Raw genomic sequence first — 115,343 nt, 5'->3', positions numbered from 1 at the left:
TCAAACGTGATCCCATCCTTGATCCATAATGTAACGAATTGGCCGTATCCCCTGGCTCCGATGATCCGAGAGGGCAGCAGGCAGGGGATCCGGCATGGGTAAGACGGCGGCGCGGCCAAGGCGCGGATATGGATGCCCGCGGCAGTCAATCACACGTCTCCGCCGTTTCAACCTCCAGTATATCTACCAGATTAATCCAAGTATCCCCGACAAGCAACCGCTCGTTCAGGGTATTGATTCGGGAGATCCTTCCGTTTACCGCGTAATTTCCGTACTCCCCGTATACTTGCAGCTGTATGGTTTCCTTGCTCCGGTAAGCCGTGCTGATCTTTTCTATAATCCACTGCATCTGCTGCTCATCCAGAAGAGGGTGGGCCTGCTTATGCTTCTCGCCCTGCTTCTCCAAAATGGCGTCGCGATGCTCAAACAGCATCATGCGGCTGGATTCCCATAGACCGTTTCCCGTTAGTTTTTTCATTTGTAGTGTCCTCCGATCTTGGCGTTCAGAAATTTCAGCTGGCTGGTTTTGGTTAGCGATGAGCCGAAGTAAACGGAGGAGGGACCATATTGGTTGTTGATATCGTCCATGGTATGTTCCAAATACATGAGCCGCTCCCGGTCGCCGAAGAGAGACAGCTGGTAAACGGCGTCACTCTGCAGTTCTCCGAGGGAGACCCAGATTTTGCGGACAGGGCCGCCGTCCCAGTGCTTGCGGAACAGCTCCTTGGCAGCCGCATACACTTCACGGGACAGATGCGTCGGCTCGGCAATCTTCATTTGGCGGGAGAACCCCACCGGCCGGTCGAAATCGGCGCCCTGGGCGCCGGCGTGGACCACGTTGCCCATGTAGCCTTTGGCCCGCGCCCGCTGGCAGATGAGCATGGAGAGCTCGTTCAGCACGACATCGATGTCCTGCTGGTCGTGATAATCGACGGGAAGCGTGGTCTGCCGGCCGATTCCTTTTTGCCCGTCGAATGCATCGGGCGTCACTGGGGAATCATCATAACCGTTGGCGGTTCGCCACAGCACTTCGCTCCAGATGTCGCAGTTTTTTTTCATGTAGCGCTTCATTTTGAATTTGAGATCGGGAAGCGGCGTATGGGCCAGCTCCCCGATGGTCTGGATGCCGAGCCGTGCCAGATGCTTCGTGGTCCGCGAGCCCACGCCGAACATTTTATGGGTGGGGCAGGCCCAGAGCGCGCCTATGGTGGCCTCGTTCAGCTCAAAGATGCCGTCCTCATTCTTCTTGGCGAAATTGTCGCAGGCCAGCTTGGCAAGAACCTTGTTGCGTCCGATGCCGACTCGGGTATAGACGCCGGTCTCGCGCCGCACCCGCATCTGAATATGCCGGGCGAGCTCCTTCGGCGTGCAGCCAAAGTGCGCCAAGCTTGCCGTCACATCGATGAATTGCTCATCAATGCTGAACGGCTCCACGAGATCGGAATAGGATTCGAGAATGCTCATGATCTGCAGGGATACCCGGATATAGGCGCTCATGCGCGGTTTCATCACGACCAGATCGGGGCATTTCTGCTGGGCCTGCCACAGGGGCTCCGCCGTGGTGACCCCGTGATCCTTCGCAAGCGGGCATGCCGCGAGAATGATGCCGCTTCGCCGGGAAGGGTCGCCGGAGACGACCAGGGGTCTGTTTTGGTATGCGGGATTCGCCGCTTTTTCAACAGAGGCATAAAAGGACTGGCAGTCCGCCAGAAAAACGACGCGCTGCTTGCGTTTATGCATGATGATTCCTCCTATTCGAGACGAATGTGAAATGTTTCAGCCAGACGCATTTGAATATCGGCCCTCACAAAATCCCACATCAGCTCCATGTCATGCTGGTAGCCGCGACATCGGTAGCGGATGGTGACGGAGTGCTTCTGGCGCCGGGTTTCCAGAATGGCGATGCCGCGTGCGCGGCAGCTTCTCTTGAGCTCGGCGAGCTTCGCGAACGTAATCTTCTGAATGGTCTGCAGATGGAGCACGTAATAGTCGCTTATGCCGGTATGCTTCATGCTGCGGATATCCCGTTCCAGCACGTCCAGCAAAATCGGCAAAATGACGCAGTCCTTGACGGACAGCAGCTCTTCCTCGGTTTGCAGCGGAGACGCAGACATGCCTGATGCCTCCTCATCGTTCTTCATATGCTCCTCACTATTATATAACGAACATACGTTCGTTATGCAACTGGTAAATACAGAGCATGATGCGGCATTCCCTATATGGACTCCAAAACGTTTGTGAAGTAATATGAAAAGATCGTGTATTCATCCGGAAAAAATTTCATAAGAGTAGGGGTACAGCCTCCATGAACATACCCAAACGACGCCTCAAAATCAGTCTTGCGATGGTCATGCCTGCATTGGTTTCATTATCCATCCTGATGACGATGTCGATCATGGTCTACATCCAGTATAAAAACGAGAAACGGTCCCTGTACGACACGACCATGTCGCTGAATTTATCATCGGCGCAAAAAATGGCGGTTACCATAGAGGCGCTTTTCTCGGGGATGCGCCAAAGTCTGCGCGCCGCCGCAAGCAACCCGGCCATTGAGGCAAGAGCGGCATCCGACGAAAAGGAGCTGCAGGTCATTTTTGATCTTATGCTCCAGAGCAGCCCTTACTTCAATTCCGTATTTTGGGCCGACGAAAGGGGGAGCATTCGGGTTGTTTCTCCTGCGGGGAATCAGGTAAACCATGCCCGATTAATAACGGAGGGGGCCGTTCAAGCATTAAACGAGAGAAAATCCTATCTTTCGGTACCGTATAGGAGTCCGACCGGCCGCTGGATCGTGTTTGCGAGCGAGCCGATTTTTGACGGATCCGGCAAGTATTACGGCATGATAGCAGGCACGATTTATCTGGAAGAAAACAATATATTGCATCGGATCCTCGGATCCGGTGCGGGGAATGAAGAGGACTCCTATTCCTATATCGTGGATTCCGGCGGGAAGGTGCTCTATCATCTGGAGGAAAGCCGGGTCGGGGAGGACGTGAGTTCCAACGTGGTCGTGAGACGGCTCATGGATGGCGAGAGCGGCATGCAACGCGTGACGAATACGCAGGGCGACGATTACTTGACGGGTTATGCCAGCGTGGCGATGAATGGCTGGGGGATCGTCATGCAGACGTCGGTAAGCTCCATCCTGGCCGATGTCAATGGAAATTTGCAGGACCAGCTGAGAAGCATGCTGTTTCCCATCGCGCTCATGCTGTTCATTGCCGTATATACGGCCGCAAGAATTGCCGCCCCGTTTACCCGGCTCTATAAATTAACGAAATCGGTAGCAGCCGGCCAAACGGTGTCTTCCCAGGAATTCCGGCCGCATTGGAACCGGGAAGCCGACCAGTTGAACCGGATCATGGGAGCCGCTGCGGAAACGATGGCCAAGCAGACCCAGTCGCTGCAGCAGGAGGCCATCACGGATCCATTGACGGGGCTGTCCAATCGCCGGGAACTGGAACGCTGTCTTGAGTCTTGGGATGCGCTCGGGGAGCCGTATGCCGTTATTCTCCTGGACATCGACCATTTCAAAGCGATAAACGATACATACGGCCATCAAACCGGCGATCAGATCCTGAAGCTCGTGGCAGCCGTCATGGTGGATTGCGCTCCCGCGGATGCGGTATGCTCCCGCTTTGGCGGGGAAGAGTTTGTCATTCTTCTTCGCGAACGCAGCCTGGATACGGCATACCGTATGGCCGAACGGATACGCAGGGCGATCCTGATTTCCCCGACCCCTTATTCCGGAACGCTCACCGTATCGATCGGCGTATCGCTGTATCCGGAGCACGGGGGAAACCGGGAGGATGTATTTCAAGCGGCGGATATGGCGTTGTACCGGGCGAAGGGGGAAGGACGCAACCGCACGGTGGCGGCGGGATTATCGGCATGAGAGACATCCTGGCCGCTTTGGTGAACCGGATCTCTTTTTTTGTATATCGGGGTGTGATTCCGAGCATGCTGGATGCAAATATTATTTTGATCGAACGCATCGGAAAATGGAATTACTATGAGCTTAACGATGAGGAAGTCAAAGGGCTGTTATCCGAAAAGCTTTGCCGCGTTTTTTATCCGAATTCAAAGGCAGGATATTTTTAACTAAAATATCAAAAAATGGATGGATTAAAAGGAGGTCAAACAAGAATGGAAGCCTCCTGTCTGAACGGAACCGCCCTTCGTTCAAGAGATTGTCCATCGAGATTACCCTCTTGGGTTTATATATATCGGGTTGACGTTATTGTAAATGATCAGGATAAGAGGAGAGGGCAAAAGAAAACATGAAAAAAGGTTAGCTTTCCGAAAGCTAACCTTTTTCCTGCTAAAGGGCAGGGGGCACCGCTCCCGGTGCTGCCCTATTGAATGGCGGCGTGCAGGGCTTGGGCGAACTTGGAGATTCCGGAAGGGATATCCTCGGCCCTGGCACGGGCGTAAGTGAATCGCACATATCCGGAAGCCGAACCGTACACGCTTCCCGGCGCGAAAATAACGCCTTTTTGAATGGCGGCCTCCAGCAGCTTGCTGTCGTTCACTACCGGCACGATCTTGCACCAGAGATGCAGGCCGCCCTCCGGCACATGGAAATGAACCAGGCCTTGCAGCTCTTTCTGCAGGGCCTCGATCAGTAAATCCCGCTTGTACAGCAAGCTCGCTCGCAGCCTGTCCAGGTGGGGAGCAAAATAGGAAGAGTCGATAAACTGGACGGCAAGGCTTTGGGGCACCACGCTCAGCCCGAAATCCATCTGCTGCCTGGCGTCTGCGAGCCGCTCGACGATGGAATTCGGGGCGACCATCCAGCCTACGCGAAGGCCGGACGCGGCTATTTTCGAGAGTGACCCGATGTAAAGCACCGACCCGATGGAATCCACGGATTTCAAAGGAGCCGGCGGCGGGCACTGGTAGGCGGTCAAACTGAAGGGATCGTCCTCCACGATGGGAAGTCCAAGTTCACTGGCTGCATCCAGCAGCTGCGACCTTCGCTCCTGAGCCATGACGGTGCCGGTCGGATTCTGAAAATTCGGATTAATGAAGATCATCTTGATCCGGTGTTTCTTGTACAGGGAGCGGATGTCCTCCGGCCGCACCCCTCGTTCATCGACAGGGAGTCTGAACAGGCGAAGGCCGGCCGATTGAAACATCGGCAGCGAATAGCAGTACGACGGATCTTCAATGGCCACCGCATCGCCTGGCGACAACAAGCACTGCGTAATGAGATACAGCGACTGCTGAGACCCCGACGTGATCAATATGGAGGATTCGGTGGTCTGGATCCCCCGGTATTTTTTCAGATACGTAACCAAAGCCTGCCGGAGCGGACCATATCCCTGCGGGTTGTCATATCCGAAATAGGACGTGTTCGATTTTTGACTCATTAACGTATTCATTTCTTGGATCGGCGCCAAATCGCCGGCAAGCTCTCCGCTGGCAAAATCGATCAATGAGGGATCATGCGCCAGCGCTTCCCGAATCCGGCGAAGAAAAGGGAGATTCGGCAGGAAATTCCCTCCCTCCGCATAGCGGCGCCAGTTCGGCGTATGCTTGGGCGTGGCTCCCCATTTGGAGTTGCTGACCCGCGTTCCGCTTCCGGAACGGCTCTCTATGATTCCAAGCGCCCGAAGCTCCGAGTAAGCCAGAACCACGGTGCTTCGATTAACCCCTAACTGCTCCGCAAGCTTTCGTTCGGATGGGAGTAAGCTGCCCGGTGGAAACTCACCATAAGATATTCTTTGCTCCAGATCATCGGCAATTTGCTGATATAGAGGTCGTGTGCTGTTACGATCCGGCTTCCACACCTTCCTCATCCTTTCGTGACATATTCAGGCGGTTTCTGTCTGTAACCTTAATCATATCATTTAGCCTAAATAAAGGCTTTTCATAATTTCATCATTACGATGACAAATCTTGAGCCATCCCTTCAATATGGACGGGATATCGGACTGCGAGTTGGACGGGCAACATGACCGACTTCCCGAAATGCGGCTGTAAGTTGCTCCGATTTCTTGACAAAACATAAAAACGGGAATAAAGTATATTTTAATTAATCGTAATTATTACGATTTAAACAAAAGGCAGGAGGTGCTGAATATGCGAGTGACCATAACATTGGCATGCACGGAAACGGGGGACCGTAACTATACAACGACCAAAAATAAACGAAATCACCCGGAGCGGATGGAATTGCGCAAATATTGTCCGCGTTTGAAGCGGGTGACGCTGCATCGGGAAACCCGTTAGCGCATGCTTTAACGCAAGCCGGACCAGCCGTCCGGCTTATTTGACTTCAAACGAAATGGGACTACACTAAAAGTAACAGCAAGAGACCATGTCAATGAGGGGGATGGACGGGATGAACCAGGAACGACAGGATTCCGGCGGAGAGATGCTCCTGAGCGCACATACCCCGGAACAGTGGAGACGGAGAAGGCAGGAGCTAAACGAGTGGATCAACAGACCCAAGGTACGCAAACAGCCCAAACGCACGCGGTTGTTCGGCAATGCCCCTGTCGACGAGCAATTGTATCCGATATTGATGTCGCTGCAGCAGGCGGGCTTGGAGACCGAGTTTTCCTGCGCGGGCGTAAGCCCTCTCGATGAGCCCGTGGATCATTCCCTGTACGCCTACCTAACCTTTTTCGCAAAGGGTCCAGCGGAGCGGTTCGCTGACATACTTATCGAAAATATGAAGCATCGCGCTCTGATTACTTATGAGCCAGCCCGTCATCGCTATGACGTATCGTCGTTTTTTATCGGACATAACCGGTCCTTCTGCCTTCTTCTGCAGCGCAGCGCGGATCAATTACTGAGCGATTCAGCCCGGTAGCATGCGGGGCTTTTACATAGGGTATCATCGTTTTGCCGGCTCAGAGCCTTGAGCAGCTTAGTCTCGGACTACCCCATTGGTTAACGCTTCTGTATCAATTGCCACAGCGGCCGTGCCGCGTGCGGTGATATATTGAAGCAGGACATGCACCAGCCTGCCCTATATCGATAACGTCCAGCAAAGGGGAGAAAACCATATGCCGAGTAAAGAGAGTACGGCTGTAAAAGAGCAGCTGACCGCCGAGGGATTTCATCATAAATGGGAACATGCCGGAACGATTCGGCAGTATATCGAAACATTGCCTCCATATCCTGCGTTGTCCGAGGAACAGGAAGGATTTGAGACCCGCCGTTTCCATAGCGGATCGGGCGTAAGCATGAATTATTATGTATCGCATGGCACGAAGGAACGGGGGACCGTCGTTTATTTGCACGGCGGAGCCTATATCGAAGAGATTCTGCCGCCCCACTTCGCGTTTGCCAGGCAGTGGACGAAACGAACCGGTTTCACCGTCATCCTACCCAATTACCCCACCGTTCCGGCTGCCGATGCGAAAACGCTGACGGGACTGATGCGCGAGTTTTACGTGCACGTATGCGCCCAGGCCGGGAGCCCGGTACTTCTTATGGGCGATTCGGCCGGCGGCGCGCTGGCTCTCGACATGGCCCAGTCGGTCAAGGAGACGCCGCTGCAGGCACAGGGGCTGATTCTGATCTCGCCATGGGTGGATGCAGCCACGGACAATCCGCAGATATCCGCGCTCGGCATCCCGCAGCGCGACGTCTTTCTCCAGCCGGCCGGGCTCGGAGCGGTAGGAAGGATGTATGCAGGAGGCCTTCCGATGGACCATCCTGCGGTCAGTCCTCTGTTTGGCGAGATGGGAAGCCTTCCCCGCACGGTCATTCTCGCAGGAACCGACGATTCCCTGCTGCCGGACGCTCGCCTGCTGCGCGATAAGATGGCCCGGGAAGACGTCGATACCGAGTACTGGGAATACGAGAACATGATGCATGTGTGGCCTCTGTTTCCGATGCCTGAAGCCGATGAGGCACTGGAACGGCTGCATCAATGGACGGCGCGCGAAGGTTGAAAGCCGAAATGGAGGGTGACCCGCCATCCAATTGGATGGTCACAACTGTCGCTCAATTGGATGGTGTGCATCGGCCGATTGTTCATTATAATGAGGCAGAAACGACCATTTCATGATGATATAGGTTGATCCTGAAGCCTCAGGTTCTATAATAGATTGTATATAATGAATAATCGAATGGGGTTGTTTGTGGTTGGTTATGTATATTATCGTCATCGCGCTGGCATTAATTGGAGGAATATCAACGCTTCTAGTAGGATTATCTCAGGAGAATAAGAAGGCAAACCCGAACTATGAGCGGAAAACGAGAACCAATCTCACGAAGCTGCTCATCATTTATCTTGTTTCGTTAATAGCGTTTATTGTGATATGGATGATTTTCAGATAGGCTGAGTCCGCTCCCGGTCCATGACCGAAGAGCGGGCTTTTTTTATTCAAATAAAGGAATTGAGGACAAGGCCGACGAAACATGATGCTTGCCGGGCTTTTCCGGTACTATGATAATGAAGAAGAACAGGGCATCGTCTCTAATGGAAGGGGAGGTTTTAGGATCGGATGGCATTCAACATAGGAATGATCGGTACAGGCTGGTTCAGCAGAGTGCATGCAGATATTGTGTCCAACATGGACGGAGTGAACGTTGCCGCCTTTGTCGGGACGAGTCAGGAGAAAGCGGAACAAGCGGCGCGGGGCTATGCTGGCGCCAAGGCGTACAGCAACGTTGAGCAGATGCTGGATGCAACCAAGCCCGATGCGGTTTATATCTGCGTTCCGCCGTTTGCGCACGGAGAGATCGAAGCCCAGGTGGCGGAGCGGGGCATTCCTTTTCTGGTCGAGAAGCCGCTGGGCACGAACCTGGATGCGCCACGGCAGATTCTGCATGAGGTGAAGAAGGCCGGTTTAATTACGTCTGCAGGGTATCATTTCCGTTATACGGATGCGGCCATCAAGGCCGCCGAGCTGCTGGAAGGCCGGAAGATCGGGATGGCGCTTGGCTACTGGTTGGGAGACATGCCGCAGGTGTACTGGTGGAGACAGCAGGAAGGCTCGGGAGGGCAATTCATTGAGCAAACCACCCATATGGTTGACCTCCTTCGCTGTCTGCTGGGCGAAGCGGATGAAGTGTATGCGGCTTTTGCCCATCGAGCGATGAAGGATGTTCATGAGGGGGTAACGGTACACGACGTGGGCACTGCGACGCTGAAATTAAAATCCGGCGCCGTGGCAACGATCTCCAATACCTGCATGCTGCCGGAGTCGGATCGGGCTGGCTTGGATATTTATACGGAGCAGGGGGTCATCGGCATTCAATCCGATAAACTCATCGTCAAGGAAAAAGGAAGAACGACGGAATACCGCAATGCGGCTAATCCGTATCTTCGGGAGAACGAAGCGTTCATCCATGCGGTTCGCACCGGCGATGCCTCCGGAATCTTATCCTCCTACGAGGATGCGTTTAAAACCATGGAAATTACCTTTGCTGCTTTGCAGTCGGCCGAAACGGGGGTCCCGGTGAAGATCGGGGAATGATCCTAAACATCCAGCGGTCGCAACAGAATCCCAAGGTGTCCCGCAAGATCATCAGATCTTGCGGGACACCTTTTTTTCGTTTCGCAAGACGATCCGTGCTCGGATCGCCGCCTGACGTTAACCAAGGGAATTCTCGAAGGAATATAGGAGTTTCCCTAATAGGAACCGAGGGTGAGGCCGCTCATAATGAAGCTATACGAAGAACGGCACATTGATTCCCCAATCATTGTCATTCAAACAGAAGGAGTTGAAGTGTCCTATGAGACGAAAGTCGGGGCTGAAGTTCTTCAAGAGAATGGAAAGCTACTCTGGCAATTGGTCCGTTCTGGAGGAAAAAAGCAGGGAATGGGAGGATATGTACCGCAAGCGCTGGTCGCACGACAAAGTGGTGCGGACCACTCACGGCGTGAACTGTACAGGCTCCTGCAGCTGGAAAGTGTTCGTAAAGAACGGGATCATCACCTGGGAAAACCAGCAGATCGATTATCCTTCCTGCGGGCCGGATATGCCGGAATTCGAACCGCGGGGATGTCCGCGCGGGGCGTCTTTCTCCTGGTATGAATACAGTCCGCTGCGGGTGAAATACCCTTACATGCGCGGCCGGCTGTGGCATATGTGGAAAGAGGCATTGAACGAGCACGGCGATCCGATTGCCGCTTGGGCCAGCATCGTCGAAGATCCGGCGAAATCCAAATCCTATAAACAAGCACGGGGAAAGGGCGGTCACGTTCGTGTATCTTGGCAGGAAGCCACGAAGCTGATCGCCGCCCAGTTAATCTATACGATCCGCAAGTACGGCCCGGACCGCATCGCCGGCTTCACGCCGATTCCAGCGATGTCCATGATCAGCTACGCTTCGGGGGCAAGGTTCATCTCCCTGCTGGGCGGCGAAATGCTCAGTTTTTACGACTGGTATGCCGACCTGCCGCCGGCTTCCCCGCAAATTTGGGGAGAGCAGACCGACGTGCCGGAATCGAGCGACTGGTACAATGCGGGCTACCTGATCATGTGGGGTTCGAACGTGCCGTTAACGCGTACGCCGGACGCCCATTTCATGACGGAAGTGCGATACAAAGGGACCAAGGTCGTGTCGGTCGCGCCGGACTATGCCGAGAATGTCAAATTCGCCGACAACTGGCTGGCCCCGAACCCCGGGACCGATGCGGCGATTGCACAGGCCATGACGCATGTCATTTTGAAGGAGTTCTATCATGAGCGTCAGGAGCCGATGTTCCTGAATTATGCGAAACAATATACCGATATGCCTTTCCTGATTCTCCTGGATGAGTTTGAGGGGGGGTACAAGGCCGGCCGCTTCCTGCGGGCAGGCGATTTGGGCGATGCCTCGCAGCATGCCGAGTGGAAGCCGGTGATTATCGACGAGAACACGAATGATATCATCGTTCCGAACGGTACGATAGGCCAGCGCTGGGAGCAGGACAAGAAATGGAACCTGATTCTGGAACGCGAAGACGGGTCGGTCATTGCACCGGCGCTTTCCGTGGAGTCCCAGGGAGCGGAGCGGCAGACGATCCTTTTCCCGTTCTTTGATAACCGGGCCAACGGCACCTTCAAACGCCAAATTCCGGCGAAGAAAATTCAGCTGGCCGACGGAACCGAGCGTCTCGCCGCCACGGTATACGATCTGATGCTGAGCCAATATGGGATAGGGCAAGCGGAGAGCGGACTTGCGGCTTCGGGATATGAAGATGCCGAATTCGACTACACCCCGGCCTGGCAGGAGAACATTACCGGCGTGAAGGCTTCGGTCGTCGTTCAAATCGCCCGAGAATTCGCGCAGAATTCGCTGGATACCGGCGGCCGCTCCATGATCATCATGGGTGCGGGCATTAACCACTGGTTCAACAGCGACACGATCTACCGCTCCATTCTGAACCTGGTCATTCTGACGGCTTCCCAGGGCGTGAACGGCGGCGGCTGGGCACATTACGTGGGGCAGGAGAAATGCCGTCCGATCGAGGGCTGGTCCACGGTTGCCTTCGCCAAAGACTGGCAGGGACCGCCGCGGCAGCAAAATGCCACTTCGTTCTTCTATTTTGCGACCGACCAGTGGAAATACGAAGAAATGGGGGCCGATTCCCTGAAATCGCCGACGGGCGGGGAGATCCGGTACCGGCATCCGGCAGATTACAACGTTCTTGCCGCCAGGCTCGGCTGGCTTCCGTCCTATCCGCAATTCAACAAGAACAGCCTGACGTTTGCCCAGGAAGCGGCGCTGCAGGGGAAAACGAGCAATGAAGACATCGTGAAGCACACGCTTGAACAAATCGTGTCAGGGGATACCAAATTTGCGGCCGAAGATCCGGGTGCGCCGGAAAACTTCCCGCGATCGCTGTTCGTATGGCGCTCGAACCTGATCTCAAGCTCGGCCAAAGGGCAGGAATACTTCATGAAGCATTTGCTTGGCGCTTCGGACAGCCTGCTCTCGACGCCGAACGAAGAGGATAAGCCGGAGGAAATGGTGTGGCGCGAGGACGTGGAAGGCAAGCTGGATCTGCTGGTCGCGCTCGATTTCCGGATGACCTCGACGCCGATGTATGCCGATGTGGTGCTGCCGGCAGCGACCTGGTACGAGAAAACCGACTTATCCTCCACCGACATGCATCCCTTCGTCCATCCGTTCAACCCGGCGGTGGATCCGCTCTGGGAATCGCGTTCGGACTGGGATATTTACAGAACGATCGCTGAAGTCTTCTCGGACATGGCCAAAACGCATCTGCCAGGCGTATACAAGGATCTTGTGACAAGCCCGCTGGCCCATGACTCGGCAAGCGAGATCGCCCAGCCGTACGGTGAGGTGAAGGATTGGCGCAAGGGCGAGATCGAAGCGGTTCCGGGCAAAACGATGCCGAACCTGACGGTGGTCGAACGCGATTATACCAAAATTTACGATAAATATGTGACGCTCGGGCCGAATCTGGCCACAGGCAAAGTCGGGGCGCACGGCGTCAGCTTCTCGGTCGCCGAGGAGTATGAAGAGCTGAAGCGCTTGAACGGAACTTATTATGACGACTCCATCAAAAATGGCCTGCCGAAGCTTCATACCGCAAGACATGCGGCGGATGCCATTCTGAATCTGTCTTCGGCTACGAATGGAAGAGTAGCGCAGCGGGCATGGGAATCGGCGGAGCAGGATACCGGCGTGCAGCTGAAGGATATTTCCGCGGACCGCGCGGCGGAGCGCATCACGTTCCAGAGCATCACGGCCCAGCCGCGGGAAGTCATTCCGACGCCGGTGTTCAGCGGCTCGAACAAAATGGGAAGAAGATACTCGCCGTTCACGACGAACATCGAGCGGCTCGTGCCGTTCCGCACGCTGACCGGCAGGCAGCATTTTTATATCGACCACGAAATCTTCCTGCAGTTCGGCGAAGCGCTGCCGGTGTATAAACCGACGCTTCCGCCGATGGTGTTCGGCCCGCGCGACAAGCAGATTACCGGGGGCAAGGATACGCTGGTGCTCCGCTATTTGACGCCGCACGGCAAATGGAACATTCACAGCACGTATCAGGATAACCTGCACATGCTGACGCTGTTCCGCGGCGGCCCGACGGTATGGATCAACAATGACGACGCGGCGGCAAACGACATCCAGGACAACGACTGGCTGGAAGTATACAACCGCAACGGGGTCGTCACCGCCCGCGCCGTCGTCAGCCACCGGATGCCGAAAGGCACGATGTACATGTATCACGCGCAGGACAAACACATCAACGTGCCGGGCTCGGAAATCACGAAGGATCGCGGCGGCAGCCACAACGCGCCGACGAGAATCCATGTGAAGCCGACCCAGATGGTCGGGGGCTACGCCCAGCTCAGCTATGGATTCAACTACTACGGACCGATCGGCAACCAGCGGGATGTGTACGTGGCTGTCCGCAAAATGAAAGAGGTGGATTGGCTTGAAGATTAAAGCGCAGGTCGCCATGGTCATGAATCTGGATAAATGCATCGGCTGCCATACGTGCAGCGTCACCTGCAAGAGCACCTGGACGAACCGTCCGGGCGCGGAATACATGTGGTTCAACAACGTGGAAACGAAGCCGGGCGTCGGCTACCCGATCCGCTGGGAAGACCAGGAGAAATACAAGGGAGGCTGGACGCTGAAAAAGGGCAAGCTGCAGCTGAAATCCGGCAGCAAGCTGTCCAAAATCGCGCTCGGCAAAATTTTCTACAATCCGGATATGCCGGAAATGAAAGATTACTATGAGCCCTGGACGTATAACTATGAACATCTGACGAATGCCGGGGAGAAGAAACATCAGCCGGTGGCCCGTCCGAAATCGGCCGTGACCGGCGAAACGATGAATCTGGAATGGGGCCCGAACTGGGAAGACGATCTGGCGGGCGCCCACGTGACCGGTCCGAAGGATCCGAATATCGAAAAGATCGAGGAAGAGATCAAATTCAACTTTGAGCAGGCGTTCATGATGTATTTGCCCCGCCTGTGCGAGCACTGCCTGAATCCAAGCTGCGTGGCGTCCTGTCCGTCGGGTGCGATGTACAAACGGGACGAGGACGGCATCGTGCTGGTGGACCAGGAGGCCTGCCGCGGCTGGCGGTACTGCATGACCGGCTGTCCTTACAAAAAGGTGTACTTCAACTGGAAAACGAACAAGGCCGAGAAATGCACCTTCTGTTTCCCCAGAATCGAAGCCGGTCTGCCAACGGTATGCTCCGAAACCTGCACAGGCCGTATCCGTTACTTGGGCGTGCTGCTCTATGACGCGGACCGCGTACAGGAAGCAGCCTCCACGCCGGATGAGAAGGATCTGTATCAGGCGCAATGCAGCCTGTTCCTTGATCCGCATGATCCGGCGGTGATCGAGCAGGCGCGCAAAGACGGACTGTCCGAGGAATGGATCGAGGCGGCCCAAAACTCCCCGGTCTATAAGCTCGCCATCGAATACAAGCTGGCCTTCCCGCTTCATCCGGAGTACCGGACGCTGCCGATGGTATGGTACGTGCCGCCGCTCAGCCCGATCATGAACTATTTTGAAGGCAGGGATTCCATCGAGAATCCGGACATGATTTTCCCGGCGATCGAGGAGATGCGCACGCCGATCCAGTACCTCGCGAATCTGCTCACGGCAGGCGACACGGTCACGGTGAAGGAAGCCCTGCAAAGAATGGCGATGATGCGTTCTTATATGCGCGCACAATCGTCGGGGGCCGAGTTTGATGAGACTCGTCTGGCACGGGTCGGCCTGACTGCCCATCAAATGAAGCAGATGTACCGGCTTCTTGCCATCGCGAAATACGATGACCGGTTCGTTGTTCCGACTTCCCATAAAGAAAGCCATATGGATGTCTACCGTTCCCAGGGCTCTGAAGGATTCGGCGCGAGCTGCGGCGGCTGCGGTCCGGAAGGTCTGCAGGGCAAAACCGGCAAGGAGCTGTACGAAGAAAATTTCTATGGAGGGATCTGGCGTGATTAATCTCGGAAAGCTGCATGATTGTAAACATGTTTTCGGTTTTTTTGCTCAGCAGCTCACGTATCCGGAAAAGCTGGATTTCCATCCGTCCGTCATGGAGGAGCTGCTTGACTCCGCCGATCCGGCCTATGAATCCGTCAGAACGTATTGGACGATCATGCATGAATACAGCATGGAGGAGATTGAAGAGCTGTATGTCCAGACCTTCGACTTTCAGGCGAAATCCACATTGTATATGACCTATTACAAATTCGAGGACGGCCGGGAACGCGGGCAGATGCTCGCCAGGCTTAAGGAGACGTACGAGATGTTTGGCCTTGGCATCGAAGGCTCGGAATTGTCGGATTATCTTCCGCTGATGTGCGAGTTTTTGTACGCGGGGCCCTGGCAGGGCCGCGAGAAGGAAGCTGCGGAGAGCCTGAATTTGATGATGGCCGTCATGGAAGACGGCACCTATCATCTGCTGAAAGCCTTGGAGAAGTATAACAGCCCGTATGCTTATCTCGTTCAAGGGCTTCGCGACACGTTCAAGGCGTGTCTCAGTCAGGAGGCTGCCGCTCATGAACATGATTGATCAATTTTTGTGGGTCATTTTCCCCTATGTATGCATCGTTGTATTTATCGTCGGTCATATTTACCGTTATCGTACGGACCAGTTTAACTGGACGGCAAAATCCAGCGAGTTTATCGAGAAAAAACATCTCAAGCTGGGCAGCCTCATGTTCCATCTTGGCATCATTCCGGTTATCGGGGGACACGTGGCCGGCCTGGCCATCCCCCAATCCTGGATGGAGTCGCTCGGCGTCAGCGACCATATGTACCATATCGGCGCGGTGTATATCGGAAGCGCGTTCGGCTTTTTAACGCTGGGGGGCATGATCTTGTTGACCGCCAGACGGTTTGCCATCCGAAATGTCCGAAAACTCAGCACCGCTTCCGATATGGTGGTCAATGTCCTCCTGCTGTTTATCGTCTTCATGGGGATGTACAGCACGCTGGTCACAAACGCGGTGCAGCCGGAATTCAATTATCGGGAAACGGTCTCGGTCTGGTTCCGCGGACTGTTTATGTTCCGACCGGAGGCTTCGCTGATGGAGGATGTGCCGCTGTCGTTCAAAATTCACATTCTTGCGGGATTTGGTATTTTCGGTTTGTGGCCGTTTACCCGTCTGGTTCATGTGTGGAGTGTTCCGTTGAATTATGTGGGCAGAAGATATATCCTGTATAGAAAGCACCGCAAATTTGAGTCGTAGGACGAGAGAAGGCTTCTTTAGCCTTCTTTTCTACGTCAGAGGAGTAATGGGGATGAAGAATCAGCCGATCTATGATTACCAACGTGAAATGGATAAGCTTCGGACCCGGTTTCATTTCGATTTCGTGTCCATGGCATTGGTGCAGCCGGCTGAAGACCGATTTGTATTGACCTGGCAGTATGCCTCGGGAAACATCAACGAGAGGTACAAGCGCATCGTGCTGCATTCCGGCAAGGGCATCGCCGGCATGGTGTTTAAGACCGGGAAACCGATGCTGATCCCGAATGTGAATGCGGATATTGAATCAAGGGACTTGTATAATTATCCGATTATCGTTGCAGAGCAACTGAAGAGCCTCGGTGCCATACCGCTGTGGGAAGGCACGCGCGTCATGGGGGTTTTGCTTGTGGGATATCGTAAGGAGAACATGCTGGATCACAAGGCCTTTGCGTCTTTTCAGGAAGGTATAGGAAAGGAATTTGGCGCTTTTTATGCCAAGGAGGTATCACGGCCGTGATTCAAATGACGGATGAGCATCTGAGCGAATTGCTGAGAAACATGTATCAGAACAGCATGGAGGCCATTTTTTTTATGGACGAGGACGGCAGCGTGGTCGCGATGAATCCGGCTGCGGAGAATATCCTTGACATTGAAGTGATCGAGAGGATGCACTCTGGACAGGACGGGTCCTTCTGCCAGACCTGCGAAGGGTACACCGACGAACAGGATCTCATCTCCTGCTCCAAATGCTATCTGGATTATCCGGATGGAGAATTCTCGTCGTTCCAAGTCTATCTGAAGACGCGGTCCGAAGGAATTGTTCCTTATGCGGCCAGTTACCATACCATCGATGAAGCCCGCGGCATCCGGGTGATGATGCTCCTCGATCTGACGAAGCAGCAGAAAACGCAGGAAATGCTGCAGCGGACGAATATGCTGAAATACGTCATCAAGGCACAGGAGGACGAGCGCAAGCGGATCTCGCGCGAGCTGCACGATAGCGTGGCTCAGGAGCTCTTAAGCTCGCTGGTCGACCTGCGCGTCGTTAAATATATGAATGTGGGCGAGGATGTGCTCAAGAAGCTGCACCAGACCGAGGCGTCTTTAACGAGGCTGCTGGATGATATCCGGCATTTGTCGGTCGAGCTCCGGCCCGCTTCCCTCGATGATTTGGGGCTGGAGGCTGCCTTCCGCTCCCATTTCAAATGGATCGGGAAGAATTACGGCATGCTGGTTGAATTCTCTGCCGAATTGGCGGCGGCCCGCTATGGCAGCGAGATTGAAACGGTGGTGTACCGGGTTTGCCAGGAAGCGGTGTTAAATGCCTTGAAATATTCGGGAACGGACGAGGTTCATGTCCGATTATGCGAGGAGAACGGCTGCCTTCAGTTAACCGTCCGGGACGATGGCGCCGGATTTAACATGATCATTGACGAAGCCAAGGGAACCGGACTCGGGCTGTACGGAATGCGCGAACGCGCTGAGCTCGTCGGTGGCCAGTTTACTTTGGTTTCCGCTCCCGGCGGGACGACGGTTCAGCTGAAGATCCCGCTTACGAGCAGCGGCAAGGCGGAGGTGAGGGGAACATGAAAATTGTGATCGCGGATGATCATGCCGTGGTCCGCAGCGGATTTTCCATGATTCTGAATTACCAAGAGGATATGGAGGTCGTCGCGACGGCGGCAGACGGCATCGAGGCATACGCCATGGTGGCCAAGCACCGGCCGCATGTGCTGTTGATGGATTTAAGCATGCCTCCCGGCGAGAGCGGATTGATTGCCACAGGCAAGATCAGCAGCGAATTTCCGGAAACGAAAATTTTGATCCTGACCATGTATGACGATGACGATTACCTGTTCCATGTTTTGAAGAACGGAGCTTCGGGTTACGTGCTCAAAAATGCGCCGGATGATGAATTGATTTCGGCCATCCGCATGGTCCATAAGGGAGGAACCTACATCCACCCCCAGATGGCCACGTCCCTGGTCCGGGAATTTATCAAGAAAGACAGCGAGAGCGCGGAGCAGGATCCGTTCAACAGTCTGTCCCAACGGGAGATTGAAATCCTGCCGCTGATCGCGAAGGGCTATGGCAACAAGGAAATCGCGGAAAAACTATTTGTATCGGTCAAAACGGTGGAAGCGCACAAGGCCAAAATCATGGAAAAGCTGAAATTGAAGAGCCGCCCGGAGTTAGTGGAATATGCGCTGAAGAAAAAACTGCTGGATTTTTAATTATGGCGCATAAGCAGGGTGATTGCGGTAAGGAATAGGGAAGTTCCCCGGAGAGATTCAGGGAACTTCCCTATTCGCATTGTGAATAGGTGCACGTACAATAGGAGCTGGGGATCAATATGCCATTCATTACGCTTTGGAAAAGGTGATGGGAATGATCAAAAAGCTGCAGCTTCCGCTGCAAACAATGAATCTGGTGCTTGGTTTTATGGTATGGGTCATCATCTCCGCGCTCCTGCCGTTCATAAGAGAAGATATCGCCATTCCGGCAGACCGGATCGCCATTCTGACGGCCATTCCGGTGGTCCTGGGCTCGGTTCTGCGGATACCGCTCGGCTATTACGCCAACGTGGTCGGAGCACGAATTGTTTTTATATCCAGCTTCATCCTGCTGCTGTTTCCGGTCTATTTTATCAGCGTGGCTTCATCCTTTACGCATCTGGTCATCGGCGGCTTGTTCCTTGGGATCGGTGGGGCCGTGTTCTCGGTGGGCGTGACCTCATTGCCGAAATACTATGCAAAAGAGAAGCTGGGACTGGTCAATGGGATCTACGGCATGGGCAACATCGGTACAGCCATTACGACATTTGCCGCACCGGTCATCGCAACGGGGATCGGATGGTCAAAAACCGTCCAGCTGTATTTGATCCTGCTGCTGATATTTGCATTATTCAATGTTTTTTTAGGCGACCGCAAAGAAATCAAGGTGAAAACACCGGTCATGGAACAGATCAAGGGTGTATATAAGAATGAAAAACTGTGGTTTTTCTCGCTTTTTTATTTCATTACCTTCGGTTCGTTCGTAGCCTTTACGGTGTACTTGCCGAACTTCCTGGTTTCTCATTTTGAGCTGGCCAAGGTGGATGCCGGGATGCGGACGGCCGGGTTCATCATGATCGCGACTTTTTTGCGTCCCGTCGGCGGCTGGCTTGCAGATCGATTTAAACCGCTGTTCTTATTAATGGGCGTATTCCTGGGGCTGACGGCTGCGGCTATCCTGTTGGCATTCTCCCCGTCCATCGGCTTGTATACGGCCGGCTGCTTAACCATAGCCGTTGGTGCGGGTCTCGGCAACGGGGTCATTTTCAAACTCGTGCCCCTTTATTTCAACAAGCAGGCGGGCATCGTGAATGGCATCGTGTCCATGATGGGCGGTCTTGGCGGTTTCTTTCCGCCGCTGCTGCTTTCCTTTATCCATTCGGTTACGGGGCAGTATTCCATCGGCTTCATGGCTTTGTCGCAGGTTGCGCTTGCGAGCTTCGTCGTTGTGGTATGGATGTACTACCAGGACAAACTTGCCGTGCAATCCGAGGTGTTTAACTCCACCGGCCAAGGGATTCTGGTAACGGATCCAAGCGGAAGGATCAGTGCCGTCAATCCGGCATTCACGAAGCTAACGGGATACTCGGAGGAGGAAGTGCTCGGCAAAAATCCGAGCGTGCTGAAGTCCGGAAGGCAATCGCCGGCGTTTTATCGCGCAATGTGGTCTGAAATCATGGAACGCGGAAGCTGGCAGGGGGAGATTTGGAACCGCAGGAAAAACGGGGAGGAATATTTGGAGCTGTTGACCATTAATGCCGTAAGGGACGAATCCGGCGACATCATTCATTATGTAGGTACCTTTAGCGATATTACATACCATTCGTCCGGCAATGCTTCGAGCGGCTGACAAGAGATGAATCGTTGTCGGTGCGAGCTGATGGATGGAGAGGGAGAGAGGCATGAAAAAGACGAGGATTGTGATTCCGCGGGAGCATGGAGGCTGGGCCATGGTCTCTGTACCTTATTTCATCGGAATGGTGGCTGCCAAGCCGGCCCTTCTGCACCTTCCGCTGTTTTTGGCGTGGTTGTTTCTATATATGGCGTCCTATCCGTTTCTGCAATCCTTAAAGACCCCGGCCAAACGCAAAACCTGGATATCCTGGGGGACCGTTTATGCTCTTGTTGCCGCCGTGTTTCTGGTTCCGGTACTTGTTCTCAAGCCGTCGATGCTCTGGTTTGCGCCGGTCCTCCTCGTGCTGATCATGGTTAATGTCTGGCATGTCCTCCGCAAAGCGGAGCGTGCGCTGCTGAACGATATTTGTGCGATCCTGCTGTTCTGTACCGGAGGCGCCGCTGCATACATGCTGGGAGGAGGAGGCTTCGATCAGCTTCTAGCTGCTGTTGTTGCTCTGAATTTCCTATATTTCACGGGAACCGTATTCTTTGTCAAATCCGTATTTCGGGAGCGGAAAAACAGGCGCTGGACGGCATATGCCATCATGTATCATTCGGTGATGCTGATTCTGCCGATATTCCTCGGGCATCCGTGGATGTGCCTGCCGTTCTTGTTTCCATTTGTGAAGACACTGCGGTATGCCGGAAAAATAATGAAACCGATGAAGGTCGGCATGATCGAGATTGCGGGTTCCATCCAGTTTTTATTGCTGTCATGGATCTTGATGTAACCTGCTTTCGCTATCGCGACGGCGAAATTGCACGGCTGCCTTCGGTCGGCTTCCATGCGAATCGACTCTGTCGTCCATTCTGTTATAATAAGGGAATGGATACAGAAGGGAAGAATGCAAATATGGCATATACAGCACAGCAGGTGGCCGAATGGATGGTGGAGGAAATCCGGTTTACGGGCAATTTGTATCAGACGGAAGCCATCCGTTATGTACGCGAGAACTTCGGGGAAGAATTTGTCTTCGTGAACGAGAATGGAAATGCTTCGCTGTCCAAGGACGTGAAGAAGGCCTTCCGCAAACTGCATGGCGGCCGGATTGCCTGGGATCGCGACGGATTCATGTGGGCCTGGACGTAATCCCGCTATAACCGAATAATCAAAAGACGGGAGAGGCCGGATCGGCAGGCCACATCCTTATATTAATGAGAGCGAGGGTGCCCCAAAAGATCTTAGATCTGGCGGGATGCTCTCTTTTTCTGTTAGGAGGCGCTCCGAGTACGAATCGTTCCTCCCATCGCTGTTGCCCCCAAATTTCTTGGAACGGTTCTAAGCAAGGATGAAATTCGGGGACAAAGGCGACCGCTCTCGCTTGTCCGGAATCGTTTCGTCCTCTCCGCTACGTTGTGCAGATCCCTCACTTTAATTAGCATACGAAAAAAACCGTCTCTTGGTAAAATGAAAGTGTTGCCTATCATTTACGAAAGAAACGGTTGGAACACTATTTTGTCAACGGTACCAAGATCGAAGCCAATGCCAACCGCTATACGTTCGTCTGTGGTAAAGCGGTTGTCAAGCACAAGGCGAAATTACAGAAGAAAGTCCAGACGCTGTTTTCAACCATCGAAGATGCCGGGATGGCTTTCACTTGCCGATAATCTGCTCAAGGCGGCAACGAACCGAAAAGCAAGAAATGGCGGTGCAAGGATAATATCCTGAGCACCGTCATTACTTCATTTGACACATTTTTTAATCTGACGAACCGTCCGTCAAGTGAACAACCCTACTTATTTATGGGGCAGCTGTTCTCATCATGAATCAATGGATCCGATGGATCGTGAATTGTCCGGTCGAGGCGTGCAGCGTCTTCGCCGTTTGCTGGGGGTCCAGCTGGCGATGGCGTTCTACCGCATAGCGGAACTCGTAGAAGCCGCCGAGCGTAGCCTTGAAATTGGTCTCCCAGTAGTTCGTTAATATCCAGGCATACGTGGAAGGACGGCTGTCCGCCGGCTGCATGGTGTGAAGCTGGCGCGGCCCGTGCTCCAGCGTTCCGAGCTGTACGAGCGGCGTGTCTGTCATGGACAGGGTCAACGCTTCCCGGTCTTTAGCCGAGTGCCAGAAGATTCCCTCCTGCACGCTGGTGTAATCGAGGCAGCTTCCAGGAATTTGATCCTTCCAAGGCCGGACATGGCATCCGGCTTTTTCGGCGTATAACTCGGCTTCCGTCCCCAGCGAGAACGGCAGGGCCACATAGACATTTTCCGGCAGCCAAACGCTGTCCTTGTGGAAGCGGACGGACACCTCGACACGAGGCTGGTTGGCAAACATCTTGATGTGGAGGGCATAGTAGCTGAGCCCCTTCACGTCGAACACCAGCTCGACCAGGGCAAACAGCGGTCCGTTGTCCAGCACGGTCGCCCGGGTTAAGCGCCCGGCATCCCGCTGGACATTGGTGCCCTTCCGGTTGCGTCCCATCCGGCGGCGGGTCGAGCATATTTCGGATGGATTAAACTCATCCTGTGCCGGCGTAACCTCGTAGACAGGAGTGAATGCCCCGTGCTCGCGTTCGCCGTCCAGCAGGTCCGCCGAGCGTGTCTTATCGATCCAGGCCGTAATGCCATTGTTCATTTCCCATTCGATCCGGAAGAAGTCGGATTCGAGCGAACTCTTGCCCGCCACGATCGGATAGGGAGTCAAGGGCTGGGTCCAGATGTCGGCGATGCCTTCGCATGCGATCGGTTCGGTATTCCGCGCGGTCGCCATATTCCCGGAAGCAGCGGGAACATCTGACGATTCGTGCGCATGAATAAACAATATCCGGGACTCTCCCGCTTCAAGCGTGAGCTCCGTAACGAGTGCCCCCGTATGTGTCAATTGGTACGGTAGAGGCTTCCCGGTCGTTTCGTCGATGAGCTCGAACCTTTTCTTCAGAATTACGTGTTCCCAGCCATCCAGCGGTATGGCAACCTGCAGCGTAGCTGCGGCCGGTTCCGTGTTGATCACCTCGTAGCGTAAGGAACGATGGGGGGCAAGCAGTGCGCCCTGACGGGCAACGAGCGCTTGGTCCAGCGCCCGGTAAGCCAGCTTGCTGGCTTCCGCCGCATAGGCTTGCTTTCGCACCTCCAGCATCTGCACCTGCGGATGCCAAGGCTCATACACGGAGGAATGGTAGCCCCAGGTATGCTCGGCGTACATGGTCAGCGCCTGCGAGGCCTCCTCGATCTCGGCGAGGCTCGCCGCTGCATGGCCCGGATCGAGACGCTTGACTTTGCGAAGCGTGCGCTGGGCATCCCGGTAAATCTGGGTATGCATCGCCGTGGAGGCGACCCCATCGGTCCACCAGTCCGGCCAATCCCCGCGGTGCACCGGAAGCGCGGACAGATCCTCCTGCTTCAAGACGGCAAAAAATTCGGAGAGCGTGGCCATTTTAATGGTGATTTGGTCGCCGTATTGTTCATTCCATGCGCTTATCCATTCCGCAATGTCAGCATTCGGGGACGCATTGTCCGTACCCAGGCCGGAGACCATGACGGGAACGAAGGAATACGGGTAGGACTCCTGCTCAAGATTCCATAAATACCGGTTAATCCGCAGGGCAGCAATGTCGTTGTGCCGCTCCTCGGGCTCCATCAGATTATGCTGAAGCTCATCCTTGATGATGTATTTGCCGAGTGCGTCAGGGCAGAACCCGAGCTCGTTGCCGAACATGTAATGCTCGCCGTTCCATACGAGCAGCCTGCCGCCGCTGTGGCTTTCCCACCAGAACGGGGTTTGTTTGCGGCCCAGCGGATACATGCCGTGGTGCGTATGGATGCAGGAAAACAGATGCTCGATGTTATTTTGCAGCAGGCTATCCGCATAACCCCAGCTGTACCCGTTGATGTCGGCGGTCATGGCACTGTCGATCCGATGTCCGAAAGTGTTTGCATACCTTTGCGCCTTGCCGTGATTGCGCAGAAGGAGGTCGAAGTCCGGAAGCTCCGTCATGTTGAGATAGGTTCCGGACAGTTCGATATCACCGCGGATTACCGCTTGCTGAAAAGCCTCCTTTTCTTCCGTTGTGGCCGATTCGAGGAATTTCTCAACCGCCCAGAATGTTTCGCAAGTCCAGCGGAACGATTTCCATTCCGGACGTTCTCCGCGGTGTGCGGCATCCGTGATGCCCAGAGCCTGGCGGATAAAATCGACATGGTACTGCTCGATCCGTTCCTGACGCTCGGTGTAACCGATATCCGTGTGAGAATGATGGATGGCATAGATCGTCCAGGGACGGGCGGGTTTATGGCTTCCTTGGCGTGATATGTTCTTGTTCATATGATAGGACCTCCTAATGATAATATGGAGCGGATCGTTCGCCCGCCGTATCGTCAAACAGCTTATCAATGCCGTAAAACACCGCGGACGTACCGTCCTCGAGACAGTCGATTGGAACGCTGTGCGTACTACCCAAGGCCAGCTGCATATCCCTTTCCCATAAGGGCAGGCTGCCCGAGATCTGTCCGCCCAGCACCAAGCGGTCCGGCCGGAATCCGGATAGGTAGGGCCGCAGCATGCCTCCCAGATTGCTGCCGTATTCCCGGAATAATTCGCGGGCCTGCTCATTACCTCGCGTTGCCGCTTCCGCCAGATCGGCTACGTCGATTCCGTCCGTCAGGAGTCCACGCTCCGAGGCCATCCTCAGAATGCCTCTTCTCCCGAAATAGCTGTCCACGATGTGGTCCCGGTAAGGCTCCGCATACAGCATGCCGCTGCCAGGGATACCGTCCTTGCCGGCTACGATCCGGCCATTCTCCACGAAGGCCGAACCGAGGCCCGTACCGAGCGTCAGGCATACGAGACGTTCCGCCCTGAACCGGATGGAGGCGCCCAGCCCGAACATGAAGGCGTCGTTCCCGAACCGGATATCGGCAGCGGTCAAACGATTCATCATGGCACCCGGAAAGGATGGTTTGAGGCTCTGGAACTTCGAACGGAGCAGATCCCGAACCGACAGTTTGTACAGCCCATCATATTTGCCGATGCTTTGAAGAAGGGCAACGCCTTTTGCGTAATCGAAGGGCCCCGGAAAGGCAAAGCCGATCCGGATCGAATCGCGATAGTCCACCGGCCGGAAGGCCGAGGCGTAAAAGCGTAACAAATCATGGCAGGCGCCGGCGAAGCTGGCGATTGCTTCCTCCGCCGTTCCTTGCGATGCCGAAGGCCGGATGAGGAACGAGCCGGGGACAAGCTGCCCGTTCACGAGCAGCGCCCCCTTCAAAGCGGTTCCCCCGGCATCTAGCGTTATGGTGATGGGGGCAGGGGGAGACGGGCTTCCCGGATCGTCCCAATCAGGGCGGTTCATGAAAACGCTCCGTTTGCCGCTCTCCGGGAAGGCGGAAGCAGCGGGAGATTCCATTCCGGGTTGACCCTGGCCGCAATCAAGGTGCATGGGGATCCGGACAGGTTCTCCAAACGGTATTCGCCTATACATGCCGGAACGATGTAGGATTCCGCGTAGCCCCATTCAACGGCCCCACCCTCGTTCGCTGCCGGTACAAGGCGGACGCGGTCGCCTTCCACAAGATTGTACATAACGAACTCTCCTTGGGTATCCGCTTTCCACGCATCCTGCAAATTCAGCCTGCTAACCTGGAACAGAAGATCTTCCCGTTGTCCCAGCAGTTCCTCCGTGCTGCCGCCTTGACGGCTCACGACGGATGGCCTAGCGATAAGCCCGTCCTCTACTGCCGGCGTATTCATGGCGTCATTGATATTGTGGCGCGCATGCTCAGGGTTCATCGGGCGTGGCTTGCCATCGGCGTCCAGCCGCAGATAATCATAAATCTTGAATGTAAACCACCAGGTAGTCGAGGAGATTTCCAGCACGAGATTATCCCTGCCGGAGCAGTGGACCGTACCCGGTGGAATAAGGTAGAGATCCCCTGTTTGCGAGCGGTACTCGTTAACGTAGTCGGAGAGCTCCAGCGGCTCTTCCTGAAGATGGGCATTCTCGACGGCTTCAAGGAGCCGTCCGCCGGTGATCCCTTCCTTCAGTCCCAAATACACCTTGGCTCCCGGGACATTACGCATGATGTAGTACGACTCTTGCTGTGTCATATGTTCATTGAACTGCGCCTCTGCATATTCCTGCAGCGGATGCACCTGAAGCGACAGCTCGCCGCCTTGCATCGTATCCAGATAGTCAAACCGAATCGGAAAATAATCGCCGAACAGCTCGAAATTACGCGTTCCCATAATTTCCTGGGGGGCTGCCTCCATCAACAAAGTGAACGGAACCTCGAAGGTGACATTCTGCACGCGCAGCAGCAGCGTGTTCTCGGGAGCGATGGGTTCAAAGCTCCAGGCGCAGTTCGGCCATTCTTCGGGAAGGCCGCACAATTCCTTAAGGTATTGCCCTCCCCATATCCCCGGGGCAAAAAACGGCTTGACCCGAAACGGCTGCCGGGCCGCTTGATGCAGCACGCTTGCCAATTTCGCTGCAGGCAGCCAGACAGGAGCTTCCGAACGATTCAAATCCATATAGTACGATTGGTTGACCGAATGCTGGACATGATGGTCCAGCCAGTCCCGGCGGTAAGTCTCCCAGACGGGCCATTCGAGAAACAGGCAGTTCTTGTAGGTCTCAACCTTATCGCTCGAGATGCCGAGGCCGAAGCTGCCCATACGCTCCGCATGGCGCCGCTGCTGGTTTTCGCGGGAGTAATCGGCGTAGAAGCGAAGATCGGGAGTTCTGCCTTCCAGCAGCGAGGCACCCGGGCCGTGCAGCACGTGAATGCCGCACATCGCGTCAAATTGCAGCGCGCTTTTTTGCAAGGCAGCCTTAGCGCCCGGCTGAAAATATTGAATAGGACGGACATCCGAGGCTTTATAGCCGAATGCCCGGTTATCGGTCAGATAAGGAGCCATCTCGGCCCGGAGCTCGGCTTCGGGTTTTACGTAATGGGACGTCGAATCGCTCGAGAAGGCGATGCCCTCTTGTTCGCAGGTTTGCTGAAGGTGGATCAGTAGTTTATCGAAATCGGCACCGTGCGTTCCGTCAAGCGTAATGTAGACGCCGCGCTTTTCGGGGGGATGAAGCTGCGATTTTTGTTTGTGGGTCGACATGATGAACGAGCACCAGGAGTCGATCCCCTGATTCATGAACAAGGGCTCGTGGCGAAAATCCACAGGATTGATCGGATGTGATTGAAAGGCAGTTGCAGGTTTCATGGATTGGATGTATCCTCCCTTCCGGAATGTCTGTTACGACTTCATTGTAGAAGGCAAGGGAGGATACGTCTTTATAAAAAGAGGAAGTGTTTTTGTACGATCAGGACATCGGCGGGCCTTGGGCGCTAAACCTCGGAGTCGTAGCGTCCTTCCGAAAACTGCGAGCGCCGGAAGCGGGCCGGGGTTACGCCAAGTTTGGACGTAAATACCCTGGTGAAGTAATGCACGGACTCGAATCCGCAGCTGACGGCAATCTCCTTGATCTGGCGATCCGTATGGAGGAGCATATGCTTTGCCTGCTGCACGCGCTGCTCCTGTACATAATGGACAAAGGATTGATGGCCGTATTTGCGAAACAGCCGGGTTAAATGACGGGTCGTGATGTGGAGATGGCCCGCCACGCGCTCCAGCGAGAGCGGTTCGTTGAGGTTGTCCTTGATAAACAGTTCGGCCTGATGAAACATGGAGGTTCCTTCATCGTTTGCTTCGGCGCCGGAAGGCTCATGATGGAAGCCCGGGCCATGGACGGTCAGAAAGGATACTATCAGTGATGCGGCCAAACTGTTCAGCATTTGCGGCGGGTGCTGTTTGCCGGAACCCGCATGAAACAGCGATAACAGCGAAAGCCACAATAATCCGGACGCCTGCCGGGCACCTTCTGCAACCACCGGATTGCCTTGTTTGGCCAGCAACCGGAACGCGGCCGCATAAAACTCGCCGGTTGCCCTTTCTTCCGGTTCAAAGGCGACATAGCATAAGGCCAAGCCGTCCTTGCTTCTTATTTGATGCTGGACGCCCGGCCGTGAGAGAAACAGCGTGCCCGAATGGAGATGAAACTCTCTCTCGCCTTCGATATAGGTTCCGTTGCCTGTTAACACGTAACAAGCTTCAAAAAAAGAATGCTTGTGCTCCGTATTGTCGTAGTGGCGCGGCATGAACCCCCAGTAATGGATCCGGATGCTCAGCTCCTGTTGTTCAATACGGCTCAAGGTACGATTTAATATGGAATTGGCCCGTTTGAATAACGGGATGAAAGCATCGTCATCGATTTGCATGGGAGATGGTTCTCCTTCGTTCATAAGGCAATGTCATCTGCCTTTAATATAGGTTGGATGATGTATCTTGGGTTGTCTCTCTATTATATATCACAAGATAAGATATAAAGAAAAAATGGGTATAGTGATGTAATGCATAGACAGCTACATAAGTTCTTCACAAGTCGCTGTTATGCTATGAATATTCACTATAAGAGAGGAGTTCGTCATATGTCAGCAAAAAAACGATTAAAGCCGCTTATTCTGGTTGCCTTCGCATCCCTCATCCTCGTGCTGGGCGCCTGCGGAAATACGGATGGCGCGAATCCGGATCAAGCGGAGAGCGTGGATACCACCGGCGGCATGGAAGGCATGGATCACGGCAGCATGAACCATTCCGGATCGGGCGAGGTTCCGGAAGGGTTGAAGACGGCGGACAATCCTGCCTATGCGGCCGGGACCCAAGCGATCATCGAATCCGACCACATGCCCGGGATGAAGGGGGCCCAAGCAACGATAGTCGGAGCTTACGATACGACGGTGTACACGATATCGTATACGCCGACGAACGGCGGGCCCGAAGTGAAGGATCATAAATGGGTCATTCATGAAGAGCTCAAGGATGCGGGCAAGGAGCCCCTGGAGCCGGGAGCGAAAGCCGTCGTGAATGCGGATCATATGGAGGGGATGAACGGTGCGACGGCCGTTATCGATTCCGCCGAGCAAACGACGGTCTATATGGTGGACTTCACGTCAACATCCGGAGAGGAAGTCAAGAACCACAAATGGGTCACGGAGAGTGAGTTATCTCCGGTCCAATAGCGTTCATTGAATAAAACAATCGCTCCCTTGAGATCAAGAGAGCGATTGTTTTTTTATGCGCAAGGAGGGTGATTCAGCTTCCTTTGATCTGCTGCAAGGCGGCTGTCAATTCCGGATATTGGAACTTGAAGCCGTGGCGCTGGGCTTTGGCCGGAAGGATTCGCTGGCCCTTTAACAGAATAAGCGACATTTCGCCCAGGATGCCTTGGAGCATGAATGCAGGCAGGGGCAGCCAATGCGGACGGCGATAGACCTTGGAGACGCTACGGCCAAATTCCTCGTTCGTGACCGCATGCGGGGAAGCGGCGTTCACGGCTCCGGAAATGTCTTCGTGCCGGATGCAATAATCGATTAATTCCACGATGTCGTCGATATGGATCCAGGAGAGCCATTGCTTGCCGCTGCCGATGTTGCCGCCGACCCCTAATTTATACGGCAGCAGCATTTTGGGGAGGGCACCGCCTTGATCGCCCAGAACGACGCTGATGCGCAGCTTGATTAACCGGTCGACCGGGATGCAATCGGCTGCCTGCTCCCATTGCTGCACAACCTCGGACGGGAAATCCATGATCGTGGCCGGACTGTCCTCATCAAACGCTTCAAACTCGGATGTACCATATATGGCCATTGCCGATGCTTGAAGAATGACCGGAGGTTTGTGCTCCAGGCGCTGCATCAGGTCCGCTACGGCAGTTACGGTTCGTTGCCGGGACTGAAGAATTCTCTTCTTGCCTGCTTGCGTCCAGCGCTGGCTCAGGGAGGAGCCGGCAAGGTTAACGAGTGCGTCCAAGCGCTCGAACCGCTCCGGATGGGATTTCATCTCATCCCAGGTTAAGTAGGATAATGACCCGTTCTGCTGCACAGCGGGGATCTCCGGCTTCGACCTGGTGACGATGATCATGTCATGTCCGTCGCGCAGCCAGCGCTTGCACAATGCTTGGCCAATGAAGCCGGTACCCCCGCAGATGGCTATTTTCATGAGTGAACCTCCTTGTTAAGTTATCATCAACCTTGATAAAACATGGCTGGGAATCACTACCCGTCATACGCTGAAGTGAGCCGAGAAGGGAATAACGATTCGTTACTTGTCAGAATCGTAAATCCAATATTATACAACCCATTATACAGGAAATGCGGCATGGCACCGCTATATGATATTTCAGTCAACGCTTCAGCTTCTGCCTGGCTAGGAGCGGAAAGAAACCGCAAAAAACAGTTTGCCGCACCCCATGCCTTGGAGCCAGGGGGTGAACAAACTGTTTTTTGCGCAAGTGCAAGCCGGTATCGATTTATCACGCAAACGCCTGCCTTACGATCGCCGCCGCCTGGTCCAGTTCTGCTTTGGTGATGATGAGCGGAGGGGCGAAGCGGATAATGGCTTCATGGGTTTCTTTGCAGAGCAGGCCGAGATCTTTCAGTTTCTCGCAATAGGATCTGGCCGGGACCTTGAGCTCCATGCCGATGAATAGACCTCTGCCGCGCACCTCCTGGATATCGGGATGCGGGATGGAACGAAGCAGCCGGAGAAAATATTCGCCGAGCTCCAGGGAGCGAACCTCCAGCGCTTCCTCAATGAACACGTCCATGGAGGCGATGGCCACCGCGCACCCGAGCGGATTTCCGCCGAAGGTGGAGCCGTGGGAACCCGGCTCGAATACATCCAGAATATCCGCGTCCGCCGCCACGGCAGAGACGGGAAAGACGCCGCCGCCCAGCGCTTTTCCAAGAATGTACATATCCGGCTCGACGTCCTCCCAGTCGCAGGCAAAGCGTTTGCCCGTCCTGCCGAAGCCGGTCTGGATTTCGTCCGCTAGCATAAGGACGCTGTGCTGCCTGCACAGCTCCAGTGCCCCGCTCAGGTATCCGTCAGGCGGAATCACGATGCCGGATTCGCCTTGGATCGGCTCCACGAGAAAAGCAGCCGTATTCGGCGAAATCGCCTGCTCCAGCGCCTCAAGGTCGCCATAGGGAATGACTTTGAATCCCGGCGTAAACGGACCGAAGTCCTCGCGGTATTCGCGGGATGAGGAGAAGGAGGTAACCGTGATCGTACGGCCGTGGAAATTGCCCTCGCAGACGATGATTTCAGCCTGATCTGCCGGAATACCTTTCTTCCGGTAAGCATAGCGACGCGCTGCCTTAAGCGCGGTTTCAACCGCCTCGGCTCCCGTATTCATGGGAAGAATCATCCCTTTGCCGGTTAAAGCGGACAGCTTCTCGTAAAAGTCGCCTAGTTGATCATGATGAAATGCGCGCGAGGTCAGGGTCACCCGATCCGCCTGTTCCTTTAAGGCCCGGATGATGCGGGGATGACAATGACCTGCGTTAAGTGCCGAGTAGGCGCTTAACATATCGATATACCGTTTGCCGTCCGAATCCGTCACATGAATGCCTTCAGCTGAAGCGATGACGATGGGAAGAGGGTGGTAGTTTCTCGCGCCGTACCTTTCGGCTTTCTCGATATAAGGGTCGGGAGCGTCCATGGCGTAACCTCCTTGGGAGTCTAAAGAAACCGCAACGCGGAAAATAGAGCATGCCCGCGGAAGAGGCTCTCATAATCAAGCGTGATGCCATGTCATGAAAATGTCATAAGATGCTTTCGCCCAGCATGGAGGCGATTAAACCGACAAGCAGCCGGGACGTCTTCTGCCCGCGGTCCAGCAGCGGGTTGTTCTCCACGAATTCGGCTGACGTCAGAATGCCGGATTCCGACAGCATCTCCATGGCCAGGTGCGCTTCCCGGTAGCTGAGCCCGCCTTGAACCGGCGTTCCTGTTCCCGGTGCGATCTTCGGATCGACACTGTCAATATCAAAGGAAAGATGAACGCCATCCGTTCCCGTTGACGATATGCGGATGGCTTCCTCCATGACCCGGAACATGCCCATGCGGTCGATATCCTGCATCGTGAAGCAGGCGATGCCTTCCCGGCGGATGAAGTCCCGCTCGCCCTGATCAAGTGAGCGCGCGCCGATGAGCACGACATGCTCCGGCTTAATGGTTGATTTAACGCCGCCGATCGAGGTTAGCCGCCGATCGCCTTTTCCCAAGCTGACAGCCAGGGACATGCCATGGATATTGCCGGTCGGGGTAGTATCCGGCGTATTGAGATCGGAATGGGCATCGATCCAGATGACGCCCAAGTTGCGGTAATGCCGGGTAAGTCCGGCGAGCGTGCCGATGGCTATGCTATGGTCGCCGCCGAGCACAAGTGGGAAGGTGCCCGCTACTGCCAGGGCGGATACGCGTGCTGCCAGCTGCTCGTTCATCGTCACGACTTCTGTCAAATGTTTTAATCGGGGATGATGCGCTTCATCCTTGCGCTCGGGGAGCGCAGCAGGGTCATCGACCTGGTAAGTTACACCGAGCGCGTTAAGCTTGCGTTTCAGACCGGCTTCGAATATGGCGTCCGGTCCCTGTCCGGCGCCGCGGCGGGTAGCTCCCCGGTCGAAGGGCACCGGGATGATCGATACGGTGGACGGAAGATTGTTCATCACTTTGCTCACCTCCACTTTGTAACAGTGTATTCCGGAGCCGGGCTGAGTGACTTGGGCAAAGCCCTATACAAGCTGATCAAATATGGAAAGTTTTGGATCGAACAAAAAATACCCTTTATGCATGATTCACGGGGTGACCGCAGAGGGCCCCATGAGGCAGCATAAAGGGTGTTAATGAAATGACTGCAATTCGAATTAGGTTTTATCGCATGCTTACGCGGCATGCCCGACGTTTATTTTACCGTTTTATTATAGGTCTCGATCTTGGAGCTGATCTCCTGGGCAGCTTTATCCAATGCTTCCTGCGGTGTTTTCTGACCGTTCAGCACTTCCTCGATGGCCGTTTCCGTCAGCTGGCGGGCCTCAGGGAACACGCCCATGACAGCGCCCTGCGTTGCCAGGTTGGCGGTCGTTTGATGCAGTTGATCCACCGCCGTCTGGAATTGAGGATATTTCTCCAGGTTTTCTTTTACCAGGGATTCTTCGTAAGCTTTGGTCGTGACCGGGAAGTAACCCGTGTTGACATGCCAGTAGGCTTGGGTTTGCGGCTCGGCCAAATACTTCATGAATTCCCAGGCGGCCTGCTGCTCTTCTTCCGATTTGTTGTTCATCAGCCACAGGCTTGCACCGCCGATGATAACGCCGCCTTCGCCGCCGTCAGCCGGTTTGGGCAGGAAAGCCGTGCCGACTTCGAATTTGCCTTCCGCTGCGCTGACGATTCCCCGGAGCGAAGCCGTGGAGTCCAGCGTCATGGCGACTTGGCCGGCTGCAAAGGCTTTTTTGGTGTCATCCGTTTTACGTCCCAGGTTCAGCAGGACTTTATCGTCCAGCATTTGCTTCCACCATTCCAGCGTTTTCACGGCAGCGGCGTTGTTGACTTGCGAAGCGGTTGCCGGAGAAGTGCGGCCGTTGCCGTTGTTCAGCAGCTCAACGCCTTGGTTCGCAAGGAATTGCTCCATGAACCAGCCGTATATTGCGAAGGATGCGCCGGTTTGGCCGCCTTTCGTTAGCGCTTTAGCCGCTTTCGCTACCTCTTCGTAGGTTTTTGGAGGATTTTCCGGATCCAGACCTGCCGCTTTAAAGGCATCTTTGTTGTAGTAAAGGATCGGGTTGGAGGAGTTGAACGGCATCGAATACAATTTGTCGTCGAATGTATAATAATTTTTGATATTCGGTTCCAAGGAGGAAATGTCGTATGCTTCAGCATCCATGAAGTCTTGAACCGGACGGATCGCCTTGGTGTCCATCATGAAACGGCTGCCGATTTCGTACACCTGAATCATGGTCGGTCCGCTGTTCGATCCCAACGAAGCCTTCAGCTTGTTCAAGCTTTCATCGTACGTGCCTTGAAACACGCCCTCTACCTGAATATCCTGGTGGGCTGCGTTAAAATCGGAAATCAGCTTGTCCGCAACGGTTCCGAGCTCGCCGCTCATGGAATGCCACCAAACGACCTTAACAGGTTCCTTGGCAGGTTCGCTGCCGGCGGCAACGGTCGTTTCTCCGGCGGCTGGCGTATTGCTGCAAGCGGCGCTGATCAGCATGAAGCAGGAAAGCAGGAGCATCGCGAAGGACCTTTTACCATAACGTTTCATGATCGGTTAATCTCTCCCTTTTTGAAAATAAAGTATGGTTTGATCTATCAGAAATTGCGTGAGCCCGTTTGATATCGATAACCGGCACGCAAGGCTGATCCAATATGGTCTACTGGGTCGGCATCGTGGCCATTAGCCCTTCAAAGCACCTGCGGTGATGCCGCGCACAAGGGGTTTCAGCCCGAGCGCAAGCAGCAGCAGGGAAGGCAGCAGCAGCAGGAGCACGCCGGAGAGTATCAGATTCCATGAGTTCATCTCTTCGAACTGCAGCATGCCGATCCCGATTTGGACGGTTCGCATCTCGACCCGGTTGGTTGTCAGAAGCGGCCACAGGTACATGTTCCAATTATTCAGGAACGAGTAGACCCCCAGCGTGGCGATTCCGGGGATGGATAACGGCAACACCATGCTCAGGAAAACGCGGACATGTCCGCAGCCGTCCACGCGGGCTGCTTCAAACAGCTCCTTCGGCAGCTGCAGGAAGGTCTGCCTGAGCAGGAAGGTTCCGAAGGCCGTGGCCAGAAATGGAATGATGAGCCCTTGATAGGTGTCCAGCCAGTTCAGGCTTTTGACCGTCAAGTAATTCGGAATCATGATCACCTCCCACGGGATCATCATCGTGGCGAGAAAGAGGCTGAACAGCAGCGTTTTTCCCGGAAATCGCAGGAAGGCGAAAGCGTATGCCGCCAGACTTGCGGTCACGATCTGTCCGAGCATGATGGCAATGGAGACAACAAGGCTGTTTCCGATAAAGGTAAGGACAGGAATCGTATCGATCACCTTGGCGAAGTTGGACAGATTGACGGCTTCGGGAAGCAGAGGCGGCGGATAGACGGCCGATTCGGCCTCGCTCATCAGCGATGTCGACAAGGTATATAGGAGCGGGAAAAGAACGGCCAACGAACCGAGAAGCAGCGCGATGTAGATGAAGCTTTTGGGCATGAGACGCATGTTCATTGGTAGTGCACCTTCTTCTCGACGAATTTAAATTGAAAGACGGTCAGCAGCAGAATGATGGCAAACAGGATGAGGGCCTGCGCGCTGCCGATGCCGAAGCGAAAATTGACGAAGGCATCCTGGTAGATGTTGAATACCATGACGTTGGTGCTGTTCATCGGACCGCCTTTGGTGAGGATGTTGATTTGCCCGAATGCTTGGAAGGCACCGATAACCGATACGACGGACGTGAAGAATAACGTAGGGGAGATTAGCGGCATCGTAATCCGGAAGAACGTTCTCAGCGGACCGGAGCCGTCAATCTTGGTGCTGTCATAGATATCCTCGGACACGCCCTGCATGCCGCTCAGCATCAGGATATAGTTGAATCCAAGATTCATCCAGACGGTCATAAGCGCGACGGAGATCATGGCCCATTTCGGATCGGTCAGCCATTGGACGGGCTGCGTGCCGAGCAGCGTCAGAAAATAATTCAGTATGCCTAAGGTCGGATGGTATAGAATCATCCAGATCATCGAGCCGGTACCGACGGACACGGCCATCGGAAGCGAGAAGATAAAGCGGAATATTTTCATGCCCTTGAGTTTGTTGTGCGTCAGGGCAGCCAGCAGAATCGCAGCCGCCATGCCGGTCGGAACCGTCAGCACGATGAACAGCAGGGTATTGCCAAAGCTTGTATAGAACATGTCGGAGGCCAATATTTCCCTGAAGTTGTCGAATCCTACGAATTCAGCTACCCGGCCTTGCGGATCGGTCAGGAACAGGCTAAGATAAACCGACTTGAGCAGCGGGTAGAATAAGAACAGGCCGAATATGAGCAGCGAAGGCGCTAAACATGCATAAGCGAGCAGAATTTCTCTGCGCCTTGTTCTCTTGATCGAGACGGGTTTCGCCGCGGTTGATACCTCCGGCTCGTTGACGTTCGGCGATAGAGAGTGCCCCGGAGAAGGAAGCGTGAATTCTTTTTCCATCATCATGTTTTACCTCACTTTCCAGCTTGGCCTTACAGCCTTGAGTATAGGAGCCGGATGTAAAATCCAGTAAGGGGTTTTGTAAGAATACCGTAATTTATTGCAGGACATGGCAGTTGCTGAAGGGTGCCGGTACAAGAATATTCCATTCCCTAAAAGCTTGCACGTTGAAAAGAGATGTGATATCTTATACCTGTAACCGGTTACACATGAATGAGGTGATGACGGTATGGCAACGATCAAGGATGTGGCGAATCAGGCGGGCGTATCCGTAGCCACGGTTTCGCGGGTTTTAAATGGAAACGGTTACGTGCATGAGGACACCAGGTCCAAGGTGGAACAGAGCATTCGAGAGCTGAATTACACGCCGAATGAAGTGGCGCGTTCTTTATACAAGAGGAAATCCAAATTGATAGGACTTTTGCTTCCCGACATCATGAACCCTTATTTCCCGCAGCTTGCCCGCGGGGTAGAGGACGAGATGCAGGAGAATGATTACCGATTGATCTTCGGAAACAGCGACGAGAGCAAGAAGAAGGAAATGGAGTACATTCAGACGTTTGTCCAGAATAATGTGGTTGGCGTCATATCATCGACCAACGATCCGGATGCCGACATGTATACGGGACTGAACATTCCCGTCGTGTTTCTCGACCGCACCTCGTCGGACCGCCCTTCCGTGTACGCGGATGGCCGTCAGGGAGGAAGAATAGCGGCTGAGGAAATCGTACGGCGAGGGAGTAAAGCCATAACGGTAATTCAAGGTCCGGCGGATGTGCGGCCTGCACAGGAACGTTTTGAAGGAGCTGTCGAGGTTCTGGAGCAACAGGCGGCTGCGTACCAAGTGCTGAAGACGACATCGTTTTCTTTAACCGATGCCGAAGAATTCGCCCAGAAAGTGTTCAGCGAATATCCGGACACGGATGGCATAATCGCGAGTAACGATATTATGGCATCCGCCGTGGTGAAGGAAGCGTTTCGGCTGGGGAAAAGGGTGCCGGAAGACGTACAAATTATCGGATTTGACGATATTCTGCTCAGCAGGCTGCTGGCCCCGCCGCTGTCAACGATTCATCAGCCGGCGTACGAAATGGGCCGGGAAGCGGCCAGATTGCTTATCGGACTTATCGAAGGGCAGCGCATAGAGAAAAGCAATATCGAATTCTCGGTAGAATTCATAGAGCGGCAGACAACGAGAAAGGTGGAATCGTGATGGCAAAAATCGTGGTAATCGGAAGCGCGTCGATGGACTTGGTGGTGACCTCCGCCAAGCGCCCCGGCGCGGGAGAGACGGTGCTGGGCGACAGCTTTAAGACGGTGCCCGGAGGGAAGGGGGCCAACCAGGCCGTCGCGGCGGCAAGGCTGGGTGCAGAGGTGACGATGGTTGGCTGCGTCGGTGACGATTCCTTCGGCGAAACGATTTTGAGCAACTTGCAGTCGAATGGTGTTATTACGGATTATGTGGAACCGGTTACAGGTATGGAAAGCGGCACGGCGCACATCATTTTGGCAGAGGGAGACAACAGCATCGTGGTGGTGAAGGCTGCCAATGATCGGATCACTCCGGAATACGTAGATCAGGCGGAAAAGGCAATCCAGGCGGCGGATATCGTGTTGATTCAGCAGGAGATTCCGGAAGAAACGGTGGTGCACGTGAGTGCGATATGCGCCAAGTATCAGGTGCCATTGATGCTGAACCCCGCTCCTGCCCGTCCGGTGCCGAGCGTCGTTATAGAACGGGCGGCATACATTACGCCAAACGAACATGAAGCCGCTATCCTGTTTCATGACGAGCCGCTCGGCGACGTGCTGCGCCGGTATCCGAATAAACTCATCGTAACGGAAGGGAAAAAGGGCGTTCGTTATTTTGACGGTATGCAAGAGGTCGTGGTTCCGGGCTACAAGGTTGAAGCCGTGGATACGACGGGTGCCGGCGATACATTCAACGGCGCATTCGCCGTGGCGCTGGCCGAGGGCATGAGCCTGACCGACAGCCTCAGATTCGCGAACCGCGCCGCTTCCTTGTCGGTCATGAAGTTCGGAGCGCAGGGCGGAATGCCGTCGCGTCTCGAAGTGGAAGGGAGCCTTTGACCATGAAGAAGAACGGCATGCTGAACAGCCACATCGCGAAAGTGCTGGCGGATCTGGGGCACACCGATACCATCGTGGTCGGGGACGTTGGCCTTCCGGTTCCTCCAGGCGTTCCGAAGATCGACCTGGCGCTAACGCTGGGGACGCCGAGCTTTATGGAGGTGGTGGAGGCGATCGCCGACGATATGGTCGTTGAAAAAATCGTCATTGCTGAAGAAATGAAGCGGGAGAATAAGGAAACACTGCATGATATAGAGGAACAATTTCAGGATTGCGAGATCGAGGCTTGCACGCACGAGCAGTTCAAGGAACGGACTCGAAACGCCAAGGCGGTTATCCGTACAGGCGAAGCCAAGCCCTATGCGAACTGCATTTTGCAGGCCGGCGTTCATTTCGGTTAAAGAGGAGGAAGCATCATGAACATTCAGATGACGAATATCCATAAATCCTTTGGCACGAACCGGGTGCTGGCGGGCGTGGACTTTGATCTCCGGGAAGGAGAGGTTCATGCCCTGATGGGAGAGAACGGCGCGGGCAAATCGACGCTGATGAATATTTTAACCGGGCTTCACAGCCGGGATGAGGGCAAGATCTTGATCGACGGTCAGGAAACCTATTTTGCGAACCCGAAGGAAGCCGAAGAGAGAGGCGTCGCCTTCATCCACCAGGAGCTCAACATCTGGCCGGAGATGACGGTTCTGGATAACTTGTTTATCGGCAAGGAGATGACATCCGGCCTGGGATTCCTCAACATGAAACAAATGAAGGCGCTTGCGAAGGAACAGTTCGGCAAATTGGCGGTGACGATACCGTTGACGCAGGAGGCAGGGGAATGCTCCGTCGGCCAGCAGCAGATGATTGAGATCGCCAAAGCGCTCATGACCAAAGCGAAAGTCATCATTATGGACGAGCCCACGGCGGCACTGACCGAAAGGGAAATCGAGAAGCTGTTCGGCGTCATCCGCTCGTTGAAAAAGCAGGGCGTATCCATCGTTTACATTTCCCACCGCATGGAGGAGATCTTCACGATCTGCGACCGGATCACGGTTATGAGGGATGGCAAATCCGTGGACACCAAGCCGATTCCCGAAACCAACTTTGACGAAGTCGTCAAAAAGATGGTCGGCCGGGAGCTGACCGAGCGATATCCCGCACGGCATCCGTCTCCGGGCGAACCGGTGCTGGAAGTGAAGAATATTACCGGCAAGGGCCGGTTCGAGAATGTGAGCTTCTCGGTCCGAGCCGGCGAGATCGTAGGCGTATCCGGTTTGATGGGCGCGGGGCGCACCGAGATGATGCGAGCGATCTTCGGGCTGGACCCGCTGGACAGCGGGGAAATCTGGGTGCGCGGCAAAAAGGTTCATATCAAGAAGCCGGATGATGCCGTGAAACACGGCATTGGATTCATAACGGAGGACCGCAAGGATGAAGGGCTGGTGCTGGATTTCTCGGTCCGTGAAAATATGGCGCTGCCCAATCTGTTCAGCTTCTCATCCCGAGGATTCATTTCCGGGAAGAAGGAGCAGGATTTCGTGGATACGCTGACAAAGCGGCTGCAGATCAAGACCCATTCATCCGAAACGCACGCCCGCAATCTGTCGGGGGGGAACCAGCAGAAGGTGGTTATCGCCAAATGGATCGGCATTGGGCCGAGCGTGCTCATCCTGGACGAGCCGACCCGGGGCGTGGACGTAGGGGCGAAGCGCGAAATTTACCAGCTGATGAATGAGCTGACCGAACGCGGCGTGGCGATTCTGATGGTTTCGTCGGAGCTGCCGGAGGTGCTCGGGATGAGCGACCGGATTCTCGTCGTTCACGAGGGTAAGATATCCGGTGAACTGGACCGCGAACAAGCCACGCAGGAACACATCATGACTCTAGCTACAGGGGGACAGTAATATGACAACTATTAACGATGCCAAGGCGGGAAAAGGGTTCAAGGTCTCAGGTTTGACGCAAAAGCTCGGTCCGCTGCTCGGACTGATCATTCTGATCGTCATCGTTTCCGTCCTGAATCCAAGCTTCTTGGAACCGCTTAACATTCTGAACCTGCTGCGTCAGGTATCGATTAACGCACTGATTGCTTTCGGTATGACGTTTGTTATCCTGACGGGCGGCATTGACCTGTCGGTCGGTTCGATTCTCGCGCTCTCCAGCGCATTTGTCGCCAATATGATGGTGGCCGGGTTTGACCCGATTCTCTCGATCATCATCGGCGTTGCGCTTGGCGGCGTGATGGGCATGATCAACGGTCTCATGATCACCAAGGGGAAAATGGCGCCGTTTATCGCCACCTTGGCTACCATGACGATATTCCGGGGACTTACGCTGGTTTATACGAACGGTAATCCGATTACCGGGCTTGGCGACAGCCTTGTATTCCAATTGTTCGGCCGCGGATACCTGCTGGGCATTCCCGTGCCGGCCATTACGATGATCATCACGTTTGCCGTGCTGTGGGTCATCCTGCATAAAACGTCGTTTGGCCGCAAAACGTATGCCATCGGCGGTAACGAAAAGGCATCGCTTGTATCCGGCATTAAGGTACCGCGCGTAAAGATTATGATTTATTCCCTGGCAGGGATGCTGTCCGCGCTGGCGGGCGCGATTCTGACCTCCCGTTTGAATTCCGCGCAGCCGACTGCGGGTACCTCCTATGAATTGGATGCCATCGCAGCCGTTGTGCTGGGCGGTACAAGCCTGACCGGCGGACGCGGCCGAATTGTCGGCACGCTGATCGGGGTGCTGATCATCGGAATTCTGAACAACGGGCTCAACCTGCTCGGCGTGAACTCATTCTATCAAATGGTTGTCAAAGGTGTCGTGATTGCGATTGCCGTACTGCTCGACCGCAAGAAATCGGCTTAAGGGGGAGAATGAACGATGAAAAAAACAACTTTGCTGCTCGTATCACTCATGCTGATCTTCATCACGGGCTGTTCCCTGGAGCCGCCGGAATGGGCGAAGCCCAAAGCCGGCGGGGACGTCAAAGACATCAAGATCGGTCTTTCCATCTCCACCTTGAATAACCCGTTCTTCGTCTCCTTGAAGGATGGCGTCGTCGCCGAAGCGGCGAAGCAGGGAATGGAGGTCGTTGTCGTTGACGCGCAGAACGACTCAGCCAAGCAGAGCAATGACGTCGACGACCTGATTCAGCAGGGCGTCAATGCACTGCTGATTAACCCGACGGATTCGTCCGCGATCTCGACCGTGGTCCAAACGGCGAACAGCCTGGGCATTCCGGTCATCACGCTGGACCGTTCGGCGGATCAAGGCGAGGTGGCTGCGCTGGTCGCCTCGGATAACGTGAAGGGCGGCCAAATGGCAGCCGAATATATCGTGGAGCAGTTGGGCAAAGATACGAAGGTCATTGAACTCGAAGGCGTTCCGGGCGCTTCCGCGACCCGCGAACGGGGCAAGGGCTTCCATGATATCGCGGATGAGCAGCTGAACGTGGTAGCGAAGCAAGCGGCGGATTTTGACCGGACCAAAGGTCTTACCGTGACCGAAAATCTCCTGCAGGGCAATCCGGACGCCAAAGCGATATTTGCCCACAATGACGAAATGGCCCTGGGCGCAATCGAAGCGATTCAAAGCTCGGGCAAAGACATCATGGTCATCGGCTTTGACGGCAACGACGATGCGCTGAAGTCCATCGAAGCCGGCAATCTGACGGCAACGGTAGCCCAGCAGCCCGAACTGATCGGTCAGCTCGCCGTCGGCGCAGCCAAGGACGTGCTGCAGGGCAAAGAGGTGGAAGCGAATATCGCGGCACCGCTGAAGCTGGTCGTGAAGGAATAACTCGCGAAAATCAAGAAGCGTTGCCCTGCGATAGAAGCAGGGTAACGCTTTTTTTTGCCATCCTGCTCATTCCATTCCGGACTGCGATGTAACTCACAGCCTTGCGATGGCAGCAGGAATACAATATCGTAAAAGAGAACAGTTATTTCGCATATGATATTATAATGGTTGTGTATGCGTTTACTGCTTAGATGTAAAAAAGGAGCTATGTATCTATGACGACGGAAAAAAGAAAACAAGCGATCGTGATCGTGGGCTACGGCGGAATGGGCAGCTACCATGCCAAGCTGATTAAGGACAACGCGTTTCTTGAGGTGACCGGAACCTACGATATTCTGGAAGAGCGCAGGAAGGCGTCCCGGGAGGACGGATATGCTGCCTACGAGAGTTATGAGCAGGTGTTGAACGATGCCGCGGTTGACGTGGTGCTCATTGCAACGCCGAACGACGTGCATAAGGAGCTGGCCCTTCAGGCGTTTGCGGCCGGCAAGCATGTCATCTGCGAGAAGCCGGTAACATTGTCCGTAAGCGACTTTAAGGATATGGTCTCCGCTGCCGATGCGGCCGGACGGGTGCTGATGGTCCACCAGAACCGCCGCTGGGACGAGGACTTCCTGACGATTAAGCAAATGTACAACGAAAAGACGATTGGCGATTTGTTCCGTATCGAATCCAGGGTGCACGGGGCGAACGGCATTCCGGGCGACTGGCGCCATCTGGAAGCCCACGGCGGCGGCATGCTGCTGGACTGGGGCGTGCATTTGCTGGACCAGATCCTGTTCATGGTGGACAGCCGGATGACCAGCCTGAGCAGCCGCTTGAGCTTTATTTTGGGCGATGAGGTGGATGACGGCTTTGAATCGGTCATCGAATTCGAGAACGGCGTATCGGTTCTGATCGAAGTGGGAACGACGAATTTCATTACGCTTCCACGCTGGTATGTCAAAGGAACCGAGGGAACCGGCATTATTGAGGACTGGTCGTTAAACGGAAGAGTCGTTACCCGGAATCAGGATGCCGCGAAAGTGGAGCCGAAGCCGATTCAAGCCGGGGTAGGCTTGACCAAAACGATGGCCCCTCCTTCCGAAGAAGCTACCATTACGGGTGCCCTGCCGGAGCCGTACCGTCAATCCAGCAGCTTCTTCGATAACTTTGCGGCCGTGACCCGGGGCGAGGCAGAACCGATCGTGAAGAACGAGGAAGTGCTGCGCGTCCTGAACCTGATCGAAGCGGTGTTTGAATCCGCCAGAACGGGCGAAACGCTGAAGGATTTCGACATTTACCCTGCGTAACCTGACGAAGGACAGCACTTATTGAAAGAATATCTTAAAAAAAAGTACCGCGGCCGCTAAGCGATTGTGCTTGAGGCTGCGGTACTTTTTATGTTGACTTCGTCTACCTGCCAATTCTTCATGGATTGCCAGTGCATGCTGCGGTTATTTTGCGTGATCCACCTTCCCGCTGCCTCCGCCTTGCAGCACCCGCCTGTAGTCGCTGGGCGCCCAGCCCGTATCCTGCTTGAACAGCTTCGAGAAGTAGGAATAGTTGGCGTATCCGACCTTCGCCGCAATCTGATACACGGACAACGGAGTCGATTCCAACAGATGTTTGGCCGCCCGGATGCGGGCCTGAATGATATAAGTGCCTAAAGATACGCCCGTTTCTTTCTTAAAGACGCGGGCCAAATAATCCGGGTTCAGAAAGACGATTTCCGCCAGGGTCGTTCGCGTCAGCTCCTCTCCGTAATGGCACCCGATATAATGCTTGATTTCCTCCACCACGGTATGGGAATGGCCGGCGTAGGCTTGATATTCGGCTGCCGTGCGGACGAGATACGCCATGTATTTTTCCATGTCTTCAATCGAGTTTAACGACTGCAGAAATAACTGATCATTGGTTTTGCCGGTATACAGCTTATGAGCCTGGATCTCTTTGCCCTTCAGGTAGGAGTACACGAGCTGCACCATATCCAAGCGGAATAAACGCAGCACCGAAGCGCTGTGGACGCCGCTCTTGGCCAAATTCTGCAGGTAACGGCGAGTTTCTTCGAGAAAGGCGGCCGGGTTGTTTTCGGCAAGCAGCGCCTCCCAGTCTTGGAGCGGGGGAGGGGTATACGCGGCTTCTTGCAGCGAATGCCGTTCCAGAAACATGATCTGGTTGCGCTTCTTGATCATGTCCTCGTTCATTTGCAGCAGGTCCCGTATGGATTTGTTGATCCCCTCCAAAGCCGCCGAGACCGAGACGTTGCAGCACGCATCGCTCCGAAGGAACCGGTTGGCTTTCTCAATGAAGGACGTGCAGATGGATTCAATGACCGCGGTATCCGGAGGATGATTCCATTTCAGCATGACCATCCATTCGTAATCCCTATACTCCATGACGGTCTCGACCGTAAAGAGCGGATCCTGGAACAATTCGGACAGCACGTTGAGAAACGCGTAATCAAACAGGTCCTTGTCTTCTTTGCCCAAGCTTTGATCATACGGAAAAATCGTGATCAGCAGGGGGAGAAACAAATCCGACATCGCATAGGACAGATTCTGCTCCGCGATATACCCGGCGATGGCCGCCCGGTCCGACGAAGCTTTTTTTTCCTTGATCAGCTTGCTCCAGAAGTGCTCTTGCAGCTTTCTTTGGTTTTTCTTCCACAGCTGCCCGTCCTGTATCGCTTCCTGGTCGCTTTGCTGTTCCTTAGCTTTGTACACGGCCTTGGAGATGATGAGGCTGAGCTTATCGAATTCAATCGGCTTCAGGAAATAGTCGAAGCTTTGCAGCTCAATCGCTTTCTGCGCATAGTTGAAATCGGCGTAATTGGTCAGGAAAATCGTCTGTATGCCGTATTGTTCCTCGCGTATCCAGGCGAGAAGCTCCAGTCCGCTGCCCTGCGGCATTTCGATGTCGCAAATGAGGATCTGAACGGAATGACTCTGCAGAATCTCCCTTGCCTGCGCCACGCTGTATGCGGTATGGACTTGTTCGATCGAGAGTGCCTTCCAATCAATCTTCTTTTCCAGCGCGGCCACGACAAAATAATCGTCATCAACCAGCAATACATTCATCGAATGTCTCCTCTCCTTTCCTGCAATGGCTGGGGCAGCGTTAGTGCGACGCTGGCACCGCCGCCTTCCGGGTTCGAAAATTCCACCTGCGCCCGATGATGGTAGAGCAGCTCCAGCCGCTGAAGGGTGTTCATGATCCCGATGTGTTTCCCTTCGCTTTGATCCAGCGGCTTGCCGTTTGCCAGCTTATCCAATACGTCTTCCGGAAAGCCGGGACCGGTATCGGAGATCCGGATGACCGCATAAGTCTTATCGTCCTCCACCCGCAAACTGACGGTCAGGCGAATTTGGAGCACCTGATCTCTGGATACGGCGTATTTCACCGCGTTTTCAATAAAGGTCTGGAGCACCAGGGGGGGAATCGTGAGGCCGGCAAGCTCTTGTTCATGCCCGATATGATAAGAAAAGGCATCGCGGTAGCGGTGCTTCTGAATCTCCAGATAAATCCGAACGTGCTCGATTTCGTCCTCAAGCCGCACGAGGTTATCGCCGCTCTGAAAGATGTAACGAAAATATTTGGACGTGGATAGCGACATATATTCGATTTCCTTAAACATTTGCATTTGCGCCATGCTGTAGATGTTCGTCAGGCAGTTCAGGAAAAAATGGGGGTTGATCTGCAGCTTCATATAATCGAGCTGGATTCTTTGCTTCTCGAGCTCCTGCTCGTAAATATCGATTTTAAACTTCTTGATCTGTTCGATCAGGTGTTTGAATTGGGAGTTCACCTGCTCGAGCTCGATGATCTCGCTGCTCATGAAATCCAGATTTTCGCTATCCTCGTGGATGCGCCTTACGTTTTCCGAGAAATTCTGAATCGGCTTTAACACCTTCTTCTTGAAATACAGCATGACTACGCTGAGCGTGCAAGTGAGCAGCACGAACAGCAGCATAATAAGCAGCTGGGCGATCATGATGGTCTCGAACACGCCGAACTGGATGACCAGCTGCACGTTGAAGGAGGCATTCGAGAATCCCTCAGTGACCGTAGTCCGCGGCTGTGACAGGCTGAACAAGGAAGCCTTGGCTCCTTCGAGCGGCTTGGCCCCCGCCTCGCCGGCAGCTGGGCTCGTAAGGGCTGCACCTTGGGCATCCACCAGTGAGACGAACCCGTCCTCGCCCAAATCCAGTTCCTGGAGCGGCCGGACCAGGTCGTCTGCGGAGATGAGGCAGATCAAGTACCGGTTGTGATAGGGCACGATGTTAATGACGTAATGCGTGTCCTGCACAAGGATCGGGTTCCAGTTCGAGTAGAACGTTTCGTATACGTTTTTGGAATCCGTGAGGGAGACGATCTGTTCCTTTAGCTCCAGGAACTCCGTATACGAAAGGGACATCGGGGCATAGTTCTGGAAGAAATCCTGTTCCTTTAAATAGAAGAAGAAGTTGTATTCCTGACCATAGTTTTTTTGAAGCTCATTAAACCGTTTATGCACTCTTTCGCTCGACTTAATGTAATCCACGTAATCGGTGCCGGGGGTATCCATGATCTTGACGCTTTCGTCGTTCGCGAGCGTCCAGCCCATATAGTGGTTGATATACGAGAAGTCATGATTGATCTGCCGGATGTACAGATTCGCCGTATCCTGCAAATAGCGGGTGGATTGCTGCTTCACGATGAAGATGGAGGCGAAGCTGATCACCAGATCCACCACCAGGGCAAAGATCGAGATGAAGAGCATGATTTTCACATAGTGACGGATGGGATAAGGCTTGTTATTCAGTGCTTTAACCATAGGGATGCCGTGATTCCTTTCAGTTCGCCTATATTATGAAAGCGTTTTTATATCGGTAAGGATATTATAAATGGAAACGTCGAAAAAAACAGGAGCGAACGCTCGGGCATTATCCATAAAGTCCGGATAACACATCGTAAAGTCCGAATACCGGCATGTTTGAGCGGAGGACGCGGGGACGGCGGTGAAATGGACAAGGCAAAGGTCCGGATAGCGCATCATGAGGTCCAAATCATGCCGCCGGATCGCAGTATACTGAAATTGCTTACGTGACATACCGGATTCACGACGACGCGAACAGAAAGGGGAATCGATTTGAAAGCAGGCCAACTGAATAGAACCACACACCCAACCCTCGGGCGGATCGGAAAGAATTGGGGCCTGTATTTGCTGCTGCTGCCTGCGGTAGTGCTGGTTTTGTTGTTTTCTTACGTGCCGATGTACGGCATTTTGATCGCATTCAAGGACTACAGTCCCGCTCTCGGAATTATGGACAGCCCCTGGGCCGGCCTGAAGTATTTCGAGAAGTTTTTTAACTCTTATCAATTCTCGACCACCATAACGAATACGCTGGTCATCAGCTTATACAGCGTTGCGACGTTCCCGATTCCGATCATGCTGGCCTTGATGGTCAATCAAATGCGCCAGAATTGGTTCAAGCGCTTCTTCCAGACCGTAACCTACATGCCGCATTTTATATCGACGGTCGTGATGGTGGGACTCATGCTGATTCTGTTCTCGCCGGGCTCGGGATTGATCGGGAATATCTTCCGGCTCTTCGGTGCGGAAGCGCCGAATCTGATGGGATCGGCCGGCCTGTTCAGCAGCGTGTACGTATGGTCGGACGTGTGGCAGCATACGGGCTGGGACAGCATTATCTATATCGCGGCGTTGTCTGCGGTGAGCCCCAGCTTGTACGAGGCGGCCACCATGGACGGGGCAAGCAGATGGCAAAAAATCCGTTTCATCGACATCCCGATGCTGATGCCAACGGTCGTAACGCTGCTCATTTTGCGGATCGGGAGCTTGCTTGGCGTCGGCTTCGAGAAGGTTTATCTCATGCAAAACAGTCTCAATATTACCTCCAGCGAGGTCATCTCCACGTATGTGTACAAAATCGGGATGCTGAGCAGCCAATACAGCTTCTCGTCGGCCATCAATTTGTTTAATACGGTCATCAATTTTGTTCTGCTGATTCTGGTCAACCAGATTTCGAAAAAATACAGCGAAAACAGTTTGTGGTAACGCAAGAGAGGAAGGGTTCTATGGGCGTAGTGGAAGTAAGAGAGAAGACGGGGCCGCGGCAGAGGCATACCCGATCTTCCGACAGGGTGCTGGAAATCGGCCTGTATGTATTCGCCGTCTTGATGCTGATCGTGCTGATTTACCCGCTGTACTTCATCATCATCGCTTCGTTCAGCGAGCCGGCGGCGGTCGCGAATGGACAGGTATGGCTGTGGCCTAAGGATTTTACGCTGGCAGGCTATCAAGAATTGCTGAAGCACTCTAATATATGGATTGGGTACCGAAATACGATTGTGTATACGATCGTGGGTACAGCCATCGGCCTGGTGGTTAACATATCCGCAGCTTACGCGCTGTCCCGTAAAGACCTCGTGGGCCGCAAGTATATATCGCTGCTCTTTATTTTTACGATGTTCTTTAACGGCGGCTTGATTCCGACCTTCATGACGATCCGCGATTTCCAGCTGTACGATACGTTTCTTGTCATGGTGCTGCCGTTCTCGGTTGCCGCCTTCAACATCATCGTGGCGCGGACCTTTTTCCAGAGCAGCATCCCGGAGGATTTATGGGAGGCGGCACAGCTGGATGGCTGCGGAAATCTCAGATATTTCGTGACCATCGTGATTCCGCTTTCGAAAGCGGTCATCTCGGTCATCGCCTTATGGACGGCCGTGGGTCATTGGAATTCTTATTTCAACGCCCTGATCTATTTAAAAGATTCGAATCTGTACCCGCTGCAGCTCATACTGCGCAATATTCTGGTCACCAACCAGATGCAGTCCGCCATGGGTACCGGGGAAGCCGCGGCCATTGCGCTGCGTCTGGCCAATATTATGCGTTATGCGGTCATTATCGTCGCCACGGTGCCGATCATGTGCATCTACCCGTTTGTGCAAAAGTATTTCAATCAGGGGGTGATGATCGGAGCCGTCAAGTCGTAACACCGCGATGGATTGATGAAAAATAAGTATTGGGGGAATGGTGGAATGGGAACAAACAATGCAAAGAGGAGACATCGCCTCAAGCTGGCTGCCGTCATCATATTGACCGCAATCCTGCTGTTGAACCTGGCGGGCTGCAGCGGCGGCAAGAAGGAGGACGCCAAGCCGGATGCCGAAGCCGCTTTTAACAAAGAAGGCCTGCCGATCGTGAATGAACCGATTACGCTGGACGTGCTGACCGTTCGCTGGGGCAACATGGGGGATACGTTCCTCCAGAACCAGTGGCTCAAGGATTTGGAGAAGGAGACCAACGTCAAAATCAATTGGCAGATCATGTCCTCCAATGATTGGGGCGAGCAAAAATCGATCATGCTGGCGAGCGGTACGCTGCCGGATATCATTTTCGGGGATATCGTATTCAGCGATTCCGATATCGTCAACAACCTGTCGTATTTCCGTCCGCTCGACGACTACATCGATCAATACATGCCGAACCTGAAGGCGGCGCTGGAAGAAACGCCCGAGATGAAAAAGATGAGCACCTTCCCGGACGGGAAAATCTATTCCTTGCCGGCGCGGCTGCCGTCAAGGCCGAAAGCATCGATCCAGCCGATCATCAACAAAGCCTGGCTGGATCAGCTCGGGCTGGACGTTCCGGACAACACGGACGAATTGTATAACGTATTCAAAGCGTTCAAAGAAGGGGATCCGAACGGCAACGGCAAGGCCGACGAAATTCCGGTCAGCGGATCGGGGAACATCAGCATCGACTTGCTGAATCCGTTCGGCATCACCGACATCAACGGAAACAGCATGATGGTCATCGATAACGAGCCCGTGTTCTATCCGGTGACGGAGAACTACAAAGAAGCGATCAAGTGGGCCCATAAGCTGTACGCCGAAGGCCTCATAGACCAAGAGATCTTCACGCAGGACAGCACCATGTCCACGGCAAAACATCAGAACCCGGATGCGGCGCTGATCGGTTTCTCCAACCAATGGGTACCGGACGCGGTATTCGGAAAATGGAAGGATCAATACATCGCGATTCCATCCATTGCCGGTCCTGACGGAAAACGGTACCAGGGCGGCGAGCCTGAGGGCATGAGCCTGCGCAGAAACGAGTTTCTCATCACCACGTCGAACAAGCATCCGGAAATTTCGGCCCGCTGGGCGGATCAGTTCTACACCAATGAAGCAAGCATCCAGAATTTCTGGGGAGCCATCGGCACGGTGATTCAGAAGAACGACGACGGAACGTTTACGCTCATGAGTCCGCCGGAGGGAACGAGTGCGGATGCCTGGTACTGGGAGCAATCCGTAAGGGATTTCGGTCCCAAGTACGTAAGCCCGAGCTTCGAGAAAAACATCATACTGGATGAGACCACGGGCGACGGGTTGAAGCTGGTCATCGACAAGCTGGGCAGCGATTACGTGACGACGCCGTTCCCGAACGTCATGTACAGCGCCGAAGAATTCCAGGAGCTGCCTACGTTGACTACGGATATCGATGGCTTTGTCGGCACGACCCGCGCAAAATGGATATCCGAAGGCAACATCGATGCGGAATGGGACGCGTACGTCAAGAAGCTGAACGATATGGGACTGGAGCGGCTGGTACAGATCCGCAAGGAAGCTTATCAGCGGTATATCAGCGTCAAATAAGGATTGACGGCAATCGTCATGAGCTGCCCCGCAGATCGAAATGCTGCGGGGCAGCGTGATTTCGAACGGTGACGAAAGGCTTTATTCATACGATCAGCTTCAACGGAGAAACAATCCGAATTCGTAGTGATGAATGTACAACTATAAACCAACAGGAGGCAGCAATCATGGGAAACATCAAAGTCACGGTATGGAATGAATACCGGCATGAGAGACATAATGAACAGGTAGCCGGCATATATCCGAATGGGATTCATCGTGCGATAGCGGATCATCTCGAACAGGTGGAAGGTTTGGAAGCAGCCACCGCCGTACTGGATGAGCCGGATCACGGATTGACCGATGAGCGGTTGGCGAACACGGATGTACTGCTGTGGTGGGGCCATCTGGCACATGACGAGGTCCGCGACGACATCGTCGAGAAGGTTCGGCAGCGGGTGCTGGACGGCATGGGATTGATCGTGCTGCATTCCGGTCACGGCTCCAAAATCTTCTCCAGGCTCCTTGGCACGAATACCGGGATGCTGAAATGGCGCGACGACGGCGAGATCGAGCGTTTATGGGTCGTTGAACCGAGCCATCCGATTGCGCAGGGGCTGGGTGAATATATCGAGATTCCGCGGGAAGAAATGTATGGAGAGCGGTTCGAAATTCCGGCGCCGGATGAGCTTGTGTTCGTCTCCTGGTTTGAAGGCGGGGAAGTGTTCCGAAGCGGGTGTTGTTACAGGCGCGGCAGAGGGAAGCTGTTTTATTTCCGTCCGGGCCACGAAATGTTTCCGGTCTACCACCAGCCCGAAATTCTGCAGGTGATTACCAATGGCGTGTTCTGGGCCGCTCCAGTTGAAGGAGCTAAAACGGCTTACGGGCGGGTGGCGCCCATCGCTCCTGTCGCACAATCCTAATGAGAGACCAAATATGAGGAGTGTTCTAACGATGAATAAATTTCGAATCGGCTTAATCGGTTTGGGCGGGATGGCGCAGGAGCACATCCGCTGGATGAATGCAGAGAATGTCTATCAGTTTGTGGCCGTGAGCGACGTCAACGGGGAAGCGGTGGCCAGAGTGGGCGATCAGCTGGGGATCGAAGAAGGGAAACGCTATGCGGATTTCAAGGATTTAATTGATGATCCTGACGTCGATGCCGTCATTTCGGTCACGCCCAACAACGTGCACGCTGATATCATCAGCGCATGCTTGCAAGCCGGCAAGCCTTTTCTGGCGGAAAAACCATTCACGCGAGTCTTCGAAGAAGCCATCTCCTTGCTGGAGCTGTATGAGAAACAGCCCGTTCCCGCCATGATCGGATTTACGTACCGATATACGCCCGCATTTCGTTATGCCAGGGAACTTATCCGTACGGGCAAGCTGGGGACGATCCGTCATTTCTCCATTCAGTATTTGCAGGGGTTTGGCGTGCCGAACCAGCAGGTTCCCTACATGTGGAGATACAACAAAGCCATCACGGGGACGGGAACGCTGGGAGATCTCGGTTCGCATATGATTGATATGGCCCGTTTTCTGTTTGGAGAGTTCGAAGAAATCACGGCCCAGCTACATACCATCATCCCGGAACGCCGGGACCCGGTGACGGGAGCCATGGCCAAGATCGAGGTCGATGATTTTGCCAGCTTCCAGGCCCGGATGACCGATGATATTATGGGCGTATTCCAGACGTCACGCAATGCATTCGGTTCAGGCAATCAGCATGAAGTGTCCATTTATGGCGACCACGGAACGGTCCACGCGAGCACATTGGATCCGGAGCGGGTGGTGTGGATTCGCGAAGAAGAGCCCGGGCAGCTCGCCAGAACGGCAATGGAAGTGCCGCAGCATTGCAAAGTCAAGCAGTATGCCGATTTTGCCGCGATATTGCGGGGAGCGCCTGCCGACGGAGTGCCCGGGTTCATGGACGGATACCGGAATCAAGAGGTGCTGGATGCAGTCGTCAGGTCAAGCGAGACCAAAACGGTGGTTGAGCTGGGCAAATCCATCGGCCAACGGATTCAGAGTTTGTCATAACGTCTTGCCCATCCAAATATAGAGCGCCATCAAACTGAACAGAAACAGGCAGAAGTTAACGCCCACAAACAATCCGCGTTTAACGGGCGAGCGATGGAACTGAAAAGGGGTACGCAGTTCCCCCGTGCCTTCGATCAGGAACAGGATCAGCACCGTGTGAATGATCATATGGCCGATCACTTCCTTGTAACCGAATACAAGGCTTGTCATAATAAAAATGCCGGATACCAGCAGTGCCGTGAACCGGTTCATGATGCCTACGATGAATGCCCATGCCAGTCCGATTTCAACAAAAGCGCTAATCATGACAAAATGCTCAATGGTAAAACCGAAGGTAGGAAGTCCATAGCTGCCCATAACCGTGCAAGCGAGCTCGGGAATGGTCAGCTTTTCCATGGCAAGCCAAGCGAGGGACATGCCTGTGCATATATACAAGACCGGGGCTGCCGATCTTTTGATGGGAGTGCCGCACACAAACAGATAATAAACAATGCCGAGATAGAGCAAATAATCGATGGAATGAAAAAGACCGTAGGATAAGGACGCCTGAATATAGAGCAGGAATAGGATGGCGCCGCTCACCGGCAAGGTGCGTTTATAGAGAAGGCACGCTGCGGCTGCGGATAGGCCGAGGATGATCCACATGGAATTGGTTCGGAATTCGGGGGCGAGGTAAGAGCCGCTCAGTAGCTGCAGCACCAGCCCGATGGCCAGCCCAATACGCAGAATCACCTCGGTGTGGGGCCTAAGCCTGTGCAGCCATCCGTGGATTCGCACGACGGGCCGCATCTTTCCCAAGGGATCGTGCAATGCGCATGTGAGCAACAAGATCAGCAATGTAAACGCTAACCAAAACAGGAACGTCAGCGTAACGATACGGGGAAAGGGCAGAGGGACCCATTCAAAATTGTCCGTGAACCATTTGACATGAATATAGATGTTGCTAATCTTGGAGAAATGCATTACCATTCAATAAGTTCCTCCCTTAACCAACTCTAGTCACCTATCCAAGATAATACATATTTAACTAAAAAAGTATATTGTTGTATGAATATATCCCTGATAATGATAATATTATCCCTTAGCGAGCATACCTGGGCAGCGTTAGACATTACAGTCGTAGCAAAAAAGCCGATCCGGAAGGATCGGCTTTTTTGCTATGGTCCTGTGTTAATTTTTTTTACTGCAGAATGCGACTTAAAGACTGGCCCAACCCGGCTAAGGAAGCTGTGTTTCGGCAACATAACGTTCAATGGTTTCATAAGGCAGATGATCGGTAATCAGACGACCGTAATGCGCGATTCGTACGATACCGCGCTCGTCGATCACAAATTCCGCCGGAATGCGGTTGAAATTCGAACCTTCCTCCGGCGTCAGCTTGAAGCCAGCCGCTTCAGCTTCGTCCGTGTACTCATGGACATTCGGCTGAGCTAAGGTCGCTCGTGTTTTATCTGCCGAGGTTTCGACTCCGTACAGGGCGTAGAGCTCCGCATTCGGATCGGCAATAAGAGGAAAAGGAGCATCCTGCTGACCAACATATCGGTGAAGAGCGGCTTCAGACGATTCGAAGAAGCAAATGACATCGAGATGATACGGATCCTGCCACTGAGGATAACGTTGAATAAACTGATGCACCCGCAGATTGCATAAGGCACAGGCGGCGTTGCGGAAAAAAGCGAGGAGCACTTTGCGTCCTCGGTAGGCTTCGAGTGAAACGATATTTCCATTCTGGTCTACACTTTGAAACAATGGGGCATATTCTCCGGATTGAAGCCAGTTGCTCATATGGATTTCCTCCTGAATTAACGGTATTTTATAGGCGGGATGCCTATAACCAATGTACCAGGCGGAATTCCATGACTCTGTGACCAAGTCACATAGTGGGTTCTGTTAAACAACCGCGGTTCAGAATTTTCACCCAGCCTCGTCCCGTTTCCAGCCAACCGTTATTTTGGAAACGTCCCAGTGTACGGGAGACCACTTCTCTTACGGAACCGATTTCATCGGCAAGCTCTTGATGGGTGGTGTGCACCAGCGGATTATCATCCGACGTGACGGCAAGCAGAGCCTTGGCCAGGCGCTGCTCAAGCGGCAAAGACTGCCTCTCCTGCAGGATGTCCGCCATTCGCAGCGTTCCTTCAAGCAGCCCGCCAAAAACAGCGCTTCGGATGGGTTCATAAACCTGCAGCCAGCGCAAAAAGCTGCTTTTCAGCACGTATAGCACCTCTACCTCTGACTCGGCAATGAGGGTGCCGGGATAGTCCCGCCCGCCGAGTCCACTGAGGACGAGGAGCGAACAAACTTCACCGGGGGATAGTTTGTTTAACACCGCCTCGTTGCCATTCTCGTTGATGATCGTGATACGGGCGGTTCCGCTGATCAGGAACATGCCGTACATCGCGGCATCCTCCCGATGAAAGATCCTTGATTTGGCTTTAAAATGTTTTGTAAAAGCCTTAGCTTCCATCCATTCTTCTGGCGGTACGGCTTTCAAATAAGGAAAGATGTCGGTTATCTGCTTATCATTCAGTTCAGGCTTCATGGTTGGTTTCCACCTTTCGGTCATCATGCACGCGCATGCGATACAACTATGTTATATAGTTAACATTTCAAGCTGATAAAGTTCAAGGGGATATATCTGATTTCATGAAGAAGAACTCCTTCATCAACGGTTTGCTATAATGATGTGAGTAAACGGTTCTAGTAAGGGAAAAGGGTGAAGAAGATGGATGAAACGGAATACATAAGGGAAACACCCGCGAAGATCGGGAAAGGACAAGGAGCGGTGATCATGCTGCAGGGCACGGCTTCGGATGTAGGCAAGAGCATCGTAACCACCGCGCTGTGCCGTATTTTTCTGCAGGATGGTTATCGCACGGCTCCGTACAAGTCGCAAAATATGGCGCTTAACTCCTACGTGACGCTCGATGGCAAGGAGATCGGCAGAGCGCAAGGCGTGCAGGCCGAAGCTTGCGGCATAGCCGCAACAACGGACATGAATCCGATCCTGATCAAGCCGATTAAAGATATGCATTCCCAAATCGTGGTCCACGGAGTGCCCGAAATGCAGATGAGCGCGATGGATTACCGGACGCAGTTTCTGCCGAAGGCCAAAGGGATCGTTTTGGATGCGCTGGACCGGCTCCGGGAGAAGTACGATATCGTGGTCATGGAAGGCGCGGGAAGTCCGGCGGAGATCAATCTCAAGGATCGGGATATCGTGAACATGAATTTGGCAGGATGGGCGGATTCGCCGGTCATTCTGGTTGCGGATATCGACCGCGGGGGCGTGTTCGCCTCGATTGTAGGAACGCTCGAACTCCTGGAGCCCCATGAGGCGGCCAGGGTCAGAGGGTTCATCATCAACAAATTCCGCGGGGATTTGGCGCTGTTGAAGCCGGGACTGGACTGGCTTGAAGAACGGACAGGCATACCGGTGCTTGGCGTCCTTCCTTACATTCAGGACATGCGAATCGAGGCCGAGGATTCCGTAGTGCTGGATGAGCTTCAATATCAAAGACAGGAAAAACGCGACCTTGATATTGTCGTTATCCGGTATCCGCGCATTTCGAATTTTACGGATTTCGATGCGCTTCGCTGGGAGCAGGATGTCGTCGTTCGCTTCGTCCAATCGGTGGATGAGCTCGGCACACCGGACGTCATCATTTTGCCTGGTACGAAGGATACGATCGGCGATTTGGGGTTCATCCGGGATCGGGGCCTGGCGGAGGCGATTTTAAGGTTGACGCAGACGCGGGATGTGCAGCTGGTTGGCATCTGCGGAGGATATCAAATGCTGGGCGAGCGGTTGTCGGATCCGCATGCGGTGGAAGGCAGCGCCCGGGAAGCGGCGGGACTTGGACTGCTGCCGATGCGGACAGCTTTTTCAAAACAAAAAAAGACCGTTCGCGTAAGAGGGGAATTATCACAGGACCATCCTTTGCAGTTCGTTTTATCGGATACGAAGGCTCATTCCGCAATAGGGGCCTACGAAATCCATATGGGCGTCACCGAAAGGAGCACGGAGCCTGGCGGATCAGAACACCGAACGTTGTTTTCGATTGAAGCAGATTCCTCGGATTCTTTGGAAGCCGGAGAAGATATTCAAGCACATCCTGAAGGTTTAGCCACCGCCGATGGACGCATCTGGGGGTGTTATCTGCACGGCTTGTTTGACAACGATGCCTTTCGCAGGTCCTGGCTGAACGGCATTCGGGTAAATAAGGGACTGGATGCCATTTGTGAAACGTTCCAAGCGGAAGAACGCAAACTCGCAGAATACGACCGTGTGGCGGACATCGTGCGGAATCATGTGGATATGGAGAAGATTTATGAAATCATCGGCTGTACGCACCGAAAGCCATAGGGAATAGATCCTTTAGTTTGGGCGATAGTGAAGAATAGGAGGATAACACCATGCGGCGGCATGGTGTTATTTGCGTGGAGAGCGCAAATGGATCAGGTGCTATTTTAGAAAAAAGTTGATTAATTATAGGATAGGGGGGTATACTAATTACAGAAGCGGATGATAAGTCATCTTACAGCATATCCAATGAATGGAGTGATAGCGCATGTTGAATAAGAAGGGTACTGTGCTAACCTTAACGAGCATACTTGCAATTGGATTAATGACATCATGCGATAATGCGAAGCAGGCCCCGGATACAGGCGGTCACGGCCACGGCGGGAACCATAATCAGGAAGCCGTAAATCCGGAAGAGAACGGGCACAGTGGCCACGGAGGCGGGCATGAGACGGCCTCGAACAACTACCAGGCTGAATTTACATGGAATGAACCGGCAAACGCAGGCACCGAAACAGAGTTAACGATTCAGATTACGGACAACAACGGTGGACCCGTCCAGGAATTTGATGTCAATCATGAGAAGCTGCTGCATCTGATCATCGTGAATCGCGATTTGTCATTTTTCAACCATATCCATCCCGATTACAAGGAGAACGGCGAGTTTACCGTGAACACCACGTTTCCCGCCGGCGGCGAATATAAATTGATTGCGGATTTCGTGCCGAAGGGCGCTGGAGGGAGCACGCTCAGCGAATGGGTTCAGGTGGAGGGAGAAGAAGGAGAACCTTCGGCCATTGAGCCTGACTCCAGCCTGATCAAACAAGTCAACGGCAAGGAAATCGAACTGAGCCTGAACAATGCCTTATCGAATGAAGAGGTCGTGCTCACCTATCATATTCAGGATGCGCAGACGAAGCAGGGAATCAGCAATCTGGAGCCTTACCTAGGCGCGGTCGGTCATGTTGTCATTCTGTCCGCAGACGCCGAGAAGTACATCCATGTGCATCCTCTTGACGAATCGAGCACCGGTCCCAAAGCGGAGTTTGCGACTACCTTTCCGCATAGCGGCATCTACAAAATCTGGGGACAATTTCAGCATCAAGGTGAAGTGATGACCGTGCCTTTTGTTGTTGAAATCAAATAATTTTTGTTTAAGGAGTGATCGACATGACAGAGCCATTGAAAATCTACACCATACCCACTTGCAGCGATTGCCATCATGCCAAGCGTTACTTCAAGGAGCAGCAGGTTCCGTACACGGAATATGATTGCACGCAGAATCCGGAATATCCGGAAGAAGTGAGACGTCTGACGGGAAAACAGATCGTGCCTACGATCGTTATCGGCGACAACGTATTTATCGGATTTGCCGATAACTTTCAGGAAATCAGGGAATTGATTAAATAAGCTAGGTTCATGGATATAAAAAAAATGAAGCATGGATCGGTCCTCGGCGGATGATCCATGCTTCTTTTGTATGGAGTATAAAGAATCGCTGCACATGAGTTACCAAAGTTCGACGCAGGTCAGGTCGTACGTCGTCGCCAGTTCCTGCCGATGCCGATAATAGCTCTCTTCTTCCTGTTAAGACGATGGACGCTTACGGATCAGCTCAATCACGCTGGCGAAGTCGTCCCCGCCATAACCTTCCTCCACCCGTCGTTTCATCAGTTCGAAGATCGGCGCGAATGTTTCGGCGCTGACGCCTTGTACCCTGCTGACCTCCCCGATGGTGTCATGAGCGGCTTGCATCGCCAGACTCGCATCCTTGGCGGAATAATCTCCGGTATCGATCTGCTTCGCCATTTCCGGCATGGTGGAGATCATGGCTTGCAGAAACGGAATCAGCAGCGTTGTCGTGAAATCCGCTGCCTTCGTGCCTTCGGAACCCGCAAGCGCCACGGCGTGGATGAAGCCGCCGAACATGCCGTACATGCCGCTTAGCAGTGCCAGGTCATTCAGTGGAGCGAGAGCAGGGTCGGAGCCTAAATAGTGACTAGTCCCTAAGCGTTCTAAGACCTGTTTATATGTTTCGTAAGCAGTTTGAGAACCGCTGTAGAGTATGACGGCATGAGGCGTGGCGATCAGGGAAGGCACGGCCATGATGCCGCCATCCAGATATTCGGCGCCGTGGGTCCTCATCCAGGTCCCCATCGTGCGGGCTTCTTCGGGAGTGCCGGTTGTCAGATTTACGACAACCTTGCCGGAAAGCTTCTCCCTCATGGGTTCAAGAATATGGCGGGCGGCATCATAATCAAGTACGCATACAATCAAGAGGGGACTGGCGGCGATGGCATCCGCGATGTCCGTTGTGCCGGAGGCACCCAAGCCTACAAGTTCAGCGGCTTTTTCAGGCGTGCGGTTCCAGACGGTGGTGACATATCCGTTGTTCACGAAGGTGCGGGCCAGTTTGGAGCCCATGGCGCCTAATCCGATCACGGTTACCGGACCAAGGATAGAGCCGTCCGCCTGCGCATCGTAAGGATGATTACCATTAGAAAATTTCTTTGGATTTGTATTCATCGGTATAACCCCTTTCTGGGTTTGAGATGATACCTATCCTAAAGTATGACACTAGTGATAATGTCAAGAGAGACGATGGTCATGAAAATGGATGCTACACCTTATAAAACGTAAATAATCAGGCATTGCGCGTCTAGAATGTTCGTTTTCAAGAGTTTTTTAATGGTAATTCGAAGGTGTAAATAATCAGTAGCGATGTTATTATATGGATTGTGTCTTTTTGCAGTAATTTTTCGTCCAAGCGCCGATAGCCCATCATAGATTTTTGAAACGATTCCCAATATAATGCGTAACAATACTCACTGCTTTAAATGGAAGGGGTTGTCATCATGGATTATGGAATGAACGTTATTTTGTTTGAAAAAAGACCGGACGGTGAGCTGGTGCAGATTGAAGAGCGGGCATGGACGATGAACATGGTCGCTGCGCTGGAGCACGTGAATTATATCGTCGCGGGCGGCAGGGAATATGAAACGATCGAAGGCAGATTAAACGTTGACACGGGCAAACTGGAGCTTCTGCTCGTTCCGATGCGGAACGATTAATTCTGTCCGAAAGGAGACATCATCTTGAGTAATGAAAAAGACAAAAAAGACCAGCCCGCTTCCAAATGGCTGACGCCGGAAGGCAAACCGATTCGAGTCTTATCAAGCTCGCTCGGCATCGCCTTGTTGGCGAATGCGTTTCTGGTGTCGGGCGCGGCAGCGAAGGATCTCGCTTCGGAAGCGGTTACCTCATCCGAAGAGCCGCAGCTGGTATCCTGGTCGACGGAAGAAGTAAAGAAGTATTTTGACAAGAACGTGGACTGGAACATCCCGTTCCCTAGCGCAGAAGAATTCGAGGAAGAGCCGGCGGAAGGAACATCCGCAGGGTCAGCCGGGGGAACGACGGTAATCAATAACTATGGCGGCTACAATTCCGGTTTCGGGTGGGATGATCTGCTGCTCTACCACATGCTGTTCAACAACGGCTCCTACTATTCCTCCAGCGGATGGTACAACAATCATCGCGGATATTACGCGAATAACGGCAAGCCTTACAAACCCCGCACGTATTCGAGCGGTACGTTCCAGAACAAACCGGTGGTGAACTCCAATGTCCGTCCCAAGACCTCAACGTCCTCTTCGGGAACGATAACGCGCCGCTCCACATCGTCCAAGTCCGGCGGCATTGGCGGCAATTCCAGCGGCTTCAGCTCCTCGGGTTCGAAATCCAGCTCCAGATCCGGCGGTTTTGGCGGATGAGCCGCGAAAGCGTGTTTACCGTTTCGGGACAGCCTGACCCCAATCGGGATGAGCGGGTATCGAAGCTCGCCGAGCTTGGCTTTACCTGGGCGAATCTGGAAGGGGAAGCCTACTGGATAGACCAAATCGTCACCATACGTCAAGAGACCTATCGCGAGCTGGAAGAAGCCGCTGCGGTACTGTGGGCGACGCTGGACAAAACCGTACGTTACGTTCATCGCAACCATCATATTTACAGCTTGATCGGCATTCCGCCGATTCTGTGGCAGATGCTGGACGAATGTCCGCTGCCGGAGGAAGGGTTGATCAGCCGGTATGCCAGATTTGACTTTGCGATTGCCCATGACGGCAGCATCAAGCTTCTGGAGCTGAATGCGGACACACCCACAGGGTATGTTGAGGCTTCCATTGCAACGCCGTGGATGTGCGCTCAGGCCGGCATCTATTCTCCCAATGAGCGGATGCAAGAGCTGGTGGCACAAGCGTGGGCGGCAGAGCGTCCGGATACGGCCGCATGCATTGCTTACGGCGAGCATCTGGAGGACTCCGGCACGATCGAAGCATTGGTCCGGCACAGCGGGCTGGATATCAAGCTGGTGGATTGTCTGGATCTATGGGTGGACGAAGGCATGCTGAAGGACGGCGAAGGCCGGGAGATTCACCGGATGTTTGCTCTTTATCCGAAGGAATGGATGTCCGTCGATGATGGCGGAGATGCGCTTGCTTATGCCATCGAGACGGGGCGACTCCAGCTGTTCAACTCGCCGCACAGCATTCTGCTGCAGTCCAAAGGCTTGCTGGCCGCCATGTGGGGCATGTATGAGCTGGGCCTATTGTTCGATGAGCAAGAACGTGAAGCGATCGTTAAATATATGCTGCCGACATACAACAAACCGGTGTTCTCCGGCAATTTCGTATCAAAGTCGATGTTCGGCCGAGAGGGTGGTTCTGTCAAACTGTACGACCAGACAGGACAAATCGAGGTAGAGGATCAGGACGGATATGATACTAGCGTCATGTTTCCGACGGTCTATCAGAGGAGGGCCGAGCTGGCTCGCGTCGAGACGGCGGAAGGGGAATTTCATTTGCTGACGGGGTTGTTCGTCCTTAATGGTATCCCATGCGGTTTGCTGGGACGGGCGGGCGGTTTGATTACGGGCAATTCGAGCCATTTTATCGCAATGGGAGTGAAATAAATGCAGTTGAAACAAGAGAAAAGGCAGCAAAGCGGTGCTCCGAAGGGAAAGAGGAAACCTCCGGTCGTCCTGGCGGTGCTTATCTTATCCCTTTTGGTTTTAGCGCTGAGCGCATGCTCCGGCGGCAGCTCCACCGTGTTCCATACCGGATCGGAGGAAGTATCTTCAACCTCTAGCCGCGTGCCTTGGGACTATCGCATCATTGAAGGGACCGTCGGCGATTTGATTGGCGGCGACATGACCGTCCTGCCGGATAACGAGCTCCTGCCTAACGATAACAACTATGCTACAGGGGACAAAATTTGGACGCTGCAATTCATGGACGCCGAGCTGACCACGGATGCGAATCAGCGCAACGATATCCGGTTATCGTCCTGGCAGACCATTAAGTCGTTTAAGGATAAAAAGACCGCGGAATCGGATTTGGCCAACCTGAAAGTGACCGTCAAAACCGACGTGAAGCTGGTTGGGGTATATAAAACAACGTACAAAAAAGACACCAGGCATTTTGCCGTCGTTGAGCTGCCGACGGGCAACCGGATCAAGCAGCCGATCGACGAGAAGCGTTATGCCGCAATGGAGAAGAAGGACACGGTTGATGTTGTATTGGAGGAAGTGCACGATTTCGCCGATTACGACTTGGCCTATGCAAAATTTCGGGGGTGGGCGGATTGACGGTCGTCATTAATATTGTTATAAGTGTGATCTGCATTATCGTGCTTCAATTGCTGGGCATGCTGATTTTCAGCTGGATGACCCGGTTTAACGACATGGAAGAGCTGAAGAAAGGCAATGTCGCGGTTGGTCTGGCATTCGGCGGCAAGTTTATGGCAACGGCCATTATTTTGGGCATATCGGCATATACGAATTCATCGATATGGCATATGATACTGTGGTTTGCCGTTGGATATGTATGCTTGATCGTTGCCTATTGGGTATTCGAGCTGGCGACGCCGGGTCTTCGAATTTCCGAGCACCTGCAAAAGGGCAACGTAGCGATCGGCATCCTGCTGGCGATGGTGTTCATCGGCACAGCCTTTGCGATCAGCAGCCTGATCATTTAGGCCGATTTGCACCCATGGGGAGAGGAGCAGGAGCGTGCACTTTTTTCTGAGATTATCTTTGAAAATGATGCGTCTGCGTAAAACAACGATCAGCGTGATCGTGGTGCTGTTTGTGGTGCTTTGCTCGACCCTGGCATTCCTGCTGGAGCCGGAAACGTTTCACCATTGGTTTAACGCCCTTTACTGGGTGCTTACCACGATGGCCACCGTAGGTTATGGCGATTATTATGCAGCTACCGTACCGGGCAAGATATTAACGATATTCATCTATATCTTTGGTATCGGGCTGCTCAGTTTAGTGATCGGTAAAGTGATCGAATCGTTTGGAAGCATGCAGCGGCAGAGAGGAGCGGGCAGGTTGAACTTTAAGGGCAGCGGCCATGTCATCATTATCAATTGGAGCAAAAAAGCGATGTCCGCGATCGACGAGATTCTGTCGTATTCGCCGCAGTCCGAGATCGTGGTCATCGACGATTCCAGCCGGCATCCCGTGGAGCATCTCGAACAGGTGCATTTTGTAAGCGGCGATCCTGCATCGGATGACGTGCTGATGAGAGCCAACATTCTGGAGGCCAAATCGGCCATTGTCTTCGCGGACGCTCGGATCGACGAATCGGCGCTGGTGGACGGCAAGTCGCTCCTGATTGTTTCGAGCATCGAGCGGATAGCGCCGGACGTACATACCACGGTGGAGATCATGCAGGAGAAGCATGTGCAGAATTTCCGCCACAATCAAGTAAACGAGTTTGTCCTCTCGCACGATGCCGTTTCCCGATTGGCGGTGCGGGCAGCGCTGCAGGAAGGAAACTCGGATGTGCTGATGCAGCTGCTCAGCCGCCAGCACGGCGACGATATTTACGAAGTGGCATTAAACCCTGCATGGAAGACCTACGGGGATGCATTTCAGGATCTGCTGCGGCAAGGAGCGACGCTGATCTCCGATCGCAGTGACCTCAGCATCAACCGCAAGCTCGATTTGCCGATTCCGCGGGATGCGAGGCTGTATGTGGTTTCGGACGAAGCGACCATGAACCGGATTGCCGGTAAGCTTGCTTGAGGGGCTGCGAACATTTCATTAAAAGACCATGCTGTCTCACGTGAACGGGTGAGGCAGCATTTTTTATTGCGAAGCTGCCAATTACGAATTGACGTTTCGAAATCATATGCGTTAATCTGTTTGTTCCAGGTGGTCGGTGTAAATCGACTGCTTGACCTGCTGGATTCTCGAAAATGACACTTGGGTCAGCGGTCGGATGTCATGGGTACACGGCAGCTGACTCCTCGTTTGAGGGCTGTCGGCAGCCAAAGTATGGGACATCCGTCGCGGATGCATGGACATACTCCAAAGTGAAAACGCCCCTGTTTAAACAGTGGGCGTTTTTTCCTATGGGCTTCAGATCATGTCTCTTAGCAAGTTCACGCTGCTCTTCTCCAGTGCCATGGGAAACAGCTTCACCTTGCCGGGAGCTAACGATCGAACCTCTTCATATACGGCATCAGAGGCATACACCTGATCGGATTGCTCGATCCGCTGCAGCAGGTCTTCCCGATGATCCAGACCGGCCAGGCTGGCACGGACCCCATCGATACCGGCTTCTTGAACGCGGCCGGCCATCCACTGCGCACCTGCCTTCCCCAGGCAGACAAAACTGAGATGGCTGCCAGGTGTCAGCCGGGCAATATCAAGCAGGACCGACGTTTCCGCATTCGCGCCAATAACGAAAGCTTTTTTGTCGTATTTGCTGCACAGGGCTTTGACTTCGGAATCATGATTAAGCGTCGTGACAATGAGGCTCGAATAGTCGAACGCTTCGAGCAGCGCTTGTTCTCCCGCCAACAAATCCTCCAGAAACACCGTTTTGACTTCCGCGCCCGTAATTTCCTCAATCGCTTTCTGATAGAAGGGGAAATCATGCCCTTTACATTCGATGAACAGAATTCGCCGCTCTGCGTTCAGGACAGGCTCCTGCAGCAGCGTATAGGCAAGGGATGCGGCAAAGAACTCGCTCGCCGGGATATGAAGGGAGCCCAACTCCTCCGTCGTTCGCTCTGCGAGCTCATGCATCAGCTTTCTGCGATTTCGAAGCTCTTCTACCTGAGGGTTGTTCAGAACCTGCGTTCCTTTGCCTTTATGCATGGAGACGATCCCCTCGTCCTTCAGCTGGTTGTACACCAGGTTTACGGTGTTGCGGTTCAGCCCGAGGTTGTCCGCAAGCGCACCCGCCGGGGGCAGCATATCGAATGGTTCGATCTGTCCAATACCAATCAGCCACTTTAACTGTTCCTTGACTTGCGTGCTTACATTCATGGGAGCATGCGGGTCGACTCGAAGCATGAGCTTGTGCGCCATATCGAGACCTTCTTTCCTAGTCAACTAGTAATTTAACTTTACACAATAAACGGAAAATATACAACAAAGGTATTGACATGTATAGTTTTAAATCGTTATTTTATATATAAATAAATAACTAGTTAATTATGAATATGGAGGGTTAATATGAAGGATCAAGCTGATTCTTTTTTGCAGAAAATGAAAGGGGGGGCTAGAAGTCCGTTGACCGTTCGTCCCATGAATCTCGCCGTTGGCTTTATCGGGGGTGCCGTTTCGATCGGCTTACTGGCCCTTCTCTCCTCGCTCGCAGGAAGTCCATGGATCATGGCGCCCTTTGGGGCGAGCTGCGTGCTGGCGTTTGCAGTCTGGGATGCGCCGTTATCACAACCAAGAAACCTGGTCGGAGGGCATCTTATTTCCACGCTTACGGGACTTGTCGCGCTGGAGGTCCTGGGTGACGGAATATGGGCCATGGCGATCGGCGTGGGAGCCGCGATCAGCCTGATGGGAATGACCAAGACGACCCATCCTCCCGCCGGCGCAGACCCCTTGGTCGTTATTATGGCTGGAAGCGGCTGGTCATTCCTGTTCACGCCTGTGCTCGTCGGATCGGTCATGATCGTGGTGGTGGCTCTGCTTGTCAATAATGCGGTAAAGGAACGAAGATATCCGACTTTTTGGTGGTGAAGGCAGTTTTTTCTTTGATGAATAAACGGTAATCATGGCAAGTTCTTCAATCTCATATCGTCAACAACAGACCCGGACCGACAATGGACCGGGTCTGATTTATGTTGTCGCACCGCAGATTTGAACATTAGCCAAACTAATTTATATAACGCAATGAGGGGAAATCCAAACCGAAATCCCGAAAAATAGGCGATACTTACCACTTGATCCTGGTTATCAAATCTATAGAATATTACACAATCCCGGTACAGGACTCTATTCTCATTTTGGATAAAAGGTTAATATTGCCAAACCTTTACAGAATGCGGTTCTCAGCCGTTTTTTTATACGACTTTGGTATCAAATTTGTCATAACTATGGATAATGATGTAAAAATGACCGGAACTTTAGCAATTTTTTTGCGTTTAACATTACGATTCGCGAAAATTTTCTGAAAATATTCGTAAATCTCGCTGTATCTCACGGATGGGATGAAGTCGTTCGGTTCCAGCCTTGTCAGGGCAAACGCACATTGGTTTCACACAACTAACATCAGGCTGTGAAGTTGTCAATGAACAGGCAGGAAGGAGCAGCGATTTGATTTATCGGGGAAAAATTATGGAAGAAGTTTGTTTTACTTCTTTTTGACTACTATCGAGATCGGAAAAGTTGGTAAAGAAGGAATATGGTATCGGGAGCGCATCGGCTATAGAATGACGAGTATGGCTCAGTCGTCATATGTCGGTGCAGCAACAAGCATGTCAAAGAAAGGGCAGGTGAGCAACGAAGACGATGAGCAGGCGAAAATGGTGGGTGGTCGCAGCATTTTGCACTATAGTGCTTCTCTGCGGTGCCGCTGTAATCTTAGGATATCTACGGCCGTCATTAAAAACGTATGCGGATGCGGACGGCGTGAAAATGAAATTCAAAACAGAGGGAACCTCCTTTCTGGTATATGAGGATGAAGAGGTTTGGAAAGAGGTTTTTGCCAAGGGCGTGAACCTGGGCGCAACCGTACCCGGGCATTTTCCCGGCGAGCTGCCGGCCACCGAGGAAGATTATCTGCGCTGGTTCAAACAGATCGATGATATGGGAGCAAACGTCATTAGGGTCTACACGGTGCATAATCCGGTCTTTTATTCCGCGCTGGTGAAATACAACCGGGATAAAGGCGATGATCCCCTGTACTTCATGCAGGGCATCTGGTCGCCGGAGGAGCAGCTAATCGAGCGTCGGGATGCGTATGACGAAGAAATCGTCCAAACGTTTAAAGCGGAGATCTCGAAGGCTGTCGCTGCAGTTTACGGGGATATCAACGTTGAGCCCAAGCATGGGCAGTCGAGCGGCAAGTATAAGGTCAATGCGGGCAAGTACCTCATGGCCTGGCATGTGGGTACGGAATGGGACCCAGCCATGGTTGATAACACCAACAAGGTACATAAGGGTGTCCCTCAGTATAAGGGGTCCTATTTCTCGGGGACGAAGGACGCAAGTCCCTTCGAGAATTGGCTGGCATCTTTATTGGACTACACGGCTGCCGAGGAGCAGAAGTACGGATGGCAGCATCCGATGACATTTACCAATTGGGTCACGACGGATGTGCTTGAGCATCCGGGGGAACCGCTGTTTGAAGAAGACCTGGTGTCCGTCGATGCAAGGCATGTCGAACCGGTGAACTGGGATGCGGGATATTTTGCGGCATACCATGTGTACCCGTACTATCCGGATTTTTTCCGGACGGACAAAACATTGCAGACCCTTCCCGACGGGGACGGTGGCTACAACACGTACAAAGCCTATTTGCGAAAATTGAAGGCAGAGTTCGAGGATATGCCGATCATGGTTACCGAGTACGGCGTGCCTTCCTCCATCGGTATTTCCCACCACGGTCCTGGAGGGAAGGATCAAGGAGGACATGACGAGGCGGAGCAAGGCGAAGTAAATGTCTCGCTGACCCAGGATATTTACGACGAAGGCTATTCCGGAGCGATCTTGTTCATGTGGCAGGACGAATGGTTCAAGAAAACATGGAACACGATGCCTTTTGAAATACCGGCAGACCGCCGGGCATTCTGGTTGAATGTGCTGACCAACGAAAAGATGTTCGGCGTTCTGGCGATGCAGCCGGGTAAAGCGGAACAAATTACGATCGACGGGGATTTGACCGACTGGGATCAGGTTCCTGAAGGGGAAGTCAAAACCTGGTCCGGTACGGCTCCGGGCGTAAAGAACATGAAGTTGACGCATGACGAGGCTTATCTGTATATCGGCATGGAGCTGGACGAAGCATTTGATCCGAAACGTTCCAAACTCTTCATCGGAGCGGACACCATCCCTGGCGGCGATATACCGAAGAAAGAGCTGGCGGGACGAACGCTCACCGGCGGGGCTTTGGAAACGTTGATTCAGGTAGGTCAAGAGGACGAATCCCAGGTAACCATAGCGCCATCTTACGATTTCCACAGCCGGCTGTACGGCAAGGAAGGCTATTGGATGCTGCCGGGAGAGGAAGCCAAGGGAACGAAGGACGATCCCGTCGTACCGGGCGGCTCGTTCCATTCCTGGAAGCTGGCCATCAGCCTGCTGATGAATCCGCCGGACACCCGATTCTCCCATCCGTTTGTGGATGAGACGGTGGGGACGCTGAAACGGGGAACCAGCGATCCGGAATCTCCGGATTTCAACTCCCTTACGGCATGGCAGTACCAAGACCGCTTCGTCGAGATGAGGATTCCGTGGATGCTTCTAGGATTCGGAGATCCGAGCTCGCTGCAGGTGCTGGACTACGGTCCGCTTCAAGACAAGCGCACGTTCAGCACGACCACGGCGGACGGTATCCGGCTGGTTCCATGGATCACGGAAAGATCCGAGAACACCGGCAAACCAGCTTCAGGATCGGGGCAGTCCATTAATCTGCAGGACATCGAGCCTTATACATGGGAGCTGTGGGAAGCAACCCAATACAGCGAACGCTTGAAGCAAAGCTATTACGATATGCAGGAAATATTCACGCGTCTCCCTGAAACGGGGCGGCAGCCAGATGCTAAATAAAAGGAGGAGCCATCGGAGATGTTTTCAAATTTAGAAATGGCATACGTCTTTGTCTATGTATGCCTCGGCCTGATTGCAGCCGGCATTATCCTGTTGTTCCAAATGAAGATCAAGCATAATGCCATACAAAGAGAAACGGAACGATTTACGGAAAAACACCATGATTACTTTGTGTATGTGCAGAGTCATCTGCATGATGATACCACGCTGGAGCTGCCGCCAGGCAAATTGACGTCGGCCGAACGCCGGGTCATCCAAGCCAAATTTATGGAGTGGATCGAGCAATTCAAAGGCGACGCCAGAGAGAAGCTCCTGCGTTTGTGCCGGGACGCCGGGTTTGTGGAACAGGAAATTCGGGCATTATCCAGCATGAGGAAAGACCGCCGCATTGAAGCGGTCTACCGCCTCGGCGGGATGCGGGCGGAAGAGGCCGTTCCCCAGCTCCAGCAGCTGATGAACCGGACGAAATACGGTCCGATGACCATCATCATTGCGCGGGCAATTGCCAAAAGCGCGGTTTCGTCCCAGCAGATTCGGGAAATGTTGTCCAAGCTGCTGTCTTACGATAAAGCCATTCACCATATGGCTGCCGATATTTTGCTGGAGACCCGGCTGGATTCGGCCAGCCTCATGCGCAAGCTTCTGGACGATCCCGATCCAGGACTGGTCAAGGTTTCGCTTGTTGCCATGTGGGGACAGGCCATTCCGGCCGTCGTGCCGGCACTCGACCGATTGGTCGGATCCGAGGAGAAGGACGTGCGTGCCGAGGCCGTCAAGCTGTATCTTGGCTCGAACCCGGCCCTGAAGGATGACACTATTGTGGCACTCATGAATGATCATGAGTGGGAAGTGCGGGCGGCAGCGGCGAAAGCGCTCGGACGGCTTCATGCCGCAGGCAGCATTCCGCTCCTGGCTTCAGCCTTGAAGGACGAGAATTGGCATGTGCGGAACAACAGCGCGGAGAGTCTTGCCATGTTGGGAGAACAAGGCTTCGAGACCTTGTGCCAAGCCGCGCTTACAGGAGAAGGTCCAGCCAGGGAAACGGCCCTGTACCGGATCGAACGGATCATGTCCAACGAAGGCGAATACGAACAAGTGGAGCAAATGGTGGCATTTAATAAAAGAAAACTGGTGTACGATCGTTATTTCGGCGTTCAAACGAACAAACGGATCGGCACGGTTGCAGGAGTAGGAGGAGATTACACTGCTTAGAGATATCCTGCTCACTTACGGGATGGTGGCGATTTATTACGTCATGATCGTTAGCGCGCTTTATTTTGTAATTCTGATGTTTTCTTTCAGAAATATTAAGGATATTTTCAGACGCGCGACGTATTCGAAATACAATACGCTTTCGGGCTCGGAACTGGTACCATCGGTATCCTTGCTGGTCCCGGCCTATAACGAAGAGCTGACGATCGCGGAGAATGTCCGCTGCCTCATGACGCTGAACTATCCAACCTACGAGGTCATCGTCATCAATGACGGATCCTCCGACGAAACGCTGAAGGTGCTGATTGAGGAGTATGGTTTGACACTGCTGCCCAATCCGGAGATCCGAGGCAACATCAGCACGAACAAGGTGCGGGGCATTTATTATAATCCGCAGTACCCGCAGCTATACCTCATCGACAAGGAGAACGGCGGTAAAGCGGATTCCTTGAACGCGGGCATCAACCTGTCCCGTTATCCGCTGATTTCTTCCATCGATGCGGATTCATTGCTGGAGAAGGATGCGCTGATCCGGATGGCCCGGATGTACATGGAGAATCCCGAGGAGACGGTGGCGATCGGCGGCGACGTCCGGATTGCCAATGGCTGCGTGATCGAGAACGGTGAGGTTAAGGACGTATCCTTGCCGCGCCGGATGTGGCCGATGTTTCAATCGATCGAATATTTGAAAGCTTTTCTGGGGGGCCGAATCGGGTGGAGCCATTTCAACGGGCTCATCATCGTCTCCGGGGCCTTCGGTTTGTTCCGGAAAGACTATGTCATTGCGGTTGGCGGCTATCGCGGCGGTTACCCCGGCGAAGATATGAACATCATTATCAAGCTGCACCGTTATATGCTGGAAAATAAAATCAAATACCGCGTTTCCTTTTGTCCGGAAGCGGTGTGCTGGACGCAGGCGCCGGACAGCTACAACATTTTGTCCAATCAGCGCAAGCGCTGGGGACGCGGAAACTTGAAGAACATGATCGAGAACCGGGATATGGTGTTCAATCCGAAATATAAAGTCATGGGCTTGTTGACAATGCCCTACAACGTTATTTTCGAAGCGCTAAACCCTTACTTCAGAATTACGGGCCTTCTGGCTCTGCTTGGATATGTTTTGCTGGATATGACAAATTGGCATGTGCTGGTCGTGTTCGGGCTCGTCAATTTTTTAAGCGGGTACCTGCTCAGTGTGGGAGCCCTCATCCTGGAGGAGATGGCCTTCCGCCGGTATACCAAATTGTCCGACCTGGTGAAAATGCTCCTCTTCTCGGCGCTCAAGTTTGTGGGTTACCATCAGCTTGGCGTGCTGTGGAGAGTACAGGGACATATTCAATATTTGCAAAACAACAATTCATGGGGCACCATGACCCGGCAGAGCTGGAAAGATAAGAACGAGGCGGCTTGACTTCAAGGCCCGGTTCAAATGCAGCATCAAAATATAAAGAGAGGTGGGACTTACTGTTATGTCTCAATCGGCAACATTGCAACGCGTGCAGGCCGTTGATTTTTACGGCCGCGTGGAGGAGGAAGTGAGAGAACATCCCAATGGAACAGCATTGCTGTTTCTGTACTGTGCTGGCAATCCGTCCGGGACGGAGGCTGAGCTGGCGGAGGTTCAGAGCTTTATGGACCAGCTGACCGGCGTAAACGGCGAGGTTCTGCACGACGCCAATACCGGCGTATCGGCTGTTACCCTGCCTGGCTACACGCTGGATGCCGCCCATTATCAGGCACTGCTCCTGAAGCAGCATCTGCAGGGCCGTTTCGAGCAAGCGGACCCGCGTATTACGCTTGCAGCGCTTACGGAAGCGCCGCCTCGGCAGACGTTGAAGCAGATGGCGGAAACCGCCAGGCTCAGCACCTCTTCGGATATTCATATATTTACGCAGGAGGAAGCGGACAGCGGCCAAAACCGCATTCTCATTGTGGACCAAGATGCCACGGTGAGGGAATTTTTACAGATTCGCTTGGCCATGCAGGGTTACGAAACGCTGGAAGCGGTGGATGGTTTGGAGGCACTGGAGCTCATCCCGAAATGGGAGCCGGATCTTGTCCTGACCGAGCTGAACCTGCATGGCATCGACGGCCTGCCGTTCATTCATCATATCCAGCAGCTGGACGTGAAGGAGCCGCCGAAAATTGTCGTGTTAACCGAGAAGCGGGTAGAGCAAACCATCAGCCAATGTTTCCAAAACGGGGTCGATGACTACGTAACCAAACCGTTCTCGCCGGTGGAGCTGGATGCCCGCATCCGACGCTGCCTTCATTAAACACATGGTTATTAAAGCTTTTAGTTAGATGAGATTCAGGATTGATACGTGATTAGTTGAGCTGAAGAGGTTCTTTAATCGCAAGGAAAGAGTTCAACAAACAAGTCTGTCTTTTGGCCGACGAACAAAAGAAATAGACGAATAGACTATACATCCGATGGAGGTTGAATACTTGTGAATGAGGAATATGAAACTTTATTGAGTGCCATTGAAAATAAGAAAGCTGTACTGGGTGTTGTGGGACTAGGTTATGTAGGTTTGCCGCTGGCTGTGGAAATGGTGAAACAAGGATTTACGGTCATCGGCATCGATCTGGATTCCGACAAAATCGACCGCATTTACCGCGGCGAGTCCTACATTACGGACATCTCGTCCGAAGAGCTTGCGGCATGCATGGAGACCGGACGCTTTAAGCCGACAACGGATTACAGCATGATCGCCGTCATTGACGCGGTCAGCATCTGCGTGCCGACGCCGCTCAGCGAGAATCAGGACCCGGATACTTCCTACATTACAATGGTAGTCGATCAGCTCAAACGCTTCATGAAGCCTAATCTGTTAATTACGCTGGAGAGCACGACGTATCCGGGAACCACGGAGGAACTGATTCAACAACCGATCGAGAAGCTCGGTTACAAGGTCGGCCAGAACTTCTATCTGTGCTTCTCGCCGGAGCGCGTCGATCCGTCCAACAGCCGCTTTAATACGCGGAACACGCCGAAGGTGATCGGCGGAACGACGGATGCCTGCCTGAAGCTGGGCGAAGCGCTGTACAAACAGTACGTGGAGACGGTTGTACCTGTCAGCAATCCGAAAGTTGCGGAAATGTCGAAGCTGCTGGAAAATACGTTCCGCAGCGTGAATATCGCCTTCGTCAACGAGATGGCGATGATGTGCGACCGTATGGGCATCGATGTATGGGAAGTGATCAATGCGGCGGCCACCAAGCCGTTCGGTTTCATGCCGTTCTATCCGGGGCCAGGCATCGGCGGCCACTGCATCCCGCTGGATCCCATGTACTTATCGTGGAAGGCCAAGGGCTTCCGCTTTTACAGCAAATTCATTGAGCTGGCACAATCCACCAATGACAACATGCCTTACTACGTGATCAACAAAACGGCGACGATTCTGAATGAATATGCCAAATCGATCAAACGCTCCAATATCCTGTTGTTAGGCATGGCCTACAAACCGGACATCAGCGATTTGCGCGAATCCCCGGGCCTCGAAGTTTACGAACAGTTCAAGGAGAACGGCGCTTATGTGGATTACTACGATCCGTATGCCAACAGTTTCGTGGATAAGCAAGGCGAAACGATTCGCAGCGTGGAGTATGATCTCGCGAAATTCAGCCGGTACGATTGCATCGTCCTCATTACGAACCACAGCAATCTGGATTATCATTCGATCGCTTCGGCCGGCGTGCCGATCTTGGACACGCGGAATGCATTTAAAGCGTATGCCGAGCCTCATATTTACAAGATCGGCCATTCCGTTCAGCATGTGCCTGAGCCGGGCGAGGCTGTCTTGATCTGATGAAATGGACGAGAAGACTGAGGCATATCGATGCAAAAGCGAAGTGGATCATCTTGGCTGCCGGCATCTGTCTTTTGCTGCTGATCCTTTTTCTTCTTCCGTCAGGCAAGGTGAATCAAAACAAGGCTACCTGGCTGTGGGATGCAAGTCTGATCCGAAGTGAAACGGAGGAGATTGTAGCCTTTAGCGGCAGGGAAGGCATTACAACGATCTTTTTGCAAATTCAACAAGAGGTTACGGACGAGGAGTACCGCCATTTCGTGGCTGCGGCACATCGGCAGGGCATCAGCGTCCATGCTTTGAACGGCCACCCCGACTGGGCTTATGAGGAAGGCCGGCAAAAAGGGATGGACCTGCTGGCCTGGCTGGAAGAGTACAACCAGGCTTCCGCCCCCGAGGAGAAATTCGAGGGCGTGCAGTTCGATGTGGAGCCTTACGTGCTTCGCAGGTGGGATCGCGAACAGGAACGGGTGGTAGAAGAATGGAGCGCCAATACGGAAGTCTGGGTCCAGGAGGCCAAGCGTCAGGGTCTCCCGTTCAGTGCCGCGGTTCCGTTCTGGCTTGATTCGATACCTGGACCTAGCCGAGCGGATACCGATTCGTTCAGCCGCTGGATGATCCAAAATACGGATGCGATTGCCGTTATGGCATACCGCGACAGCGGGGAGCAGATGTATGAATTGTCCAAGGAGGAGCTGGAGCAGGCCGACGAACTCGGCAAATCCGTGTGGATCGGCATGGAGCTCGGGGATACGGACGAAGGCGAGCATTTGACCTTTTATTCCAAGAGCGAGCAGGAGATGGAGGACGAAGCCCTGCGTGCCGCCAAGCTTGGCAGCGACCATTCCTCCTTTGCGGGATTGGCCGTCCATCACTATCAGGCCTGGGTCCACAAACGAACCGCGATGGGCGGGGAAGAGCGGTGATATTGCCATGATGGCCTGCCGCCCCTGCTCCGTGTTACAAGGAAACAACTTCATATCATTCACTCATTCAACGTACCTCCGAAGGTCTCCAAGAGACTTTCGGGGGTATTTTTTTTGTCCAAGGAAGGGAAGAGAAATCGGGTCTGCGCGGTATTGTCTAGAAATTGTAGAGAACCGAATTCTATAATGGGAATCATTGAGCGGCAGGCAGAGGAACATGCTTTGAATCAAAAGGAAAACATTGACATAAGGTGGAAGACGATTCCTAAGCTCTTAAATTATTGATTTTTGAAAAAGGTGGAATTTTATGAATTTTTTCAAAAAAGCATAGCAATTACGTCAGGTTGGTGTTAAATTCTAATGGTTTGTTCAGGAGGGGCTCCACAATAAGCCCTGTTTGAAATGTTAAAGGAGTATTCAAATGAAGAGAGTTTCTAGTAGTAACCGAGTGTTTTGCATGCTTTCCCGAATGACCGCTTTGCTGGCGATCCTGGCGTTTTTGGGCGGCTGCGGTTTTTTTGGCGGTAAAGCAGCCTCCAGCGATGAAGCGGGAGGACCGATAGCGCCTGCTCAAAAGGTGGAGCGGTATACGGGGGAGAAGAGCAGGGAAATGCCGTACGTGTATACGGCCAGGAAGGAATTGGCGCTTACCTTTAACGGCATGGGGGATAAAGCCACCATGACGGCACTGATCGATGAACTGGAAGCGTACGGAATCAAGGCGACCTTCTTTCTTCCGGGCATCCGAGTGGCGGAGGAGCCGGACATTGCGGGGGCAATCTTGGCCGGTGGCCATGAAATCGAGAACAATACGCTCAATCAGCTGGATATGAACAAGCTGGATTACGACCAGATCTATAAGGAGATCAAGCTGGCAAACGACGTTATTGAACGGGAGACCGGCGCCCAGCCCCGCTATGTCCGGACGCGTTCGGGCGATTACCCGGAAGATGTGCCGCTGGCGGCAGCGCATCTTGGAATGAAGGCGGTTGTCAGCTATAACATCAATCCGAAGGACCGCGATATGCAGAGTGCCGAAGCCATCGGAGAATACGTGGCGAGGTTCGTCTCCAGAGGCGGGATCATCTCCATGAACACCGACGTCAATCCGGAAGTGGTCTCTTCTATAAAATACATTGCCAAGGCCGTGGACGATATCGGATATCGGCTGGTTACGCTGGATGAGCTGGTGCAGAACGGGGGCGAGCGAAAGCCGCTCGAGCAAATTCCGGGATATGACGCTGCCCGCATCAATCCGGATTATCAACGGGCGAAGTATGAGCTGGTTTATCAAGTCGATACCGACAAAAAAGAAGTCGCCCTGACGTTTGACGATTTCGGAAGCGATAAAACGGTGACCCGCATACTCGATATTTTGGCCGAGCATGATGTCAAAGCGACCTTCTTCCTGAGGGCCAAAGGCGTGGAAAGCAATCCGAATTTGGCGCGGGCGATGGTGGAAGGCGGGCATGACGTGGCCAACCATTCCTACAGCCATCCCGTCGTTACATCGCTGACGCCCGAAGAGCTTCAGCAGGATGTCGTCAAGGCGCATCAGGTCATTACCGAAGCCATCCAGCAGCAGCCTGTCATGCTGTTTCGTCCGCCGACCGGCGTGGTCGACGATAAACGGGCCAAAGCGTTGGCGGCAGTCGGTTACCCGGTGATTGCCATGTACGACGTGACGACGCTGGATTGGGATATTTCCAATAGTGCCGACGATATTGTGAACGGGGTTATGACCAAGACGCAGCCGGGAAGCGTCATCTTGCTGCATATGCTGGATGACATTCATACCATTGAGGCGCTGCCCCGCGTGCTGGAAGGCCTCAAGGATAAAGGATACACGTTTGTAAAAATGGCGGACATGATGCAGTTGCAGGACCAGGCCGCAATGGAGATGGAGTAAAATGGAATTATATGAAAACATGCTGGACCGCGTGAATAAATTGGCGGTCGTCGGACTGGGCTATGTCGGACTGCCGCTGGCGGTCGCGTTCTCGAAAAGGCTGGATGTCATCGGCTTTGATCTGAGCGAGGCGAAGGTATCTCAGTATCGCAGCGGATTCGATGCTACCGGTGAGATCGGAGATGCCCTGCTTGCGGGCTGTGCGGCCGATTTCACCTCGGATCCGGACAAGCTGAAGGAGGCTCGCTGCTTTATCGTGGCCGTTCCGACACCCGTAAAAAGCGGCAATGTGCCGGACCTGAAATTCGTGCGGAATGCCAGCCGTTTGGTCGGCCGCGCCTTGACGCGGGGAGCGGTGGTTGTCTATGAGTCAACGGTCTATCCGGGCGTTACGGAGGAAGTCTGCATTCCGATTCTCGAAGAGGAGTCGGGCCTGCGGCTGGGCGAGGATTTCAAGGTGGGATATTCTCCGGAACGGATTAACCCCGGAGACCAGGTCCACCGGCTGGAGACCATCGTGAAAATCGTGTCCGGCAATGATCAGGAGGCGCTGGAGACGGTTGCCAGACTGTATGAGCTGATTATCGAGGCAGGCGTTCACCGGGCGGAATCCATCCGGGTGGCGGAAGCGGCAAAGGTCATCGAGAATGCGCAGCGCGACATCAACATTGCCTTTATGAACGAGCTTTCGATGCTGTTCAACCAGATGGACATCGATACGAATGCCGTGCTGCGCGCAGCGGAAACGAAATGGAATTTCCTACCGTTCCGCCCTGGTCTCGTCGGCGGGCATTGCATCGGAATCGACCCGTATTATCTGACGTATAAGGCCGAGGATACGGGGTATCATTCCAAGATTATTTTGGCAGGACGGCATATCAATGACGGAATGGGAAAATACGTCGCCCAGCACGTCATTAAACTTGCGATTCGCCAAGGGATAGATCTGATGAAGGCGAAGGTGGCCGTCATGGGCCTTTCGTTCAAGGAGGACTGCCGGGATATCCGCAATTCCAAGGTCATCGATATTATTCGGGAGCTGCAGGATTACGGAATCCGGCCGATGGTGGCGGACCCGCACGTAGACCCGAAGCAGGCTTATGAGGAATACGGCATCGAGCTGTCGGACATGAGCGAGCTGAGCGGAATCCAGATTGCGGTAGTGGCGGTCGCTCACCGGGAGTTCAAGCAGCTCGGGATTGCGGCATTCAAGGAGATGTTCAGTTCGGAACAGGCGAAGCTTCTGATCGACGTGAAGGGAGCTTATCCAAAAACCGAATGCGAAGCCCATGGCTTTCATTATTGGAGTTTGTAAGATAACGATGGGAGAAGGCAATGAGGATTATAAAAAGAAAGCAACCGAAGAGCACCAAGGAAGTGCTAACGCTTCCGCGCACCGACAGGCGGACACTTTCCTATGTGCCCGATCCGGAGCAGATCCGGATGAACGCGGACCGAAGAGGCAACCGGGCGCAGAAGCCCGGGGAGGATTTGTCCAGCTCTGAGTACGTCAACAAGCTGCGGATGCTCAGCCTGCGTTACGAGGCGGATTTTGAAGTTTTGCTTGTCCCGAACGGGAAAAAGAAAAAAGCCGGGATTAAGGGCGTGGCTGCCGATATTTCGGCCACGGGCCTTCTGCTCAGGCTGCCGGATGACTCTTCAAGCCTCGAAGTCGGCGACAAAGTGAAGGCGCGATTCCGCATCCCGCCGGGGGCTATGCCCGAGGGCTTCGAATCGAGCGTCAGAATCGATGCAGCCGTTGTCCGCAGGGCCCTGAATTCGACGGAAGCCGGCGAAGAGCATCTGCTTGCCTTGGAGTTCGAGAAACCGCTCACGGATTATTTTCAGCGCAAACGGTGGGGGTATTCCGTATATTCCGCCAGCGCATTGCTGTTCATGGCGGTGCTCTTCATCATGCTGATGCGGGCGGAGAGCATCATTTATTTCAAATACAACATGGTGCTGTATTTGTACAGCCTGATCGCGGCCCTGTTTCTGCTGACGCGCTACCTGTTCGGAGCGTTGTACCGCGATGTGCCGATCAATCCGGATTATACGCCGGGAGTTTCCATTATCATCCCCTGCTTCAATGAAGCGGAATGGATCAAACGCACGATACTCAGCTGCATGAATCAGGACTATCCCGTAGACAAGCTGGAGGTCATTGTGGTGGATGACCGATCGACGGACCAGTCGGTACAGCAGATCCAAGACATGATCGAGTTGATTCATTCCGAGGCGGAGCGTTACGCTACCCGGGAGCGCTTGTCCTATATGGTGCTGCCCGAGAATGCGGGCAAACGGGTCGCTCTGGTCAAAGGCGTCGAGATGGCCAAGCATGACCTGGTGGTCTTCGTGGATTCGGACAGCTTCCTGGATCCGACGGCGATTCGCCACCTCGTCCAGCCCTTTCAGGATCCTAAGATGGGCGGCGTTGCCGGACGGACGGACGTCGAGAACAAATATACCAATAACATGACGAAGCTGCAGACCGTCCGTTATTATATCGCCTTTCGGATCATGAAAGCTGCAGAGTCCTGGTTTGACAGCGTGACCTGCCTGTCGGGTCCGTTATCCTGCTATCGGAAAGAGCTGATCGAGCAGCATGCGGACGCTTGGCTGAACCAGAAGTTTCTGGGCAGGCCCGCCACCTTCGGAGACGACCGGAGCATGACGAACTTTATTTTGAAAACGCATCGGACCGCTTACCAGGATTCTGCCATTTGCTCGACGATCGTGCCTTCGCAGATGAAGGTGTTTCTGAAGCAGCAGATGCGGTGGAAGCGCTCCTGGCTGCGCGAATCGCTGCGGGCCGGAAGTTTCATATGGCGCAAAGAGCCGTTTATGGCGTTGTTTTTTTACATAGGCCTGATCGTGCCGATTGCCGCGCCTGTCGTGGTTGCCTACAACCTCATGTACGTGCCGATCGTTCACGGCATTTTCCCGGGGACCTTCCTGATGGGATTGCTGCTGATGGCGCTGCTGATGAGCCTGGCCCACCTGCTGTTCCGGAAGAGCAGACTTTGGGTGTTCGGCTTCGTATTCTGTCTCTTCTATGAATTCGTCCTGTTATGGCAGATGCCGGTGGCTTGGTTTACCTTCTGGAAATCGACGTGGGGGACCCGGGAAACGCCGCAGGATATCGAAGCCAGGGAGAAGAAGGAAGCCCGCAAGCGCAAAGGCAAAAAATTCGGATTACCGTTCTGATCGTGTCAAAGCGGTTGAAGTGAGGATTGAAGTGAGGATGACATATGGCTAAAAAACAAAAAACAGCCCTCAATGTTCGGCGAAAAAATCGCAGGAAAATCATCAAAGTAACGGCACAGGTCATTGTATTGGCCGTTGCAGCCGTCCTGTTGGCCAATGCGATTTTCGATTTTCGAACATATAAGGAGCCGGACAGATCCGCCTGGCGTCAGGATCAGGGCTTTATTGCCCTGTCCTATTTCGGGGTCGGCCGCACCGGGACGTCCAAGCTCGTATCCAAGGCCCAGCTGGATGCCCAGCTGAAGGCCTTATACGAACAGGGCTATACGACGATTTCGCAGCAGGATATCATCGATTATTACAGCCATGGCAAGAAGCTGCCCGACAAGGCGCTGTACCTGTCCTTTGAAGACGGGCGGAATGATTCCGCGCTGTTCGCGCAGCCGCTGCTTGAAAAATATAATTATAAGGCTACCTTTTTGTCCTATGCCAACAAAATGGGCAACAGCGAACGGAAATTTCTGCAGCCGAAGGACATGCTGAAGATGACCCGCACCGGGTATTGGGAGCTTGGGACTAACGGCAACCGGCTGACCTATATCAATATTTTCGATGATGAGGGCCGTTATGTCGGCGTTAAAGACGAGCGCGAGCTGACGGTCAAATCCAACGTGGAATATTACAACCACTATTTGATGGATTTCATCCGCGACGAGAACATGATTCCGCTCGAGAACCGCGCCGAGATGGAAGAGCGGATCCGGGCCGACTATGCGGCAATGGACAAGGTTTACACGGAATCGCTCGGTTACGTTCCGCTCACGTATATGATCATGCATGCCAATGCGCTCGGCGGAGGAATGAATCAGCTTGTGGCGAATGCCAATTCGGATCAGATTCAGAAGTTGTTCGGGATGAATTTCAACCGGGAAGGCGTTGCCTTCAATTCGAAGGATAGCGATCTGTATAATCTGACCCGGGTCCAGCCCGCGCCGTATTGGTCTACCAATCACCTGTTAATGAAGCTGCATAAGGACAAAGGGCAGCCTATGCAGTTTGTACGGGGCGACACGGAGCAGGCTGACAAGTGGGAGCTGCTTGGCGGAGCGGCAGAATTTACGGATAACCGGATGGTGGTCACATCGCCCCCGTCCCAGGCAGGAACCGTGTATTTGAAGGGCAGCGGGGAGCAAGACGTCACCGTCTCGGCCAAAGCGCTTGGCAATGTGGTAGGACGGCAGTCGGTTTATGTCCGTTACGACCGAACGAAGGATTCGTATCTCAGGCTTCTGCTGGAGAACAACCACGTGGTGGTGGAACAGAAGATAGCGGGCCAAGCTCCCGAGGAGCTGTTCACGTACGCCTTGCCGAAGGTGGCATGGGGCGAAGAGGATCTGCAATTCGATAAGGCTTCGGTCTATACAAAGGAGCAGACGCTGTCCGGAGACCGGGATGATGAGAATGAGTACCCTGTCAACATACTCGGAAATCGGTGGCTGGAGATTTCGGTGAAAGGCGATGCCCTGTCCGTGAGCGTTGATCGGCAGGTGCTTTTGGACCGGCAGCCTGTGGATGCATCGATCGGCGCAGGAGGCGTGGCGCTTGAATCGGAGTATCATGAGCAGAACGAAAAGGATGATATTTACGACGCCGTCTTTGAAGATGTCACGATTGTGTCGGAGCAACCGGGTGCCGAACGTAAGCTGCTGTTTACGAACAAGCCGTCCGGACTTGCCGGTGTCCTGACCGGCGTGCAGCGAAGCATGAATCGCGCGGTCGACTGGGCTGTCGAGACTTTCTAAAAATTGGGCGTAGGACGTGAACAACGAATGAAGAATCGCAGGAAGAAATGGGCGGCAGCTGCGGGGTTTGCCGTATTGTGCGCTGCCGTCTCCTTCTGGTGGTTGGAGGATCAAAAGAAGGAGCCATCGATGCTGCCCCAGCCGCTGCAGGCGCAAGTCAAGCTGTCTGCCTGGATTACGGATTGGCAGTGGGAGACGGGCATGACAGATTGGAAGCAGCTCGGTGATGGGCTTGAAGAAATCAAGCTGTTTGCAGCCTATTTCAATCATAAAGACGAGCTTTACTTGACGTCGGATTTTCGGGAGGCGCTGCCTGCGTTCCTGGAGGCGTCCAAGGAAGGGGGGCCGGCTCGCGGCGTCCTGACGATCGTCAACGATCGTTTCCATCCCGATGGAACGGCCAAACAGAAGGATCCGGAGCTGATATCCCGGCTCGTCGCTACTCCCGAAAGCCGCAGCCAACATATCAGGCAGATTCTGGACATGGCATCCCAGCACGGCTTCGACGGCGTGGAATTGGATTACGAGAAGGTCCGCAAGGAGGATGGGGCCAACCTCTCCGCGCTGTACGAGGAGCTGTATGAGCGTCTCCGGGCGGAAGGCCTCTCGCTTCGAATCGTGCTGGAGCCTGGCGTATCCCTGTCATCGCTTAAGCTGCCGGAGGGGCCGGATTATGTCCTGATGGCATACAACCTGTACGGGGGGCATAGCGGACCCGGACCGAAGGCGGATTATGCCATGATCAAGGAGCTGGGGGGCAAACTGCGGCAGCTGCCGGGAGACCATGCCATCGCGTTGTCGGTTGGCGGGTTTGACTGGGCGGAGAATGGCAAGGCGGTTTCTTTAACGGAGAAGCGTGCGGTAGAGCTGGCGCGTGCCAGCCCGGACGAACCGAAGCGGGATCCGGACAGCGGGGCCCTATACTTCGAGTACACGGACGACCAAGGCATCGGGCATACCGTATGGTATGCGGACGGAACGACCCTTGCCGGATGGATGGATGCGGCGGGGGAGGCGGGCATTTCGAAGATTGCGATCTGGCGGCTCGGCGAAATGGATGCAAATACGCTGCAGAAGTTGAGCGAAATTCGACAGCAATCCCATCATGAATGATTTCGCATAACCCAAAAGGACACCCCGCGGCTTCAATAAGAAGCCGCTCGGGGTGTCCTTTCACGTATGGGAACATTCGGGGGGCAGTCCGCTCGTCATTCTGTCCGTCCCCATCGAAAGGGGAGTCAATGGATGAGCTTTGAAGCTTTCGCTTTGCGGATCAGCCCGCTGCTGGCCCGGTTGATCGGCTTCTTGAGCACGATCCCGATCACAAGCGCGATCGCCGCGAAGACCAGCATGAGCAGCATATCGCGGATGACGATATCCCACAGGATGCCGCCGACGGCTTCCCGCATCATGCTGATGGCATAGGTGAACGGCAAATACGGATGCAATGCCTGGAAGAACGGCGGCGTCATCTGGATCGGAAAGGTCCCGCCCGCGCCGGCCAGCTGCAGCACGAGCAGAACGATCGCCATCGCTTTTCCGACATTGCCGAATACGGACACCAGCGTATAGACGATCAGCATGAAAACGCAGCTGATCAGCAGCGCAAACAGAATGAACCAGCCGGGGTTCACCACATAGGTTCCCAGCAAATAAATATCGCCTAGGGTAACGAACAGCGCCTGGAACAGGGCAATGGTCAGAAAGGTGAGATAGCGTCCGAAGTAAACCTCGATGCTGCGGAAGCTTCTCTGCTCATCATGTACGTCAACGGAGAGCAGGGAAACGAGCAGCAGGGCGCCTACCCACAAGGACAAGGTCGTGAAGAAGGGCGACATCGCGGAGCCGTAGTTCGGGATGGGGTACAGGCGATTCTCTTCCAGCGTAACCGGCTCGGCAAAAAACTGGCTCTCGAGCTCGAAATTGTTTTGGAGAAGATCGATGATCTCTTGAATATCCCCTTCCGCTTCCATCTCGCGCAGCCGGTTGGCCAGCTGCGTAATCCGAAGCTCCGCCTCCGGCAGGCGATTTTGGGCGAGCTGCACTTCTTGGCCTCCCACTTTGAGGCCTTTCCGTGCATCTTGAAGCAAACGCTGGATGTCGGGGACGCTGGCAAGCGCCTGGGTCAATTCCTGCTGAACGCGCTTGGCCGTATCGGAGCCCTTGGTGAAGGCCTTGCTTATCGCCGGGCCGATTTCGCTGTCGTACCGGCTTAGCAGCGCGTCGGTCAGCCCCGTAATGTCATCGGTCAGCTTCTTCAGCTTATCGATGGAATCCGCAGGTGCTTCCTCCCCCCGTTCCACCGCTTGGGCAATGGTTTGGAGCGCGGCTTGAGCCGAGGTCCATCGTGCGGCAATGTCCTCGAGCTTGGCCGCCGCGGAAGCCGCCGCCGGGGAGATCGAGCCCAGCCGCTTGAACAATTGCCCTAGCCTGGCCGCGGCTTGCGCTGCAGTCTGAGCGCGCTCCTTCGCAGCGGTCAGGCGGCTGGCCAGCTCCTTCGGGTCGATGCCTTTTTGCCCTAGCGCGTCCAGCACTTGCGAAAGCGTTCCGGTGGCTGCACCCAGCACCTCCAAGTCCTGCCGCAGCGCAGGCTCCAGCGATTTCGAGGCCCCTGCGGCCTGATTCGCGAACTCCGCCAGCGCACCGGCCATTTCCTTGCCGTCCGTGGCAATCCCTTCAAGGCGGGGCAGAGCGGCATCGGCCTGCTGAACCAACCGGTTGGCCAGCTTGATATCCTGCTGGGCCGTGCTCACCGCCTCGTTGAGCTCGGGAAAGCTTTTTTCGAGCCGGAACAGCAAGCTTCGTACTTTGTTGATCGCAGGGAGCTGGTTCTCGATCTCGATCCCGAGCGTGTTGAAAATCTCGAAGATGGTGCCGTTGGCGGTTTTGATGAAATTTTTGCTGACTTCCTCCACGACGGCAGATGCCCCCTGGGCCGTCACCTTGGGCGAAATGGCGTTGATTTTTTCGTTCGTGTAATAGAGGATCTGTGCCTTGACGGGCTCATTGGTCAGTACGGTGCCGATCCGGGCGGAGAAGTTCTCCGGAATGACGATAGCGGCATAATCGGTGCCGCGCCGCACCCCCTGTATCGCATTCTCGCTGTCCTCCGTAAACCGCCACCCCAGCTTCTCATTGCGATGCAGGGACTCCACGATTTCTTTGCCCAGGTTAATGGGCTGGTCGCGAAGGGTGGTGCCTTTATCCAGGTTGGCAACGGCAATGGATACACCTGAGGTTTGGCCGTAGGGATCCCAGGAAGCTTCGATGTTAAACCAGGCATATAGAGAAGGAAGGAGGGCAAGCCCCCCGATGATAACGGCTGCAGCCCAATTGCGGACGATTCTACGGATATCGGCAGAATATATATGGATAATATTCTTCATGAGCGCTCCTGTCTTGTACGTAGTTGGAGCTAGTATACCGCCAAATCCGTGCCAAGATACGAAACGAGCCGCTCTTTTATCTCTTCCTTGAGAGAGGGCCGATCGCAGAGCAGGCTGCCTTCATACCCGCGGCACAGATAATGCACCTGCAGCCCTTCCTCGGGGGTACGGCCCTGGCTTTGAATCCGGATGCCGCGCCGCTTCATCTGCTGTTGAATGGACCAGGCGCGTGCCGAAATCCCTTTTTGGATATGCTGCAGATTTAAAATATAGATTTCGGCCATTTTGAGCTTGAGGGTCTTGAGGATTCCAATATCCCGTTCGAGAACAGACTGAAGCAGGTCATGCAGCAGATAATCTTTGATCAGGGCTTCGTCTTCGACCGAAGGCGGAGGAGGAGTGGAAGGTTTCATCATAAGAGACACATCCCCGGACTTGAAAAAATATAAGAACACACGTTCTATTATATACATGGTATGCCATGCTTATTCGGCCTGCAACCATTAATTTCTGGCATTTGTGATCACCCCGGTGGATTCATGGCGGCATATCGTTTACACTCCTGATAACTGCATTTTTCTGGAGGAGATTAACCATGATACTGCATAAAGGCGAAATATTGTTCCGGCAAGGGGATAGCGGGGATCATTTATATCACATTCGGAGCGGATTGTTTAAGGTGACCCGTCTGCATGCCAACGGCAATATGGTGCTTTTCAATATTTTATATCCCGGCGAAACGGTACCCCATCACTCGCTGATCAGCCCGAAGGAAACGCATGGAACCGCGATCGCGCTGATTCAGAGCGAAGTGGAGGTAATATCGTCTGAAACTTGGTATCGACAGCTGGAGGAGGATCCGCGAAAACCGCTCGAGGTTGCCAGATTGCTGCAGGAAAAGGTGAGGTTCATGCAGATGAGGCTGGATCACTTAACCGTGGGCGGGCCGGCGGAGCGGCTGGAGCTGCTGATTCAATGGCTGGATGAGTATTCCCAAGGGATACATTTGACCGAATATTTGACTCAGGAAGAGATCGGACAGCTGATCGGGGTAAGGAGAGAAACGGTAAACCGGCTGCTGCGGGAGCACGGCAAGCACGTTTAGCCCATATCCCTTTGCCGACGCCTGAACCGGCTTTATACATCGGTTTATAAAACCCTGCACGAGCATGCGCCGGACAAAGCAATGAGTCGATGCACCCTTCGCGGCTGATCGATGCCGCCGGAAGGCGCCAAACCCAAAAAGATGCCCCTCTTCTGCAAAAGGGGCATCTTTTTGGGTTTTGAGATACGGTTAACCTAATATTAACTTTCCAGCGTACCGGCCGGACCAAAGAATTCATAGTGGATCCGGTCAGCAGGCACCTCCATCGCTTTCAAATGGCCGTTCACGGCACGCATGAACGGAACCGGCCCGCAGAAATAGAAGTCGGCTTTCGGATCGACCGTTTTGCGAAGGAACTCCAGATCGATGTAGCCGGTTTGGTGGCAAGTGTCTTCCGTTTCCGGCTGTTCATAAATGACGTACGTGCTTAGCTGCGGATGCTTCGAGGCGAGCTCATCGATATGCAGCTTCATTGCATGCTGACTGCCGCATTTGGCCGCATGGATAAAGCTTACTTTCCGTTCCGGCTGATTCAGCAGCACGGATTCCAGCATGGCCACCATCGGAGTCAAACCGACGCCGCCGCTGATCAAGGCAAGCGGAAGATCGGAGTCCGTATCCAGCGTAAAGGTACCGGCCGGAGCCGTGACCTCGAGAACGGTCCCGACCTCTGCATGACGGTGCAGCCAGTTGGAGACGATGCCGGCAGGTTTTCCATCCAGCTCGTCTTCTCGTTTCACCGTAATTCTGTAGTAAGGATGTCCGGGTGCGGACGAGAGGCTGTAATGACGATTATGATAATAGGCTTCGCCCTCAGGTTTTACCCGAAGCGTGATGTATTGGCCGGGCAGATAATCGGAAATTTCCCCGCCGTCCTGCGGTACCAGATAAAAGGAAGTAATGACGGAGCTTTCCTCCACCTTCCGGTCAATGACGAAATTACGGTATCCGCTCCAGCCGCCGGCTTTGTTTGCGGCTTGCTGGTACATATCCGCCTCGATGCCGATAAAGACATCGGCAATGACGCCATAAGCTTCGGCCCAAGCCTCGATAATTTCGGGGGTTGCGGCATCGCCCAGCACATCCTTCATGGCGCCGAGCAGCGTTTCGCCGACGATCGGATAGTGCTCCGGCAAAATGTTTAATGCCCGGTGCTTGTGTCCGATTTGTTTAACAACCGGGACGATGGCTTCAAGACGGTCGATATGGGCCGCGGCTGCGTATACGGCATTGGCCAGGGCAAAGGGCTGTTTGCCTTCTCTTTGATTCGCATGGTTGAATATGTTAAGAAGTTCCGGGTGATGATGAAACAATTTTTGGTAAAATGCGCTTGTGATTGCCGTGCCGTGGGTTTCCAGAACCGGCACGGTCGATTTAACGACCTCGATCGTACGTTGGCTTAACATGCAGACTCCCCCTTGATTCATATGATACTTAGTCGAGTTGGTGTTCCCTTTAAGTATAGACAGGCGATGGAGGGGCTCTTGTGATTAAGATCACATCGGATTCAGCGAATATGTGAACAACATTTTTACGCGCAGGAGGTTCTTAAAGCTGGAATTTTTACATATTCCATATAGAGATTCCAATTCATTCTAGCCAGCTGTTTAGCTTGTATGCCAACTGTGTTATAATAATGTTAGCACTCTAACTAAAACGAGAAAGGATCAGGATACCATGTGTCCCCGAAGGACGAATCCCCAAAGGACGATTTGGAAACGTTATGATCTCTCATACACATAGCTTCCTTTGTAGAGCGAAGTCGGACGTCTGAAGACAAGGACGGTCTCTACGAAAGGATGGGAACTATGGTTCGAAGGATGAACTCCTCCAGGTTGCCTCAAGGTAGAGATTGGCCTATGTCTGACCAATCTACTACGACAAGAGGGATCCTGTATGAGGAAAAGACAAAACACATTTATCACCATGTCGGCGATGTTGTTCGGAACGTTTTTAATGGCTTTTACGTATTATCACATTAATTTTCACAATCATTTGACCGAAGGCGGCTTTGTCGGCCTTGCGCTGCTTGGCAAATATGCGCTTGATATTCCGCCAGCATTGAGTATGGTCCTTATGGACATACCGGTACTGCTGATTGCCTTGTTCATCAAGGGCCGGAAATTCATATTCAATACCGTTGTTGCGGCGAGCATGTTTACCTTGTTCTACGCATTGATCGAGCGGTATTCCACGCTGGTTATCGATCTGAATCATAACTTGCTGGCAGCCGCGCTGCTGTCCGGATTATTGACGGGCTTTGGAGCCGGCATCGTGCTCCGCTATGGCGGGGCGACAGGCGGTGACGACGTAATCTCCGTGCTGTTCAGCGAGTGGAGCGGGCTTAAGGTAGGGACGGTGTTTTTCCTGATGGATGCCGTAGTACTGCTATTATCGCTATTCTATATGCCATTGGTTGAAACCTTATATACTATATTAGCCGTATCGATTGCCGGGCAAGTGATCACCATCACAGTGACGTACGGTACCGAGAAAGCGGAAAAGAAACCGGTTCGGAAGGCGGTCCGTGCCCCAAGCACTCCGGTTACTCCGAAAACAGCGCAGCATACCGTTAGCGGCCGTTCGTAATGCGGTCCCAATAAGAGAAGCTCACCCGCATGCAGGGTGAGCTTCTTTCATGTGCTTTAAATCGATTACTTCTCGTCCTTGGGGTGGTTCTCGTCCCACTCCTGTGCCTTGGCGGTGGCGATGGCGATGGCACGTCCCTCATCGTAGTTCTCCTCCAGCAAGGCATTGGCAATTTCCACGGCTTTATTCCTCACCCGGGGCTCCAGATTTTTCATGGATGGCGGATAATCATTTTTGCTCCAAGGCATGGTACGATCCCTCCAATTCAACTGTTCATGGCATGTACTGTATATTACCCCGTGCAACCAAATTGAATAAACGGGTTCAACCGCACAAAAAAATGCATTACCCCTGAGGGGCAATGCATTTGGAAATTTGGATTTATTCGAACAGCTGCAAATACTCGCCGTAGCCTTCCCTCTGCATTTCTTCCTTCGGCACAAACCGGAGCGCAGCGGAATTGATGCAGTAACGGAGCCCGTTCGGTCCGGGCCCGTCGTCGAACACATGGCCGAGGTGAGAGTCGCCTTTTTTGCTTCGTACCTCGGTGCGGACCATCATGTGGGTAAGATCCATTTTTTCCTTGATGTTGTATTCGCGAATCGGACGGGTGAAGCTCGGCCATCCGCAGCCGGCGTCGTATTTGTCCGTAGAACTGAAGAGCGGCTCGCCGGACACGATATCGACGTAAATGCCTTCCCCATGATGGTCCCAATACTCATTGTGGAACGGGGGTTCGGTAGCGTTGTTCTGCGTCACTTCATATTGTATCGGCGTCAGGCGCTGCTTAAGCTCGGCGGTATCCACAGGCTCCGACCAGTGCTGCTCAATGAAATCCTCCCGTCCGGAGCCTTTGCGATAGCGTTTGTAATGGCTCGGATTTTTCTTGTGGTAATCCTGATGGTATTCCTCGGCTTCATAGAAGGTGCTCGCCGGGATGATCGGCGTCACGATCGGTCCGTCGAAACGTCCGCTGGCCGCCACGGCCTGCTTGGATTGCTCCGCAAGCTCGCGCTGCTCCTCCGTATGGTAAAAAATAGCGGTGCGGTAGGATGTCCCGCGGTCATGGAATTGTCCGCCCTCATCCGTAGGATCGATTTGCTGCCAGAAAAGCTCGAGCAGCTTCTCATATGGGAAAACTTCCGGGTTATAGGTGATTTGAACGGCCTCATAATGGCCTGTGGTATCGGAGCATACCTCTTCATAGGTTGGATTTTCCTTGTGGCCGCCAGTATAACCGGAAACGACCTTCAGAATGCCCGGCAGCTCGTCAAAAGGAGAGACCATACACCAGAAGCAGCCTCCCGCAAAGGTAGCCAATTCGCTTGGGGTTGAACGATTATTCATATATTATCCCTCCATCGTTTTATAACAATATAAAATGTAAGTCTTATTGTTATTATAATCATTTTGGTCAAGGAAACCAAAATATTGCTCCGATTATGTCGTTCTCCCCTTATACCACCGGAAAGCGGCCATGAACAAAGCGGTTAGCAGCATAAGTCCTGCCGCAACAGCCGCGAAGATGACCGGATGATCGGCCAATCCGCTGCCAAGCCAGGCGTACAGGAGGATGGCTGGAATTTTGCCGATGGCGGAAGCGGCGGTGTACGTCCAGAATGGGATGGAGGCGATGCCGGCATATAGATTGACGGCCATTTGGGGTATCACGGGCAGCAGGCGGGCGAGCAGGATCGACTGAAAGGGGCGCCGTTCGACCGCGGTCGTAAACCTATGTATAGCCGTGTATTTCCCAAGCAGCCGTCTGCCGGACTCCTGGTATAAAGACCGCACAGCCGCATACAGGATGACGGCGGCGATCGTCGTTCCGAACCACGATATGGCTGCCGCCCAGACGGTGCCGTATGCATACCCGAGAATAGCGATGATCACTTTGTAGGGGGCAATGGGAAATAAGGCAAGCAGGGCTGCCAGCAGGATCATGAGGAAGAGCGGGGGATCGCTCTCCAGCCACTCCGTGATATCATGCCTGTATGAAAAAGCAAGTGCCAGTACTGCCGCATATAGGATGGGGATGATCCATCTCTTCATGTAGAATCCTCACTTTGCATCGTTGACTTGAATAGCACCATGATAGCAAAAAAACAGGCATGCTGCCCGTTTTTCGAAGACTCTGGCAATCGATACTATGGAAAAATTTGAATATACAAGCGATTTTTCGTATGTTATAATATGTCCAACCGAATAGTTCCCAAAGGGGAGTAGCTTCATAAGAAAACCTCTGTCGTGGCCTTATCAAGGATGAACAACCGCGACTTCAACGGTAGGTTTTCTTGCGATATAGAATCTCATGGGCTCTGCCGATGACTTATAAATTCTATATCGTAAGTAAAGTCGTCATTACGGGACTAACCATCCCCGGCTTTATTGGCAACGATGAGTTGTTTAGCGAGACCTTTGCCTGATTGTTTCATGATGAGGTGGAGGTCTATTTTTGCGCCCAAAAAACGCTGTAGACCCCATCGATGAAGGGAACAGCGTTTTTTTGGGTGGAGGACATCGGTAGGGGAAAGCCTAATCAGAACATGAAGAAAGGGTGGGGAATCATGGATTTGCTTTCGATGGAATTTTGGACCGCGCTGCTGTCGATTGTCCTCATTGACCTCGTGCTGGCAGGCGATAATGCTATCGTTATCGGTCTCGCCGCTCGCAATGTCCAGAAAGAGGACCAGAAGAAGGTCATCCTGTGGGGAACCGTCGGTGCGATCATCATACGGATCGTAGCCACGCTGCTCGTTGTCCAGCTCTTGATGATCCCCGGCTTGCGCTTGATCGGCGGCATCGCGCTGCTGTGGATTGCCTACAAGCTGCTGGTCGATGAGAAGCAGCATGAAATTTCCGCGGGCAACCAAATGTGGGCGGCTATCCGTACGATCATCATCGCGGATGCCATGATGGGACTGGATAACGTTCTTGCCGTAGCAGGCGCTGCCGGTGAAAGCTTCATGCTCGTTATTGTCGGACTTGCGATTTCCGTTCCGATCATGGTGTGGGGCAGTACCATTATCCTGAAGCTGACGGATCGCTTCCCGATTATCATCACGATCGGCGCTGCGGTGTTAGCCTGGACCGCATCGAAGATGGTGGTGGAAGAGCCGATGATTCACGGCTGGTTCGCAAATGGCGTCGTGAAGTACGGGTTTGAGGTCATCGTCATTGCCATCGTCATCGGCATCGGAACCTGGATGAAGAAGAAGAATGAGCACAAAGCGAAGAGCAACCCGGTACAGGTAAAGATGGTCGACTAGTTTAAGACTTTGTCTGAACGGGAACCAAGCGGTATAATGTCTTCATGAACGAACAGAGCCCATAAAACCCTGTTCGCATGAGGAGGAGTAATGCATGGAATCTGCGGGGAAGTCCGTAGAAGAACGGATAGCGGAATCGTACCGCCAGGATGAGGATATGATGATCCTCGTATTTGCCCAGTGGTGTGTGAATCACGGTCTGGATCCGGCTGAGCTGTACCGTAAAGCCTATCCGGATCAGCCGGACAATGAGCGGTTGACGCGCGTGCTTGAACTGACGGTGCCCAAAGAAGAGGCTGGGGAAATACCGGATCAGACCCTGCTTGGCGTCCTGTCGATGTTCGGTAATGAAGACTTGGCTATTGTTGTTGCCGAGGCAGCGGCCACCCTTGGTCCTGACAAGAAGTAACGGAATCATGGAATATCTTACATCCGATTCAAAGAAGAAGCGGGTCGATCAAGGAAAAACCTTGGTCGGCCCGCTTTTTTTATCGTGCAGTTATGGCCATTAATTGGAGGTACGGCTGGACATGCGGAATTGCTTAGGCGAAACGCCGAATCGGGAACGGAAAACGCGGTGAAAATAAGTGTAGTTCGCAAAGCCGGAGGTTTCGGCGACATCCTCCAGGGAGAGGGGGCTGAAAACGATCCGTTCCTTTGCCATGCTCAGTCGCACGTCCATGGTGTACTGCATGATGGTGGTGCCGAATGCTTCCTTGAACAGATGGACTGCCCGGGAAACGCTGATGCCGACATGGGCGGCGACATCCTCCAGCTTGAACATGGAGGAGGCATTCTCCTCAATGTAGTTCTTCATGCGGTAGGCGAGATACGTCTTGGGGGTTGTTGACGGCTGCTCCGATAACAGGCGGTCCACCTCAAGGCACAGAATCCGCACGGTGTAATCCGAAATCTCGGGATAAGGATCCGATACGCGCCGCTGCTCGAGCAGAATTTGCCGAAACAGGCTCAGGTAACGCTCCTCCAGCGGCACCCTGATTTTGGTCGGGCGTTTCTTGGAATTCCACCACGCGTCCGCCCAAGGCCCTTTGAAAAAAATATGATAATCGCCGCTTTCGATGGTCAATTCACCCAATGCGTTGTATTCGTCATCGATTCGAAGTTCATAAGGCTGTCCGGGCGTGAAGATCAACAGATCCCCTGCCTCGACGAGCGACAGCTTGCCGTCGATTTTGGCGCGGCATTTGCCGTCGGTCTGCCAACGCATCAAATAGGTGTCGAAACCGTCCGCCAGGGACATCTTGAAAGGTTTGCGATGAAATGAGAAATCCGCTGCTACGACTTGGTTGGAAAGATTTGAATCCATTGCTAAAGTCCCCTTTGAAGAATAAGAAAATAATGACCAGATTGTTCATGTTTTAATCATATTCTTCATTTTAAACGAAAGCATAAAAGAATACCATTGTACTAGTCCGAGCACATCTATTGGTTCAAGGAGTGACATCGATGAAAAAAATGAGAGCAGGTATAGTTGGCTGCGGAACCATCAGCGGCGTATACTTCACGAACTTGAAAAACAGCCCTTGGGTTGAAATCGTGGCATGTGCCGATCTCATTCCGGACAACGCCAAAGCGAAAGCGGAAGAGTTCAACATCCCGAACGTATACACGGTTGAGGAGATGCTCGCACAGACGGATATTGAATTTATTATTAATTTGACCATTCCGGCCAGCCATGCCAATGTCGATATCGCCTCCCTGGAAGCAGGAAAGCATGTCTACAGTGAAAAACCGCTGGCCATAACCCTTGACGAAGCCCGCCGCGTTCTGAATATCGCGGATCAGAAGGGGCTTCGCGTCGGCTGCGCACCGGATACGTTCCTAGGCTCCGGCGTACAGACGGCCAAAGCGGCCATTGAATCCGGGCTGATCGGCAGACCTGTTGCCGCAACGGCGTTTATGATGGGGGCAGGACCGGAAGCATGGCATCCCAATCCCGAATTTTTTTACGCGTCGGGCGGAGGTCCGATGATGGACATGGGACCTTATTATGTGTCGGCCCTGGTAGAGCTGCTGGGTCCCGCAAGCCGGATCAGCGCATCCACAGGCATCCAGATCCCGGACCGTTCCGTCGGCTCCGGCCCGCTTCAAGGAAAGCCGATCACGGTTCAGACGCCGACGCATTTGGCAGGGACGCTGGATTTTGAGAACGGTGCCATTGCAACCATGATTACCAGTTTCGATATCTTTGGCGGGTCCAATCTGCCCTGGATCGAAATCTACGGCACGCAGGGCAGCCTGAGTCTCGGCGATCCGAACTACTTCAACGGGGAAGTGAAGCTGCGCAAGCACGGCTCCGAGGAATGGGAATTGCTTGAGCCCGCCTTCGAATGCGGGAAGAACGAGCGGGGTCTGGGCATCCATGATATGATCCAATCGATTCATGAGCAGAAGGACCACCGCGTAAGCGGGCGCCTGGCTTATCACGTGCTGGAGATCATGCAGTCCTTTCAGCAGTCTTCGCTGGAGGGCAGGCATATCGTTCTGCAAAGCACGTACCGATATGGCAAACTTCCGGCACCTCAGCAGGCCGAATCGGCAGAATAGGGAACTGGAAGCCTGGTCCATATTCTTGTAAACTGGTTATGAACAACAGGCAAACCAGCTTCTGACGGATCTGGCAGGATGATGAGCTCTTGCCCGGCGATCCGCATGAAAGCGTTGCACTAATATTGGGACAGCTCCAATAAGATCAACAGTATGGGGAGGAAATGGACATGTCGAACACGTTGAAAATCGGAATTATCGGCTGCGGGGGAATCGCCAACGGCAAGCATATGCCGAGCTTGAAGAAGCAGGCGAAGGCTGAATTGGTCGCTTTTTGCGACATCGTGGAAGAGCGTGCGCAGAAGGCAGCAGCCGAATATGGGGTTGAAGGCGCTAAAGTGTACACGGATTTCAGGGAATTGCTGAAAGACGGCAGCATTGACGTCATCCATGTATGTACGCCGAACGATTCGCACTCCGAAATCACGGTAGCATCCCTGGAAGCCGGCAAGCATGTGATGTGCGAGAAGCCGATGGCAAAAACGGTTTCCGAAGCACAGGCCATGCTGGACGCCGCAAAGCGCACAGGCAAAAAACTGACCATCGGTTATAACAACCGTTTCCGGGACGACAGCATGTATTTGAAGGGGATCTGCGAGGAAGGCGAGCTGGGCGAGATCTACTACGGTAAAGCCTTGGCCATCCGCCGCCGTGCCGTTCCGACTTGGGGCGTATTCCTTGACGAGGAGAAGCAAGGCGGAGGTCCGTTGATCGATATCGGAACCCATGCGCTGGATTTGACCTTGTGGCTGATGGACAATTACAAGCCGAAAAGCGTGTTGGGATCCACGTTCCATAAATTGGGTCAGCGCGAGAATGCGGCGAATGCGTTCGGTCCGTGGGATCCGAAGGAATTCACGGTAGAGGATTCGGCATTCGGATTTATTACGATGGAGAACGGCGCTACGATCGTTCTGGAATCCAGCTGGGCGCTTAACGTCCTGGAGATCGGCGAAGCGAAAGCCGTTCTGGCGGGAACCGAAGGCGGAGCCGACATGAAAGACGGCTTGCGCATCAACGGCGAGAAAATGAGCAGACTGTATGAAACCAAAGTGGATCTGAACGCCGGCGGCGTAGCTTTCTATTCGGGCTCCAAGGAAAACGACTCGGACCGTGAAGCAAGAATGTGGCTTGAAGCGATTATAGAGGATAAGGATCCGGTCGTTAAGCCGGAGCAGGCGTTTGTGGTGACGCAAATCCTGGAAGCGATCTATGAATCGGCGAAGACGGGTAAAGCGGTTTATTTCGACAACTAAATCTTGCAATCAATATGATGACTAAGCTAAACCAGGAGGTTATACAATGAAATTAGGCGTATTTATGGTATTGCTGAGTGGACGTAAACTGGAGGATGCATTGGACTACGTGGCATCCAAGGGCCTTAAAGCAGTTGAAATCGGAACAGGCGGGTATCCCGGAAATGCACATTGCAACCCGGTCGAGCTGCTGGAGAATGAAACCGCGCTGAAAAACTTCAAAAACGCGGTGGAATCCCGCGGGCTGATCATTAGCGCACTGAGCTGCCACGGCAATCCGCTTCATCCGCAAAAGGCAATCGCTAAAGAATTCCATGACACATACGTAAAAACGGTGGAGCTTGCCGAAAAGCTTGAAGTACCTGTTGTCAACACATTCTCCGGCTGCCCAGGCGACCACGAGGATGCCAAATACCCGAACTGGCCGGTAGCGCCTTGGCCTAACGACTATCAAGAGATCCTGACTTGGCAGTGGGATAACAAGGTCATTCCTTATTGGACCGAGTGGGGTAAATTTGCGGCAGACCGCAATGTCAAAATCGGTTTGGAACTGCACGGCGGCTTCTCTGTTCACACGCCGGGCACGCTGCTCCGTTTGCGCGAAGCCGCAGGCGAAGTGATCGGTGCCAACCTGGATCCGAGCCACATGTGGTGGCAAGGGATCGACCCTGTTCAAGCGATTCAAATTTTGGGCCGCGAAGGAGCGATCCACCACTTCCATGCGAAGGATACTAGCATTGATCCGATTAACGTGAACAAACACGGTCTCACGGATATGCAGTCGTATGCGAACATGCTGGATCGCGCTTGGCAGTTCCGCAGCGTAGGTTACGGACACGATGTGAAGGAATGGGCGGATATGATGAGTGCTCTTCGCCTGGTTGGATATGACTATGTCGTGAGCATTGAACATGAAGACGGACTGATGTCCGTTGAAGAAGGCTTCTCCAAAGCGGTGCAAAACCTTCAGCAAGTGCTGATCGAAGAGCCGCTCGGAGAAATGTGGTGGGTCTAACAGCGTAGAGAATAACGAATAAGCAATTAGGGGGAACAGCAACATGCTTAACGTAACCATATGGAATGAATTCGTGCACGAGAAAATCCATGATGAGGTTCGGAGCGTTTATCCAACGGGCATTCACACAGCTTTGGCGGAGGGTCTGCAAAATCCGGATTTCATCATTAGAACGGCAACGCTCGACCAGCCGGAGCATGGATTGACGGACGATGTACTGGATTCAACCGATGTGCTGTTGTGGTGGGGGCATATGGCTCATGACCAGGTTAGTGACGAAATCGTAAGCAAGGTCGTAAAACGCGTGCAGGATGGTATGGGACTGATCGTTCTCCATTCCGGACATTTTTCCAAACCGTTCAAAGCTTTGATGGGCACGAGCTGCGATTTGAAGTGGCGCGAAGCAGGAGAACAGGAAATTATTTGGAGCGTGAATCCGACGCATCCGATTGCGGCGGGAATTACGGGACCGATCATCATCGAGCACGAGGAAATGTACGGGGAGTTCTTTGACATTCCGGCCCCCGATGAGCTGGTATTCGTCAGCAATTTCGAGGGCGGGGAAGTGTTCCGCAGCGGATGCACATTCAAACGCGGGCATGGGAACATTTTTTACTTCCGTCCAGGGCATGAGACCTATCCAACCTACTACAACCCCGAAGTGCTGAAAGTGATCTCCAATGCGATTAACTGGGCTCATTCCACGGCAGGCAAGCAAACGTTCGGCAACAGTCAGCCGGTTCGCGCGCTTCCCGTTTTAGTCTAAGCAATAAACAGCGCATTATCTTAATCATCAACGAACGAGCCGTTCAAGGTACAGTCCTTGTTCGGCTCGTTTTTTTGGTATGTTGGGGCTGCTTTTTCGAAATGTTTTTGCCGGCTGGGGATAGAATATACGTGAATATGGGGTATTGTATGATATAGGAGAGGGGGGCTGTACACATGAACGAAGTACAAAGCGCACCTGTAGATCCCGCAATCATCGCCATATGCCGGGCCAGGCTCGTCCATCAACCCGTTGAGGGCTTCCTGCTCGGAAGGGGAGTCCGCTTTGCGAAAATCATGTTCATCGGGGAAGCGCCCGGAGCTCATGAAGTTTTGGAAGGCAAACCTTTCGTAGGGCAGGCCGGACAAGAGATGAACGCGTACCTGGAACGTCTGAAACTGACGCGGGACCAGGTATATATTACCAGTGCCATGCGAAGCAGGCCCTACAAGGATAAAGTGCTCGTGAGGCCTTCGGGCGAGAATGTCATCAGCCGATCGAATCGCACGCCGACCAAGGCGGAAATTTTGGCGCATGCGCCTTTGCTTGATGAAGAGATCCGATGGGTCCGCCCGGACATCCTGGCACCGATGGGAAATACGGCGCTGCACCGGTTAATCGGAAGCCATGAAACGGTGACGTCGCTGCACGGCAAGCTGATGGAGGGCCCGGTTCAGCAAGCGGCAGATCCGGAAAATCCCGGAGCAGGCTATGTTTTTTCACCGGAGACCTATAAGATATTCCCTCTGTTCCATCCAGCGGCGGTGCTGTATAATAGGAAATTATCCACTTTGATTGAGGACGATTTGGATATTTTGGCTCGGATATTAGGGGGATAAGCGCTGATTTTCTGGGAAAAAGGGGCTAGGAGGTTTTCAGCTTCTCGAAAATATGCTAAAATGAAACATACTTACAATTCGTAAGTTTTCTAGATTTTTGGGTAAGCTTATGAGTTTCTATAAACAAGGTGACTTCGTAAAGAGGTGAAGGGATATGGAAGTTACAAATGTTACGATGTGTCCCCGTTTCGAATCGGCCTTTTCTTTTCTGGGCAAACGGTGGAATGGCTTGATTATTCAAACGCTGATGAGCGGGCCTAAGCGCTTTAAGGATATTTCGAATTTGATTCCGTCCATGAGCGATAAAATGCTCTCCGAGCGGATGAAGGATTTGGAATGCGAAGGCATACTGATTCGTCATGTCTATCCGGAAACTCCGGTACGTATTGAATATGAACTGACTGAAAAAGGCAAAGCACTGCGTCCGGTGATGGAGCAAATTTCATCCTGGGCAGAACAATGGGTCGACAGATGAGTCATCATAAGACTCCCGTTGACGATTAAACCCTGGCATGAGATATCCTCATTTCAGGGTTTTTTTTCTAACCAGAATGGCTGAGTTTTCGTTTCGTCCTGCAAAAACATCCGGACATGCACCAAGCTGACGCACCTTCTATATGATGTAATAATCCAGGCGGCATATCAAGGAGGCGAGCCCATGATCAAGCGAACGAATATCTCCCGGTTCCATTATGGACAAGAGGACATCTCAGAGCTTGAAAACGCTTCATTACAAGTGCTTCATATATTTGAGAAAACCAAGCGGGTGCTGAGCCAGTATGTACCGGAATCACTATGGTCGGCCGTGTGTGGAACAAGCCCAGACGCTGTAGCATCCCTTAGCCAAGACGGCACAGCTCGGGTCGACATGTTCCAGAAGTGGGTCAAGACTCCCGGCGGATGGAAGTTCATTGGTTATGAAACCGAAACATTGAATTCGTCTTCCGAGCAAAATAAGGGACGGATGGGAAGATTCCTGCATATGATCATCTGGTCGCTCTACGAGAAAATCGTGATGCTGCATCCCTTCCTCGGCAGCGAAGCGTTCTTCGACGGGGAGGAGCTGGACGTGATCGCCCATTATTTTGTGCCTACGTATATTAGTGCCTTATCTTTGGTGCAGCAAGGAAAAGCCTATAAGACCATTCAGGCCGGCATCGTACTGTACCAGGAGCATATCGAGGCGCCTGCCGTCATCATGCAGTCGGAAGGAGGCCTTTTGGAGGGGAATTGGATGACCGGGGTGAACCTGGATGCGGGGGGATTTGCCGGAATTCGTCCCTATTTAAAAGTGCCCGGCGGCGAACGAGCCTATATGGAAGCCGAAATCATATAGCAGGCCGTTTCTTTAGGATAACCTTGTTCCAATCGGACAGGGTTATTTGGTATTTTTATTTAAATTTTAAAGATTAATGTGAAATAAATCACAAAAATATATGCCCTTACACGATATAATTTACTTGTAACCAGTGGAATATACGAGCACAAGATCACGTGTTGGGGAGGAATCAAACGATGTCCAATATAAAGAGAGATAAGTTGGTTATCATTGGCAACGGTATCGCAGGCATAAGCACGGTCGAGCAAATCATTAAATTGGGTGGGAAATTTGACATCACCGTCATTGGACAGGAGCCTCACCCGAACTACAATCGCATTATGCTGTCCTATGTGCTGGAAGGCAGCAAAACCTTGGACGACATTGTATTGAATGACTGGAAATGGTACGAGGACAATCAGATCACCCTGCATACGGGTGTGACCGTCACCGCCATCGACGGGGAGCGCAAGGTAGTGACGGCCGATAACGGATTGACGGTTCCTTATGACAAATTGATTATAGCTACAGGTTCGAAACCTTTTATATTGCCTGTACCGGGCAGTGATAAAGAGGGAGTTATCGGATTTCGAAACATCGCCGACTGCACGCAGATGCTTCAAGCCGCCAAGGCATACAAGAAAGCGGCCGTCATCGGCGGAGGGCTGCTGGGTCTGGAAGCCGCTAAGGGATTGGTCAGCCTGGGCATGGAGGTGACGGTGGTTCATCTCATGCAGGATTTGATGGAGAGCCAGCTGGATTCCATGGCATCGGGGATGCTGCAAAGGGAGCTGGAGCGGCAGGGCATCCGGTTCTTATTAGGCAAACAAACCACGGAAATCATGGGCGATGAGAGGGTCACGGGGCTGCGGTTCAAAGATGGGGATGAGCTTGAAGCGGAACTCGTGGTCATGGCCGTGGGGATCAGAGCGAACGTTGCTGCCGCCCAAGCGAGCGGTATCGAAGTGAACCGGGGAATCGTAGTCAACGATTATCTTCAGACCTCGTGGCCGGATGTGTATGCGGTCGGCGAATGCTGCGAGCATCGGGGGGCATGCTACGGCCTGGTTGCGCCGTTGTTCGAGCAGGGGCAGGTTCTTGCCAAGCATCTCTGCGGCGTGGACGGCCAGCCTTACGAGGGCAGCATCGTATCGACGAAACTGAAAATCAGCGGCGTTGATGTATTCTCCGCAGGAGAATTCATGGAGCAGGCTGAGCACTCGGTGATCGTGGCGAAGGACGATTGGCGCAAGACTTATAAGAAAATCCTGCTGCGCGACAATATCATCGCCGGCGCGATATTGTTCGGGGATGTCAGCGATTCGGCCAGCCTTCAATCCATGATACGCAAAAAGACGGCCATGACCGAGGAGATCTATCATTCGATCATGGGCACCGAATGTGCAGGGAAAGGAAGCGGCAAGGCCTTCTCGCTGGATAAGATGCCCGACGATGAAATCGTCTGCGGCTGCAACGGCGTAACCAAAAAGGCCATTGTGGATGCCGTGACGCTTCAAGGCCTCAAGACGGTGGACGAAATCAAAGCTTGCACGGGAGCGACCCGTTCTTGCGGAGGCTGCAAGCCAATCGTGGAGCAAATCCTTCAGAGCGTACTGGGCGATGGCTTTAAGACGGCAGGCAAACAAGGCATATGTCCGTGCACCACGCTCGACCGGGACGAAATCGTCGCCGAAATCAGCGCCAAGGGGCTGACCACGACGAAGGAAGTCATGCATGTTCTGAACTTCAGCAACCCTGAGGGCTGCTCGAAATGCCGTCCCGCCATCCATTATTATCTGGCGATGCTGAATCCGGTGACCCATCAGGAGGAGAGGGAGTCCCGCTTCGTCAACGAGCGGATGAACGCCAACATTCAGAAAGACGGCACTTACACGGTAGTGCCAAGAATGTACGGCGGCGTTACCACGCCGGAGGATTTGAAGAAAATTGCGGACGTATCGCTTAAGTACAATGTTAAGGTCGTTAAGGTAACCGGCGGACAGCGACTGGATCTGATCGGCGTGAAGAAGGAAGATCTGCCAAGCGTATGGGAAGAGCTGGATATGCCGTCCGGTTATGCTTATGCCAAATCGCTGCGGACCGTCAAGACCTGCGTAGGCTCCCAATTCTGCCGCTTCGGCACGCAGGATTCGATGGGCCTGGGTGCATTCCTCGAGGAGAAATTCGAGCGGCTGGATTTTCCGGCGAAGTTTAAAATGGCGGTCAACGGATGTCCGCGAAATTGTGCCGAATCGTGCACGAAGGACATCGGGATCGTCGGCAATGACGGCGGATGGGAGATATTCGTCGGAGGCAACGGCGGAACGAAGGCGCGCCTGGCCGATTCGTTCTGTAAGGTGAAGACGGACGAGGAATTGATCGAGATCTGCGGCGCCTTGATGCAGTACTACCGTGAAACCGGCAAGTACCTCGAGAGAACGTCGGAATGGGTAGAGCGTCTGGGACTGGAACAAATCCGTGCGGCGGTCCTTGATGATGCTAAACAGCGTAAGGAGCTGGTGGAAAGAATTGAGCTGGCCCTGCAGCAAGTGGAAGATCCGTGGAAGAAAGTGCTGAACGACGATAAGCTGCGCAATACGCTGTTCCAGGACGCAAGACCGGTCGGCAGCAAGTAATCGAGGGGGAGAACGGTTCCCCCTCGGCTGCCGGATTATAGAGAGCTTATTGTTTGGATAGGAATCGAACAAGAGAAGTGGAGGCTGCGCATTATGGAAACCGGAACTTATATCACGGTAGGGAATGAACATGAATTTCTGTCGCAACTCGGAAGGGTGGTCCAAATCGGTGACCGGGAGATTGCCGTCTTCCGGACCTCGGATCATCAATGGTTTGCTTTGGAGAATAAAAGCCCGCATCCCAAAGGAGGTCCGTTAGCCGAAGCCATCGTATCCGGGCATTACATTTACGATCCGTTATACGATTGGAAGATCGAGCTTTCGACAGGGCTTGTGCAGGCTCCGGATAAGGGCCAAGTTCGGATATATCCGGTTCGCGCCGTGGACGGAAAGGTTGAGGTAGGTGTATAAGGCCGTAATAAGCAGCTTCAACAGACGAAACCAAGAGGTGGTAACCCATGTTTAACAATGATGTGGAAGCCGTCGTCAATGCCGCGGTTGCGAAAAAAGAGCAGATGAACAACAACTTGCTGCGTTACATGGTATCGGCCATGCTGGCCGGCGCTTATGTCGGCATTGGGATCGTATTAATCTTTAAGCTGGGCGCGCCGCTGGCAGCCGCCGGTTCGCCTTTCCAGTCCCTCGTCATGGGAGCCGCATTCGGGATTGCGCTCACGTTGGTTGTGTTTGCCGGTTCAGAGCTGTTCACCGGAAATCATATGTTTTTTACGATAAGCACGTTATCGAAACGAACGACGATGGGGGACACGCTGAAAAACTGGGGCCTTGTGTTTATCGGCAATTTGGCGGGAGCGGTCCTGCTCAGCTATCTGGTTTACGCTTCCGGCCTGTTCAAAGGGCTGCCGCCCGATCATCTCATCTTCACGGCAGCGGCCAAGAAAATGAACGATCCGTTCATGGAGCTGTTTTTTAGAGGCATATTATGTAACTGGCTTGTATGTCTGGCCCTGTGGATGGGGATTCGGGCCAAAGGAGAAACCACGAAACTGATTTTAATATGGTGGTGCCTGTTTGCCTTCATTGCGACAGGGTATGAGCATAGCGTAGCGAACATGTCGCTTCTGACGCTGGCGACGATATTGCCGGGACATCCCGAGACGGTATCCATCGGCGGCTGGATCAGCAACATGGTGCCGGTCACGCTGGGGAATATCATTGGCGGCGGGTTGTTTGTAGGCATGGCTTACTGGTTTATCTCTTCGGGAAAAGGGAACAAGCAAAAGTAAGCTATGAAGGGCGGTGAAACGGAGGAATTCCATCCTCCTAGTTCATTGCCAGAGAAAGTCCAGCCTGGTGAATAAACAAAGAAACCGTTCTTGGTCAATGGTCTGTCATTCGTCCATTCGCCAAGCAACGGTTTCTTTTTTTGTAAAGATACAACCACTCCAAGAAATTTGGGACAAAGGCAATGGGAGGAACGATGCGCACACGGAACGTCTCCAAACAGAAAAAGTGGGCTTCCCGTCAGATGTAATGTTCTTTTGGGAAATCCGTTTTTTTTGGAGATGTCATCGCTGAAGGGAGCAGGAGGGCAACAGCATAAATAAGCTGTCCTCCTCAGTCATTGAACTGAAAGGACAGCCGTGAGAATCTTGCCTTCCAAATCGTTTACCGATGTTCCACCAGATCGATCGCACCAAGCACCATATGAGCCAGTCCGAAGCCTAGAATACCGGTTGCAGCGAATTTATACCTGCTGCAAAGCAGAGCGGCACCCGAAGCAGAAACCACGGTTCCAAGAACTGCAGGAATCAAACCTTCACGCATGCTGAGCACTCCCTTTGATTTGGATTGGAAAGACAAGGCTTATTGTAAGCAGATGCCCATATATTATGCACCGAAGGGGCTTTAGGCGGATCAAATCCGGCAGATTTCGTTCGGACACAGCTCGCAGTGGCATATTTCCTGCAGCATCGGCAGATCTTTGATAACAATCATGCCGCCGGCATATTCGATGGCGTCCTTTTTGCGAAGATCGCTCAGCATCCGGTTCACGCTTTCACGGGTGGCCCCGATCATGTTCGAAAGATCGGTGTGGGTGATCTTTTTGTTGATGAGAATGGTGCCATCCTCTTGATGCTGCCCGTAGGTATTGCCCAGACGAATCAGCGTCGACGTTAATGCGCCGGGCTTGCCGTACATCATGAGATCACGGAATTTGGTCTGCGTGATGCGGTGGTGTATTCCCATCCACTTCATGAAATCAATCGCGAAGTCGCAATGCTGGCAGATCAACAGCTCCAGATCCTTGTGCTCGATGACCCCGACTACGCTGTCCTCAAGCACCTCTGCCGAAAAACTGTGGTTGTTGCTGAAGAATGGATCGGCTTGCCCGACCATGTCTCCTGGATGGTACATATATAGAATAAGCTCTTTGCCTTCATCCGTCGATTTGGTTAATTTAATTCTTCCTTGTTTAACGAAGTACAGCTTGTCGGCGAAGTCGCCTTCCCAGAACAAATGCGATCCTTCAGGGAGTACCCTTTCCTTCATGGTGACCAGCAGACGGTTGCGGTTTTGTTCCGAGAAGCACTGCGTGTTCCCTAAGTTTTCGATTTCCATTACATGGTCTACAGTTTTCATGGTGGTATCCCCTAACATCCTAAAATTTGATCTGTTTAATCTTTAAATACATTATAACGTGAAAACATTCACTTGTGGGGCGGAACAAGAGGGAAATCATGGCGAATTTTCAAACATTGTGATCTCTTTCACTTGAAAGAGGGAAAAGACAGGTATAAATCACACAGAAAAGATAAATTTTAATATTGTGAAATATTTCACATGATTTAAGAAGCGTCTGTGTTACGATCGAAGCGTAGACAGAAAGAACATGAACCATGGGAGGATGAGAGATATGGCTGTGAGCAAAGGAACAACGGTTGAAGTGAAGGGACAAACGGCAGCAGAGTACATTCAAGGTCTGATCGACAAGGCGAATCGGGCAAAAGAAAAGTTTATGAAACTCGATCAGGAGCAAGTCGACGGAATTGTGCAGGCCATGGCCATGGCCGGACTTGAGAAGCACATGCAGCTGGCGAAAATGGCGGTTGAAGAAACGGGCCGCGGCGTGTATGAAGACAAAATCATCAAAAACCTGTTTGCCACGGAGTATATCCACAACAGCATCAAGTACGACAAAACGGTAGGTATCATCGAAGACAATGCCTATGACAGCTTCCAGAAAATTGCGGAGCCGATCGGGATCATCATGGGGATCACACCGGTAACCAATCCGACCTCGACCACCATATTCAAGGCGCTGATCTCCATCAAAACAAGAAACCCGATCATCTTCGGTTTCCATCCATCCGCGCAGGCATGCAGCAGGGAGGCCGCGCTCATCCTGCGGGACGCCGCCGTGAAACAAGGCGCTCCGGCCGACTGCATCCAGTGGATCGAGGCTCCTTCCATGGATAAAACCAATACGCTCATGAACCATCCTGACGTTGCCTGCATTCTGGCTACGGGCGGATCGGCGATGGTCAAAGCAGCATACAGCTGCGGCAAGCCTGCCCTCGGCGTAGGTCCCGGCAACGTGCCGTGCTTCATCGAGAAAAGCGCGGACCTCGATCAAGCGGTGAACGACTTGATTCTATCCAAGACGTTTGATAACGGCATGATCTGCGCATCCGAGCAAGCCGTCATTATCGAGGAGCCGATCTATCATACCGTGAAGAAAAAAATGATCGCCAGCGGCTGTTATTTCGTGAACAAGGAAGAGCTGGCGAAGCTGACTGCGCATGCCATGGTAGCGGATAAATGCGCCGTCAATCCTACCATCGTCGGACAGCCGGCAGCCAAGATTGCCGAGGCTTGCGGCTTTGAGGTGCCGGAAAGCACCAAGATCCTGGTCGCCGAGCTGGAGGGAGTCGGTCCTGCTTATCCGTTGTCCGCCGAGAAGCTGAGCCCGGTGCTGGCCTGCTATAAAGTGAAAGATGCGGAAGAGGGCATCGCGCGCGCCGAAGAGATGGTTGCTTTTGGCGGCATGGGCCACTCGTCGGTCATCCACTCGCACAATGAGGACGTCATCCTGAAATTCTCGGATCGCATGAAGACCTGCCGCATCCTGGTCAACCAGCCTTCCTCGCAAGGCGGCATCGGGGATATCTACAACACGAACCTGCCATCGCTGACGCTCGGCTGCGGTTCGTATGGCCGGAATTCCACGTCGTCGAACGTGACGGCCGTCAATCTCATCAACGTGAAAAGGGTGAACCGCAGAACCGTGAATATGCAGTGGTTTAAAGTGCCGGACAAAATTTACTTTGAAAAAGGCTCGACGCAGTATCTCGCCAAAATGCCTGACATCACCCGCGTCGCGATCGTAACCGACCCCATGATGGTGAAGCTGGGATATGTGGAGCGAGTAGAGCATTACCTGCGTCAGCGCAGACTGCCGGTAGCCATCGAGGTGTTCTCGGAAGTCGAGCCGGATCCTTCGACAACGACCGTAGAACGGGGTACGGAGATGCTGGAACGGTTCCAGCCGGACTGCATCATCGCCCTCGGAGGCGGATCGCCTATGGATGCCGCAAAAGCGATGTGGCTGTTCTATGAATATCCGGATACGGACTTCAACAACCTGAAGCAAAAATTCATGGATATCCGCAAACGGGTCTATAAATATCCGAAGCTGGGGCGGAAGGCGAAATTCGTTGCCATTCCGACAACGTCGGGAACGGGCTCGGAAGTAACTTCGTTTGCCGTCATCACGGACAAAGTGCAGGGAAATACCAAATACCCGCTGGCAGACTATGAGCTGACGCCGGACGTGGCGATCATCGATCCGGAATTCGTGTACACCTTGCCTAAAACGGCGGTGGCCGATACCGGCATGGACGTCCTGACGCATGCGATTGAAGCCTACGTATCGGTGATGGCCAGCGATTACACGGATGGGCTTGCCATCAAAGCCATACAGCTGGTGTTCCAGTATCTTGAGCAATCGGCGCTGACCGGCGACAAACTCGCCCGCGAGAAAATGCATAATGCTTCGACGCTTGCAGGCATGGCCTTTGCGAACGCGTTCCTGGGCATCAACCACAGTCTGGCGCATAAATGGGGCGGACAGTACCATACGGCGCACGGACGGACCAATGCCATACTGATGCCGCACGTCATTCGCTACAATGCCAAGAAGCCGACGAAATTCGCGGCATGGCCGAAATACACCCACTTCGTGGCCGATGAAAGATATGCCGAGATCGCACGGATTCTTGGACTGCCGGCAAGAACGACGGAGGAGGGCGTAAACAGCCTGATCGCCGCCATCCGCGAGCTGAACAGCAAGCTCGGCATCGAGGAATCGTTCCAGCAGCTGGGCATCGATCCTCAGGACTTCGAGAGAAACGTCGAGCATTTGGCGGACCGGGCTTTCGAAGATCAGTGCACGACCAGCAATCCGAAGCTGCCGCTGGTGACGGAGCTGGCAGAAGTATATCGCAACGCCTTCTATGGACGTTTCTAAACAGGAATGGGACAGAAGGATGATCCTAAATTCCATTATAAATGGTGGTAGAAGCCAGGGGAGCCCGGAATCAGAGTGATAAAAATCACGGATCACCACATCTTTGTGATTTTTATCACAGATGCTGCGGATCAACAGGACTACAATAAAGATGTAGCAGAAAGCTGAATCTCAGATCTTTGATATAGAAGCTTGAAGGCACATGGCGGGGCAGAGATGCCATTGATCGTGAAAATAATCACATTTAAGATCTGAGATAGATCAATGTGTGTCCCCGCCAGCCCCTGCAAGCTGCAGCATAATCTAGGAGGGATTCAATATGTCGGTGATTGAAAAAGAAGTTGGTTGGAAAGGTTTTAAATCAGGTAAATGGACCAAGCGCGTTGACGTTAACGATTTTATTGCAGAGAATATTACCCCTTATTATGGCTCTGATGATTTCTTGGCGGGACCTACGGACAACACCAAGGCATTGTGGGATATCGTATCGGATTTAACCAAGAAGGAGCGGGATAACGGCGGGGTTTTGGACGTGGATGTTCATACGCCTTCCACCATCACCTCCCACCAGCCTGGCTACTTGGATAAAGATAAAGAACAGATCGTCGGCGTGCAGACCGACGAGCCGTTCAAACGCTCGATTCAGCCTTTCGGGGGCATCCGGATGATGATTGATGCGTGCAACGCATACGGCTTCGAAATGCCGCAGGCGGTAGTGGATATCTTCAACGGCATCCGCAAAACGCATAACCAGGGCGTATTCGATGCCTATACTCCGGAGATGAGAGCAGCGCGCAAAGCCGGGATTATAACGGGTCTTCCCGATGCATACGGCCGCGGCCGCATCATCGGCGACTACCGCAGAGTATCGTTATACGGCGTGGACGCGCTGATCCAGGACAAACTGAGAGAACTCGGCGAGCTTGAAGTGGACGCTATGGACGAGCCGGTGATCCGTCTGCGGGAAGAGCTGTCCGAACAAATGCGCGCCCTCAAGGAACTGAAAGAAATGGCCGGCATGCACGGCTTTGACATTTCAAAACCTGCGAATACGGCGAAGGAAGCATTCCAATGGCTGTATTTCGGTTATTTGGCCGCGATCAAGGAGCAAAACGGCGCTGCCATGTCGCTTGGCCGGGTATCTTCTTTCCTCGATATTTATATCCAGCGGGATTTGGCTGAAGGCATACTGACGGAAGAGAAAGCCCAGGAGCTGGTGGACCATTTTGTCATGAAGCTGCGGATCGTGAAATTCCTGCGCACGCCGGATTACAACGAGCTGTTCAGCGGCGATCCGACGTGGGTGACCGAATCCATCGGCGGCATGTCGTTGAACGGTGAAACGAGAGTAACCAAGAACAGCTTCCGTTTCCTGCACACCTTGTACAATCTGGGACCTGCGCCGGAACCGAACTTGACGGTGCTGTGGTCGGAGAAGCTTCCGGAGGCCTTCAAAAAATACTGTTCGAAGGTATCGATCGAAACGAGCTCGATCCAATATGAGAATGACGATCTCATGCGTCCGATCTACGGGGACGATTACGGCATCGCCTGCTGCGTATCCGCCATGCGCATCGGGAAGCAGATGCAGTTCTTCGGAGCCAGAGCGAACCTGGCCAAAGCGCTGCTGTATGCAATCAACGGCGGGAAGGATGAGAAATCCGGCGCCCAGGTCGGACCGGAATATCCGGCGATCACCGCTGAGGTTCTGAGTTATGACGAGGTCATGAAGCGCTTCAAGCCGATGATGGAATGGCTCGCGAAGCTCTACATGAATACCCTCAACGTGATTCACTACATGCATGACAAATACAGCTACGAGCGGATTGAAATGGCGCTTCACGACCGCGATATCCTGCGGACGATGGCATGCGGCATAGCGGGCTTGTCCGTAGCAGCGGATTCGCTGAGCGCGATTAAATATGCGAAGGTGAAGCCGGTACGCAATGAGCAAGGGATTGCGGTGGATTTTGAAATCGAGGGCGATTTCCCATGCTACGGCAACAACGACGACCGCGTGGACGGCATCGCCGTTGAACTGGTCGAGGCCTTCATGAGCATGATCCGCAAGCACAAAGCCTACCGCGATGCCATGCCGACCCAATCGGTGCTCACGATTACGTCGAACGTGGTATACGGCAAGAAGACAGGAACCACACCGGATGGACGCAAAGCAGGCGAGCCGTTTGCGCCGGGCGCAAACCCGATGCACGGACGCGATAAGAAGGGAGCCCTCGCTTCGCTGACTTCCGTAGCCAAGCTGCCTTATGAGGACAGTCTGGACGGCATCTCGAATACGTTCTCGATCGTGCCGAAAGCCCTGGGCAAAGAAAGCGACATTCGGGTAAACAATCTGGTTGCCATGCTGGACGGCTACTTTGGCAGCAAGGCCCACCATTTGAACGTGAACGTGTTTGACCGTGAGCAGCTGATCGATGCGATGGAGCATCCGGAGAATTATCCGCAGTTAACCATCCGGGTATCCGGCTATGCGGTCAACTTCGTCAAACTGACGCGCGAACAGCAGCTCGATGTCATTAACCGTACCTTCCACGGATCGATGTAAGGATGGAAGACAACCATAGCGGATACAGAAAGGATGACGCACCATGCTAAAAGGTCATGTACACTCCATAGAAACGTTCGGAACGGTGGACGGTCCGGGTATCCGCTTTGTGCTCTTCATGCAGGGCTGCCTCCTGAAGTGTCAATACTGCCACAACCCGGATACCTGGGGACTTCATGAAGGACATGAAATGACGGTGGATGACGTCCTCCGAGAGATTGAGCCTTATCTGAGCTACTACCGGTCATCGGGTGGAGGACTCACCGTTTCGGGCGGTGAGCCGACGCTGCAGTATCCTTTTGTCACGGAGCTGTTCAAGGAAGTGAAGCGCCGCTGGAATTTGCATACGACCCTGGACAGCAACGGGTATAACGAGCCGGATAAAATATCGGAATTGCTGGAGCATACCGACTTGGTCCTCCTTGATCTAAAGCATATCAACGACGAGAAGCACATCAAGCTGACAGGCAAGTCCAATGAAAGGACGCTGAAGACCGCCCGCTGGCTGTCCGACCATGGTCGGAACATGTGGATCCGGCACGTCTACGTGCCGGGCATCCATGACAGCGAGGACGATTTGGTGGCGCTAGGTCAATTCATCCGCACGCTGCACGGCGTGGAGAAGTTCGAGATCCTGCCATACCATCAGATGGGCGTGTACAAATGGAAGGAGCTCGGTATGGCCTATCCGTTGGAGGGCGTACCTTCACCGTCCGAGGAAGAAGTCGCACGCGCCTACCGGTTGATTGGCGAAATTTCCGAGAAATAGCCGTCGGTTTTGAACTCATTTTAGTTGTATAATATTAAACACAATATGTAATCATTAATAACAATAACCTTTCCTCTTAATGGAAGGGTTATTGTTTTTTGTAGAGGATATTATCCCTTGGATAGAAAAATATCGACCTATCGTAAAGTGGAATCGCTTTCTATAATGAAGATGTAAGGAAAGCGCCTATCAATATACAAACACTTCGGGAGGGTCAAAGACAATGAAGAAAAAGGGTCTGGCATTATTCATGTCGCTTTTGTTCGTCTCATCCACGCTTTTGTCTGGATGCGGCGGCGGTGACAAGGCGGCAGAAAAGCCGTCAGGCGGCTCGGAAGGAACGGTGAGCAATGAGCCGTTTGAAATCACCATTCGCCATACGCAAGTTGGCGAATCCAAGAAGTTCCGTCTCGCATTGCTGAACGATGTGGTCAGCAAAACCGAAGAAGCGGTGCCCGGGCTTAAAATCAAGCTGGACGCTGTAGACTCTGAAGTGAATCGTAAAGAGAAGCTGAGAGGCGAGATGGCTGCCGGCAAGCCGCCGGAAGTATTCGACGTATTCGGAAGCCCCGATGCAGGCGTATATTCCAAAGAAGGCTTGATGCTCGATTTGACCCCAATCTTGGATGAGCTCGGCATAAAGGACAAATTTACGACACTGGACCCGTTCACGCATGACGGCAAGATCTATGGTTTGCCGATCGGCGGTTCCATCGAAGGTATTTTCTATAACAAGGATTACTTCACCCAGAAAGGTCTGAGCGTACCGAAAACGTTGGCGGAACTTGAGCAGATCGCCGAAGCCATCAAGGCCGACGGCAAAATTCCGTTCGCGCAATCTTCCAAGGATGCATGGATTCCGCTCATGACCACGAATAACCTGTGGAGTTATTATGCAGGAGCGGAGGTGACTTACGGCTTCAAGACCGGGGAAACCAAATGGACCGATCCGAAAGTCGTGGAAGGCGTGAAGAAACATCAGGAATGGGTGGAGAAAGGGTACTTCAAAAAAGGCGAGCTCGGCTTTGAATACGCGGACATGAGAAATCAAATCATCACCGGGGAAGCCGTCATGATGATGGACGGATCGTGGGCGAACTCCGTATTTAGAGATCCGGCGCAAGCAGGCGACATGGTCGGCAAGATCGGCTATTTCAATTTGCCTCCGGTGAATGAAGGCGACCCTGTCATCGTCATGCAGGACGCTAACAACGGATATGGCTTCTCGGCGGCGGTAGCAGAGGATCCTCGCAAGCTTCAAGCGGTTAAAGAATTCATCAAAAATATGTGGACGGATGAAATGCAGCTGCGCGGGCTCAAGGAAGACGGAGTACTGCCGGCGATGAAGATGGATCTGGAAACGATGAATTCCACGTCGGATGATCCGCTGATGCAGGACATTTTCAAAGGCGTCAGCGAAATCAACAAATCCTTCCCTGCCTTCGATGCGCTTGTCCAAGCCGACGTAAACACGGCGCTGAGCATGGGAATCCAGCAGGTGATCGGCGGCGAGCTCGATGCCGAGAAGATGCTGGAGAATGTTCAAGCAGCACAGGAAGCGGCTAATGCTTCAGAGGAATAACTAAAATTCCAGACGAAAGGGCACCACCCGCTAAAGGCATATGGGGGTGCCCTTTCGCCTAAACAACATCAGACATCAATACGGAGGTTACCATGAACAGAGCGCTGAGAAATCCTCTGATTTACATCGTTTTTGTGCTGCCGGCATTCTTGCTGTTTCTGGCTTTTTTCATATATCCCATCTTCACTGCGTTTGACAACAGCTTTACGAGCTGGAACGGCATCTCCAAAGACGTGAAGTACATCGGGCTCGATAACTATGTGACCGCCCTGAATGACGATGCCTTCTGGAAGGCGGTCCGAAACAATGTCTATTTCATACTTTTTTCCTGCTTGATCCAGGTTCCGATCATCGTGGTTTTCTCCCTGCTTATCGCCAACGTCAAACGTTTGAAGGGGCTGTATAAAACAGCGGTTTTCGCACCTTCCATCATGTCGACGGCTGTCATAGGCATTTTGTGGGGATTCATCTACAATCCGGACTTTGGCCTGATGAATGAGATGTTGGGATTGGTTGGCATCGAGCCGATCTTCTGGCTGTCGGATCGCAAATGGGCCATGATCGCCATCTTGATTACGAACGCTTGGCAATGGACCGGCTTTTACATTGTGATGGTCCTTGCCGCAATTCTGTCCATTCCCAAGGAGCTTGACGAAGCTGCGGCGATTGACGGAGCGACAGGCGTCCAAAGGGCTACCAAAATCACGCTTCCACTAATAATGCCTATTATCTCCGTTGTGATCATGCTTTCGATTGCGGGAGCCATGAAAGCTGCGGACATTATCCTGGTTATGACCAAGGGCGGGCCGGCCGGCTCCACCGACGTTATGGCAACATATATGATTCGATATGCGATTACGAGTTTCAAGCATGGCTTCGGCAATTCGATCGCCGTGTTGATTTTCCTCTTCACGATTATCGTAACGGTGCTCTACCAGGTGCTGATCGCCAGACGCAACGAAAGGATTGAATACTGATGAGGGCACTAAAGAAACTGATTCCGCACATTTTCCTGATGGCTTATTTGCTCGTCATCCTGTATCCGTTCCTGTTCGTCCTGTTCTCATCCGTGAAGGTGGATAACCAGTCCATTGCAACGAACCCGTTTGGATTGCCAAGCACGTTGGTGTTTGATAACTACGTGAACGCTTGGGTGAGCGCCAAGATCAGCACGTATTTCTGGAACAGCTTATACATCGGCGTGCTGTCGGCCTGCTTATCGATCCTGTTTGCGGCAATGCTGGCTTTTGCCGTGACGCGGATGAGATACAACCGGATCAGCGCGATCATCTTTCAATGTATTTTGATCGGGATGCTGATCCCGAATAACTCCCTCTTGCTGCCGATTTATGGCATCATGAGGCAGCTGGATATTCTGAATACGCATATGGCCCTGATTCTGCCCTATGTTGCCAATGCCATCCCGTTTTCTGTGATTATTCTGGCCGCCTTCATGCGGTCGCTGCCCGGTGAAATCGAGGAAGCCGCGGTCATAGACGGATTGAGGTCCGGAGGCTTGTTTGCTAGAATTATCTTACCTCTGACCGTTCCGGCTATCGTTACCGTGTTCATCATCAATTTCCTGGGTAACTGGAACGAATTCTTGCTTGCTAACTACTTCCTATCGAATGATGAACTGAGAACGCTGCCTGTCGGAATGGTCGGTTTCAGGGACGCTTACAATATGAACTACGCCCAGATGTCGGCGGGGATCGTATTCAGCGTGCTGCCGGTCCTTATCATCTATGCCGTTCTGCAAGAGAAAATCATTGAAGGCGTCACCGCAGGAAGCGTCAAGGGGTAATACGAGGAGCAGGAGCATGCGTATGAATTTGCGGAACAAACTATTCACGGCCTTTTTGGGGCTCATTATTATTCCGTTATTTGTGCTGGGCCTATTTACATTCTTTATTACCTACAACTCGATTGAGGAAAAGTACAGCCAGCAAGCCGAATATTCGCTAAAAGCGATCAGCTACAGCATTTTGAACGTGTTTAAGGAGATGGAGTACGTCACGGATAACGGGATTGCCACCTCCGTCTTCGCAATGGCGCTGAATGCCAAGGATCCTGATGCGCAGAACCTGATTAAGGAATCCAATGCGGACCAGCTGAAATTGAACGACAGGCAGCGAAGCTTTCGCAATCTCCTCTATAATCACCCTGCCATCAGTTATGCGTTTCTATATCATTTCAACAAAGAATCAGCGCCCATTCCGATATTCAGTAAAGAGGATTTCAGGACGCTT

At 53.2% G+C, this 115,343-nt stretch carries 101 protein-coding genes and 1 pseudogene (2 of these 102 running past the window's edge); 71 read left to right on the top strand and 31 right to left on the bottom strand.

All coding sequences use genetic code 11. From position 1 onward, the window contains the following. The 4 genes from RB297_RS16705 to RB297_RS16690 form a co-directional block, all read right to left on the bottom strand. On the bottom strand, positions 1 to 4 hold the beginning of the coding sequence (locus RB297_RS16705) for a putative glycolipid-binding domain-containing protein (protein WP_375120988.1). Its footprint begins 626 nt before the window's first position; only the first 4 of its 630 coding nucleotides appear in the window; it begins with the start codon at positions 2 to 4; its stop codon lies off the left edge, out of view. Positions 5 to 145: 141 nt separating this feature from the next. Then, positions 146 to 478 (bottom strand): YolD-like family protein, encoded by a 333-nt coding sequence (locus RB297_RS16700; RefSeq protein ID WP_096773147.1) that lies wholly within the window; start codon positions 476 to 478, stop codon positions 146 to 148. Beyond that, on the bottom strand, positions 475 to 1,740 hold the full coding sequence (locus tag RB297_RS16695; protein ID WP_375120987.1) for a DNA polymerase IV: 1,266 nt from the start codon (positions 1,738 to 1,740) through the stop codon (positions 475 to 477). The genes RB297_RS16700 and RB297_RS16695 overlap by 4 nt, the downstream gene beginning before the upstream one ends. 11 nt (positions 1,741 to 1,751) lie before the next feature. After that, positions 1,752 to 2,114 (bottom strand): YhjD family protein, encoded by a 363-nt coding sequence (locus RB297_RS16690; protein WP_096773149.1) that lies wholly within the window; start codon positions 2,112 to 2,114, stop codon positions 1,752 to 1,754. 191 nt (positions 2,115 to 2,305) lie between these two features. On the opposite strand from RB297_RS16690, the gene RB297_RS16685 reads away from it, so the two are divergent. Further along, the gene (locus RB297_RS16685) at positions 2,306 to 3,895 is read left to right on the top strand and encodes a sensor domain-containing diguanylate cyclase (RefSeq protein ID WP_375120986.1); all 1,590 of its coding nucleotides are present in this window, start codon (positions 2,306 to 2,308) and stop codon (positions 3,893 to 3,895) included. A gap of 65 nt (positions 3,896 to 3,960) precedes the next feature. Continuing rightward, positions 3,961 to 4,101: pseudogene (locus tag RB297_RS16680) on the top strand (transcriptional regulator); the annotation flags it as partial. 254 nt (positions 4,102 to 4,355) lie between these two features. Here RB297_RS16680 and pdxR read toward each other — a convergent pair. Continuing rightward, positions 4,356 to 5,792: a MocR-like pyridoxine biosynthesis transcription factor PdxR gene (pdxR, locus tag RB297_RS16675; RefSeq protein ID WP_375120985.1), complete on the bottom strand. Its 1,437-nt coding sequence runs from the start codon at positions 5,790 to 5,792 to the stop codon at positions 4,356 to 4,358. A gap of 292 nt (positions 5,793 to 6,084) precedes the next feature. On the opposite strand from pdxR, the gene rpmG reads away from it, so the two are divergent. The 14 genes from rpmG to RB297_RS16605 all read left to right on the top strand — a co-directional run bounded on the left by rpmG (position 6,085) and on the right by RB297_RS16605 (position 21,189). Continuing rightward, entirely contained in the window at positions 6,085 to 6,234 is a 150-nt protein-coding gene (gene rpmG / locus RB297_RS16670; protein WP_009592608.1) for a 50S ribosomal protein L33, read from the top strand. Positions 6,235 to 6,346: 112 nt separating this feature from the next. Then, on the top strand, positions 6,347 to 6,820 hold the full coding sequence (locus tag RB297_RS16665) for a hypothetical protein (RefSeq protein ID WP_096773156.1): 474 nt from the start codon (positions 6,347 to 6,349) through the stop codon (positions 6,818 to 6,820). A 196-nt stretch (positions 6,821 to 7,016) separates the two neighbouring features. Then, entirely contained in the window at positions 7,017 to 7,910 is an 894-nt protein-coding gene (locus tag RB297_RS16660) for an alpha/beta hydrolase fold domain-containing protein (RefSeq protein ID WP_375120984.1), read from the top strand. 555 nt (positions 7,911 to 8,465) lie between these two features. After that, positions 8,466 to 9,440: a Gfo/Idh/MocA family protein gene (locus RB297_RS16655; protein ID WP_375120983.1), complete on the top strand. Its 975-nt coding sequence runs from the start codon at positions 8,466 to 8,468 to the stop codon at positions 9,438 to 9,440. A gap of 259 nt (positions 9,441 to 9,699) precedes the next feature. Further along, positions 9,700 to 13,374, top strand: a complete 3,675-nt coding sequence (locus RB297_RS16650) for a nitrate reductase subunit alpha (RefSeq protein WP_375120982.1) — start codon at positions 9,700 to 9,702, stop codon at positions 13,372 to 13,374. Next, positions 13,364 to 14,899, top strand: coding sequence for a nitrate reductase subunit beta (narH, locus tag RB297_RS16645; protein WP_096773160.1), 1,536 nt, complete (start codon positions 13,364 to 13,366; stop codon positions 14,897 to 14,899). The genes RB297_RS16650 and narH overlap by 11 nt, the downstream gene beginning before the upstream one ends. After that, the gene (narJ, locus tag RB297_RS16640) at positions 14,892 to 15,470 is read left to right on the top strand and encodes a nitrate reductase molybdenum cofactor assembly chaperone (RefSeq protein ID WP_375120981.1); all 579 of its coding nucleotides are present in this window, start codon (positions 14,892 to 14,894) and stop codon (positions 15,468 to 15,470) included. Before narH ends, narJ begins: the two co-directional genes overlap by 8 nt. Then, the gene (gene narI, locus RB297_RS16635) at positions 15,457 to 16,149 is read left to right on the top strand and encodes a respiratory nitrate reductase subunit gamma (RefSeq protein ID WP_009592621.1); all 693 of its coding nucleotides are present in this window, start codon (positions 15,457 to 15,459) and stop codon (positions 16,147 to 16,149) included. The genes narJ and narI overlap by 14 nt, the downstream gene beginning before the upstream one ends. A gap of 52 nt (positions 16,150 to 16,201) precedes the next feature. Next, positions 16,202 to 16,666, top strand: coding sequence for a GAF domain-containing protein (locus tag RB297_RS16630; RefSeq protein ID WP_375120980.1), 465 nt, complete (start codon positions 16,202 to 16,204; stop codon positions 16,664 to 16,666). Continuing rightward, entirely contained in the window at positions 16,663 to 17,739 is a 1,077-nt protein-coding gene (locus RB297_RS16625; RefSeq protein WP_375120979.1) for a sensor histidine kinase, read from the top strand. Before RB297_RS16630 ends, RB297_RS16625 begins: the two co-directional genes overlap by 4 nt. Then, complete coding sequence (locus tag RB297_RS16620) at positions 17,736 to 18,383, top strand: response regulator transcription factor (protein ID WP_009592555.1); 648 nt, start codon at positions 17,736 to 17,738, stop codon at positions 18,381 to 18,383. The genes RB297_RS16625 and RB297_RS16620 overlap by 4 nt, the downstream gene beginning before the upstream one ends. A 154-nt stretch (positions 18,384 to 18,537) precedes the next feature. Then, complete coding sequence (locus RB297_RS16615) at positions 18,538 to 20,052, top strand: nitrate/nitrite transporter (protein WP_375120978.1); 1,515 nt, start codon at positions 18,538 to 18,540, stop codon at positions 20,050 to 20,052. Between the two features lie 52 nt (positions 20,053 to 20,104). Then, on the top strand, positions 20,105 to 20,830 hold the full coding sequence (locus tag RB297_RS16610) for a YwiC-like family protein (RefSeq protein WP_375120977.1): 726 nt from the start codon (positions 20,105 to 20,107) through the stop codon (positions 20,828 to 20,830). 122 nt (positions 20,831 to 20,952) lie between these two features. Continuing rightward, the gene (locus RB297_RS16605; RefSeq protein ID WP_009592569.1) at positions 20,953 to 21,189 is read left to right on the top strand and encodes a DUF6953 family protein; all 237 of its coding nucleotides are present in this window, start codon (positions 20,953 to 20,955) and stop codon (positions 21,187 to 21,189) included. A gap of 678 nt (positions 21,190 to 21,867) precedes the next feature. Here RB297_RS16605 and RB297_RS16600 read toward each other — a convergent pair. The 4 genes from RB297_RS16600 to RB297_RS16585 all read right to left on the bottom strand — a co-directional run bounded on the left by RB297_RS16600 (position 21,868) and on the right by RB297_RS16585 (position 28,313). Further along, entirely contained in the window at positions 21,868 to 24,363 is a 2,496-nt protein-coding gene (locus RB297_RS16600; RefSeq protein WP_375120976.1) for a glycoside hydrolase family 38 N-terminal domain-containing protein, read from the bottom strand. A gap of 13 nt (positions 24,364 to 24,376) precedes the next feature. Beyond that, the gene (locus RB297_RS16595; RefSeq protein ID WP_375120975.1) at positions 24,377 to 25,390 is read right to left on the bottom strand and encodes an ROK family protein; all 1,014 of its coding nucleotides are present in this window, start codon (positions 25,388 to 25,390) and stop codon (positions 24,377 to 24,379) included. Further along, a complete protein-coding gene (locus tag RB297_RS16590) occupies positions 25,387 to 27,258 on the bottom strand; it encodes a class I mannose-6-phosphate isomerase (RefSeq protein ID WP_375120974.1) in 1,872 nt (623 codons plus the stop codon). Before RB297_RS16590 ends, RB297_RS16595 begins: the two co-directional genes overlap by 4 nt. Positions 27,259 to 27,383: 125 nt before the next feature. Further along, the gene (locus RB297_RS16585) at positions 27,384 to 28,313 is read right to left on the bottom strand and encodes a helix-turn-helix domain-containing protein (RefSeq protein ID WP_375120973.1); all 930 of its coding nucleotides are present in this window, start codon (positions 28,311 to 28,313) and stop codon (positions 27,384 to 27,386) included. 210 nt (positions 28,314 to 28,523) lie between these two features. Here RB297_RS16585 and RB297_RS16580 point away from each other — a divergent pair, with 210 nt between their 5' ends. Next, positions 28,524 to 29,114, top strand: coding sequence for a YdhK family protein (locus tag RB297_RS16580; RefSeq protein WP_015734370.1), 591 nt, complete (start codon positions 28,524 to 28,526; stop codon positions 29,112 to 29,114). 73 nt (positions 29,115 to 29,187) lie between these two features. Here the strand turns inward: RB297_RS16580 and RB297_RS16575 are convergent, their stop codons facing one another. From RB297_RS16575 to RB297_RS16550, 6 genes are all read right to left on the bottom strand, one after another. Beyond that, positions 29,188 to 30,093: a TIGR01777 family oxidoreductase gene (locus RB297_RS16575; RefSeq protein ID WP_096773169.1), complete on the bottom strand. Its 906-nt coding sequence runs from the start codon at positions 30,091 to 30,093 to the stop codon at positions 29,188 to 29,190. 313 nt (positions 30,094 to 30,406) lie between these two features. Then, entirely contained in the window at positions 30,407 to 31,597 is a 1,191-nt protein-coding gene (locus RB297_RS16570; RefSeq protein WP_096773170.1) for an ornithine--oxo-acid transaminase, read from the bottom strand. A gap of 103 nt (positions 31,598 to 31,700) precedes the next feature. Then, positions 31,701 to 32,606, bottom strand: coding sequence for an arginase (gene rocF, locus RB297_RS16565; RefSeq protein ID WP_096773171.1), 906 nt, complete (start codon positions 32,604 to 32,606; stop codon positions 31,701 to 31,703). Between the two features lie 236 nt (positions 32,607 to 32,842). Continuing rightward, positions 32,843 to 34,204 (bottom strand): ABC transporter substrate-binding protein, encoded by a 1,362-nt coding sequence (locus RB297_RS16560; protein ID WP_192572538.1) that lies wholly within the window; start codon positions 34,202 to 34,204, stop codon positions 32,843 to 32,845. Between the two features lie 132 nt (positions 34,205 to 34,336). Next, positions 34,337 to 35,161, bottom strand: a complete 825-nt coding sequence (locus RB297_RS16555; protein ID WP_009592559.1) for a carbohydrate ABC transporter permease — start codon at positions 35,159 to 35,161, stop codon at positions 34,337 to 34,339. Next, positions 35,158 to 36,138 carry a carbohydrate ABC transporter permease gene (locus RB297_RS16550; protein ID WP_096773173.1) on the bottom strand — a complete coding sequence of 327 codons (981 nt, stop codon included), beginning with the start codon at positions 36,136 to 36,138 and terminating at the stop codon, positions 35,158 to 35,160. Before RB297_RS16550 ends, RB297_RS16555 begins: the two co-directional genes overlap by 4 nt. 223 nt (positions 36,139 to 36,361) lie before the next feature. Between RB297_RS16550 and RB297_RS16545 the strand changes: the two genes are divergently transcribed. The 7 genes from RB297_RS16545 (at position 36,362) to RB297_RS16515 (ending at position 43,316) form a co-directional block, all read left to right on the top strand. After that, positions 36,362 to 37,345: a LacI family DNA-binding transcriptional regulator gene (locus tag RB297_RS16545; protein WP_192572536.1), complete on the top strand. Its 984-nt coding sequence runs from the start codon at positions 36,362 to 36,364 to the stop codon at positions 37,343 to 37,345. Further along, on the top strand, positions 37,345 to 38,223 hold the full coding sequence (gene rbsK, locus RB297_RS16540) for a ribokinase (protein ID WP_375120971.1): 879 nt from the start codon (positions 37,345 to 37,347) through the stop codon (positions 38,221 to 38,223). The genes RB297_RS16545 and rbsK overlap by 1 nt, the downstream gene beginning before the upstream one ends. Before the next feature lie 2 nt (positions 38,224 to 38,225). Further along, positions 38,226 to 38,624, top strand: a complete 399-nt coding sequence (gene rbsD / locus RB297_RS16535; RefSeq protein ID WP_096773175.1) for a D-ribose pyranase — start codon at positions 38,226 to 38,228, stop codon at positions 38,622 to 38,624. A 15-nt stretch (positions 38,625 to 38,639) separates the two neighbouring features. Next, positions 38,640 to 40,121 carry a sugar ABC transporter ATP-binding protein gene (locus RB297_RS16530; protein WP_192572534.1) on the top strand — a complete coding sequence of 494 codons (1,482 nt, stop codon included), beginning with the start codon at positions 38,640 to 38,642 and terminating at the stop codon, positions 40,119 to 40,121. Between the two features lies 1 nt (position 40,122). Beyond that, positions 40,123 to 41,091: a ribose ABC transporter permease RbsC gene (gene rbsC, locus RB297_RS16525; RefSeq protein ID WP_090912858.1), complete on the top strand. Its 969-nt coding sequence runs from the start codon at positions 40,123 to 40,125 to the stop codon at positions 41,089 to 41,091. A 15-nt stretch (positions 41,092 to 41,106) separates the two neighbouring features. Beyond that, the gene (gene rbsB / locus RB297_RS16520) at positions 41,107 to 42,024 is read left to right on the top strand and encodes a ribose ABC transporter substrate-binding protein RbsB (RefSeq protein WP_096773177.1); all 918 of its coding nucleotides are present in this window, start codon (positions 41,107 to 41,109) and stop codon (positions 42,022 to 42,024) included. Positions 42,025 to 42,239: 215 nt separating this feature from the next. Then, positions 42,240 to 43,316 carry a Gfo/Idh/MocA family protein gene (locus RB297_RS16515; protein WP_096773178.1) on the top strand — a complete coding sequence of 359 codons (1,077 nt, stop codon included), beginning with the start codon at positions 42,240 to 42,242 and terminating at the stop codon, positions 43,314 to 43,316. Positions 43,317 to 43,460: 144 nt separating this feature from the next. Here the strand turns inward: RB297_RS16515 and RB297_RS16510 are convergent, their stop codons facing one another. Continuing rightward, positions 43,461 to 45,083 carry a response regulator gene (locus RB297_RS16510; RefSeq protein WP_096773179.1) on the bottom strand — a complete coding sequence of 541 codons (1,623 nt, stop codon included), beginning with the start codon at positions 45,081 to 45,083 and terminating at the stop codon, positions 43,461 to 43,463. After that, entirely contained in the window at positions 45,080 to 46,819 is a 1,740-nt protein-coding gene (locus tag RB297_RS16505; RefSeq protein WP_375120970.1) for a sensor histidine kinase, read from the bottom strand. The genes RB297_RS16510 and RB297_RS16505 overlap by 4 nt, the downstream gene beginning before the upstream one ends. Positions 46,820 to 47,134: 315 nt before the next feature. Between RB297_RS16505 and RB297_RS16500 the strand changes: the two genes are divergently transcribed. The 5 genes from RB297_RS16500 (at position 47,135) to RB297_RS16480 (ending at position 52,689) form a co-directional block, all read left to right on the top strand. Then, positions 47,135 to 48,064: an ABC transporter permease gene (locus tag RB297_RS16500; protein WP_096773181.1), complete on the top strand. Its 930-nt coding sequence runs from the start codon at positions 47,135 to 47,137 to the stop codon at positions 48,062 to 48,064. Positions 48,065 to 48,084: 20 nt separating this feature from the next. Beyond that, positions 48,085 to 49,005 carry a carbohydrate ABC transporter permease gene (locus tag RB297_RS16495; RefSeq protein WP_213577570.1) on the top strand — a complete coding sequence of 307 codons (921 nt, stop codon included), beginning with the start codon at positions 48,085 to 48,087 and terminating at the stop codon, positions 49,003 to 49,005. A 45-nt stretch (positions 49,006 to 49,050) separates the two neighbouring features. Further along, positions 49,051 to 50,670: an extracellular solute-binding protein gene (locus RB297_RS16490; RefSeq protein WP_375120969.1), complete on the top strand. Its 1,620-nt coding sequence runs from the start codon at positions 49,051 to 49,053 to the stop codon at positions 50,668 to 50,670. 167 nt (positions 50,671 to 50,837) lie between these two features. Beyond that, positions 50,838 to 51,572 carry a ThuA domain-containing protein gene (locus tag RB297_RS16485; protein ID WP_096773184.1) on the top strand — a complete coding sequence of 245 codons (735 nt, stop codon included), beginning with the start codon at positions 50,838 to 50,840 and terminating at the stop codon, positions 51,570 to 51,572. A 31-nt stretch (positions 51,573 to 51,603) separates the two neighbouring features. Continuing rightward, entirely contained in the window at positions 51,604 to 52,689 is a 1,086-nt protein-coding gene (locus RB297_RS16480; protein WP_375120968.1) for a Gfo/Idh/MocA family protein, read from the top strand. Here RB297_RS16480 and RB297_RS16475 read toward each other — a convergent pair. The 3 genes from RB297_RS16475 to RB297_RS16465 form a co-directional block, all read right to left on the bottom strand. Next, positions 52,684 to 53,658: a hypothetical protein gene (locus tag RB297_RS16475; RefSeq protein ID WP_096773186.1), complete on the bottom strand. Its 975-nt coding sequence runs from the start codon at positions 53,656 to 53,658 to the stop codon at positions 52,684 to 52,686. The two genes, RB297_RS16480 and RB297_RS16475, sit on opposite strands and share 6 nt — an antisense overlap. 249 nt (positions 53,659 to 53,907) lie before the next feature. Next, positions 53,908 to 54,474 (bottom strand): redoxin domain-containing protein, encoded by a 567-nt coding sequence (locus RB297_RS16470; protein ID WP_096773187.1) that lies wholly within the window; start codon positions 54,472 to 54,474, stop codon positions 53,908 to 53,910. Between the two features lie 88 nt (positions 54,475 to 54,562). Further along, positions 54,563 to 55,231 carry a Crp/Fnr family transcriptional regulator gene (locus tag RB297_RS16465; protein ID WP_176502369.1) on the bottom strand — a complete coding sequence of 223 codons (669 nt, stop codon included), beginning with the start codon at positions 55,229 to 55,231 and terminating at the stop codon, positions 54,563 to 54,565. Between the two features lie 183 nt (positions 55,232 to 55,414). Here RB297_RS16465 and RB297_RS16460 point away from each other — a divergent pair, with 183 nt between their 5' ends. The 3 genes from RB297_RS16460 to RB297_RS16450 all read left to right on the top strand — a co-directional run bounded on the left by RB297_RS16460 (position 55,415) and on the right by RB297_RS16450 (position 58,402). Beyond that, complete coding sequence (locus RB297_RS16460; protein ID WP_375120967.1) at positions 55,415 to 57,055, top strand: cobyric acid synthase; 1,641 nt, start codon at positions 55,415 to 55,417, stop codon at positions 57,053 to 57,055. Positions 57,056 to 57,260: 205 nt separating this feature from the next. Beyond that, on the top strand, positions 57,261 to 58,139 hold the full coding sequence (locus tag RB297_RS16455) for a hypothetical protein (RefSeq protein ID WP_096773189.1): 879 nt from the start codon (positions 57,261 to 57,263) through the stop codon (positions 58,137 to 58,139). 23 nt (positions 58,140 to 58,162) lie between these two features. After that, positions 58,163 to 58,402 carry a glutaredoxin family protein gene (locus RB297_RS16450; protein ID WP_036665795.1) on the top strand — a complete coding sequence of 80 codons (240 nt, stop codon included), beginning with the start codon at positions 58,163 to 58,165 and terminating at the stop codon, positions 58,400 to 58,402. Positions 58,403 to 58,579: 177 nt separating this feature from the next. On the opposite strand, the gene RB297_RS16445 is transcribed toward RB297_RS16450, so the two are convergent. Then, positions 58,580 to 59,518 carry an NAD(P)-dependent oxidoreductase gene (locus RB297_RS16445; RefSeq protein WP_375120966.1) on the bottom strand — a complete coding sequence of 313 codons (939 nt, stop codon included), beginning with the start codon at positions 59,516 to 59,518 and terminating at the stop codon, positions 58,580 to 58,582. A gap of 329 nt (positions 59,519 to 59,847) precedes the next feature. Here RB297_RS16445 and RB297_RS16440 point away from each other — a divergent pair, with 329 nt between their 5' ends. From RB297_RS16440 to RB297_RS16415, 6 genes are read left to right on the top strand one after another with little or no spacing between them, the layout of a single operon-like run. Then, the gene (locus tag RB297_RS16440; RefSeq protein WP_015734394.1) at positions 59,848 to 60,063 is read left to right on the top strand and encodes a hypothetical protein; all 216 of its coding nucleotides are present in this window, start codon (positions 59,848 to 59,850) and stop codon (positions 60,061 to 60,063) included. Positions 60,064 to 60,087: 24 nt separating this feature from the next. Continuing rightward, a complete protein-coding gene (locus RB297_RS16435) occupies positions 60,088 to 60,762 on the top strand; it encodes a hypothetical protein (protein WP_096773191.1) in 675 nt (224 codons plus the stop codon). Then, positions 60,759 to 61,958, top strand: coding sequence for a glutathionylspermidine synthase family protein (locus RB297_RS16430; RefSeq protein ID WP_096773192.1), 1,200 nt, complete (start codon positions 60,759 to 60,761; stop codon positions 61,956 to 61,958). The genes RB297_RS16435 and RB297_RS16430 overlap by 4 nt, the downstream gene beginning before the upstream one ends. Then, positions 61,959 to 62,633: a hypothetical protein gene (locus RB297_RS16425; RefSeq protein WP_096773193.1), complete on the top strand. Its 675-nt coding sequence runs from the start codon at positions 61,959 to 61,961 to the stop codon at positions 62,631 to 62,633. Beyond that, positions 62,630 to 63,022 carry a DUF350 domain-containing protein gene (locus RB297_RS16420; protein ID WP_009592598.1) on the top strand — a complete coding sequence of 131 codons (393 nt, stop codon included), beginning with the start codon at positions 62,630 to 62,632 and terminating at the stop codon, positions 63,020 to 63,022. The genes RB297_RS16425 and RB297_RS16420 overlap by 4 nt, the downstream gene beginning before the upstream one ends. 34 nt (positions 63,023 to 63,056) lie before the next feature. Next, positions 63,057 to 64,079, top strand: coding sequence for a potassium channel family protein (locus tag RB297_RS16415; RefSeq protein ID WP_015734398.1), 1,023 nt, complete (start codon positions 63,057 to 63,059; stop codon positions 64,077 to 64,079). A 336-nt stretch (positions 64,080 to 64,415) separates the two neighbouring features. Here the strand turns inward: RB297_RS16415 and RB297_RS16410 are convergent, their stop codons facing one another. Beyond that, positions 64,416 to 65,372, bottom strand: a complete 957-nt coding sequence (locus tag RB297_RS16410) for a GntR family transcriptional regulator (protein ID WP_375120965.1) — start codon at positions 65,370 to 65,372, stop codon at positions 64,416 to 64,418. 147 nt (positions 65,373 to 65,519) lie between these two features. On the opposite strand from RB297_RS16410, the gene RB297_RS16405 reads away from it, so the two are divergent. The 12 genes from RB297_RS16405 (at position 65,520) to RB297_RS16350 (ending at position 83,052) form a co-directional block, all read left to right on the top strand. Continuing rightward, positions 65,520 to 66,041 carry an HPP family protein gene (locus tag RB297_RS16405; protein ID WP_375120964.1) on the top strand — a complete coding sequence of 174 codons (522 nt, stop codon included), beginning with the start codon at positions 65,520 to 65,522 and terminating at the stop codon, positions 66,039 to 66,041. A gap of 771 nt (positions 66,042 to 66,812) precedes the next feature. Beyond that, positions 66,813 to 69,071 carry a hypothetical protein gene (locus RB297_RS16400; RefSeq protein WP_213577687.1) on the top strand — a complete coding sequence of 753 codons (2,259 nt, stop codon included), beginning with the start codon at positions 66,813 to 66,815 and terminating at the stop codon, positions 69,069 to 69,071. A gap of 18 nt (positions 69,072 to 69,089) precedes the next feature. Further along, the gene (locus tag RB297_RS16395; protein ID WP_015734402.1) at positions 69,090 to 70,283 is read left to right on the top strand and encodes a HEAT repeat domain-containing protein; all 1,194 of its coding nucleotides are present in this window, start codon (positions 69,090 to 69,092) and stop codon (positions 70,281 to 70,283) included. 43 nt (positions 70,284 to 70,326) lie between these two features. After that, the gene (locus RB297_RS16390) at positions 70,327 to 71,694 is read left to right on the top strand and encodes a glycosyltransferase family 2 protein (protein ID WP_176502381.1); all 1,368 of its coding nucleotides are present in this window, start codon (positions 70,327 to 70,329) and stop codon (positions 71,692 to 71,694) included. A gap of 58 nt (positions 71,695 to 71,752) precedes the next feature. Next, positions 71,753 to 72,559 (top strand): response regulator transcription factor, encoded by an 807-nt coding sequence (locus RB297_RS16385; protein ID WP_096773198.1) that lies wholly within the window; start codon positions 71,753 to 71,755, stop codon positions 72,557 to 72,559. 174 nt (positions 72,560 to 72,733) lie between these two features. Beyond that, positions 72,734 to 74,095 carry a nucleotide sugar dehydrogenase gene (locus RB297_RS16380; protein ID WP_015734405.1) on the top strand — a complete coding sequence of 454 codons (1,362 nt, stop codon included), beginning with the start codon at positions 72,734 to 72,736 and terminating at the stop codon, positions 74,093 to 74,095. Beyond that, positions 74,095 to 75,021 carry a hypothetical protein gene (locus RB297_RS16375; RefSeq protein ID WP_096773199.1) on the top strand — a complete coding sequence of 309 codons (927 nt, stop codon included), beginning with the start codon at positions 74,095 to 74,097 and terminating at the stop codon, positions 75,019 to 75,021. Before RB297_RS16380 ends, RB297_RS16375 begins: the two co-directional genes overlap by 1 nt. A 421-nt stretch (positions 75,022 to 75,442) precedes the next feature. Beyond that, entirely contained in the window at positions 75,443 to 76,930 is a 1,488-nt protein-coding gene (locus RB297_RS16370) for a polysaccharide deacetylase family protein (RefSeq protein ID WP_375120963.1), read from the top strand. 1 nt (position 76,931) lies between these two features. Next, the gene (locus tag RB297_RS16365; RefSeq protein WP_375120962.1) at positions 76,932 to 78,245 is read left to right on the top strand and encodes a nucleotide sugar dehydrogenase; all 1,314 of its coding nucleotides are present in this window, start codon (positions 76,932 to 76,934) and stop codon (positions 78,243 to 78,245) included. Between the two features lie 20 nt (positions 78,246 to 78,265). Further along, positions 78,266 to 80,137 (top strand): glycosyltransferase family 2 protein, encoded by a 1,872-nt coding sequence (locus RB297_RS16360; protein ID WP_375120961.1) that lies wholly within the window; start codon positions 78,266 to 78,268, stop codon positions 80,135 to 80,137. A 44-nt stretch (positions 80,138 to 80,181) separates the two neighbouring features. Then, positions 80,182 to 81,939: a polysaccharide deacetylase family protein gene (locus RB297_RS16355; RefSeq protein ID WP_375120960.1), complete on the top strand. Its 1,758-nt coding sequence runs from the start codon at positions 80,182 to 80,184 to the stop codon at positions 81,937 to 81,939. Between the two features lie 27 nt (positions 81,940 to 81,966). After that, positions 81,967 to 83,052, top strand: coding sequence for a glycosyl hydrolase family 18 protein (locus tag RB297_RS16350; protein WP_375120959.1), 1,086 nt, complete (start codon positions 81,967 to 81,969; stop codon positions 83,050 to 83,052). Positions 83,053 to 83,177: 125 nt separating this feature from the next. Here RB297_RS16350 and RB297_RS16345 read toward each other — a convergent pair whose 3' ends face one another. Both RB297_RS16345 and RB297_RS16340 read right to left on the bottom strand, forming a co-directional pair. Beyond that, the gene (locus RB297_RS16345; protein WP_375120958.1) at positions 83,178 to 85,325 is read right to left on the bottom strand and encodes a YhgE/Pip family protein; all 2,148 of its coding nucleotides are present in this window, start codon (positions 85,323 to 85,325) and stop codon (positions 83,178 to 83,180) included. 29 nt (positions 85,326 to 85,354) lie between these two features. Continuing rightward, the gene (locus RB297_RS16340; RefSeq protein WP_375120957.1) at positions 85,355 to 85,741 is read right to left on the bottom strand and encodes a YhjD family protein; all 387 of its coding nucleotides are present in this window, start codon (positions 85,739 to 85,741) and stop codon (positions 85,355 to 85,357) included. A 179-nt stretch (positions 85,742 to 85,920) separates the two neighbouring features. Between RB297_RS16340 and RB297_RS16335 the strand changes: the two genes are divergently transcribed. Next, positions 85,921 to 86,430, top strand: a complete 510-nt coding sequence (locus RB297_RS16335) for a Crp/Fnr family transcriptional regulator (RefSeq protein ID WP_375120956.1) — start codon at positions 85,921 to 85,923, stop codon at positions 86,428 to 86,430. 200 nt (positions 86,431 to 86,630) lie between these two features. Here RB297_RS16335 and hmpA read toward each other — a convergent pair whose 3' ends face one another. Then, on the bottom strand, positions 86,631 to 87,836 hold the full coding sequence (gene hmpA, locus RB297_RS16330) for an NO-inducible flavohemoprotein (protein WP_375120955.1): 1,206 nt from the start codon (positions 87,834 to 87,836) through the stop codon (positions 86,631 to 86,633). 490 nt (positions 87,837 to 88,326) lie between these two features. Here hmpA and RB297_RS16325 point away from each other — a divergent pair, with 490 nt between their 5' ends. Next, positions 88,327 to 89,019: a YitT family protein gene (locus tag RB297_RS16325; protein WP_009592920.1), complete on the top strand. Its 693-nt coding sequence runs from the start codon at positions 88,327 to 88,329 to the stop codon at positions 89,017 to 89,019. 65 nt (positions 89,020 to 89,084) lie between these two features. On the opposite strand, the gene RB297_RS16320 is transcribed toward RB297_RS16325, so the two are convergent. The 3 genes from RB297_RS16320 to RB297_RS16310 form a co-directional block, all read right to left on the bottom strand. Continuing rightward, the gene (locus tag RB297_RS16320; protein ID WP_015734417.1) at positions 89,085 to 89,267 is read right to left on the bottom strand and encodes a DUF2188 domain-containing protein; all 183 of its coding nucleotides are present in this window, start codon (positions 89,265 to 89,267) and stop codon (positions 89,085 to 89,087) included. A 133-nt stretch (positions 89,268 to 89,400) separates the two neighbouring features. Further along, positions 89,401 to 90,366, bottom strand: coding sequence for a peptide-methionine (S)-S-oxide reductase MsrA (gene msrA / locus RB297_RS16315; protein WP_375120954.1), 966 nt, complete (start codon positions 90,364 to 90,366; stop codon positions 89,401 to 89,403). 93 nt (positions 90,367 to 90,459) lie between these two features. Beyond that, the gene (locus RB297_RS16310) at positions 90,460 to 91,071 is read right to left on the bottom strand and encodes a TVP38/TMEM64 family protein (RefSeq protein WP_375120953.1); all 612 of its coding nucleotides are present in this window, start codon (positions 91,069 to 91,071) and stop codon (positions 90,460 to 90,462) included. 515 nt (positions 91,072 to 91,586) lie between these two features. On the opposite strand from RB297_RS16310, the gene RB297_RS16305 reads away from it, so the two are divergent. Further along, the gene (locus RB297_RS16305) at positions 91,587 to 92,288 is read left to right on the top strand and encodes a TerC family protein (protein ID WP_015734420.1); all 702 of its coding nucleotides are present in this window, start codon (positions 91,587 to 91,589) and stop codon (positions 92,286 to 92,288) included. Between the two features lie 94 nt (positions 92,289 to 92,382). Then, on the top strand, positions 92,383 to 92,697 hold the full coding sequence (locus RB297_RS16300; protein WP_009592829.1) for a hypothetical protein: 315 nt from the start codon (positions 92,383 to 92,385) through the stop codon (positions 92,695 to 92,697). Positions 92,698 to 92,796: 99 nt separating this feature from the next. Here the strand turns inward: RB297_RS16300 and RB297_RS16295 are convergent, their stop codons facing one another. Further along, positions 92,797 to 93,615 carry an AraC family transcriptional regulator gene (locus RB297_RS16295; RefSeq protein ID WP_090911011.1) on the bottom strand — a complete coding sequence of 273 codons (819 nt, stop codon included), beginning with the start codon at positions 93,613 to 93,615 and terminating at the stop codon, positions 92,797 to 92,799. Positions 93,616 to 93,755: 140 nt separating this feature from the next. Here RB297_RS16295 and RB297_RS16290 point away from each other — a divergent pair, with 140 nt between their 5' ends. From RB297_RS16290 to RB297_RS16245, 10 genes are all read left to right on the top strand, one after another. Then, a complete protein-coding gene (locus RB297_RS16290; protein WP_375120952.1) occupies positions 93,756 to 94,856 on the top strand; it encodes a Gfo/Idh/MocA family protein in 1,101 nt (366 codons plus the stop codon). 170 nt (positions 94,857 to 95,026) lie between these two features. Next, positions 95,027 to 96,112, top strand: coding sequence for a Gfo/Idh/MocA family protein (locus tag RB297_RS16285; RefSeq protein ID WP_096773209.1), 1,086 nt, complete (start codon positions 95,027 to 95,029; stop codon positions 96,110 to 96,112). A gap of 46 nt (positions 96,113 to 96,158) precedes the next feature. Beyond that, positions 96,159 to 97,127 carry a sugar phosphate isomerase/epimerase family protein gene (locus RB297_RS16280; RefSeq protein ID WP_009592834.1) on the top strand — a complete coding sequence of 323 codons (969 nt, stop codon included), beginning with the start codon at positions 96,159 to 96,161 and terminating at the stop codon, positions 97,125 to 97,127. A 43-nt stretch (positions 97,128 to 97,170) separates the two neighbouring features. After that, a complete protein-coding gene (locus RB297_RS16275; protein WP_009592827.1) occupies positions 97,171 to 97,893 on the top strand; it encodes a ThuA domain-containing protein in 723 nt (240 codons plus the stop codon). A 176-nt stretch (positions 97,894 to 98,069) separates the two neighbouring features. Continuing rightward, a complete protein-coding gene (locus tag RB297_RS16270; protein WP_192572515.1) occupies positions 98,070 to 98,732 on the top strand; it encodes a uracil-DNA glycosylase in 663 nt (220 codons plus the stop codon). 154 nt (positions 98,733 to 98,886) lie between these two features. Continuing rightward, positions 98,887 to 99,207 carry a winged helix-turn-helix transcriptional regulator gene (locus RB297_RS16265; RefSeq protein ID WP_009592832.1) on the top strand — a complete coding sequence of 107 codons (321 nt, stop codon included), beginning with the start codon at positions 98,887 to 98,889 and terminating at the stop codon, positions 99,205 to 99,207. A 183-nt stretch (positions 99,208 to 99,390) separates the two neighbouring features. Then, positions 99,391 to 100,068, top strand: coding sequence for a hypothetical protein (locus RB297_RS16260; protein WP_375120951.1), 678 nt, complete (start codon positions 99,391 to 99,393; stop codon positions 100,066 to 100,068). A gap of 179 nt (positions 100,069 to 100,247) precedes the next feature. Beyond that, entirely contained in the window at positions 100,248 to 102,686 is a 2,439-nt protein-coding gene (gene nirB / locus RB297_RS16255) for a nitrite reductase large subunit NirB (RefSeq protein WP_375120950.1), read from the top strand. A 93-nt stretch (positions 102,687 to 102,779) separates the two neighbouring features. Beyond that, entirely contained in the window at positions 102,780 to 103,097 is a 318-nt protein-coding gene (gene nirD, locus RB297_RS16250) for a nitrite reductase small subunit NirD (protein ID WP_009595012.1), read from the top strand. A gap of 47 nt (positions 103,098 to 103,144) precedes the next feature. Continuing rightward, the gene (locus RB297_RS16245; RefSeq protein WP_375120949.1) at positions 103,145 to 103,933 is read left to right on the top strand and encodes a formate/nitrite transporter family protein; all 789 of its coding nucleotides are present in this window, start codon (positions 103,145 to 103,147) and stop codon (positions 103,931 to 103,933) included. Between the two features lie 382 nt (positions 103,934 to 104,315). On the opposite strand, the gene RB297_RS16240 is transcribed toward RB297_RS16245, so the two are convergent. Both RB297_RS16240 and RB297_RS16235 read right to left on the bottom strand, forming a co-directional pair. After that, positions 104,316 to 104,474, bottom strand: coding sequence for a hypothetical protein (locus RB297_RS16240; RefSeq protein ID WP_009595014.1), 159 nt, complete (start codon positions 104,472 to 104,474; stop codon positions 104,316 to 104,318). Between the two features lie 90 nt (positions 104,475 to 104,564). Then, positions 104,565 to 105,290: a Crp/Fnr family transcriptional regulator gene (locus tag RB297_RS16235; RefSeq protein WP_009595016.1), complete on the bottom strand. Its 726-nt coding sequence runs from the start codon at positions 105,288 to 105,290 to the stop codon at positions 104,565 to 104,567. A 274-nt stretch (positions 105,291 to 105,564) separates the two neighbouring features. Between RB297_RS16235 and adhE the strand changes: the two genes are divergently transcribed. From adhE to RB297_RS16200, 7 genes are all read left to right on the top strand, one after another. Further along, positions 105,565 to 108,177, top strand: coding sequence for a bifunctional acetaldehyde-CoA/alcohol dehydrogenase (gene adhE / locus RB297_RS16230; RefSeq protein WP_192572511.1), 2,613 nt, complete (start codon positions 105,565 to 105,567; stop codon positions 108,175 to 108,177). A gap of 319 nt (positions 108,178 to 108,496) precedes the next feature. Further along, on the top strand, positions 108,497 to 110,743 hold the full coding sequence (gene pflB, locus RB297_RS16225) for a formate C-acetyltransferase (RefSeq protein WP_096773215.1): 2,247 nt from the start codon (positions 108,497 to 108,499) through the stop codon (positions 110,741 to 110,743). A gap of 43 nt (positions 110,744 to 110,786) precedes the next feature. Further along, the gene (pflA, locus tag RB297_RS16220; protein WP_375120948.1) at positions 110,787 to 111,512 is read left to right on the top strand and encodes a pyruvate formate-lyase-activating protein; all 726 of its coding nucleotides are present in this window, start codon (positions 110,787 to 110,789) and stop codon (positions 111,510 to 111,512) included. A 223-nt stretch (positions 111,513 to 111,735) separates the two neighbouring features. Beyond that, a complete protein-coding gene (locus RB297_RS16215) occupies positions 111,736 to 113,094 on the top strand; it encodes an ABC transporter substrate-binding protein (protein ID WP_375120947.1) in 1,359 nt (452 codons plus the stop codon). A 92-nt stretch (positions 113,095 to 113,186) separates the two neighbouring features. Continuing rightward, positions 113,187 to 114,071 carry a carbohydrate ABC transporter permease gene (locus tag RB297_RS16210; protein WP_375120946.1) on the top strand — a complete coding sequence of 295 codons (885 nt, stop codon included), beginning with the start codon at positions 113,187 to 113,189 and terminating at the stop codon, positions 114,069 to 114,071. Then, positions 114,071 to 114,898, top strand: a complete 828-nt coding sequence (locus RB297_RS16205; RefSeq protein ID WP_015734433.1) for a carbohydrate ABC transporter permease — start codon at positions 114,071 to 114,073, stop codon at positions 114,896 to 114,898. Before RB297_RS16210 ends, RB297_RS16205 begins: the two co-directional genes overlap by 1 nt. A gap of 22 nt (positions 114,899 to 114,920) precedes the next feature. Then, on the top strand, positions 114,921 to 115,343 hold the beginning of the coding sequence (locus tag RB297_RS16200) for a cache domain-containing sensor histidine kinase (protein ID WP_090910995.1). Its footprint extends 1,434 nt past the window's final position; the window shows 423 of its 1,857 coding nt (coding positions 1-423); it begins with the start codon at positions 114,921 to 114,923; its stop codon lies beyond the right edge, outside the window.

Origin of the sequence: Paenibacillus sp. CR_12, from assembly GCF_041953985.1 — a bacterium.
Lineage (GTDB): Bacteria > Bacillota > Bacilli > Paenibacillales > Paenibacillaceae > Paenibacillus_AQ > Paenibacillus_AQ lautus_A.
The sequence above is the reverse complement of the archived record's forward strand: the minus strand, read 5'-3'. Positions and strand labels throughout refer to the sequence as shown.

Bases quoted from the DNA above. Each gene is read 5' to 3' on its own strand.
- RB297_RS16615 (WP_375120978.1), top strand. From the start codon at position 18,538: ATGATCAAAAAGCTGCAGCTTCCGCTGCAAACAATGAATCTGGTGCTT.
- RB297_RS16280 (WP_009592834.1), top strand. From the start codon at position 96,159: ATGAAATTAGGCGTATTTATGGTATTGCTGAGTGGACGTAAACTGGAG.
- RB297_RS16430 (WP_096773192.1), top strand. From the start codon at position 60,759: ATGAGCCGCGAAAGCGTGTTTACCGTTTCGGGACAGCCTGACCCCAAT.
- rbsC (WP_090912858.1), top strand. From the start codon at position 40,123: ATGACAACTATTAACGATGCCAAGGCGGGAAAAGGGTTCAAGGTCTCA.
- RB297_RS16245 (WP_375120949.1), top strand. From the start codon at position 103,145: ATGTTTAACAATGATGTGGAAGCCGTCGTCAATGCCGCGGTTGCGAAA.
- RB297_RS16260 (WP_375120951.1), top strand. From the start codon at position 99,391: ATGATCAAGCGAACGAATATCTCCCGGTTCCATTATGGACAAGAGGAC.
- RB297_RS16215 (WP_375120947.1), top strand. From the start codon at position 111,736: ATGAAGAAAAAGGGTCTGGCATTATTCATGTCGCTTTTGTTCGTCTCA.
- nirD (WP_009595012.1), top strand. From the start codon at position 102,780: ATGGAAACCGGAACTTATATCACGGTAGGGAATGAACATGAATTTCTG.
- RB297_RS16685 (WP_375120986.1), top strand. From the start codon at position 2,306: ATGAACATACCCAAACGACGCCTCAAAATCAGTCTTGCGATGGTCATG.
- RB297_RS16310 (WP_375120953.1), bottom strand. From the start codon at position 91,071: ATGAAGAGATGGATCATCCCCATCCTATATGCGGCAGTACTGGCACTT.
- RB297_RS16235 (WP_009595016.1), bottom strand. From the start codon at position 105,290: ATGAAAACTGTAGACCATGTAATGGAAATCGAAAACTTAGGGAACACG.
- msrA (WP_375120954.1), bottom strand. From the start codon at position 90,366: ATGAATAATCGTTCAACCCCAAGCGAATTGGCTACCTTTGCGGGAGGC.
- RB297_RS16240 (WP_009595014.1), bottom strand. From the start codon at position 104,474: ATGCGTGAAGGTTTGATTCCTGCAGTTCTTGGAACCGTGGTTTCTGCT.
- RB297_RS16395 (WP_015734402.1), top strand. From the start codon at position 69,090: ATGTTTTCAAATTTAGAAATGGCATACGTCTTTGTCTATGTATGCCTC.
- RB297_RS16390 (WP_176502381.1), top strand. From the start codon at position 70,327: ATGATCGTTAGCGCGCTTTATTTTGTAATTCTGATGTTTTCTTTCAGA.
- RB297_RS16305 (WP_015734420.1), top strand. From the start codon at position 91,587: ATGGATTTGCTTTCGATGGAATTTTGGACCGCGCTGCTGTCGATTGTC.
- RB297_RS16455 (WP_096773189.1), top strand. From the start codon at position 57,261: ATGTTGAATAAGAAGGGTACTGTGCTAACCTTAACGAGCATACTTGCA.
- RB297_RS16325 (WP_009592920.1), top strand. From the start codon at position 88,327: ATGAGGAAAAGACAAAACACATTTATCACCATGTCGGCGATGTTGTTC.
- RB297_RS16365 (WP_375120962.1), top strand. From the start codon at position 76,932: ATGGAATTATATGAAAACATGCTGGACCGCGTGAATAAATTGGCGGTC.
- RB297_RS16555 (WP_009592559.1), bottom strand. From the start codon at position 35,161: ATGAACATGCGTCTCATGCCCAAAAGCTTCATCTACATCGCGCTGCTT.
- RB297_RS16210 (WP_375120946.1), top strand. From the start codon at position 113,187: ATGAACAGAGCGCTGAGAAATCCTCTGATTTACATCGTTTTTGTGCTG.
- RB297_RS16495 (WP_213577570.1), top strand. From the start codon at position 48,085: ATGGGCGTAGTGGAAGTAAGAGAGAAGACGGGGCCGCGGCAGAGGCAT.
- RB297_RS16285 (WP_096773209.1), top strand. From the start codon at position 95,027: ATGTCGAACACGTTGAAAATCGGAATTATCGGCTGCGGGGGAATCGCC.
- RB297_RS16630 (WP_375120980.1), top strand. From the start codon at position 16,202: ATGAAGAATCAGCCGATCTATGATTACCAACGTGAAATGGATAAGCTT.
- RB297_RS16290 (WP_375120952.1), top strand. From the start codon at position 93,756: ATGAAAAAAATGAGAGCAGGTATAGTTGGCTGCGGAACCATCAGCGGC.
- narI (WP_009592621.1), top strand. From the start codon at position 15,457: ATGAACATGATTGATCAATTTTTGTGGGTCATTTTCCCCTATGTATGC.
- RB297_RS16400 (WP_213577687.1), top strand. From the start codon at position 66,813: ATGAGCAGGCGAAAATGGTGGGTGGTCGCAGCATTTTGCACTATAGTG.
- RB297_RS16355 (WP_375120960.1), top strand. From the start codon at position 80,182: ATGGCTAAAAAACAAAAAACAGCCCTCAATGTTCGGCGAAAAAATCGC.
- RB297_RS16265 (WP_009592832.1), top strand. From the start codon at position 98,887: ATGGAAGTTACAAATGTTACGATGTGTCCCCGTTTCGAATCGGCCTTT.
- RB297_RS16475 (WP_096773186.1), bottom strand. From the start codon at position 53,658: ATGGTAATGCATTTCTCCAAGATTAGCAACATCTATATTCATGTCAAA.
- hmpA (WP_375120955.1), bottom strand. From the start codon at position 87,836: ATGTTAAGCCAACGTACGATCGAGGTCGTTAAATCGACCGTGCCGGTT.
- rbsK (WP_375120971.1), top strand. From the start codon at position 37,345: ATGGCAAAAATCGTGGTAATCGGAAGCGCGTCGATGGACTTGGTGGTG.
- RB297_RS16515 (WP_096773178.1), top strand. From the start codon at position 42,240: ATGACGACGGAAAAAAGAAAACAAGCGATCGTGATCGTGGGCTACGGC.
- RB297_RS16465 (WP_176502369.1), bottom strand. From the start codon at position 55,231: ATGAAGCCTGAACTGAATGATAAGCAGATAACCGACATCTTTCCTTAT.
- RB297_RS16375 (WP_096773199.1), top strand. From the start codon at position 74,095: ATGAAATGGACGAGAAGACTGAGGCATATCGATGCAAAAGCGAAGTGG.
- RB297_RS16545 (WP_192572536.1), top strand. From the start codon at position 36,362: ATGGCAACGATCAAGGATGTGGCGAATCAGGCGGGCGTATCCGTAGCC.
- RB297_RS16620 (WP_009592555.1), top strand. From the start codon at position 17,736: ATGAAAATTGTGATCGCGGATGATCATGCCGTGGTCCGCAGCGGATTT.
- RB297_RS16485 (WP_096773184.1), top strand. From the start codon at position 50,838: ATGGGAAACATCAAAGTCACGGTATGGAATGAATACCGGCATGAGAGA.
- RB297_RS16575 (WP_096773169.1), bottom strand. From the start codon at position 30,093: ATGAAAATAGCCATCTGCGGGGGTACCGGCTTCATTGGCCAAGCATTG.
- RB297_RS16570 (WP_096773170.1), bottom strand. From the start codon at position 31,597: ATGGACGCTCCCGACCCTTATATCGAGAAAGCCGAAAGGTACGGCGCG.
- RB297_RS16655 (WP_375120983.1), top strand. From the start codon at position 8,466: ATGGCATTCAACATAGGAATGATCGGTACAGGCTGGTTCAGCAGAGTG.
- RB297_RS16410 (WP_375120965.1), bottom strand. From the start codon at position 65,372: ATGGCGCACAAGCTCATGCTTCGAGTCGACCCGCATGCTCCCATGAAT.
- RB297_RS16340 (WP_375120957.1), bottom strand. From the start codon at position 85,741: ATGATGAAACCTTCCACTCCTCCTCCGCCTTCGGTCGAAGACGAAGCC.
- RB297_RS16295 (WP_090911011.1), bottom strand. From the start codon at position 93,615: ATGGATTCAAATCTTTCCAACCAAGTCGTAGCAGCGGATTTCTCATTT.
- RB297_RS16345 (WP_375120958.1), bottom strand. From the start codon at position 85,325: ATGAAGAATATTATCCATATATATTCTGCCGATATCCGTAGAATCGTC.
- RB297_RS16695 (WP_375120987.1), bottom strand. From the start codon at position 1,740: ATGCATAAACGCAAGCAGCGCGTCGTTTTTCTGGCGGACTGCCAGTCC.
- RB297_RS16370 (WP_375120963.1), top strand. From the start codon at position 75,443: ATGAAGAGAGTTTCTAGTAGTAACCGAGTGTTTTGCATGCTTTCCCGA.
- rbsD (WP_096773175.1), top strand. From the start codon at position 38,226: ATGAAGAAGAACGGCATGCTGAACAGCCACATCGCGAAAGTGCTGGCG.
- RB297_RS16335 (WP_375120956.1), top strand. From the start codon at position 85,921: ATGATACTGCATAAAGGCGAAATATTGTTCCGGCAAGGGGATAGCGGG.
- pflA (WP_375120948.1), top strand. From the start codon at position 110,787: ATGCTAAAAGGTCATGTACACTCCATAGAAACGTTCGGAACGGTGGAC.
- RB297_RS16405 (WP_375120964.1), top strand. From the start codon at position 65,520: ATGAAGGATCAAGCTGATTCTTTTTTGCAGAAAATGAAAGGGGGGGCT.
- RB297_RS16660 (WP_375120984.1), top strand. From the start codon at position 7,017: ATGCCGAGTAAAGAGAGTACGGCTGTAAAAGAGCAGCTGACCGCCGAG.
- RB297_RS16445 (WP_375120966.1), bottom strand. From the start codon at position 59,518: ATGAATACAAATCCAAAGAAATTTTCTAATGGTAATCATCCTTACGAT.
- rbsB (WP_096773177.1), top strand. From the start codon at position 41,107: ATGAAAAAAACAACTTTGCTGCTCGTATCACTCATGCTGATCTTCATC.
- RB297_RS16275 (WP_009592827.1), top strand. From the start codon at position 97,171: ATGCTTAACGTAACCATATGGAATGAATTCGTGCACGAGAAAATCCAT.
- pflB (WP_096773215.1), top strand. From the start codon at position 108,497: ATGTCGGTGATTGAAAAAGAAGTTGGTTGGAAAGGTTTTAAATCAGGT.
- RB297_RS16595 (WP_375120975.1), bottom strand. From the start codon at position 25,390: ATGAACCGCCCTGATTGGGACGATCCGGGAAGCCCGTCTCCCCCTGCC.
- RB297_RS16585 (WP_375120973.1), bottom strand. From the start codon at position 28,313: ATGCAAATCGATGACGATGCTTTCATCCCGTTATTCAAACGGGCCAAT.
- RB297_RS16300 (WP_009592829.1), top strand. From the start codon at position 92,383: ATGGAATCTGCGGGGAAGTCCGTAGAAGAACGGATAGCGGAATCGTAC.
- RB297_RS16610 (WP_375120977.1), top strand. From the start codon at position 20,105: ATGAAAAAGACGAGGATTGTGATTCCGCGGGAGCATGGAGGCTGGGCC.
- RB297_RS16350 (WP_375120959.1), top strand. From the start codon at position 81,967: ATGAAGAATCGCAGGAAGAAATGGGCGGCAGCTGCGGGGTTTGCCGTA.
- rpmG (WP_009592608.1), top strand. From the start codon at position 6,085: ATGCGAGTGACCATAACATTGGCATGCACGGAAACGGGGGACCGTAAC.
- RB297_RS16425 (WP_096773193.1), top strand. From the start codon at position 61,959: ATGCAGTTGAAACAAGAGAAAAGGCAGCAAAGCGGTGCTCCGAAGGGA.
- RB297_RS16440 (WP_015734394.1), top strand. From the start codon at position 59,848: ATGGATTATGGAATGAACGTTATTTTGTTTGAAAAAAGACCGGACGGT.
- RB297_RS16270 (WP_192572515.1), top strand. From the start codon at position 98,070: ATGAACGAAGTACAAAGCGCACCTGTAGATCCCGCAATCATCGCCATA.
- RB297_RS16205 (WP_015734433.1), top strand. From the start codon at position 114,071: ATGAGGGCACTAAAGAAACTGATTCCGCACATTTTCCTGATGGCTTAT.
- RB297_RS16470 (WP_096773187.1), bottom strand. From the start codon at position 54,474: ATGAGCAACTGGCTTCAATCCGGAGAATATGCCCCATTGTTTCAAAGT.
- RB297_RS16480 (WP_375120968.1), top strand. From the start codon at position 51,604: ATGAATAAATTTCGAATCGGCTTAATCGGTTTGGGCGGGATGGCGCAG.
- RB297_RS16690 (WP_096773149.1), bottom strand. From the start codon at position 2,114: ATGTCTGCGTCTCCGCTGCAAACCGAGGAAGAGCTGCTGTCCGTCAAG.
- RB297_RS16590 (WP_375120974.1), bottom strand. From the start codon at position 27,258: ATGAAACCTGCAACTGCCTTTCAATCACATCCGATCAATCCTGTGGAT.
- RB297_RS16580 (WP_015734370.1), top strand. From the start codon at position 28,524: ATGTCAGCAAAAAAACGATTAAAGCCGCTTATTCTGGTTGCCTTCGCA.
- RB297_RS16360 (WP_375120961.1), top strand. From the start codon at position 78,266: ATGAGGATTATAAAAAGAAAGCAACCGAAGAGCACCAAGGAAGTGCTA.
- RB297_RS16510 (WP_096773179.1), bottom strand. From the start codon at position 45,083: ATGAATGTATTGCTGGTTGATGACGATTATTTTGTCGTGGCCGCGCTG.
- RB297_RS16530 (WP_192572534.1), top strand. From the start codon at position 38,640: ATGAACATTCAGATGACGAATATCCATAAATCCTTTGGCACGAACCGG.
- RB297_RS16650 (WP_375120982.1), top strand. From the start codon at position 9,700: ATGAGACGAAAGTCGGGGCTGAAGTTCTTCAAGAGAATGGAAAGCTAC.
- RB297_RS16605 (WP_009592569.1), top strand. From the start codon at position 20,953: ATGGCATATACAGCACAGCAGGTGGCCGAATGGATGGTGGAGGAAATC.
- RB297_RS16560 (WP_192572538.1), bottom strand. From the start codon at position 34,204: ATGAAACGTTATGGTAAAAGGTCCTTCGCGATGCTCCTGCTTTCCTGC.
- RB297_RS16505 (WP_375120970.1), bottom strand. From the start codon at position 46,819: ATGGTTAAAGCACTGAATAACAAGCCTTATCCCATCCGTCACTATGTG.
- RB297_RS16600 (WP_375120976.1), bottom strand. From the start codon at position 24,363: ATGAACAAGAACATATCACGCCAAGGAAGCCATAAACCCGCCCGTCCC.
- RB297_RS16550 (WP_096773173.1), bottom strand. From the start codon at position 36,138: ATGATGATGGAAAAAGAATTCACGCTTCCTTCTCCGGGGCACTCTCTA.
- nirB (WP_375120950.1), top strand. From the start codon at position 100,248: ATGTCCAATATAAAGAGAGATAAGTTGGTTATCATTGGCAACGGTATC.
- rocF (WP_096773171.1), bottom strand. From the start codon at position 32,606: ATGAACAATCTTCCGTCCACCGTATCGATCATCCCGGTGCCCTTCGAC.
- adhE (WP_192572511.1), top strand. From the start codon at position 105,565: ATGGCTGTGAGCAAAGGAACAACGGTTGAAGTGAAGGGACAAACGGCA.
- RB297_RS16450 (WP_036665795.1), top strand. From the start codon at position 58,163: ATGACAGAGCCATTGAAAATCTACACCATACCCACTTGCAGCGATTGC.
- RB297_RS16490 (WP_375120969.1), top strand. From the start codon at position 49,051: ATGGGAACAAACAATGCAAAGAGGAGACATCGCCTCAAGCTGGCTGCC.
- RB297_RS16665 (WP_096773156.1), top strand. From the start codon at position 6,347: ATGAACCAGGAACGACAGGATTCCGGCGGAGAGATGCTCCTGAGCGCA.
- RB297_RS16700 (WP_096773147.1), bottom strand. From the start codon at position 478: ATGAAAAAACTAACGGGAAACGGTCTATGGGAATCCAGCCGCATGATG.
- RB297_RS16385 (WP_096773198.1), top strand. From the start codon at position 71,753: ATGTCTCAATCGGCAACATTGCAACGCGTGCAGGCCGTTGATTTTTAC.
- RB297_RS16320 (WP_015734417.1), bottom strand. From the start codon at position 89,267: ATGCCTTGGAGCAAAAATGATTATCCGCCATCCATGAAAAATCTGGAG.
- RB297_RS16460 (WP_375120967.1), top strand. From the start codon at position 55,415: ATGGATGAAACGGAATACATAAGGGAAACACCCGCGAAGATCGGGAAA.